The organism is Ralstonia sp. AU12-08 (assembly GCF_000442475.1).
GTDB lineage: Bacteria > Pseudomonadota > Gammaproteobacteria > Burkholderiales > Burkholderiaceae > Ralstonia > Ralstonia insidiosa.
The window spans coordinates 1-115,343 of sequence record NZ_ASZV01000015.1 but is presented as its reverse complement, the minus strand read 5'-3'; the positions used below and the strand labels follow the sequence as shown (position 1 = coordinate 115,343).

106 protein-coding genes, 1 tRNA gene and 1 pseudogene (1 of these 108 running past the window's edge) are annotated in these 115,343 nt (G+C 63.4%); 31 read left to right on the top strand and 77 right to left on the bottom strand.

Translation table 11 applies throughout. The features are described from left to right. From C404_RS39735 to C404_RS39720, 4 genes are all read right to left on the bottom strand, one after another. A protein-coding gene (locus C404_RS39735; RefSeq protein ID WP_021194338.1) for a DHA2 family efflux MFS transporter permease subunit crosses the window boundary here: on the bottom strand, window positions 1-219 show its 5' end (the start). Its footprint begins 1,239 nt before the window's first position; 219 of the gene's 1,458 nt are visible here — the first part of the coding sequence; its start codon is at window positions 217-219; its stop codon lies off the left edge, out of view. A gap of 84 nt (window positions 220-303) precedes the next feature. Further along, entirely contained in the window at window positions 304-774 is a 471-nt protein-coding gene (locus C404_RS39730; protein WP_021194337.1) for an SRPBCC family protein, read from the bottom strand. Window positions 775-879: 105 nt separating this feature from the next. Next, window positions 880-2,460: a malate synthase A gene (gene aceB, locus C404_RS39725; RefSeq protein ID WP_021194336.1), complete on the bottom strand. Its 1,581-nt coding sequence runs from the start codon at window positions 2,458-2,460 to the stop codon at window positions 880-882. Window positions 2,461-2,529: 69 nt separating this feature from the next. Then, entirely contained in the window at window positions 2,530-3,228 is a 699-nt protein-coding gene (locus tag C404_RS39720) for a haloacid dehalogenase type II (RefSeq protein ID WP_021194335.1), read from the bottom strand. A gap of 234 nt (window positions 3,229-3,462) precedes the next feature. Between C404_RS39720 and C404_RS39715 the strand changes: the two genes are divergently transcribed. The 6 genes from C404_RS39715 to C404_RS39690 all read left to right on the top strand — a co-directional run bounded on the left by C404_RS39715 (window position 3,463) and on the right by C404_RS39690 (window position 8,909). Continuing rightward, window positions 3,463-4,239, top strand: coding sequence for a hypothetical protein (locus tag C404_RS39715; protein ID WP_021194334.1), 777 nt, complete (start codon window positions 3,463-3,465; stop codon window positions 4,237-4,239). A 16-nt stretch (window positions 4,240-4,255) separates the two neighbouring features. Further along, on the top strand, window positions 4,256-5,185 hold the full coding sequence (locus C404_RS39710; protein ID WP_021194333.1) for a LysR family transcriptional regulator: 930 nt from the start codon (window positions 4,256-4,258) through the stop codon (window positions 5,183-5,185). 78 nt (window positions 5,186-5,263) lie between these two features. Further along, the gene (locus tag C404_RS39705; protein ID WP_021194332.1) at window positions 5,264-5,698 is read left to right on the top strand and encodes a universal stress protein; all 435 of its coding nucleotides are present in this window, start codon (window positions 5,264-5,266) and stop codon (window positions 5,696-5,698) included. 197 nt (window positions 5,699-5,895) lie between these two features. Continuing rightward, window positions 5,896-7,386, top strand: a complete 1,491-nt coding sequence (locus tag C404_RS39700) for an NCS1 family nucleobase:cation symporter-1 (RefSeq protein ID WP_021194331.1) — start codon at window positions 5,896-5,898, stop codon at window positions 7,384-7,386. 18 nt (window positions 7,387-7,404) lie between these two features. After that, window positions 7,405-8,139 carry an aspartate/glutamate racemase family protein gene (locus C404_RS39695; protein ID WP_021194330.1) on the top strand — a complete coding sequence of 245 codons (735 nt, stop codon included), beginning with the start codon at window positions 7,405-7,407 and terminating at the stop codon, window positions 8,137-8,139. A 68-nt stretch (window positions 8,140-8,207) separates the two neighbouring features. After that, window positions 8,208-8,909, top strand: a complete 702-nt coding sequence (locus tag C404_RS39690) for a GntR family transcriptional regulator (RefSeq protein WP_021194329.1) — start codon at window positions 8,208-8,210, stop codon at window positions 8,907-8,909. Between the two features lie 96 nt (window positions 8,910-9,005). On the opposite strand, the gene aceA is transcribed toward C404_RS39690, so the two are convergent. Beyond that, entirely contained in the window at window positions 9,006-10,313 is a 1,308-nt protein-coding gene (gene aceA / locus C404_RS39685) for an isocitrate lyase (RefSeq protein WP_021194328.1), read from the bottom strand. Between the two features lie 488 nt (window positions 10,314-10,801). Continuing rightward, a complete protein-coding gene (locus tag C404_RS60860; protein ID WP_268744657.1) occupies window positions 10,802-10,936 on the bottom strand; it encodes a hypothetical protein in 135 nt (44 codons plus the stop codon). A 262-nt stretch (window positions 10,937-11,198) separates the two neighbouring features. On the opposite strand from C404_RS60860, the gene C404_RS39680 reads away from it, so the two are divergent. Next, window positions 11,199-13,172 (top strand): APC family permease, encoded by a 1,974-nt coding sequence (locus C404_RS39680; protein ID WP_021194326.1) that lies wholly within the window; start codon window positions 11,199-11,201, stop codon window positions 13,170-13,172. A 26-nt stretch (window positions 13,173-13,198) separates the two neighbouring features. Here the strand turns inward: C404_RS39680 and C404_RS39675 are convergent, their stop codons facing one another. The 23 genes and pseudogenes from C404_RS39675 to C404_RS39565 all read right to left on the bottom strand — a co-directional run bounded on the left by C404_RS39675 (window position 13,199) and on the right by C404_RS39565 (window position 37,243). Further along, window positions 13,199-13,618: a gamma-glutamylcyclotransferase family protein gene (locus C404_RS39675; RefSeq protein WP_021194325.1), complete on the bottom strand. Its 420-nt coding sequence runs from the start codon at window positions 13,616-13,618 to the stop codon at window positions 13,199-13,201. Then, window positions 13,615-14,112, bottom strand: coding sequence for a ribonuclease E activity regulator RraA (gene rraA, locus C404_RS39670; protein WP_021194324.1), 498 nt, complete (start codon window positions 14,110-14,112; stop codon window positions 13,615-13,617). The genes C404_RS39675 and rraA overlap by 4 nt, the downstream gene beginning before the upstream one ends. A gap of 36 nt (window positions 14,113-14,148) precedes the next feature. Beyond that, the gene (locus tag C404_RS39665) at window positions 14,149-15,858 is read right to left on the bottom strand and encodes a thiamine pyrophosphate-binding protein (RefSeq protein WP_021194323.1); all 1,710 of its coding nucleotides are present in this window, start codon (window positions 15,856-15,858) and stop codon (window positions 14,149-14,151) included. 93 nt (window positions 15,859-15,951) lie between these two features. Then, window positions 15,952-16,776, bottom strand: a complete 825-nt coding sequence (locus C404_RS39660) for a LytR/AlgR family response regulator transcription factor (RefSeq protein ID WP_021194322.1) — start codon at window positions 16,774-16,776, stop codon at window positions 15,952-15,954. Between the two features lie 3 nt (window positions 16,777-16,779). Then, window positions 16,780-18,045: a sensor histidine kinase gene (locus tag C404_RS39655; protein WP_031329214.1), complete on the bottom strand. Its 1,266-nt coding sequence runs from the start codon at window positions 18,043-18,045 to the stop codon at window positions 16,780-16,782. Continuing rightward, entirely contained in the window at window positions 18,045-18,344 is a 300-nt protein-coding gene (locus C404_RS39650) for a 2TM domain-containing protein (RefSeq protein WP_021194320.1), read from the bottom strand. Before C404_RS39650 ends, C404_RS39655 begins: the two co-directional genes overlap by 1 nt. Before the next feature lie 128 nt (window positions 18,345-18,472). Continuing rightward, window positions 18,473-19,432 (bottom strand): CysB family HTH-type transcriptional regulator, encoded by a 960-nt coding sequence (locus tag C404_RS39645; RefSeq protein WP_021194319.1) that lies wholly within the window; start codon window positions 19,430-19,432, stop codon window positions 18,473-18,475. A gap of 50 nt (window positions 19,433-19,482) precedes the next feature. Further along, window positions 19,483-20,592 (bottom strand): sulfate/molybdate ABC transporter ATP-binding protein, encoded by a 1,110-nt coding sequence (locus tag C404_RS39640; RefSeq protein WP_021194318.1) that lies wholly within the window; start codon window positions 20,590-20,592, stop codon window positions 19,483-19,485. Then, a complete protein-coding gene (cysW, locus tag C404_RS39635) occupies window positions 20,589-21,572 on the bottom strand; it encodes a sulfate ABC transporter permease subunit CysW (protein WP_021194317.1) in 984 nt (327 codons plus the stop codon). Before cysW ends, C404_RS39640 begins: the two co-directional genes overlap by 4 nt. Window position 21,573: 1 nt before the next feature. Continuing rightward, the gene (gene cysT / locus C404_RS39630; protein WP_021194316.1) at window positions 21,574-22,485 is read right to left on the bottom strand and encodes a sulfate ABC transporter permease subunit CysT; all 912 of its coding nucleotides are present in this window, start codon (window positions 22,483-22,485) and stop codon (window positions 21,574-21,576) included. 120 nt (window positions 22,486-22,605) lie between these two features. Further along, the gene (locus C404_RS39625; protein WP_021194315.1) at window positions 22,606-23,319 is read right to left on the bottom strand and encodes an RBBP9/YdeN family alpha/beta hydrolase; all 714 of its coding nucleotides are present in this window, start codon (window positions 23,317-23,319) and stop codon (window positions 22,606-22,608) included. A gap of 43 nt (window positions 23,320-23,362) precedes the next feature. Continuing rightward, window positions 23,363-24,265 (bottom strand): EAL domain-containing protein, encoded by a 903-nt coding sequence (locus tag C404_RS39620; RefSeq protein ID WP_021194314.1) that lies wholly within the window; start codon window positions 24,263-24,265, stop codon window positions 23,363-23,365. 50 nt (window positions 24,266-24,315) lie between these two features. Beyond that, on the bottom strand, window positions 24,316-24,531 hold the full coding sequence (locus tag C404_RS39615; RefSeq protein WP_004626558.1) for a TOBE domain-containing protein: 216 nt from the start codon (window positions 24,529-24,531) through the stop codon (window positions 24,316-24,318). A gap of 70 nt (window positions 24,532-24,601) precedes the next feature. Beyond that, complete coding sequence (locus C404_RS39610) at window positions 24,602-25,456, bottom strand: ATP-binding cassette domain-containing protein (protein ID WP_021194313.1); 855 nt, start codon at window positions 25,454-25,456, stop codon at window positions 24,602-24,604. Between the two features lie 18 nt (window positions 25,457-25,474). After that, the gene (ssuC, locus tag C404_RS39605; protein ID WP_021194312.1) at window positions 25,475-26,269 is read right to left on the bottom strand and encodes an aliphatic sulfonate ABC transporter permease SsuC; all 795 of its coding nucleotides are present in this window, start codon (window positions 26,267-26,269) and stop codon (window positions 25,475-25,477) included. A 12-nt stretch (window positions 26,270-26,281) separates the two neighbouring features. Continuing rightward, entirely contained in the window at window positions 26,282-27,445 is a 1,164-nt protein-coding gene (gene ssuD / locus C404_RS39600; protein ID WP_021194311.1) for an FMNH2-dependent alkanesulfonate monooxygenase, read from the bottom strand. Window positions 27,446-27,481: 36 nt separating this feature from the next. Further along, window positions 27,482-28,504, bottom strand: coding sequence for a sulfonate ABC transporter substrate-binding protein (locus tag C404_RS39595; RefSeq protein WP_021194310.1), 1,023 nt, complete (start codon window positions 28,502-28,504; stop codon window positions 27,482-27,484). A gap of 5 nt (window positions 28,505-28,509) precedes the next feature. Then, window positions 28,510-29,514 carry a sulfonate ABC transporter substrate-binding protein gene (locus C404_RS39590; RefSeq protein WP_021194309.1) on the bottom strand — a complete coding sequence of 335 codons (1,005 nt, stop codon included), beginning with the start codon at window positions 29,512-29,514 and terminating at the stop codon, window positions 28,510-28,512. 129 nt (window positions 29,515-29,643) lie between these two features. After that, window positions 29,644-30,267 (bottom strand): NADPH-dependent FMN reductase, encoded by a 624-nt coding sequence (gene ssuE, locus C404_RS39585; RefSeq protein ID WP_021194308.1) that lies wholly within the window; start codon window positions 30,265-30,267, stop codon window positions 29,644-29,646. 30 nt (window positions 30,268-30,297) lie between these two features. Continuing rightward, window positions 30,298-31,305, bottom strand: a complete 1,008-nt coding sequence (locus tag C404_RS39580) for a sulfate ABC transporter substrate-binding protein (RefSeq protein ID WP_021194307.1) — start codon at window positions 31,303-31,305, stop codon at window positions 30,298-30,300. 207 nt (window positions 31,306-31,512) lie between these two features. Further along, window positions 31,513-32,988: an efflux transporter outer membrane subunit gene (locus C404_RS39575; RefSeq protein WP_021194306.1), complete on the bottom strand. Its 1,476-nt coding sequence runs from the start codon at window positions 32,986-32,988 to the stop codon at window positions 31,513-31,515. Continuing rightward, window positions 32,988-36,105 (bottom strand): annotated as a pseudogene (locus tag C404_RS39570) (efflux RND transporter permease subunit). Before C404_RS39570 ends, C404_RS39575 begins: the two are co-directional and overlap by 1 nt. Next, window positions 36,098-37,243 (bottom strand): efflux RND transporter periplasmic adaptor subunit, encoded by a 1,146-nt coding sequence (locus C404_RS39565; RefSeq protein ID WP_021194305.1) that lies wholly within the window; start codon window positions 37,241-37,243, stop codon window positions 36,098-36,100. Before C404_RS39565 ends, C404_RS39570 begins: the two are co-directional and overlap by 8 nt. A gap of 168 nt (window positions 37,244-37,411) precedes the next feature. Here C404_RS39565 and C404_RS39560 point away from each other — a divergent pair, with 168 nt between their 5' ends. Together C404_RS39560 and C404_RS39555 are read left to right on the top strand one after the other, a co-directional pair. Beyond that, on the top strand, window positions 37,412-38,095 hold the full coding sequence (locus C404_RS39560) for a response regulator (protein WP_021194304.1): 684 nt from the start codon (window positions 37,412-37,414) through the stop codon (window positions 38,093-38,095). Further along, window positions 38,088-39,491, top strand: coding sequence for a sensor histidine kinase (locus C404_RS39555; RefSeq protein ID WP_021194303.1), 1,404 nt, complete (start codon window positions 38,088-38,090; stop codon window positions 39,489-39,491). The genes C404_RS39560 and C404_RS39555 overlap by 8 nt, the downstream gene beginning before the upstream one ends. Before the next feature lie 70 nt (window positions 39,492-39,561). Here the strand turns inward: C404_RS39555 and clpB are convergent, their stop codons facing one another. The 10 genes from clpB to C404_RS39505 all read right to left on the bottom strand — a co-directional run bounded on the left by clpB (window position 39,562) and on the right by C404_RS39505 (window position 52,112). Continuing rightward, window positions 39,562-42,150 (bottom strand): ATP-dependent chaperone ClpB, encoded by a 2,589-nt coding sequence (gene clpB, locus C404_RS39550; RefSeq protein ID WP_021194302.1) that lies wholly within the window; start codon window positions 42,148-42,150, stop codon window positions 39,562-39,564. Window positions 42,151-42,308: 158 nt separating this feature from the next. Continuing rightward, window positions 42,309-44,486: a 3-hydroxybutyrate oligomer hydrolase family protein gene (locus tag C404_RS39545; protein WP_031329211.1), complete on the bottom strand. Its 2,178-nt coding sequence runs from the start codon at window positions 44,484-44,486 to the stop codon at window positions 42,309-42,311. Window positions 44,487-44,631: 145 nt separating this feature from the next. Next, complete coding sequence (crcB, locus tag C404_RS39540; RefSeq protein ID WP_031329210.1) at window positions 44,632-45,012, bottom strand: fluoride efflux transporter CrcB; 381 nt, start codon at window positions 45,010-45,012, stop codon at window positions 44,632-44,634. Between the two features lie 15 nt (window positions 45,013-45,027). Continuing rightward, window positions 45,028-45,546, bottom strand: coding sequence for a molybdenum cofactor biosynthesis protein MoaE (locus C404_RS39535; RefSeq protein ID WP_021194299.1), 519 nt, complete (start codon window positions 45,544-45,546; stop codon window positions 45,028-45,030). Window positions 45,547-45,562: 16 nt separating this feature from the next. Further along, window positions 45,563-45,820, bottom strand: a complete 258-nt coding sequence (gene moaD / locus C404_RS39530) for a molybdopterin converting factor subunit 1 (RefSeq protein WP_031329209.1) — start codon at window positions 45,818-45,820, stop codon at window positions 45,563-45,565. Between the two features lie 12 nt (window positions 45,821-45,832). Beyond that, on the bottom strand, window positions 45,833-47,092 hold the full coding sequence (locus C404_RS39525) for a molybdopterin molybdotransferase MoeA (protein WP_021194297.1): 1,260 nt from the start codon (window positions 47,090-47,092) through the stop codon (window positions 45,833-45,835). 81 nt (window positions 47,093-47,173) lie between these two features. Further along, on the bottom strand, window positions 47,174-47,791 hold the full coding sequence (locus C404_RS39520; protein ID WP_021194296.1) for a uracil-DNA glycosylase family protein: 618 nt from the start codon (window positions 47,789-47,791) through the stop codon (window positions 47,174-47,176). A 4-nt stretch (window positions 47,792-47,795) separates the two neighbouring features. Next, window positions 47,796-49,241 carry a threonine synthase gene (gene thrC, locus C404_RS39515; protein WP_031329208.1) on the bottom strand — a complete coding sequence of 482 codons (1,446 nt, stop codon included), beginning with the start codon at window positions 49,239-49,241 and terminating at the stop codon, window positions 47,796-47,798. Window positions 49,242-49,251: 10 nt separating this feature from the next. Next, window positions 49,252-50,577, bottom strand: a complete 1,326-nt coding sequence (locus C404_RS39510; RefSeq protein WP_021194294.1) for a homoserine dehydrogenase — start codon at window positions 50,575-50,577, stop codon at window positions 49,252-49,254. 101 nt (window positions 50,578-50,678) lie between these two features. After that, window positions 50,679-52,112 (bottom strand): pyridoxal phosphate-dependent aminotransferase, encoded by a 1,434-nt coding sequence (locus C404_RS39505; RefSeq protein WP_212635648.1) that lies wholly within the window; start codon window positions 52,110-52,112, stop codon window positions 50,679-50,681. A gap of 92 nt (window positions 52,113-52,204) precedes the next feature. Between C404_RS39505 and C404_RS39500 the strand changes: the two genes are divergently transcribed. The 12 genes from C404_RS39500 (at window position 52,205) to C404_RS39445 (ending at window position 64,070) form a co-directional block, all read left to right on the top strand. After that, entirely contained in the window at window positions 52,205-52,585 is a 381-nt protein-coding gene (locus tag C404_RS39500) for an Mth938-like domain-containing protein (RefSeq protein WP_021194291.1), read from the top strand. A 4-nt stretch (window positions 52,586-52,589) separates the two neighbouring features. Then, window positions 52,590-54,260 carry a glycosyltransferase family 39 protein gene (locus C404_RS39495; RefSeq protein WP_021194290.1) on the top strand — a complete coding sequence of 557 codons (1,671 nt, stop codon included), beginning with the start codon at window positions 52,590-52,592 and terminating at the stop codon, window positions 54,258-54,260. A 125-nt stretch (window positions 54,261-54,385) separates the two neighbouring features. Further along, window positions 54,386-54,757: an EamA family transporter gene (locus tag C404_RS39490; protein WP_021194289.1), complete on the top strand. Its 372-nt coding sequence runs from the start codon at window positions 54,386-54,388 to the stop codon at window positions 54,755-54,757. Between the two features lie 43 nt (window positions 54,758-54,800). Then, a complete protein-coding gene (locus C404_RS39485) occupies window positions 54,801-55,961 on the top strand; it encodes a DegT/DnrJ/EryC1/StrS family aminotransferase (protein ID WP_021194288.1) in 1,161 nt (386 codons plus the stop codon). Window positions 55,962-55,968: 7 nt separating this feature from the next. Next, a complete protein-coding gene (locus tag C404_RS39480; protein ID WP_021194287.1) occupies window positions 55,969-56,964 on the top strand; it encodes a glycosyltransferase in 996 nt (331 codons plus the stop codon). Further along, on the top strand, window positions 56,961-57,890 hold the full coding sequence (locus C404_RS39475) for a formyltransferase (RefSeq protein ID WP_021194286.1): 930 nt from the start codon (window positions 56,961-56,963) through the stop codon (window positions 57,888-57,890). The genes C404_RS39480 and C404_RS39475 overlap by 4 nt, the downstream gene beginning before the upstream one ends. 16 nt (window positions 57,891-57,906) lie before the next feature. Beyond that, complete coding sequence (locus tag C404_RS39470) at window positions 57,907-58,965, top strand: bifunctional UDP-4-keto-pentose/UDP-xylose synthase (protein WP_021194285.1); 1,059 nt, start codon at window positions 57,907-57,909, stop codon at window positions 58,963-58,965. Between the two features lie 30 nt (window positions 58,966-58,995). Next, window positions 58,996-59,889 carry a 4-deoxy-4-formamido-L-arabinose-phosphoundecaprenol deformylase gene (locus tag C404_RS39465; RefSeq protein WP_021194284.1) on the top strand — a complete coding sequence of 298 codons (894 nt, stop codon included), beginning with the start codon at window positions 58,996-58,998 and terminating at the stop codon, window positions 59,887-59,889. Window positions 59,890-59,984: 95 nt separating this feature from the next. Next, entirely contained in the window at window positions 59,985-60,449 is a 465-nt protein-coding gene (locus tag C404_RS39460) for a peroxiredoxin (protein ID WP_021194283.1), read from the top strand. A 464-nt stretch (window positions 60,450-60,913) separates the two neighbouring features. Continuing rightward, a complete protein-coding gene (locus C404_RS39455) occupies window positions 60,914-62,641 on the top strand; it encodes a PhoH family protein (protein WP_031329203.1) in 1,728 nt (575 codons plus the stop codon). A 119-nt stretch (window positions 62,642-62,760) separates the two neighbouring features. Then, entirely contained in the window at window positions 62,761-63,186 is a 426-nt protein-coding gene (locus C404_RS39450; protein WP_021194281.1) for a hypothetical protein, read from the top strand. A 164-nt stretch (window positions 63,187-63,350) separates the two neighbouring features. Further along, a complete protein-coding gene (locus C404_RS39445; RefSeq protein WP_021194280.1) occupies window positions 63,351-64,070 on the top strand; it encodes a C40 family peptidase in 720 nt (239 codons plus the stop codon). A gap of 71 nt (window positions 64,071-64,141) precedes the next feature. On the opposite strand, the gene C404_RS39440 is transcribed toward C404_RS39445, so the two are convergent. The 9 genes from C404_RS39440 to C404_RS39400 form a co-directional block, all read right to left on the bottom strand. After that, a complete protein-coding gene (locus tag C404_RS39440) occupies window positions 64,142-65,152 on the bottom strand; it encodes an inorganic phosphate transporter (RefSeq protein WP_021194279.1) in 1,011 nt (336 codons plus the stop codon). 14 nt (window positions 65,153-65,166) lie between these two features. After that, a complete protein-coding gene (locus C404_RS39435) occupies window positions 65,167-65,793 on the bottom strand; it encodes a DUF47 domain-containing protein (protein WP_021194278.1) in 627 nt (208 codons plus the stop codon). A gap of 149 nt (window positions 65,794-65,942) precedes the next feature. Beyond that, on the bottom strand, window positions 65,943-67,331 hold the full coding sequence (locus C404_RS39430; protein WP_021194277.1) for a replicative DNA helicase: 1,389 nt from the start codon (window positions 67,329-67,331) through the stop codon (window positions 65,943-65,945). A 142-nt stretch (window positions 67,332-67,473) separates the two neighbouring features. After that, window positions 67,474-67,926, bottom strand: a complete 453-nt coding sequence (gene rplI, locus C404_RS39425) for a 50S ribosomal protein L9 (protein WP_021194276.1) — start codon at window positions 67,924-67,926, stop codon at window positions 67,474-67,476. Between the two features lie 25 nt (window positions 67,927-67,951). Next, window positions 67,952-68,239 carry a 30S ribosomal protein S18 gene (gene rpsR, locus C404_RS39420; protein WP_021194275.1) on the bottom strand — a complete coding sequence of 96 codons (288 nt, stop codon included), beginning with the start codon at window positions 68,237-68,239 and terminating at the stop codon, window positions 67,952-67,954. Window positions 68,240-68,242: 3 nt separating this feature from the next. After that, window positions 68,243-68,569, bottom strand: a complete 327-nt coding sequence (priB, locus tag C404_RS39415; protein WP_021194274.1) for a primosomal replication protein N — start codon at window positions 68,567-68,569, stop codon at window positions 68,243-68,245. A 41-nt stretch (window positions 68,570-68,610) separates the two neighbouring features. After that, complete coding sequence (gene rpsF, locus C404_RS39410) at window positions 68,611-68,979, bottom strand: 30S ribosomal protein S6 (RefSeq protein WP_021194273.1); 369 nt, start codon at window positions 68,977-68,979, stop codon at window positions 68,611-68,613. A gap of 93 nt (window positions 68,980-69,072) precedes the next feature. After that, a complete protein-coding gene (locus C404_RS39405; RefSeq protein WP_031329201.1) occupies window positions 69,073-70,065 on the bottom strand; it encodes an asparaginase in 993 nt (330 codons plus the stop codon). Window positions 70,066-70,203: 138 nt separating this feature from the next. Then, window positions 70,204-70,980 carry a ferredoxin--NADP reductase gene (locus C404_RS39400; protein ID WP_021194271.1) on the bottom strand — a complete coding sequence of 259 codons (777 nt, stop codon included), beginning with the start codon at window positions 70,978-70,980 and terminating at the stop codon, window positions 70,204-70,206. Between the two features lie 253 nt (window positions 70,981-71,233). Between C404_RS39400 and lexA the strand changes: the two genes are divergently transcribed. Further along, a complete protein-coding gene (gene lexA / locus C404_RS0129835) occupies window positions 71,234-71,887 on the top strand; it encodes a transcriptional repressor LexA (protein WP_031329200.1) in 654 nt (217 codons plus the stop codon). Between the two features lie 118 nt (window positions 71,888-72,005). Then, a complete protein-coding gene (locus C404_RS39395) occupies window positions 72,006-72,188 on the top strand; it encodes a hypothetical protein (protein ID WP_031329199.1) in 183 nt (60 codons plus the stop codon). 325 nt (window positions 72,189-72,513) lie between these two features. Here C404_RS39395 and C404_RS39390 read toward each other — a convergent pair whose 3' ends face one another. Both C404_RS39390 and C404_RS39385 read right to left on the bottom strand, forming a co-directional pair. Further along, entirely contained in the window at window positions 72,514-72,825 is a 312-nt protein-coding gene (locus C404_RS39390) for a cupin domain-containing protein (RefSeq protein ID WP_021194268.1), read from the bottom strand. Window positions 72,826-72,841: 16 nt separating this feature from the next. Continuing rightward, complete coding sequence (locus tag C404_RS39385; RefSeq protein WP_031329198.1) at window positions 72,842-74,578, bottom strand: dipeptidase; 1,737 nt, start codon at window positions 74,576-74,578, stop codon at window positions 72,842-72,844. 138 nt (window positions 74,579-74,716) lie between these two features. On the opposite strand from C404_RS39385, the gene C404_RS39380 reads away from it, so the two are divergent. Continuing rightward, entirely contained in the window at window positions 74,717-75,109 is a 393-nt protein-coding gene (locus tag C404_RS39380) for a nuclear transport factor 2 family protein (protein WP_031329197.1), read from the top strand. A gap of 43 nt (window positions 75,110-75,152) precedes the next feature. Here the strand turns inward: C404_RS39380 and C404_RS39375 are convergent. The 3 genes from C404_RS39375 to C404_RS39365 form a co-directional block, all read right to left on the bottom strand. Beyond that, window positions 75,153-75,228, bottom strand: a tRNA-His gene (locus tag C404_RS39375). Between the two features lie 89 nt (window positions 75,229-75,317). Next, on the bottom strand, window positions 75,318-76,352 hold the full coding sequence (dusA, locus tag C404_RS39370) for a tRNA dihydrouridine(20/20a) synthase DusA (RefSeq protein ID WP_080981277.1): 1,035 nt from the start codon (window positions 76,350-76,352) through the stop codon (window positions 75,318-75,320). Between the two features lie 42 nt (window positions 76,353-76,394). Then, window positions 76,395-77,507: an enoyl-CoA hydratase/isomerase family protein gene (locus tag C404_RS39365; protein WP_021194264.1), complete on the bottom strand. Its 1,113-nt coding sequence runs from the start codon at window positions 77,505-77,507 to the stop codon at window positions 76,395-76,397. Window positions 77,508-77,655: 148 nt separating this feature from the next. Here C404_RS39365 and C404_RS39360 point away from each other — a divergent pair, with 148 nt between their 5' ends. Next, entirely contained in the window at window positions 77,656-78,570 is a 915-nt protein-coding gene (locus C404_RS39360) for a sterol desaturase family protein (protein WP_021194263.1), read from the top strand. Between the two features lie 66 nt (window positions 78,571-78,636). On the opposite strand, the gene typA is transcribed toward C404_RS39360, so the two are convergent. Then, a complete protein-coding gene (gene typA / locus C404_RS39355; RefSeq protein WP_021194262.1) occupies window positions 78,637-80,457 on the bottom strand; it encodes a translational GTPase TypA in 1,821 nt (606 codons plus the stop codon). A 238-nt stretch (window positions 80,458-80,695) separates the two neighbouring features. Here typA and C404_RS39350 point away from each other — a divergent pair, with 238 nt between their 5' ends. The 4 genes from C404_RS39350 to C404_RS39335 all read left to right on the top strand — a co-directional run bounded on the left by C404_RS39350 (window position 80,696) and on the right by C404_RS39335 (window position 85,770). Beyond that, window positions 80,696-81,217: a MarR family winged helix-turn-helix transcriptional regulator gene (locus tag C404_RS39350; RefSeq protein WP_192840349.1), complete on the top strand. Its 522-nt coding sequence runs from the start codon at window positions 80,696-80,698 to the stop codon at window positions 81,215-81,217. Window positions 81,218-81,282: 65 nt separating this feature from the next. Then, window positions 81,283-82,851: an AdeC/AdeK/OprM family multidrug efflux complex outer membrane factor gene (locus C404_RS39345; protein ID WP_021194260.1), complete on the top strand. Its 1,569-nt coding sequence runs from the start codon at window positions 81,283-81,285 to the stop codon at window positions 82,849-82,851. Between the two features lie 46 nt (window positions 82,852-82,897). Next, window positions 82,898-84,199 carry an HlyD family secretion protein gene (locus C404_RS39340; RefSeq protein WP_031329196.1) on the top strand — a complete coding sequence of 434 codons (1,302 nt, stop codon included), beginning with the start codon at window positions 82,898-82,900 and terminating at the stop codon, window positions 84,197-84,199. A gap of 14 nt (window positions 84,200-84,213) precedes the next feature. After that, complete coding sequence (locus tag C404_RS39335; RefSeq protein WP_021194258.1) at window positions 84,214-85,770, top strand: DHA2 family efflux MFS transporter permease subunit; 1,557 nt, start codon at window positions 84,214-84,216, stop codon at window positions 85,768-85,770. A 70-nt stretch (window positions 85,771-85,840) separates the two neighbouring features. Here the strand turns inward: C404_RS39335 and truB are convergent, their stop codons facing one another. The 8 genes from truB to C404_RS39295 all read right to left on the bottom strand — a co-directional run bounded on the left by truB (window position 85,841) and on the right by C404_RS39295 (window position 96,404). After that, the gene (truB, locus tag C404_RS39330) at window positions 85,841-86,785 is read right to left on the bottom strand and encodes a tRNA pseudouridine(55) synthase TruB (protein ID WP_021194257.1); all 945 of its coding nucleotides are present in this window, start codon (window positions 86,783-86,785) and stop codon (window positions 85,841-85,843) included. Window positions 86,786-86,787: 2 nt separating this feature from the next. Continuing rightward, complete coding sequence (gene rbfA / locus C404_RS39325; protein WP_031329194.1) at window positions 86,788-87,159, bottom strand: 30S ribosome-binding factor RbfA; 372 nt, start codon at window positions 87,157-87,159, stop codon at window positions 86,788-86,790. Window positions 87,160-87,285: 126 nt separating this feature from the next. Then, window positions 87,286-90,180 carry a translation initiation factor IF-2 gene (gene infB / locus C404_RS39320; protein ID WP_031329192.1) on the bottom strand — a complete coding sequence of 965 codons (2,895 nt, stop codon included), beginning with the start codon at window positions 90,178-90,180 and terminating at the stop codon, window positions 87,286-87,288. A 65-nt stretch (window positions 90,181-90,245) separates the two neighbouring features. After that, complete coding sequence (gene nusA / locus C404_RS39315; RefSeq protein ID WP_021194254.1) at window positions 90,246-91,721, bottom strand: transcription termination factor NusA; 1,476 nt, start codon at window positions 91,719-91,721, stop codon at window positions 90,246-90,248. Continuing rightward, entirely contained in the window at window positions 91,718-92,206 is a 489-nt protein-coding gene (gene rimP / locus C404_RS39310; RefSeq protein ID WP_021194253.1) for a ribosome maturation factor RimP, read from the bottom strand. The genes nusA and rimP overlap by 4 nt, the downstream gene beginning before the upstream one ends. 206 nt (window positions 92,207-92,412) lie before the next feature. Further along, a complete protein-coding gene (locus C404_RS39305; RefSeq protein ID WP_021194252.1) occupies window positions 92,413-94,218 on the bottom strand; it encodes a pseudouridine synthase in 1,806 nt (601 codons plus the stop codon). 102 nt (window positions 94,219-94,320) lie between these two features. After that, on the bottom strand, window positions 94,321-95,163 hold the full coding sequence (gene scpB / locus C404_RS39300; protein WP_049286223.1) for an SMC-Scp complex subunit ScpB: 843 nt from the start codon (window positions 95,161-95,163) through the stop codon (window positions 94,321-94,323). 497 nt (window positions 95,164-95,660) lie between these two features. Then, on the bottom strand, window positions 95,661-96,404 hold the full coding sequence (locus C404_RS39295; protein ID WP_021194250.1) for a sulfite exporter TauE/SafE family protein: 744 nt from the start codon (window positions 96,402-96,404) through the stop codon (window positions 95,661-95,663). Window positions 96,405-96,582: 178 nt separating this feature from the next. Between C404_RS39295 and fnr the strand changes: the two genes are divergently transcribed. Beyond that, window positions 96,583-97,311: a fumarate/nitrate reduction transcriptional regulator Fnr gene (gene fnr, locus C404_RS39290; RefSeq protein ID WP_080981278.1), complete on the top strand. Its 729-nt coding sequence runs from the start codon at window positions 96,583-96,585 to the stop codon at window positions 97,309-97,311. Window positions 97,312-97,336: 25 nt separating this feature from the next. On the opposite strand, the gene C404_RS39285 is transcribed toward fnr, so the two are convergent. The 9 genes from C404_RS39285 to C404_RS39245 form a co-directional block, all read right to left on the bottom strand. Continuing rightward, window positions 97,337-97,591 (bottom strand): hypothetical protein, encoded by a 255-nt coding sequence (locus tag C404_RS39285; protein ID WP_021194248.1) that lies wholly within the window; start codon window positions 97,589-97,591, stop codon window positions 97,337-97,339. After that, complete coding sequence (locus tag C404_RS39280; protein WP_021194247.1) at window positions 97,588-97,815, bottom strand: FixH family protein; 228 nt, start codon at window positions 97,813-97,815, stop codon at window positions 97,588-97,590. The genes C404_RS39285 and C404_RS39280 overlap by 4 nt, the downstream gene beginning before the upstream one ends. Window positions 97,816-97,841: 26 nt before the next feature. Continuing rightward, window positions 97,842-99,305, bottom strand: coding sequence for a cytochrome c oxidase accessory protein CcoG (gene ccoG, locus C404_RS39275; protein ID WP_021194246.1), 1,464 nt, complete (start codon window positions 99,303-99,305; stop codon window positions 97,842-97,844). Beyond that, window positions 99,302-100,225 (bottom strand): cytochrome-c oxidase, cbb3-type subunit III, encoded by a 924-nt coding sequence (gene ccoP, locus C404_RS39270; RefSeq protein WP_021194245.1) that lies wholly within the window; start codon window positions 100,223-100,225, stop codon window positions 99,302-99,304. The genes ccoG and ccoP overlap by 4 nt, the downstream gene beginning before the upstream one ends. Window positions 100,226-100,237: 12 nt before the next feature. Beyond that, the gene (locus C404_RS39265; RefSeq protein ID WP_021194244.1) at window positions 100,238-100,429 is read right to left on the bottom strand and encodes a cbb3-type cytochrome oxidase subunit 3; all 192 of its coding nucleotides are present in this window, start codon (window positions 100,427-100,429) and stop codon (window positions 100,238-100,240) included. A gap of 3 nt (window positions 100,430-100,432) precedes the next feature. Then, window positions 100,433-101,113, bottom strand: a complete 681-nt coding sequence (gene ccoO, locus C404_RS39260; RefSeq protein WP_021194243.1) for a cytochrome-c oxidase, cbb3-type subunit II — start codon at window positions 101,111-101,113, stop codon at window positions 100,433-100,435. A 10-nt stretch (window positions 101,114-101,123) separates the two neighbouring features. Next, window positions 101,124-102,581, bottom strand: coding sequence for a cytochrome-c oxidase, cbb3-type subunit I (ccoN, locus tag C404_RS39255; RefSeq protein WP_021194242.1), 1,458 nt, complete (start codon window positions 102,579-102,581; stop codon window positions 101,124-101,126). Window positions 102,582-102,697: 116 nt separating this feature from the next. Then, entirely contained in the window at window positions 102,698-102,868 is a 171-nt protein-coding gene (gene ccoS / locus C404_RS39250; RefSeq protein WP_021194241.1) for a cbb3-type cytochrome oxidase assembly protein CcoS, read from the bottom strand. An 8-nt stretch (window positions 102,869-102,876) separates the two neighbouring features. Beyond that, window positions 102,877-105,429 (bottom strand): heavy metal translocating P-type ATPase, encoded by a 2,553-nt coding sequence (locus C404_RS39245; RefSeq protein ID WP_021194240.1) that lies wholly within the window; start codon window positions 105,427-105,429, stop codon window positions 102,877-102,879. A gap of 176 nt (window positions 105,430-105,605) precedes the next feature. Between C404_RS39245 and C404_RS39240 the strand changes: the two genes are divergently transcribed. Then, window positions 105,606-106,448, top strand: coding sequence for a 2-phosphosulfolactate phosphatase (locus C404_RS39240; protein WP_021194239.1), 843 nt, complete (start codon window positions 105,606-105,608; stop codon window positions 106,446-106,448). A 34-nt stretch (window positions 106,449-106,482) separates the two neighbouring features. On the opposite strand, the gene zapE is transcribed toward C404_RS39240, so the two are convergent. The 6 genes from zapE to C404_RS39210 form a co-directional block, all read right to left on the bottom strand. Beyond that, window positions 106,483-107,580, bottom strand: coding sequence for a cell division protein ZapE (gene zapE, locus C404_RS39235; RefSeq protein ID WP_021194238.1), 1,098 nt, complete (start codon window positions 107,578-107,580; stop codon window positions 106,483-106,485). An 89-nt stretch (window positions 107,581-107,669) separates the two neighbouring features. After that, window positions 107,670-109,106, bottom strand: coding sequence for a dihydrolipoyl dehydrogenase (gene lpdA / locus C404_RS39230; protein WP_021194237.1), 1,437 nt, complete (start codon window positions 109,104-109,106; stop codon window positions 107,670-107,672). A 67-nt stretch (window positions 109,107-109,173) separates the two neighbouring features. Further along, the gene (odhB, locus tag C404_RS39225) at window positions 109,174-110,433 is read right to left on the bottom strand and encodes a 2-oxoglutarate dehydrogenase complex dihydrolipoyllysine-residue succinyltransferase (protein WP_021194236.1); all 1,260 of its coding nucleotides are present in this window, start codon (window positions 110,431-110,433) and stop codon (window positions 109,174-109,176) included. A gap of 143 nt (window positions 110,434-110,576) precedes the next feature. Beyond that, complete coding sequence (locus C404_RS39220) at window positions 110,577-113,441, bottom strand: 2-oxoglutarate dehydrogenase E1 component (RefSeq protein ID WP_021194235.1); 2,865 nt, start codon at window positions 113,439-113,441, stop codon at window positions 110,577-110,579. A 291-nt stretch (window positions 113,442-113,732) separates the two neighbouring features. Then, window positions 113,733-114,485, bottom strand: a complete 753-nt coding sequence (gene ugpQ / locus C404_RS39215; RefSeq protein ID WP_021194234.1) for a glycerophosphodiester phosphodiesterase — start codon at window positions 114,483-114,485, stop codon at window positions 113,733-113,735. Beyond that, the coding region (locus tag C404_RS39210) for an ATP-binding cassette domain-containing protein (RefSeq protein ID WP_021194233.1) at window positions 114,482-115,343 on the bottom strand (862 nt) is incomplete at its 5' end. The genes ugpQ and C404_RS39210, both read right to left, overlap by 4 nt.

Here is a 115,343-nt window from a genome sequence, read left to right as displayed (position 1 = left end):
CGCTAGCGTCATCGCCACCATGAAGCTGGCGGACACCCACTGCGCGCGCTCCTGTCCGAGCACGAAATGCCGGCTCAGATCAGGAATCGCCACATTGACGATGGTGGCCGAAATGACGGACGACACCGCGCCCACCATCAGCGTGAACAACACCAGCCACTTGAAGCGCTCGCCGTAGCGGGCACGCAGGGCTTCCAGGGTGGGTGTGAATGTCGTCATGGTCTCGTTCTAGTGATGTGAGACGACTTGGGGGACAAGCCCTGCCCGGTGCGTCCTCCACGCATCGGGCGGGCGGTGTCGCAATCAGCCGAGGCGGCCGGTGGCAGCAATCTCGCGGATGCGGCGCACGGTGTCGATATCGCTCTCGCGATAGGCCGATTTGACGATCTCCGAGTAACGCGTGTCGCCGGTTTCATCCGCGCTGGGCAGCGTGGTGTCGTAGACGAATCGGATGAACGCCGCGTTGGTGTCGTTCGTCTCGATCGTCATGGTGAGCGAGCCGCCGGCGTGTTCGCCCGTGGCAGCGGTCGTGTAGGTCACGCGCTTGTGCGGTTCGAGGGTCACGCGATCCTGGATGCGTGCCTTGCCGAAGCGCAGTTCACGCTCGACCCAGCCATCGCCTTCCGCGGTGATGATGCATTCGTCCAGGCTTTCGACAAATTCGGTTTGCTCCCGCACGCGCAGCACCAGGCCTTGCCAGATCTGGTTGAGGGTGAGCGTGTCGATCAGGGGGTTCAGTGGATCGTTGACTTCCACCAAGTGTTCAAAGCGCAAAGCGGCCTCCGCAAGATTTCCCGACATTATCGCGCGGCAACGGAAAAATGAAAAAACGCCGGTGGGTTGCCCCAACCGGCGTTTTCCCTGCAACCCAAGCGTCGCTTAGATTTCTTCGTACAGCGGCAGCGTCAGGAATTCCGCAAAGTCTTCCGACGTCGACATCTGTTCGAAGATCACTGCAGCGCGGTCAAAGTGGCCCACCGCTCCCGTCTCCTTCACCTTGGCCAGTTCTTCCGGGATCAGCTTGCGCACGAGCTCGGCCGTGACCTTCGTGCCGTCTTCCAGCTTGCCCTTGGGCGAGCGGATCCACTGCCACACTTGCGAGCGCGAGATCTCGGCCGTGGCGGCATCTTCCATCAGGTTGTGGATCGGCACGCAACCGTTACCGGCCAACCAAGCACCCAGGTAGTGGATGCCGACGTTGATGTTCATGCGCAGGCCGTGTTCCGTGATCGGCGTTTCCGGCTGGAAGTCCAGCAGCTGGGCGGCCGTCACTTCCACGTCCGGGCGTTGCTTCTCGAACTGGTTCAGCTTGTCGCCCAGCACGGCCACGAATTCCTTCATGGCTGGCTCGACCAGACCCGGGTGCGCCACCCAGCCACCGTCGTAGCCGTCGGTCGCGTCGCGCTTCTTGTCACCGATGATGCCGGCCATGGCGATGGCGTTCTTCTCCGGATCGTTCTTGATCGGGATCAGTGCGCTCATGCCGCCGATGGCGGGCGCGCCACGCTTGTGGCAGGTCTTGAGCAGCAGCAACGCGTAGGCGCGCATGAACGGCGAGGTCATCGTCACCTTGGCGCGGTCGGCCAGGCAGAAGTTCTTGTCGACCTTGAACTTCTTGATGCACGAGAAGATGTAGTCCCAGCGGCCGGCGTTCAGGCCAGCGCTGTGCTCACGCAATTCGTACAGAATTTCTTCCATCTCGAACGCAGCGAGGATGGTTTCGATCAGCACGGTGGCCTTGATCGTGCCTTGCGGCAGACCGATCTCGTTCTGCGCCATCACGAAGATGTCGTTCCACAGACGCGCTTCCAGATGGCTTTCCATCTTCGGCAGGTAGAAGAACGGGCCAGCGCCGCGGGCGATCTGTTCCTTCGCGTTGTGGAACAGGAACAGCGCGAAGTCAAAGATACCGCCGGAAACACGTTCGCCGTCGATCAGCACGTGCTTCTCGTCCAGATGCCAGCCGCGCGGACGCACTTGCAGCGTGGCGATCTTGTCGTTCAGCTTGTACGTCTTGCCGTTCTGCTCCAGCGTGAGCGTGCGGCGGATGGCGGCCTTCAGGTTGACCTGACCCTGGATCTGGTTGTGCCAGCTGGGCGAATTCGAATCTTCGAAGTCGGTCATGTAGCTGTCCGCGCCCGAGTTGAACGCGTTGATGACCATCTTGGCATCGACCGGGCCGGTGATTTCCACACGGCGGCAATGCAGTGCCTGCGGGATCGGGGCAACCTTCCAGTCGCCTTCACGGATGGCCTTCGTCTCGGCCAGGAAGTCCGGGCGCTCGCCGGCGTCCAGGCGCTTGGCACGCTCGACACGGGCAGCCAGCAGCTCTTTGCGGCGCGGCTGGAAGGCACGGTGCAGCTTGGCAACCAGCGCCAGTGCTTCGGGGGTCAGAATGTCTTCGTAGGCCGGGAGGATCTCGGCCTTGATCTCCATGCCTTGGGGCAGCGTGAGCGCCATGGTTGTTCTCCAGAGGATGTGTGAGGGTTGAACGGGTTCGGTCCTATGACTGGGCCGATTGGAAAATCCTTACGTCGCTTGTGTTGCCTGCACGAACTGCAGCAGATCGCGCATGTCGTGGCCAGCCGCGGTGGGTGCCACGTTGAGCGCCTCGGGCGGATGCCCCAGGCGGTTGATCCAGAACGTTGTGAAGCCATACCACGTCGCGCCGCAGGCATCCCAGCCGTTGGACGAGACGAACAGAATCTCTTCGGCCGGCACGCCAAAAGCCTGCGGTGCCAATGCGTACGCTTGCGGAGCGGTCTTGTAGAGCTTCACCGCATCGACCGACAGCACGTGGTCGAACAGGCCTGACATACCCGCGCTCTTGACGGCGATGTCCAGCATCTGCGGATTGCCGTTGGAGAGGATGCCCAGCGGCAACCCCATCTCACGCAGGCGGCGCAGCGCAGGCACGTTCTCGGGAAATGCCGACAGGCACGCATATTCGCGCATCAGCGTGGCTTCGTCGTGGGAGGAAAGCTCTACGCCCAGGCGTGCCGCTGCGTAGCGCAGCGCATCAACGGTGATGTCCCAGAACGGCTTGTAGTGCTCGCCCGAGGGGCCGGCCAGCGAGCGGATGCGCGTGTAGTCGATCTGTTTGTCGCGCCAGAGCACCGACAGTGCCTCGCCCTTGCCGGCAAAGAGTTGCTCGGCGCGCGCAGCCACGGAATACACGTCGAACAACGTGCCATAGGCGTCAAAGACCACCGCGCGAATCGAACTCATAGACAAGCCCCACGAAGCTCCACGTAACCGAAGGTCGTGCGCTCCGCCTGTTCTCGCATGTTCCATCTAGCAGAACGCCTCTCCGACCTTCGCAACGAGGGCCATTGTAGAAAAGGTGACGCACCGCACAAAGACGGCAATGGTCACTTGATCTTTAACTTTTACCATCGGAATGACGAGTGATAACCTTTATATTCGTCACAATCCCGTGCTTTCCGATACATTCCAAACCCTATGTCTCTGTGGGCCCAATTCTGGTCGATTGCACAGTTCGTGCCGGTCGCAAAACTGATGCTGTACGCCGCACTGGCGCTGCTGGCCGGTCTGGCGCTGGGCGTCATGGCGGCATGGGGGCTGCATCGTGCCGGGCTGCTGCGCCGGCGCACTCGGATCGGGCGTTGGGTAGCACGCCTGTATTTCCTGTATCTGCCCGTCGTGCTGGCAATCTGCGCGATGCAGGCCGCATTGGCCGTGTGCGTGGAAGGCACATTGGCCGAACACCTGAAGACCGCTCGCCCCGTCATCCGGACATTGACGCAGCAGACGCTCGGCGCGATGCAGGTGCAACTGCAATCGCTGCTTGAACAGCATCCGCAGTTGTCTACGGTTTCCATTGAGCATGTGGTGGACGCCGCCGTTGACCGAGCCGCGCAGGCGCCCGAAGCCATGGGGAATGGCGCGCTGCGGCAACTGGCTGCGGCGGGTGCCGCGCTGCTGGGGGCCCACGCGTTTCGCGAAACGATCAAGGACGTGCTGGTGGAGCGCGTGCACAAACTCGCGCATATCGATGCACAAACCACGCGCATTGCGCTGCGCCAATCCTTGGCATCACTGGCCGACGGCGAATTCGTGGCGAGTATCCTGGCCGAGCGGATAAGTGCATTCTTCATCGCGCTGTATCGCGGCATCGGGTTGCACTGCCTCTTTTGGCTGGCCCTGGCGGCACTAGAAATCGGTCTTGCGCAATGGCGCTTGCGCCGGACATCGACATCGGCGGAACTCCCCGCCTAACAGCGCTCGCATCAGAATGGATCACTTCAAGCAACTCGAAACCTTTGTCGCCGTGGCCACGCGCGGCAGTTTGTCTTCTGCGGCTGCGGCCGAAGGTGTGGCACCAGCCATCATCGGGCGCCGCATCGACGCACTGGAAGAACGCCTGGGCGTGAAGCTGCTGGTGCGCACCACGCGGCGCATCACCCTCACCTTCGAGGGCTCGGCATTCCTGGAGGATTGCCAACGCATCCTCAACGACCTGCACAACGCCGAGGCCAGCGTCTCCGCTGGTGGCGTGAAGGCCAGTGGCCACCTGCGCATCACGGCCCCGGCCGGCTTCGGCCGCCGCCACGTCGCGCCGATGGTGCCGGACTTCATCGAGGCCCACCCAGATGTGTCGATGACGCTGGACCTGGGCGACCGCGTGGTTGACCTCGTCAACGAAGGGTTCGACTGCGCGATCCGCCTGGGTGATCTGCCGGATTCGAGCCTGGTATCGATCCGCCTGTGGGAGAACCGCCGCGTCGTGGTGGCCGCGCCCGCCTATCTGGAGCGCCATGGCGTGCCAACCCAAGTGGAGCAACTCTCGGGCCACAACTGCCTGGCCTTTGGCGCCAGCGCCAACGTGCAGCGCGGCTGGGTCTTCCAACAAGGCGGCAAGACCGTCACCGTGAAGGTATCGGGCACGATGGAATGCACCGACGGCGCCGTGCTGCGCGAGTGGTGCTTGCAGGGCTACGGCCTGGCGTGGCGCTCGTGGTGGGAGGTCGGCCACGACATCGCCACGGGCAAGTTGGTGACAGTGCTGGATGCGTTCGAAGCGCCGCCGATCGGCATCCACGCGGTGTTTCCGCAACGCAAGCATCTGCCCCTGCGCGTACGGCTCTTTATCGATTTCCTCAAGAACACCTACGGCAACCCGGCCTACTGGCGCCGGGCCGATGCCCTCATCGGGATGGACTAGCGATCACTCCGGATGGGTGGAACATTGCACGCGGCCTACAATCAAGACAACGCGTATCCACCCAACCAAGGAGGCCGCATGTTCCAGCACATCCTCATCCCGACCGATGGTTCCGAGCTGTCGCGTAAGGCGGTGGCGGGCGCGCTCGACTTTGCCAAGACACTCGGCGCGCGCCTGACGGCCTACACGTGCCTGGAGGAATACCCTTACACGCCCTTCTCCGAGATCGTCGTGGAGACCCCTCAGGCCTTCAAGGAGCGCGTTGAAGCCCAGGCGCGCGTGGTGCTCAAGAACGTGGAAGACGCCGCCCGCAGCGCCGGCATCACCTGCGATACCGACATGAGCTGCTTTGCGGTGCCCTACATGGGCATCATCGATGCGGCAGAACGTCACGGCTGTGACGTCATCTTCATGGCCTCTCATGGCCGGCGCGGACTGGCCGGGCTGCTGCTCGGCAGCGAGACGCAGAAGGTGCTCACGCACACCGAAATCCCCGTGATTGTCTATCGCTGAGCCGCCTCCAGAAGACCAGACTCCTTCGACACGCAGCCGCCCCTGACCGGGCGGCTTTCTTTTTGCCCTTGACTCTTGGCTTGTTGATGCATACAACTTTGTACACAAAACTAAATAATCTTGTGCACAAGTTTGCGCACAATGACCGCACGGCCTGAACTCGACTTCCTGCCGGCATCAACCAAGGAGAAGACAGAATGACCACCACCACCGCTTCGGCGGCACCGGCGGATGATCCGCCGTACGCGCATTCCAACGTCGTCATCAAACCGCAGTACGACCCACGGCTCACCAACGAAGACCTTGCGCCGCTGCGCAAGCAAACCTGGGGCACCTACAACATCTTCGCGTTCTGGATGTCGGACGTGCACAGCGTGGGCGGCTACCTGACGGCGGCGAGCCTGTTCTCGCTGGGCCTGTCGAGCTTGCAGGTGCTGTTTGCGTTGCTGGTGGGCATTCTGATCGTGCAGGTGTTCTGCAACCTCGTCGCCAAACCCAGCCAAGCGACCGGCACGCCGTATCCGGTGATCTGCCGGGCCTCGTTTGGCGTGCTGGGAGCCAACATTCCGGCCATCATCCGCGGGTTGATCGCGGTGGCGTGGTACGGCATCCAGACCTATCTGGCCTCGCATGCCTTCTTGATCGTGGCGCTGAAATTCATGCCCGAACTCGCGCCGTACGCAGACTTGCAGCAGCATGGCTTTGCCGGCCTGTCCACGCTGGGCTGGGCGGCCTTCATGTTGCTGTGGGTCCTGCAAGCGTTCGTGTTCTGGCACGGCATGGAATCGATCCGCAAGTTCATCGACTGGGCAGGCCCGGCGGTGTACGTGGTGATGATTGCGCTGGCCGTGTGGCTCGTGCACAAGGCCGGTTGGGAGAACATCAACTTCACGCTCTCCTTCCTCAAGTACGAAGGCTGGGATGCCGTGCCCGTCATGCTGGGCGGGATCGCGCTGGTGGTGTCGTACTTCTCGGGGCCGATGCTCAACTTTGGCGACTTCTCGCGCTACGGCAAGGACTTCGGCTCGGTCAAGCGCGGCAACTTCTGGGGCTTGCCGGTCAACTTCCTCGGCTTTGCGCTGCTGGTGGTCGTTACCACCTCCGCCACGCTGCCGGTGTTTGGCCAGTTGATCTCCGACCCGGTGGAAGTCATCTCCCGCATCGACAACACAACAGCAGTGGTGATCGGCGCGCTGACCTTCATGATTGCCACCATCGGCATCAACATCGTCGCCAACTTCGTCTCACCAGCGTTCGATTTCTCCAACGTGGCGCCGCAGCACATCAGTTGGCGCACGGGCGGCATGATCGCGGCGGTGGCATCGATCTTCATCACGCCCTGGAACCTCTACAACAACCCTGAGGTGATCCACTACACCATCGACGTGCTGGGCGCCTTCATCGGCCCGCTGTTCGGCATCCTGATTGCGGACTACTACTTCGTGCGCCGCCAGCAGATCAACGTGGACGATCTCTACTCGATGCGCCCGACGGGCAGCTACTGGTTCCGCAACGGCTACAACCCGGCAGCCGTCTGGACGATGATCCCGTCCGCGCTGATCCCGATGGCCTGCGTGGTATTCGAGCGCCTGCAATGGCTGGCCAACTACAGCTGGTTCATCGGCGTGGGCATCGCGCTGGTGCTCTACACCACGCTGAGCCGCAAGCAACTCGCCGCCGCCCGTTGACCCTTACAACGCATCGACATGGACATCCGCATCATCAATCCCAACACGACCGCCAGCATGACCGCGCTGATCGGCCGCTGCGCACAGGCAGCGGCGGCATCCGGCACACGCATCACGGCGGTCAGCCCGAAGATGGGCCCGGCTTCCATCGAGAGCCACTACGACGAAGCCCTCTCTGTGCCCGGCATCCTGGAAGAAATCCGCCACGGCGAGCGCGATGGCGCCGATGCCTACGTCATCGCCTGCTTTGGCGATCCGGGCCTCTATGCGGCTCGCGAGTTGGCACATGGCCCCGTCATCGGCATTGCCGAAGCGGCCATGCACATGGCGAGCCTGATCGGCAACAGCTTCAGCGTGGTGACGACGCTGGAACGTACCGTCGGCATGGCCTGGCACCTGGCCGAGCACTACGGCATGCGCCATGCCTGCCGCAACGTCCACGCGAGTGACCTGCCGGTGCTGGATCTGGAAAAGCCGGGCTCCAATGCACGCGGCATCATCCTGCAAGCCTGCCGCGACGCACTGGCGCAAGACCGCAGCGACTGCATCGTGCTCGGCTGCGCCGGCATGGCCGACCTGTGCGAAGACCTGAGCGCCGAACTGGGCGTGCCCGTCATCGACGGCGTGGTGGCGGCGGTGAAATTGGTGGAGGCGCTGGTCGGCATGCGGCTATCGACCAGCAAGCGCGGCGATTGGGCACGCCCGCTGCCCAAACCCTACACGGGGATGCTTGCACCGTTTGCATTAGCCTAGTGCGGCACGGGAGGGTGCATTTGCTACCATGCACCCTTCCGCCTTTTTCCTCCGCTCTGTCACCCGCCATGCCCGCATCCGAACGGGAAACCACCGACAGCCAGCCTGCTGCCGAACCGATCTACCAAGGCCTGCTGACGGCCATCATGGAGCACCGCTTGGCCGCCGGCACCAAGCTGGTCGAAGAGCGGTTATGTGAAGCCACCGGTGCAGGCCGGCCGCGCATCCGCCAGGTGCTGGCGCGGCTGGCGCATGAGCAACTCGTGACGCTCGTACCCAACAAGGGTGCCTTCGTCGCGCAGCCTTCCGTGGAGGAGGCGCGCGACGTCTTCCAGACCCGCCGCATCATCGAACCCGAACTGGCCGCCATGCTGGCACGCGCATGCGGGCCGGCTCAGGCCAAACGCCTGCGCGAACACATCGCTGCAGAGCATGCCGCACGCGAGCGTGGCGATCGTGCAGCCACCATCCGCCTCTCCGGCGAGTACCACGTGCTCATCGCCGAAATGGCCGGCAACCACGTCTTGGAGCGGCTGATTCGCGAGACCGTCTCGCGCACCTGCCTGATCATCACGCTGTACGACCGCCCCGGCCTGCCCGCCTGCCCCGAGCACGAGCACGACACCCTCGCCGAGGCCATTACCGCAGGCGATGCGGCACGCGCACACGACCTGATGCGCGAACACCTTGAGCACATCGAGCATTCGCTGGACCTGCATGCCACGCCAACGTCGGCACTGGACCTCGAATCGATTTTCAAGCGCGCATAAAAAAAACCGCGCCACTCACGGGACGCGGTTTCGAGAGGCTGGCGCGTGGTCAGCGCGCTGGCCCAGGTGTCCTGGATGCCGGATGCGTCGGCAAACTCAAGCCACCTTCTTGGCTTGCGCCGTTTCTTCGAAGAATTGTTCGTCTTCCGTCGAGCCCTTCAGCGCCGTGGTGGACGCTTCCCGCTCGATGGTCTGCGTCACGGCATCGAAGTAGCCCGTGCCGACTTCGCGCTGATGCTTCACCGCAGTGAACCCCTTTTCCGCCGCCTTGAACTCGGCCTCTTGCAGCTCGACAAAGGCGCTCATCTGGTTGCGGGCATAGCCGTAAGCCAGGTTGAACATCGAGTAGTTCAGGGCGTGGAAACCGGCCAGCGTAATGAACTGGAACTTGTAGCCCATCGCGCCGAGTTCCTTCTGGAACCGGGCAATCGTGACGTCGTCCAGGTTCTTCTTCCAGTTGAACGACGGCGAGCAGTTGTAGGCCAGCATCTTGCCCGGGAACTTGGCGTGGATGGCCTGGGCGAATTTCTTGGCGTACTCCAGATCCGGCTTGCCGGTTTCGCACCACACGAGATCGGCCACTTCTGCGTAGGCCAGGCCGCGCGAGATGGCTTGCTGCAGGCCCGGCTTCGTGCGGTAGAAGCCCTCCACGGTGCGCTCGCCAGTACAGAACGGGCGGTCGTTGTCGTCCACGTCGGTGGTCAGCAGATCAGCGGCTTCGGCATCGGTACGGGCGATCAGCACGGTCGGCACGCCCATCACGTCAGCAGCCAGGCGCGCAGCCACCAGCTTGCTCACGGCTTCACGCGTCGGCACCAGCACCTTGCCGCCCATGTGGCCGCACTTCTTCACGGCGGCCAGTTGGTCTTCAAAGTGCACGCCCGAAGCGCCGGCTTCGATCATGGCCTTCATCAACTCGAACGCATTCAGCACGCCGCCGAAACCAGCTTCCGCATCGGCCACGATCGGGGCAAAGAAATCGATGTCGTCCTTGCCTTCCGACCATTGGATCTGGTCAGCGCGCTGGAAGGTGTTGTTGATCTTCTTGACGACCTTGGGCACCGAGTCCACCGAGTACAGCGACTGGTCCGGATACATCTCCCCGTTGCTGTTGGCATCGCCCGCCACCTGCCAGCCCGACAGGTAGATGGCCTTCAGGCCCGCCTTGACCTGCTGCATGGCCTGGTTGCCCGTCAGTGCGCCCAGCGCGTTGACGAACGGCTCGTTGTTGATCAGGTCCCACAGCTTTTCCGCACCGCGCTTGGCCAGCGTGTGCTCGATCTGCAGCGAGCCACGCAGGCGCACGACGTCTTCGGCGGTATAACCGCGCTTGATGCCTTTCCAGCGCGGGTTGGTGTCCCATTCCTTTTGCAGTTGCTGCACTTGTTGTTCGCGCGTCGTCATCACACTCTCCTGCTTGATCGCATCCATCCAATAAGAACCGGGTAGCTCGCTCACCGCTTAAAGCCACTTGCCTTCCGCTGGCGCCCTTTTTGGGTGTCGTCGGCCGGCCAAAAGTCATGTGTCTTATATAAGAGTGTAGAAAGGCACGATGCAGCGCAACAAGGAGAACCTCAACTCGATCCGAAGTTTTTATTTGTTTATTTTCAAAGACTTAATACCATCGTTTCACGATACGGAAAGATTTTCCCTATCATGAAAGATGGTGATGGTGCCCTGCGGTGCGGAATTTTTGAGGACCAAAAAGACTTTCCGCATTGTGAAAAATAGAAGACCTATCCTTCACATGCGGTAGGTCGACACACATCACACTGGCTTCGTAGCGTTGATGGCACCGCTCCACTGGCCATCTTTGGCACCGTGGCTTCTGCGGGCCAGGAGAAATACGCCCACATGCCCATGCCCGGCATCTACACGCAGGCCATGCGTGTTCAATCCGAATCGTTGGCGTACTTGTGTGCCGCCCCCTCTTTCGCCTTGGCCAGGCGCCGCGCAACCCGTTCGGCACGAATCGCTTCGGCAACAAAAATACCGATGACAGCCAACACGGCCGCCACGCCCAGCAACAGCCGATCCGTTAGCGTCATAACCATACGGGCGCAGCATGCCCAAGTGTTTTTCGAGCCTCCAGCGTAAGACGTCGTTCATCAAGAAGTCATAAAGAACGCTCTCCTCGACGCAAAATTCGTATCAACGTACCGGCCCGCGCGCAAGCCGCTGACCCGGCAGCCATCTGCGCAACCAGGGCGCCGGGTATCTCGGACTGGTATGCCTCACGGAATTGCTCTACACCTACAGATAGCGCCAATAAGAAGGGCGGGAGGCACGATGGCTACATTCGACAAGATGTGGCAGGTGGTTGTTGGTAAGCCGCTTGATCCACTCGACCCACGAACCCGGCATGCCATCGCCGTGACGCCGCTTCTGGCGTGGGTGGGGCTTGGGGCCGATGGTCTGTCCTCATCGTGCTATGGCCCCGAGGAGGCGTTCCTCGCCCTGGGTCAGCACACACCCCTCGCCCTCTTCCTGGCGTTGGCGACTGCCGCAACCGTATTCATCATCGCGCTGGGGTACAACCAGGTCATCGAACTGTTTCCCACCGGGGGCGGTGGCTATCGCGTGGCAACTGCCTTGTTGGGCCAGCGCGCGGGGCTGGTGTCCGGCGCCGCGCTGCTGGTCGACTACGTGCTGACGGTGGCCACGTCACTGGCAAGCGGCGTCGATGCCTTCTTCAGCCTGCTGCCATTGAGCGCGCAAGCGTTCAAGCTGACCACCGAGCTGATCCTGATCGTGCTGATGACGGGCCTCAACTTCCGGGGCATGCGCGAATCGATTCTCGTGTTGCTGCCGATCTTCCTGGGCTTTGTCGTGCTGCACTTCGGGCTGATCGTCTATGGCGTGGCAGTTCATGGCAGCGGGCTCACCGCCGTCGTGCCGGATGCCGTGGGCGAGGCGCACACCATGTCGCAAACGCTCGGGCCGCTGGTGATGCTGGCGCTGTTGATGCGCGCGTTCTCGCTGGGCGGTGGTACCTACACGGGCCTGGAAGCGGTCTCGAACAACGTCAACATGCTGGCCGAGCCGCGCACGCCCCACGGCAAGCGGACGATGCTCTATATGTCGACATCGCTGGCGTTCACGGCGGGCGGCATCATCCTGCTCTACATGCTGTGGCACGCCAAACCGGTGGAGGGCCAGACGCTCAACGCCGTGGTGTTCGGCAGCGTGATCGACCACATGGGGCTCAGCTCGGCATTTGCGCGTGGTGCGCTACTGGCTGCGGTGCTGGCGTTTGAGGCGGGGCTGCTGCTGGTCGGTGCGCAAACCGGCTTTCTCGATGGCCCGGCTGTGCTGGCCAACATGGCGCACGACTCCTGGGTGCCGCGCCACTTTCGCGATCTGTCGGCCCGGCTGGTGCGCCAGAACGGCATCATCGTGATGGGCGTGGCAAGCCTGCTGATCCTGTTCTGGACGCACGGTGACGTGGCGGTGCTGGTGGTGCTGTACAGCATCAACGTGTTCCTGACCTTCAGCCTGTCACTGCTCGGCCTGTGCACCTATTGGTGGCGCCAACGCAAGAATGGCGCGCACTGGTGGAGACACTTTGCGCTGTCAGCATTGGGGCTGTCGGTCACGAGCACAGTGCTGGTCATCACCCTGGTCGAAAAATTCACTGCGGGCGGCTGGCTAACAGTGCTGGTCACGAGCACAGTGATTGCGCTGTGCTTCCTGATCCGGCATCACTACGACGAGACCCGCGCGCAAATCGCCAAGGAAGACGCGCTGTTCTCCGGAGAAACACCCATCGTGCCCGACACCGCGGCGCCCAGCAAACCCGACCCCAGCCTGCCCACTGCCATCCTTCTGGTGGGCAAGCATCGCGGGGCCAGCATGCATGCACTGCTATGGGTCAACCGGCTCTTCCCAGGGCACTTCAAGAACTTCATCTTCCTGGCCGTGGGCGAAGTCGATGCCAAGAGCTACGACGGTGCCGAGCATCTGGAGCGCCTGCGCCAGACCATCACGGCATCACTGGAGTACTACGTGGCGCAATGCCGCCGGCATGGCGATGCGGCCGACTACCGCATCGCTTTCGGCACCAACCCGGTTGCACAGTTCACCAAGCTGGCCGAGACCACGATGGATGAGTTTCCCAACAGCGTGTGCTTTGCCAGCAAACTGATCTTCCGGCAGGTGAACTTCCTCACCGCTTGGTTGCACAACCAGAGCCCGCTGGAAATCCAGACGCGGCTGCACCAGCAAGGCAAGCAGATGGTGCTGCTGCCGATGAATGTCGGCTGAGGCGCTCAGACACTGCGGCGCAGTGCTCAGCCGCGCGCCAGCCGATGCGCGACCCAATCGCCACCCGTAATGACATGTCGCCCGGCAATGTGCGCCGGGCTGACCGGATAGACGATGCACTCGACAGGCTCGCTACCCAGCATCACGGCGTGGTTTTCGCGCAGGAAGAGCGCGTCGCCACCTGGATACACCTCTTCGATCTCGTCGAGCACCGGCACGAGCGCGGCATCGATGCGATAGACATCACCCCGTACGGCAGTGCCGGTCGGGTCCAGCACCAAGCCTGGGTATGCGCCAAAGTCGTACAGGCGACCGTGCAACATGGCGGTGCCCAGCAACTCCGGTTCGGGAATGCCGCGCTTGGCTGCGGCCACGCGCAGGTCATTGGCCTCTCCGGCGCGCAGTGTGCCGTAGACGAACACGTGAATGGCGTTGACCGGGCTCATACGAGTGGGTCCTGCGAAACCAGCACACCGTCTTCATCGGCATAGATCCATTCACCGGACTGGATGTACGCGCCGGGCATCTGCACCCCCACCTCGCGCTGGCCGGCGTTCTTCTTGATGCTCTTGCGTGGGTGCACAGCTAGTGCATGAATGCCGACGTTGCATTCGATCAGCTCGCGCGTGTCGCGCACGCAGCCGTTGAGCAGGATGCCCTCCCAGCCATTCTCCTCGGCCAGCTTGCCGAGGTTGCCGCCCACCAGCGCGCAGCGCAGCGAACCGCCGCCGTCGATGACGAGCGCGCGCCCCGCGCCCTGCTCTTCCAGCGCGGCGCGCACCAGGCCGTTGTCTTCAAACACCTTGAGCGTGGAAGCCGGGCCGGCAAACGCGGCACGCTTGCCAAAGCTGCGGAACACCGGCGTGAGCACACGCAGGCTTCCGTAGATGAGTTTGTCTTCGTGCAGATCGCACAGGTCAGTGACTGGGGTCATCGTCATGGCAGTGTCGAAGGATTGGGCGTTGGTAGAAAGGGATTAGCTGCGCGACTGTGCTCGCAACGAATCGATGGTCGCACGCGGGCTGATGATGTTCGGATCCGTCTGCACCTCGATGATCGTGGCAACGGGGGCAACCAATGCAGCCTCAACGGCCGACTGGAAGCCTTCGAGCGAGCGTACCGTATGCCCCTGGGCGCCGTAAGCGCGGGCCAGTGCCGCAAAGTCGGGATTGCGCAGTTCGGTGCCGCTCACGTGTTCAGGGTACTCACGCTCCTGATGCATGCGAATGGTGCCGTACATGTTGTTGTTGACCACAATGAAGATGACCGGCGCGTTGTATTGCATGGCGGTCGCCAGCTCCTGGCCGTTCATCAGGAAACAGCCATCACCCGCCATGCAGATGACGGGCGTGTCGGGGCACACGATCTTGGCAGCCACGGCAGCCGGTGCGCCGTAGCCCATCGCCCCGCTGGTCGGCGCCAGTTGCGTGCGCGAGCCGGATGCCAGCGCGCCGTATTGATAGAAGCGATGCAGCCACGTGGCGTAGTTGCCTGCGCCGTTGGTCAGGATGCTGTTGTGCGGCAGGCGCTCGCGCAGCCATTGCATCGCGCGGGCCATGTCGATGCCTTGCCCGGTGAACGGCGGCGGCACGATGTTGGCAAGGTAATCGGCATGGGCGGCTTCGGTCCACGTCGACCAGCGCGGAGGTGCGTCCGGTACAACGCCCTCCAGCGCTTCAGCAATCGCAGGCATCGACGCATGGATCATCAGGTGTGCCTGGTAGACACGCCCCAGCTCTTCCGCGCCGGCATGCACGTGGATGATCGTCTGCCTTGGGCGCGGCACGTCGAACAGCGTGTAGCCGGAGGTCGTCATCTCGCCCAGGCGCGGGCCGATGGCGAGCACCACGTCCGCCTCTTTCACGCGTGCAGCAAGCTTCGGGTTGATGGCGATACCGACATCGCCCGCGTAATTCGGGTGACGGTTGTCGAACAGGTCTTGCCGGCGGAACACGCAGCCGGCCGGCAGGTTCCAGCGCTCGGCAAACACCTGCATGCGAGCGGCGGCCTGCGGTGTCCAGCCAGAGCCGCCCAGCAGCAACAACGGGCGCGCTGCGTTCTGCAGCAGCCCCTTCAGTTGCGCGAGATCGTGCGGACCGGGCCACGCCATGGCGCGCGCTTTCGTTGCCACATCGGGCGGCACGTCTGCAACCGTGGCAACCTCGGTGAGCATATCTTCCGGCAACGCCAGCACGACCGGACCGGGCCGGCCAGCAGTGGCCGTCTGGAATGCGCGCGCGATGTATTCGGGGATACGCTCCACGCTGTCGATCTGCGCCACCCACTTGGCCATCTGGCCGAACATGCGGCGGTAGTCGATTTCCTGAAACGCTTCGCGGTCGACAAAATCGCGGCCGACCTGGCCGATGAACAGGATCATCGGCGTGGAATCCTGGAACGCGGTGTGCACGCCGATGCTGGCGTTGGTGGCGCCGGGGCCCCGTGTGCAGAAAACGATGCCGGGGCGGCCGGTCAATTTGCCGTAGGCGTCGGCCATGTTGGTGGCGCCGCCCTCTTGCCGGCAGATGATGAAGCGCGCGCGGTCGCGGCGCTGATAGAAGCCCTCGAGCACCGACAGGTAGCTCTCACCGGGCACGCCAAAGGCAATGTCGACACCATGGCCGACCAACGCATCGACCAGGATCTGCCCGCCGTGGCGGGGTTGGCCTACAACTGCAGTCTCCATGGCGAGTAGTCTCACGCTTGATTCGTTGACGACACAACGGATCATAGCGGAAGGCCCGCCTGTGTAAACAGCGGGCGCACACGCCAGAACGGGCTACATCTGCCGAAACAGATGCGCGTACTGCCGTGCCACCGGCAGCGTCTCCGCCCGTCCGCGTATCTTCAGGCCCAATCGGCCCAGCGACAGATGCACGGCGCTCGACACATGCGCCACGTTGACCACCGTGCCGCGGTGCACCTGCCAGAAGTGCTCCGGATCAAGCTGGGCCAGCAACTCGCGCAAGCTCATGCGGATGAGCGATTCACCGCTGCTGGCGACCACGTTGACGTACTTGTCGGTCGCTTCCAGATACAGCACGTCATCCACGGGGATGAAGCGCACCTCTTGCCCGACCAGCGCCTTGATAAAGCGTAGATAGCCGCCCTGCGGCGTCACGCGCGTCTGCGCGGCGCCCTGCAGACCGGCGAGGCGTTCGACGAGTTCTGCCAGCGTCTGTGCCGGATCTGCGGCACCGTTGCTGCTGGGGCGCACGGTCAGTCGGTCCTTCAGGCGCTTGACGGTCTCGGCCAGGCGCTCGGTCTGCACGGGCTTGAGCACGTAGTCGACCGCGGCCTGCTCGAAGGCATCCAACGCAAACTGATCGTAGGCCGTGACGAACACCACCAGCGGGCGATCCTCTCGGTCCGACAGCTCACGCGCCACGTCGATGCCTGAGAGCCCCGGCATACGGATGTCGAGAAACACAACGTCCGGCCCCTGCCCGGCCTGCGTATCGTCAATCACATCGAGCACGGATTGCCCGTCATGCACGGCAGGCAACAGCGTGGCCTCGGGCCACAGTGCAGCCAGTTCAGCGACCAGGTTGTCAGCCAGCGCCGGTTCGTCGTCGGCAATCAGCAGGCGGGGGGAAGACGGCATCGGTCAGGTTCCGGCGGGCGCGCGCGAATACAGCGCTGGGTTGGCGGCGGGGCGTGCAGACTGGGAAAAGCGGCAACGCCACTCAGGTGCATCGGCTTGGGCAGGCGTGTCAGTTGTTTCGCGTGCGAGCGGCAGCTCAACAATGATCGTCACGCCATGCGGCACGGTTTCCGTAATCGTCAGGCGCGCGTCACCATCAAACAAACGCGCCAGCCGTTCACGCACATGCGTGAGGCCCAGCCCCGAGCCCTTGCCGCCATCGTTGCCGAAGCCGACGCCGGTATCGCGCACTTCCAGCACGAGGCGCTCGCCGTCATTGTGGGCAACCAAGCGGGCCGAAAGCGCAATCTCACCGCCTTCGCGTGCCGGCTCGATGCCGTGCACGACAGCGTTCTCCACCAGCGGCTGGATCAACATGGGCGGGATGACGATGTTGGCGATGGCATCATCCAGCGTCAGTGAAAACCGCAGCCGGTTGCCGAAGCGCAGCGCCTGAATATCGAGATACGCACGCAGCAGCGCGAATTCCTGCGCCAGCGTGCATTGTTCGGCGCGGGCATGCGAGAGCGACGTACGCAGAAAGCCGATCAGGTGCTGCAGCAAGCGCCGTGCGCCAACCGGGTCCCGGGCGATCAGCACATCCACATGGGCGAGCACGTTAAACAGGAAGTGCGGCTCGATCTGCGCTTGCAACGCCATGAGTTGCGCACGCACGACCTGCTTCTCGGCTTCTTCACGATCCAACGCATCGAGCGCGGCCTGACGCTCCAGCGCAACCAGCTTGCCGCGCGACCAGTAATAGTAGGTTGCCCCCAGCGCAGCCAGCATCGTGATGATGAAGCTCATGCGCAGGCTATCGGCCCGCCAGGGCATGGGGAACGGCGCGTTCATGCAGAGAATCATGCGGGCCACCCATTGCCCGAACGGCACGCCAATCACCACCGCACCAACCACAACCCACGGAAAGAACTTCTTACTGGGCGGCCCATCGCCCCAGAACACGTGACGCGGAATGCCAATCAACGAGAACACCGCCAGACCGATTGACTGGCTGAAAACAAAGTCCTGCCAGAACGTCTCTTCCGGGCGGATGCCGAACGCCAGCACCGTCGCAATCAACGTATTGATGACGATGATGACGGCATAGCGGACCAGCCAGCGCCGCACGAAGCGCAGGCAGTCGGCAAGCGAAGGAAACGACACATTGGCGAGCATGCGGGCGATCTTACCGGAGGGTTCTCCGGCGTTGAAGCTTGGGGTTTCCCGCATCAGCGGCCAGCCTGTTCGCGCAGACGGGCGAGTTCCTGATCGACCATGCGCTGGTAGCCGTTGCCCATGCTCCAGGCCAGGCTCAGACCGTGCGCGGCCAGCCCCATCCCCCAGCCCAGCAGCGGCCAGACGAACCAGAACTGCCCGCGTGACAGCGCAATCGCCGCCAGCACGGCGTTCACGGCCAGGAACGACAGCAGGTGGATACGGAACCCCATGCGTGCGCCGGCGCGGTGGCGGGCGCGGCGCAGCAAGGCATCGTCAGATTCAGGAGAGGTGTCGTAGGGGATGGCGGACATGGCGGTCTCAGGTGGAACCGAGGATGTCCGCAGTATAGGAATGGCGCCTCGAGAGGCGCCATTGGCGTGTGACGAATGGCGGAATTGGAGGGGTGAACGGCTGCCACCCCGCGCCGCTGGCGTGGTGCCTACGCCGCCAGCGCCTCCCGCACCCCTTGCGTAACCACCGTAGAAGCCACCGCCTCCGCCACCGTCTCGCGCGACAGATGCGGCGCGAACATCCCGATGAAGTCGTGCGCATAGCCGCGCAGGTACGCACCACGCCGCACCGCCACACGTGTGGTGTTCGGCTCGAACAGATGATCCGCGCCAATGCACACGAGGTTGTCATCCTTGCGCCCGTCATACGCCATCGAAGCGATGATGCCCACGCCCACATCCAGCGCGACGTAGGTCTTGATCACGTCGGCGTCCATGGCGGTCAGCACGATCTCAGGATGCAGCCCCGAGGCAGCAAATGCCGCGTCGATGTTGCGGCGGCCCGTAAAGCCGGCGTCGTAGGTAATCAACGGATACTGCGCCACGTCTTCCAGCGTGGGCAGCGGGTTCTTGGTCAGCGGATGGTCCGGGCTGACCACTAGCACGTGGCGCCAGCGGTAGGCCTCAAACGAGGTCAGGCCCGGTTCGTTGGCCACGGCCTCAGTGGCGATGCCGATGTCGGCCTGCCCCGTCAGCAGCAGTTCGACGATGTGCGAAGGCGATGCCTCCTGCAGCGCCAGCGTGACGTGCGGATACTCCTTACGGAACGACTGCACGACCTTCGGCAACGCATAGCGCGCCTGCGTGTGCGTGGTCGCCACGGTCAGGCGGCCGGACTGGCGGCCGGAGAATTCCTCACCGGCCTGGCGCAGGTTTTCGGCTTCGAGCAGCAGGCGCTCGACAATGCGAACGATCTCGCGGCCCGGCTCGGTCAGGCCGGTCAGACGCTTGCCGTAGCGCTCGAAAATCTCCACGCCAAGCTCATCCTCCAGCTCGCGGATCTGCCGCGACACACCCGGCTGCGACGTATAGAGCGCGTTGGCGACTTCGGTCAGGTTGAACTGGCGGCGCACCGCCTCGCGGATGGAACGCAGTTGCTGAAAGTTCATGCTCGTGTCCTCTCGAATGGTTGTCGTCGGAGCGGCGAATTGGGTGGGGGTTAAGCGGTGGCTTGCACGGTGGGCTGTGCGCTGCCCTGGGCGAACACGCGAATGGCGCGCGGGCGCACCACCAGCGTTTCGCCTTCACGGAAACCCTCGGCGCGGAAGCGCTCGATGGGCAGGGAGACTTCGATGACGTCGTCGGTATCCGAACGCTCCAGCTCCAGCTGGGCAACGGCACCCAGCGTGAGCGCGCGGCGCAACGTCACGGGGATGCCTTCGGCGCCGGGCGCATAGCGTTCCAGGTCGATCTCGTGCGGGCGCACAAACGCCACCGCTTGATCGGCACGCGACGAATCCACACCGCCCGACGGCACGGTGATGGACGCATCGCCCACATGCAGCACGCTGCCGCCCTCGCCCTCTTCCAAGCGGCCGTGGAACAGGTTCACGTTGCCGAGGAAGCCATAGACGAACGGCGTGGCTGGCGTGTTGTAGACCGTAGCCGGGCTGCCGACCTGCTCCACCTGCCCACGGTTCATCAGCACCACGTTGTCAGCCACTTCCAGCGCCTCTTCCTGATCGTGCGTGACGAACAGGCTGGTGACATGCAGATCGTCGTGCAGGCGGCGCAGCCAGCGGCGCAGTTCCTTGCGCACCTTGGCATCGAGCGCGCCAAACGGCTCATCAAGCAGCAACACACGCGGCTCCACCGCCAGCGCACGCGCCAACGCAATACGCTGACGCTGCCCACCCGACAGTTGCGGCGGATAGCGATCAGCCAGCCAATCAAGCTGCACCAGTTCCAGCAGCTCCTTTACCTTGGCGCGGATCTGCGCTTCGCTGGGCCGCTGCGCACGCGGTTTCACGCGCAGGCCAAAGGCCACGTTCTCGAACACCGTCATATGCTTGAACAGCGCGTAGTGCTGGAACACGAAGCCGACCTGGCGCTCGCGCACGTGCTGTTCCGAGGCGTCTTCACCGTTCAGATGGATGCTTCCCGAATCCGCATGCTCCAGCCCCGCGATGATGCGCAGCAGCGTGGTCTTGCCGCAGCCCGACGGGCCCAGCAGCGCGGTCAGTTCGCCTTTCTTGAAATCGAGCGAGACATCGTTGAGGGCGACGAAATTGCCGAAGCGCTTGGTGATGTGTTGAACCTGGATGCTCATGCTGCGCTCCCTTCGAGCGGAGATTGCACGGAGACGTGCGAATTCGGATTGGATGTCTGTTGTTGTGCAGCGCGCTGACCGGGGCCCTCGCCCACGCCGGCATCGGCGTCAGCCAGTTCACGGCGGCTGCGCCATTCGACCAGCGTCTTGAGGCCAAGCGTCACCAGCGCCAGCAGGGTCAGCAGCGAAGCCACGGCAAATGCGGCCGCGAAGTTGTATTCGTTATAGAGGATCTCGACGTGCAGCGGCATGGTGTTGGTCAGCCCGCGGATGTGGCCCGACACCACCGACACCGCACCAAACTCACCCATCGCCCGCGCATTGCACAGGATCACGCCGTACAGCAGGCCCCACTTGATGTTCGGCAGCGTCACACGGAAGAACGTCTGCCAGCCCGATGCGCCCAGCACGATGGCTGCCTCTTCCTCTTCGCTGCCCTGCGCTTGCATCAATGGAATCAACTCGCGTGCCACGAACGGGAATGTGACGAAGATGGTCGCCAGCACAATGCCTGGCACGGCAAAAATGACCTTGAAATCGTGGTCTGACAGATAGGGGCCGAACCAGCCTTGCGCGCCGAACAGCAACACGTAGATCAGGCCCGCAATGACAGGCGACACCGAGAACGGCAAGTCGATCAGCGTGAGCAGCAGGTTCTTGCCGCGAAACTCGAACTTGGCGATGGCCCATGCGGCCGCCACGCCAAACACCACGTTCAGCGGCACGGCAATCAGCGCGACCGTCAGCGTCAGGTAAATCGCGGACAGTGCATCGGGCTCGATCAGCGCTTCGAGATAAACATCCACGCCCTTCTTGAAGGCCTCGTAGAACACGCTCGCCAGCGGCACGAACAGGAACAGCGCGAGGAAGACAAACGACACGAGGATCAGCGTCGCGCGCACCCAGGCGGATTCTGCTGTAGCGCCCTTTCGTGCAGCAGCCGGCGCATGGCCAAGTTGACGGGAAACAGTACCGGCCATGTCAGGCTCCTGCCGCGTTGGCGGTCAAGGTTTCGGGGGCACGCTCGATGGTGTCATTGCGATTGCCGCGGCGGCGCGTCCAGGCCTGCAGCAGGTTGATCACCAGCAGCAGCGTGAACGAGATACCGAGCATAACGACGGCGATGGCCGTAGCGCCTGCGTAGTCGAACTGTTCGAGCTTGGAATAGATCATCAGCGGCGTGATCTCGGAGATCATCGGCATGTTGCCGGCGATGAAGATGACCGAGCCGTATTCCCCTGTGGCGCGGGCAAAGGCCAGCGCAAAACCGGTCAACAGTGCGGGCAGCAAAGTCGGCAGGATCACCCGCGTAAAGGTCTGCCAGCGCGTGGCACCCAGGCTGGCGGCAGCTTCTTCCAGCTCGGTTTCCAAGTCTTCCAGCACCGGCTGCACCGTGCGCACGACAAACGGCAGGCCGATAAAGGTGAGTGCAACCACAATGCCCAGCGGCGTGAACGCGACCTTCAGCCCGAGCGGCTCCAGGCGAGAGCCAATCCAACCATTCGGCGCATACAGCGCAGTGAGCGCAATGCCCGCCACCGCGGTCGGCAGCGCAAACGGCAGGTCGACCAGGGCATCAATCACGCGCTTGCCCGGAAAGCGGTAGCGCACGAGCACCCACGCCAGGATCAACCCGAACACCAGGTTGACCACCGCCGCAATCAACGACGCGCCGAAGGTCAGCTTGTACGACGCCACCACACGCGGCGCGGTGACCGTGGTCCAGAACGCATCCCACGTCATCGTGAACGTCTTGAGGACAGTCGCCGACAGCGGGATCAGAACGATCAGCGCGAGATACAGCAGCGAAAAGCCCAGCGCCAACCCAAAACCCGGGAGCACGTTGGCAGGCTTACGCCGCTTGGAAGGGGACAACGCAGAGGACAGGCTCATCAGCGCAACCGATAAAAATGGCCGCAGAGCAAAAAGTACTGCGACCGATTTGCAGATGAACCAATTGTGGCGAACAGTTCTTATGACGAAAACGAATATTTGCGCATGTGCATCATCGTTTTAGATATAAGGGGTGCTTGGTAAGACATCCCATTGGGCTTGCCAGTCTGCGCCGTCGCGGGTGGTGTCTTGTGCACTTGCCCGGCCGATCAGGCGATCGAGCAGCGCAAGGCCGGCGTCCCATTCGCCCAGGTTGGAATCCGCGTTGATGTGACCGGCCTCCCCGGCATCGACCAACTCGACACCCCAGCGGGAGCCCCAGTCGACCGCGTAGCAGTGCGGCATCCACGGGTCGTTGCGGCTGGCGACGAGCACGGCGGGAAACGGCAAGGTGCGCTGCGGCAGCAGATCGCGCACACCAAATTTGTCCGGATCAGCCGGTGCGACGAGCAGGATGCCCGCGACCGAATCGCGCGCCTCTCGTGCCTCGTGCGCCTGGGTGGCCCAATGAATCGACGCCAGGCAGCCGAAGCTGTGCGCAACAAGAATCACCCGGCGCTTCTGGCGAGACGCAGCACGCTCGGCCAACGCAGCGCGCACCGTTTCACCCACGCGCGCCGACCAGCGCGGCAGCTCGGGCGTCGACCAATCCGTCTGTTCGACCCGGCGCCATTCTGGAAATCGCGCCTCCCAGCGCGTCTGCCAGTGTCCGGGGCCGCTGCCATGCAGACCGGGCACCGTGACGATTGCCACATCGGCCGGCCAGTGCCAAGCGCGTGTCGCGCGTTTGTCCGGTGAAGGTTCGGGCGAAGTTGCCAATGCACTGCGTGCCATGAATGCATCCTCGGGGCCGCTTGCCGGGTGACCGGCGAGGCGGCTATTCAATCAGAGAAATACCGGCGCATTGCTGCGGCAGTAACGGCGCCTGCGCCATCGGGGCACGCGTCGGTGACACCACCACCAAGGGTTCGGCTGCCGCCACAGGTTCCGGCTCGGGCTCCGCGCCGGGCAATATGCTGCCCTGCACGTGGGTGATACCGGCCGCACGCGCCAGCTCCAGATCACTGAGGCGCTCGCAACGGCGCAGGGTCAGCGTGACACCCAGCTCACGTGCCGAATCCGCCAGCGACACCACGTGCCGCGTCACCCAATCGCGGCGCGCATCGAGCTTCAGATACGCGGGCTTGGCGTGCACCAGCAATGCCCCTGCTTCGGCCGGGTCCGATGCCTGCACCGCCACGGCAAAGCCGTTGCGCCGGTAGTTGTCCACCACGAACAGCAGCAGACCCAGATCGTCATTGGCCGTGGACGGCACCTGGATGACGAACTGCTCCGGCGACAGCCCCAGCGCCACCACCGCGCGGTGGAACGCCTTGCCGTGGTCGGCCGCCACCGCCGCCAGCAAGCGGCCGTGCACGTTGACGACCAGCCGCCGAGCATCGGTACGGGCAAAGTAGTTGAGCGTATGCACCAGCCGGCACAGGCGATCGAGTTCCACCAGCGTGCTGTCGTCCGACGCCAGCGAGAACAGCTTCCACGGGTTCAGGCCCAGATCGCCGTCGCGCGTCCACGTGCGCATGAGCGCTTCGTGGCCGGCGAGCGCCAGCGTGCCGTCAGCGGCAAGCTGCCAGACCGGTTCAAACAGGCTGGTGAGCGAGCTGTGGAAGAACTGGCCCTGCACGCGGCCGCTGGCGTCGCGCCACAGTTGGCGGTCCGGCGTCGGGGCATTCGGCAGGGTGCCGAGAAATTGTGCGAGTGCAGTGGTGTGCATGAGACTCATGGGATGGGGCTCCTGGATGTTCCTACTAGGTCGCCGTCTCCTCCCCGTCCTTACAGCTTGGCGATCGAGACTTCCGTCGCCTTCACCAGCGCAACCACTTCACTGCCGATCTTGAGGCCAAGGCTGTCGACCGAGCGGGTGGTGATGACCGAAGTGACGATGCCGGCGGGGGTCTCCACGTCGATCTCCGAGAGCACATCGCCTCGGATGATCTCTTTGATCTGCCCGCGAAACTGGTTGCGTACGTTAATCGCTTGGATGCTCATGATGTTCCTTCTTAGATGACAACGACACTACGTGCCAATGAATGTTTTCAGGAGAAAGGTTTGCGGCGTCTTACACCGCCCAGCGCACGGCCGTGGCCGGCACGTCCAGGGGTGATGTCCACGCCGTGTGCGAGCGCACATCGGTTACTGCATTCGGATCGATCTTGCGCTGCATCACGCGGTTGAGGATGGCCTCCTCCAGCCGTGCAAACGCGGGCGAACCCCGGTGGCGCGGGCGCGGCAGATCGATGCGCTCATCCAGTGTGATGCGGCCGTCTTCGATCAGCACAACGCGGTCTGCCAGCGCCACGGCTTCGGCCACGTCGTGCGTGACCAGCACGGCGGTAAAACCAAGGCGCTGCCACAGCCCCTCGATCAGGTTCTGCATGTCGATGCGGGTGAGCGCATCGAGCGCACCCAGCGGCTCGTCCAGCAGCAGCAGGCGTGGGCGGTGTACCAGTGCCCGCGCCAGTGCCACACGCTGGCGTTGCCCGCCCGACAGACGCGCCGGCCACTCACCCGCACGCTCGGCCAGGCCCACTTGTGCGAGCACTTCAGCGGCCTGCGCGCGCTGTACTTTCGGCAGGCCGAGCGCGACGTTATCGAGCACCTTCTTCCACGGCAGCAGGCGCGCATCCTGGAACATCACGCGGGCATCGTCGAGCAGGCCGTCTTCGGTGTCGCCGTCGCGGCGCAGGTGACCATCGTCAATGCTTTCCAGCCCGGCAATCAGCCGCAGCAGCGTGCTCTTGCCGCAGCCGCTGCGTCCAACGATGACGACAAACTCGCCCGGCGTGATTTCCAGATCGATGCCGTGCAGCACTTCGCGGTCGCCATAGCGTTTGACGACCTGTTCGATGTGCAGCGCTGTGCCGCGATGTTCCACACGCTCCAGTTCAGCCTGTTCGGTCGCGTTGCTTTGCATGGGTTTCTCCAATTCAGCTCAGGCTGCCGCTTGATAGCCGGGGTGCCAGCGCAGCCAGAAGCGCTCCAGCGCACGCGACAGCAGATCAGCCAGCTTGCCCAGCAACGCGTACAGCAGGATGCCCAGCAGCACCACGTCGGTCTGCAGGAACTCGCGCGCATTCATCGTCATGTAGCCGATGCCGGCCTGGGCGGACACCGTCTCCGCCACGATCAACGTCACCCACATCAGCCCCAGCGAGAACCGCACGCCCACCAGGATCTGCGGCAACGCACCGGGCAGGATCACCTCGCGATACAACTGCGCACGCGACAGACCATAGCTGCGCGCCATCTCCACCAGCGCCGGATCGACCGAGCGGATGCCGTGATACGTGTTCAAGTAGATCGGGAAGAACACGCCCAGCGACACCAGAAACAACTTCGCCGATTCATCAATACCGAACCACAGAATCACCAGCGGAATCAGCGCCAGCACCGGGATGTTGCGGATCATCTGCAGCGTGGTGTCGAGCAGTGTCTCCGCGGTGCGGAAGGTACCGGTCAGCAGCCCCAGCGCCAACCCGAGCGAGCCGCCAATCGCAAAGCCCAGCAGCGCGCGCCACGTGCTCACCGCCACGTGCGTCCACAGCTCACCCGAGCGCGCCAGGGCGATGGCGGATTTCGCCACATCCAGCGGGGCCGGCAAGATGCGGTTCGACAGCCAGCCCCATTGCGCCGACGCCTGCCACAGCACCAGCAGCACCAGCGGCACGATCCACGGCGTCAGACGCTGGCGCGCCGCACGCAGGAAGGTGTTCTGTTTTGATGCCATGCGCCTGCCCCTTCAGCTTGCCGCCACGCGCGGCACGATGCCGGTGGCAATCACCTCGCCAAACGGCCCGTTGAGCACGTTGCCCGGCAACTTTTCACGCACCGAGCGCGGCAGCAGCGGGAACACCAGCTCAGCAAAGCGGTACGCCTCTTCCAGGTGCGGATAGCCCGAGAAGATGAACGTATCGATGCCCAGATCGGCGTATTCCTTGATGCGTGCGGCCACCGTTTGCGGATCGCCCACCAGTGCCGTGCCTGCACCACCACGTACCAGGCCCACGCCGGCCCACAGGTTCGGGCTGATTTCCAGATCTGCACGGCTGCGCTTGGCACCGCCTGCGTGCAGGGCCGCCATGCGCTGCTGGCCGGCGGAATCCATCTTGCGGAACGCCTCTTGCGCGCGGGCAACGGTGTCGTCATCCAGCTTGCTGATGAGCTTGTCGGCGGCGGCCCACGCTTCCTCGTCCGTCTCACGCACGATCACGTGCAGGCGGATGCCGAAGCGCACCTTGCGGCCATGTTTGGCGGCACGCTTGCGCACGTCGGCCAGCTTCTCGGCCACGGCGGCAGGCGGCTCGCCCCAGGTGAGATAGGTGTCGACCTGCTCGGCCGCCAGCTCATGCGCGGCTTCCGACGAGCCGCCAAAGTACACCGGCGGATGCGGCTTCTGCACGGGCGGGTACAGCACCTTCGCGCCCTTCACGCTCAGGTGCTTGCCGGTGTAGTCGAGTGCCGCGCCTTCGTGGCTGGCCGCCAGCGTCTCGCGCCAGATGCGGATGAATTCTTCCGAGGCTTCGTAACGCTCCGCATGATTGAGGAACAGACCATCGCCCTCCAGCTCAGCCGGGTCACCACCCGTCACAAGATTCACCAGCAGGCGACCTTGCGAGAGGCGGTCGTACGTAGCGGCCATGCGAGCAGCCAGCGTCGGTGCCATCAGCCCGGGGCGCACGGCCACCAGAAAGCGCAGGCGCTTCGTCACCGGAATCAGGCTGGCGGCGACGATCCACGGGTCTTCGCACGAGCGGCCGGTGGGGATCAGCACGCCCTCGTAGCCGAGCGTGTCGGCCGCCACGGCCACCTGCTGCAGATAGGTGTGATCGACCTGGCGCGCACCTTCGGCAGTACCGAGGTAGCGGCTGTCGCCGTGGGTGGGGATGAACCAGAAGACTTGCATGATGGTTTCCTTGGATTGTGTTGTTCTCAGATCAACTCAAGCCCGAGCGATGGCCAATTGCGCCAGCGTCGGATGCCACACGATGTCCACCGGCTTGACCGCGCGCGGAATCAGCCCGAGCCCGTGGAAGGCATCGGCCACGCGCTGCTGCTCGGCAATCGCCTCGGGCGTGACCGGGCGCACCGGTGATGGCGGCCGGCGCGACAGGAACAGATGCACCGTCGCCAGCGACAGGCCGGAGAAATCCGCAATGCGCTGCGCCGCTTCCTTGCGGTTTTCCTGCACCAGCCGGTCTGCACGCGAGAGCTCGGCGAAGATCGCGGCGATGGTGTCGCCATGCTTCTCGGTGAACGCGGTCGGTGCGAAGTAGAACGAGTTGTTGGACGACAGCGTGCGGCCAGTCGCCAGCACGCGCGGCTTGATCGCCAACTCGGTGGCGGCGTAGTACGGATCCCAGATGCCCCAGGCGTCTACGGCGCCACGCTCGAAGGCGGCTCGCGCATCGGCGGGCGTCAGGTACACGGGCTGGATGTCGGCAAAGGTCAGGCCGCCCTTCTGCAGGCCGCGCACGATCAGGAAATGCGCGCTCGAACCTTTTTGCAGCGCCACGCGCTTGCCCTTCAAGTCGGCCAGCGTCTTGAGCGACGAGTCCTGCTGCACGAGGATGGCCGAGCTGTCCGGCTTGGGCGGCTCCACGCCCACGTAGCGCAAGTCCTTGCCAGCCGCCTGCGCAAACACGGGCGGCGTATCGCCGGTAATCGCCAGATCCAGGCTGCCTGCGGACAACGCCTCCAGTTGCTGCGGCCCGGCCGGAAACTCCAGCCAACTCACCTTCGTGCCCGGAAAGCGCTGCTCCAGCGCGCGGTTCTCCTTGACGATGACGAGGTTGACCGCGCTCTTCTGAAAGCCAATGCGCAGTTGCGCGGGCGGTGTGATCTTCGGCAGGTTGGCAGGGGCGCCGGCAGCGTTCGCGGCATGCGCGACGGAGCCCAGCGCCGCCAGCGATGCCCCGGCGGCCGAGGCCGTCAGCAAACGGCGGCGTTGAATATCAATGGTCATGGCGATCAGCGAGCCGCTTGTTGCGTGGTCGGTTGCGCGTTCGGATTCCAGGCGGAATCCGCTACCTTCACCGGGCGCGGGATCAGCTTGAGCGCGTGGAACGTGTCGGCAATGCGTTGCTGATCAGCCAGGGCTTCCGCACTGACCGGCTGGATGCCGTAAACAATGCGCGAGACCGAACGGGTCACCACTGCTGGCTCCAGACCCAGTTGCGGACCGAGAATGATCGTCACGTCCTTCGGATTGGCAGCCGCCCACGTGTCGGCCTTCTTCAGCTCATCGAGCACGATGTTCAGCACATCGGGCCGCGCAGCCGCATAGCCCTTCGACGCCAGGAAGTACTGCGAGTTGTTGACGACGCCCGTACCGTCGGCCAGCACACGTGCGCCGAGTTGCTGTTCGGCAGCCGCAAAGAACGGGTCCCAGATCACCCAGGCATCAATGGCGCCGCGCTCGAAGGCGGCACGTGCATCGGCGGGGGTCAGGTAGACGGGCTGGATGTCGCTGTAAGGCACATTGGCCTTCTCCAGCAGCTTGACCAGCAGGTAGTGCACGTTCGAGCCCTTGTTGAAGGCAACGCGCTTGCCTTTCAGGTCGGCCACGGTCTTCAGCGGCGAATTCTTCGGCACGATGATCGCCTCGCCAGCCGGTGCGGGCGGCTGGTTGCCCACGTAGACGAGGTGCGCGCCAGCAGCCAGCGCGAAGATCGGCGGCGCTTCGCCCGTGGTGCCGAAGTCGATAGCCCCCACGTTCAGGCCTTCAAGCAACTGCGGGCCAGCCGGAAACTCCGTCCACTTCACTTCAATGCCTTGCGAAGCGAGGCGCTTTTCCAGCGTGCCGCGTGCCTTGAGCACGGTCAGCGTGCCGTATTTCTGATAGCCGATGCGGAGCTGCTTTGCAGCGGTTGGGGGCGGCGTATCGCTATTGGCAAACGCGGCCGGTGCACCCAACGTGGCGAGCAGCGTGGCGGCGATGGTCAGGGTCCTGCGCAGGGGCGAGTGGGCTTTCATGATTCAGTCGATCCGGGATGTAAGGGCGGCACGATCCGCGCGCAGGCGCTGCGCGGCATGACAACAACGAGAAAGCGTCGGGGACGCGTCGGCGATGCAAGCGGTGCGCTTAGCGCACCCGCTGTGGCATCAAGCCAGACATCGCATTCGTTCTGCGCCAGCAGTCTGGAACGTGGCACGTACCGCACTGCGGCTGGAGACGATCATCTGCGCGACGGCGGGGTGCCGGGCCAGCGCAAGCGCCTGGTGCACGCGCTCCACACCGTCATCGAGACGCTGTTGCAGCGATGGCTCCACCGTGAGGCCATCGTCTCCCACCACGATCTGCGAATCGACCGCAAAGATGCCGGGCAGGATCGAGCGTGCCGCCAGTGCCGTCAGCACCGGGCGCAGCGCATAGTCGATCGCCAGCGTGTGGGCGAGGCTGCCGCCGGTGGCAATCGGCAGCACGACCTTGTCGCGCAGCCCGCTCTGCGGCAGCAGATCGAGAAACGTTTTGAGCAGGCCGCTGTAAGCCGCCTTGTAGACCGGCGTGGCGAGAATCACCACCCCAGCCGCTTCCACCCGCGCCACCGCATTGGCGATGGCGGGGTCGGACACCTGCGCGCCCAGCAGCGCATCGGCTGGCAGGCTGCGCAGGTCCAGGTGGTCCGCTGTCTCACCGGCGCGTTCGAGCTGCGCACGTACATGGCCCAGCAGGCGCGCGGACTTCGATTGCGCCGAAGGGCTGCCGGAGATGGTCAGGATGCTCATGATGCGGACACACCTGTTGGTTGCTTGGGCTTACTTGCCCGGTTGATAGAGCTGATCAAACTGACCGCCATCGGCAAAGTGCGTTTTCTGCGCCTTCTGCCAGCCGCCGAACGTGTCGTCGATGGTCACCAGCTTCACCTTCGGGAATTCGCTCTCATGCTTCTTGGCCACGGCCGGGTCGGTCGGGCGATAGAAATTCTTCGCGCCAATCTCCTGCCCTTGCGGCGTGTACAGGAACTTGAGGTACGCCTCCGCAGCCTTGCGCGTGCCCTTCTTGTCGGCCACCTTGTCCACCACCGCCACCGGCGGCTCGGCCAGGATGGAAATCGACGGCACCACCACGTCAAACTTGTCCTTGCCTTCCACGCGCGCAGCCAGCAGCGCCTCGTCTTCCCATGCGATCAGCACATCGCCAATCCCGCGTTCCGTGAACGTGGTGGTCGCACCGCGCGCGCCCGAATCCAGCACCGGCACGTTCTTGTAGAGCTTCTGCACAAAGTCCTTGGCCGTTGCGTCCGAGCCGCCCGGCTGCTTGAGCGCATAGGCCCAGGCGGCCAGATAGTTCCAGCGTGCACCGCCCGAGGTCTTCGGGTTGGGCGTGATGACGGCAATGCCCGGCTTGACCAGGTCGTTCCAGTCCTTGATGCCCTTCGGGTTGCCCTTGCGCACCAGGAACACGATGGTGGACGTGTACGGCGAGGCGTTGTTCGGCAGGCGCTTCTGCCAATCCTTGGCCGTCAGGCCCTTCTCCGCAATGGCGTCGATGTCGTAGCCGAGGGCCAGCGTCACCACGTCGGCTTCCAGCCCGTCGATGACCGAGCGGGCCTGCTTGCCCGAACCGCCGTGCGAGGCACGCAGGGTGATGTCCTCACCCGTTTCGGCCTTCCACTTCTTGGCGAATTCGGTGTTGATCTCTTTGTACAGTTCGCGCGTTGGGTCATACGACACGTTCAGCAGCGTCGTTGCCGCGTGCGCACCGACGGATCCCCCCGCCACAATGGCAGCCGCGATGGCGTTGAAGACAAACTTGCGAATCATCTTGCTGGCTCCGTTTCTTACGTCTTATGGATTTGGATAGAAGCAAGACTACCGAGCGGGCCTTGTACGGGGAACGAATGGTTTCAGGGATTGTTCATCGTTTTTTGCATAAGAGAGACCGGCACGATGCCTCTCCAGAAAAAACACCCTGCGAGGGTCGCCCGCTCGCAGGGTGAGGATCGCTCGCTTCTCTCTTGATAGCGTGGCTTAGCTGCTGCCTGCGGCTTGCTCGTCACGCGCCCACCAGCCACCGCCCAGCGCCTGCAACAGTGCTACCGAGTCGGCAAACCGGTCCGCGCGGGCTTGCGCCACGCTCACCAGGGCCTGCTGATACGCCTGCTCCGCCTGCAATACGGCCGGCGAGCCGACCATGCCGGCGGCCAGCTGGCGCTGCGCCATGTTCAGGCTTTTGCGGGCGGCCAACTCGGCCTTATGTGCACTTTGCAGGGAGCGCGCATCAGCCTGGATGGCATGCAGCGTATCCGCCACGTTCTGGAACGCCGTCAGTACGGTGCTGCGGTATTGCGCGGCTGCCTGGTCATACCGGGCCTCTGCCGCACGTTGTTGGTGCATCAGGCTGCCGCCATGGAAAATCGGCACCGCCAAGCCAGCCGAGAGGTTCCACAGGCCCGTACCGCTGGTGAACAGCATGCGCAGCAACTCCTCCGAGCTGCCGACGTTACCGGTCAAGGTCACGCTGGGCAGGCGTGCGGCAATCGCCACGCCAATGTCCGCGCTGGCCGCGTGCAGTTGCGCCTGTGCCGCCCGAATGTCTGGCCGCTGCTCAACCAGTTGCGACGGCAGACTCAGCGGCAGTTCAGCCGGCAGATGCAATGCATCCAACTCGAACCGCTGCGTGATCTCGTCGCTGGGGTAACGGCCGGCCAACACGGTGATGAGGTTGCGCTGCTGGGCCAGTTGCTTCTCAAGTGGGGGCAAGCTGGCCTCCATCTGCGCAAGCGCGGCTTCCTGCGCGGCCACATCGGCGCCGCCCAGCAGCCCTGCGCGCTGTTGCTTGCGGGTGGCTTCCAGCAACTGGTTGGCGACCTTCACGGCCTCCTGTGTCGCCTTGACCTGCGCGCGCAGCGCTGCCTCCTGGATGGCTGCGTTGACCACGCTGGAAGTCAGCGTCAGATAAGCGGCCTCATACTCGAAGCGCACCGCCTCCGTCTGGGCTGCGGTCGACTCCACCTGCCGCCGGACCCCGCCGAACACGTCGGGCATGTAGGACACCACCAGCTGCGACGTATGCAGCGAATAGAGATCCGCGTTGGACTTGAGCGGGCTGGCGATCGCCTTGGCATTCCGTGTGCGTGACGAGTTGTGCGAACCATCCAGCGTCGGGAAGAAGTCGGCCCGCTGTGCTGCCAGGTTTTCCTGAGCAGCGCGCAGGGCCGCCTTGGCCGATTGCAGGTCGGGATTCGCCTTGAGCGCCTCCTCCACCAGCGTGTTCAACGCGTCGGAGCCAAACAGCGTCCACCACTTTGCCGAAACGGCCTGCCCTTGGTTTAAGCGTTGGGACTGTCCGTCTTGCGTCGGCGTTGCTACGGTGGTCGTCAGCTGATTGGCCGTGTATCCGGACACATCCGGAGCCGCCGGGCGCTTGAAGTCCGGCCCCACGGCACAACCCGCGGCAGTCACCAACAGCACGACGCTGGCGGCAATACGTGTCATGCGGTTCATCACGACTCCCCTTCCGTTGCAACATAGGCGACCGGGCCTTCCGGACGCTTGCGTCGGGCCGCTCGTTCTTCAATCAGGTAATACAGCGCGGGCAGCAGCACCAGCGTGAGTACAGTTGCGCTCGTCAGACCACCCACCACCCACAGTGGCCAGCGGCCGCTGCACATCGCTGCCAAGACCATGTGCCAGCGCTGCAGGAATCAAACCCAGCGCAGCCACGGTGGCCGTCATCAGCACCGGGCGCATGCGCTCGCGCGCCCCGCCCACCACGGCTTCCTTCAAGCTCAGGCCGGGCTGTTTGCGCCAGCGGTTCAGGTTCGAGACCATGATGATGGCGTTCAACACAGCCACCCCAAACAGCGCGATAAAGCCGACTGCAGACGACACATTCAACGTCATGCCGCGCAGGTGCAGCGCCACCAGCCCACCCAGCGTGGCCAACGGTACCGCGCAGAGAATCAACGCCGGCTGGCGTAGGTTCTTGAACTCGGCAAACAGCAGCACGAACATCAGCGCCAGCACCATCGGCAGAATCAGCGCCAGGCGGGCTTGCGCACGCTGCTGGTTCTCAAACTGGCCGCCCCACGCGATCTGGTTACGCGTGTGGTCGTACTGGATCTCCTGATCGATGCGCTGTTTGGCTTCGTCCAGGAACGAGGCGAGATCGCGCCCGCGCAAGTTCAGCCGTACGGTCAGGTGGCGCTTGTTCATCTCGCGCGTGATGGTGGTTTCGCCCTCGGCAAAGCCCACCTTGGCGATCTGCGCCAGGGCAATATGCGCACCGTTGGCAGTGGTCAGCGTCAGGTTGCCGATGGCCTCGGGGTTGTTGCGCGAGGTACCGACAAAGCGCGCGGCTACGTCGTAGCTGCGGTCTTCCACGAACACCTTCGTGACCGGGCTGCCGCCGATGCCGGTCTGGATGAGGTCCATCACATCGGCAATGTTGATGCCCAGGCGGGCCGCTGCTGCGCGGTCCACGTCGATGCGCACCTGCGGCAACGGCGGCTCCTGGTCGATGATCACGTCCTGCGCGCCGGGCACGGTCTTGAGCAGTTGCTCGATCGACGTGGTCAGCTGCCGGGTCTGCGCAAAGTCATTGCCGTACACCTTGACCACCAGATCGCTGTGCGCACCGGCCAGCTTGTCGAGCACGCCATCGATCATCGGCTGCGAAAAGCCCACCTGAATGCCGGGCAGTTGCTGGAAGCGCTCGGCCATCTTGGCGATCAACTGCTGCTTGTCGCGGCCGGTCTTCCATTCGCTGTAGGGGTGCAGCGTTACCGCGCTTTCAATGTGAGACGGCGAGAACGGGTCCGTCCCCTCATCATTGCGGCCGACCTGCGTGACGATGTGCTCGACCTCCGGAAACTCCCGTGCGGCCTCGCGCAGCTTGCCGGCCATCTCCGATGCCTTGTCAAGCGAAATGCCGGGCGGCAGCGTCACCTGCAGCCAGATCGAGCCCTCATCCAGATAGGGCAGGAAATCCCGCCCGATGGACGCGCCCAGGATCACCACCCCCGCCAGCGTGGCCACCGCCAGGCCGATCATGGCGCGCGACTTGCCGACCACCCGGTTGAGCAAACCCTCATAACGCGGCGTCAGCCACTGCAGCACCGGGTTGTGGAACACTTTGGCCGGTTTGCGGTAAGCCCAGTACGCCAGACCGGGCACCAGCAACAGCGCCACCAGCAACGCGCCAAGCAACGCAAACCCCACTGCAAACGCCATCGGCGAGAACAGCTTGTACTCAATGCGCTGGAAGGCAAACAGCGGCAGGTAGGCCACGATGATGACCACCATGCCGAAGAAGATCGGTCGCGTGACCTGACGCGCCGCGGCCATGATGTCGGCGCCATCCAGTTCGCGCCCTTCCTCTTCTTCTCGCTTGCGCAGGATGTTTTCCATCATCACGATCGCACCGTCGACGATGATGCCGAAATCGATTGCGCCCAGCGACAGCAGGTTGGCCGGAATCTTGAAGTGGTGCATCAGGATGAACGCCGCCAGCAGCGAGAACGGAATCGTCACCGCCACGATCAGCGCCGCGCGCGGGCTGCCCAGGAACAGCAGCAACACCAGCGACACCAGCACCATGCCCTCGATCAGGGTCTTGCCGACGGTGTGGACGGTGGCCTCCACCAGCTTGCTGCGGTCGATATACGCCACCACCTTCACATCCTTCGGCAGGATGTGCTCATTGAGGTCGCGCACGGCCTCATGCACCCCTTTCATGACGACCGACGGGTTCTGGCCACGCAGCAGCAGCGTGATGCCCTGGATGGTGTCGGGATTGCCGTCTCGCCCCAGAATGCCGTTGCGCTCGTGGTTGCCCAGCACCACCTGGCCGATGTCCTTGATCAGCACCGGCACGCCGCCCTTCTGGCTCACGACAACGTTGCCGAGGTCTTCCAGGTTGCGGATCAAGCCGACGCCGCGCACCACTAGGCCCTGCTCCCCGCGTTGCATGATGCTGCCGCCCGCGTTGGCGTTGTTGGCCTGGATGGCCTGCGAAATCTGGCTCAGAGACACGCTGTACTTGGTCATCTTGGCCGGATCGAATTCGAGCATGAACTGTGTGGTCAGGCCGCCAAAGTTGGCGACATCCACCACGCCTGCCACCTGCTTCAGGCGCGGGATGACTTTCCAGAACTGCAGCTCCGACAACTCACGCAAGTCACGCGTCTTGGATTCGAGCGTGTAGCGGTAGATCTCGCCAATGGGCGAAGTCAGCGGGTCCATGCCCGGCTTGGCGCCATAGGGCAAGTCGACACCGTTGATGCTCTCCTGCAGACGCTGGCGCGACCAGTAGTCTTCGGCGCCGTCCTGAAACACCACGGTGATCAGCGACAGCCCGAAGGTGCTCTTGGAGCGCATCACGTGCATGCCGGGCGTGCCCATGATGGCGCGCTCCAGCGGAATGGTGATCTGCTGCTCGACCTCTTCCGCCGCCAGGCCATTGACCTGCGTTACGACCTGCGAGCTGGTGTCGGCAATATCAGGATAGGCTTCAAGCGGCAGCTGCTTCCATGAATACCAGCCGTACAGCGCGGCCATCAGGAAGACCAGCACGACAATGCCGCGCCGGTTAAAGCATAGGGTGACCAGACGTTCAATCATTGAGCAGTACCCCGTCCTTGGTCACCACGCGCTCACCGGCCTTCAGGCCCGAGAGGATCTCGATCTTGTCGCCAACCTGCGCACCCGTCTTGACCACGCGCGCCTGGAACTGCCACGGCGCCACCTCGACAAAGGTGCGCGTGTTGAAGCCCGACTGCACCAGCGCCGACATCGGCACGATCACGCCCGTGTGCGGTTGGCCCTGCAGCGTGGCCTGCGCGAACATGCCGGGCTTCAGGCGACCGTCCTTGTTGTCGAACACCATGCGCACCTTGACCGTGCGCGTGTCCGCGTCGAGCATTTCGCCCACGTAGCGCACCTTGGCGGCCAGCGGTTCGGCATAGGCATCGAGCTTCACGGCAGCCGCTTGGCCAACGTAGACCTTGGACAGATCCTTCTCCTGCACGTTGGCCGTGATGAACACGCGGGACAGATCCGCCACCGTCATCACCGACGCATTGCTGTCGTTCCAGTACCCGCCGGTGGCGCCATTGAGGTCGACAACGCGGCCCGAGATGGGCGAGCGCACCGACAGGATGTGCCCGCCGGACACCTTGGCCCCACCCTTGGCACCGAGCTGTGCCAGCTTGTTGTTGGCGCGCTCGGCCTCGCTCACGGCCTGTGCGTAGTCGTTTTGGGCCTGCTCAAGATCGCGCCGGGGCGTGATCTCGGATTTGTCCAGCTCGTGCAGGCGGTCCAGGTTCTTCTTGGCCAGCACCAGCGCCGCTTGCGCCTTGGCCGCGGTGCTGGTCGCCTCGGCCAGATCTGCTGAGTCGAGCGTGAACAGCACGTCGCCAGCCTTGACCTCATCGCCCAATTGCTTGTTCAGGCTCACGATGCGGCCCGACAGCGGCGGCAACACCTTGACGAGCTTGCCCGGGTCGGCCTCCACCGAGGCCGGCAGCACAAACGCCGCAGAAACGGCATCTTCCGACGCGGCCGTCACCACCAGCGATCGGCGCAGCGGCGAGGCGTCCGGAACCACAATGCGGTCATCTTTATGCTGAAGGGCAACCACCGCCTGAGCGCTGGGCTCCTTGGCATGCAGGGACAGCGCGCCCCACAGGCAAACACCCGCCACGGCGAACGTGATAGCGCTATAGAAAAGTCGTTTGGAAGAAGTCGAGGAGGCTTGCATGGCGTGCTCCGATACATGCGTGTTGATGTTCTGCGCATCCGCTCCATGAGGACGCGGTCGCCATGCTACGCAACGATGTTGCAGTGCAACCTGAATTCTTCTTCAGGAATATCAGACGGTCGCATTGCTAGAATCCTGCCGTCCTGCCGCCCTCATGCGCGCTACCCGATGAACATCCTGCTGATCGAAGACGACCGCAAAGCCGCCCGCCTGCTGGCACGAGGCCTGGAAGAAGAAGGCTTTACGGTGGCGCTTGCGCACGCGGCGGAAGAAGCCCACGAACCGATGATCCGCGCGGCCGATCTGGTCATCCTCGACTGGATGCTTCCCGGCAAAGAAGGCGTGACGTTTTGTGCCGAGTTGCGCCAGCGTGACATCCAGACCCCGATCCTGATGCTGACCGCGCGGGATGCCCACACCGACCGCATCACCGGACTCAACACCGGCGCTGACGACTACCTGACCAAGCCGTTCGTGTTTGACGAGCTGCTGGCCCGCGTCCGCGCACTGCTGCGGCGGGCCAGGCTGGCACCGGCGCCGGTGCTCGCCATTGGTGATCTGCGGCTCGAACCAGCCACGCGCCTGGTCACGCGGGCAGGCAACGCCATCGATCTCACGCCCAAGGAATACGCCTTGCTGGAGTTCCTGATGCGCCATGCCGGCAAGGTGGTCAGCCGCGTGCAGCTCGCTGAAAACATCTGGCACGCAGACCTCATCGCCATCGACAACCTGATCGACGTGCACATGAAGAACCTGCGCCGCAAGATCGATCCGCCCGACCTGCCAGCGCTCGTTCAAACCGTACGCGGACAAGGCTTTCGCCTGAGCGCACCAACCGATCACCATGTTTAGTTTTCAGCGCCGCCTGATCCTCGCGCACTGGGCCGTGATCGTGATCGTTGTGACGGGCGTGGCCTTCGCCGCGTGGTGGGAGCTGTCGCGCATCGCCCATCGGCAACTGGATGCCGCGCTGCTGGCACTGGCCGAAACCGAGGCCGGCATGCTGTTAGGTAGCAAAAGCCAACCCATCCGCGTGCATGAAAAACCCACAGGTACGGCCCCTCCTTCACTGGTGCGCCTGGACCGTCTGGTGCAGATTGTCGATGCACAGGGGGACGTCCTTGCGCGCAGTGCCAACCTTGGCACGACGCGTCTGCCGACGTCTCCGGTATTGCTCGGCCGTCTCGCGCAAGGCGAAACGGTCTTCGAGACCCTGCAGGATTTCAGCGAAGAGCCACTGCGCATGGTGTCGCTGCCGATACACAGCACCCCCGGTGCGCCGCCCTTGGTCATCCAGGTTGCGGGGTCGCTCGATGACGTCAACCGGATCCTGGACTCGGCGGTGGTGCTGTTCGTCGGGCTGGCGGTTGCGTTGCTGCTCGCTGTCGGCACCGCGGGCGCCATGCTCACGCAGCGCGTCTTTCGTGCCATCGACAACGTCGTCAAGCAGGCCCGCCGGATCGGCGACAACAACCTCGACGAGCGCCTGCCGCACCCCGGCACATCCGATGACATCGGCAAGCTCGTCGATACGCTCAACGACATGCTCGATCGCCTCGAACACGGCTTCGACATGCAGCGCCGCTTCACGGCCGACGCCTCGCACGAGCTGCGCTCACCACTGTCGCGGCTACGTACCGAGCTTGAGGTCACGCTGCGGCGCGAGCGCAGCCGCGAAGAATACGTCGAGACCCTGCACTCGTGCGTGGAAGAAGTCGGACGGCTCACGCAGATGGTGGAAGAACTGCTGATGCTTGCGCGCCTGGATGCTGGCCAGGACCAGGACATGCTGGAAGCGGTGCCGGTCATTGAGCTTGTGCAGACGTGCGTCAAGCGTGTCACCCCGGCGGCCCAGGATCGCGGCATCACCCTGGCCACACAAGCGGGCACGAATCTGCCCATCCGGATCGCCCGTGCCCCGGCAACCTTGGCCCTGACCAATCTGCTGGACAACGCCGTCAAGTTTTCGCCAGCGGGCACCACGGTTGAAATTGCCTGGTCGGCCGAGCACGGCGACGCCGTCCTACAAGTCAGCGACCATGGCCCCGGGATTCCCCCTGCCGAACTGCCGCACATCTTCGAGCGCTTCTACCGTGGCGCGCGTGCCCGGGCGAGCGAGACGCCGGGTACGGGTCTTGGGTTGGCGCTTTCGCAAGCCATCGTGCAGGCACACGGCGGGCGGATCGACGCGGCAAATGCCCTGGAAGGCGGCGTGATTTTCCGCATCAGCCTGCCACTCGTCGCCTGACGGCACGTTGCAGGCATAAAAAAAGCCCGTCTTCGCAAGACGGGCTTTCTCAAACACAACACTGCGCGGCTTAGTGCACCACGCGCTCGAACGTGAAGTGGTCGTCGCGATAGTCCACTGGCACCACATCCTTGGGCGAGTACTTGCCCTCCAGAATCATCCGCGCGACCGGGTTCTCGATCTGCTGCTGGATGGCACGCTTCAGCGGCCGCGCCCCAAACACCGGGTCGTAGCCCGCGGAGGCCAGCTTGGCCACGGCAGGATCGGTAATCTCCAGCGTCAGGTCCATATGCGCCAGACGTGCCGCCAGACGCTTGAGCTGGATGCGCGCGATCGACTCGATGTTGCGCTGGTCGAGCGAGTGGAACACCACCACCTCGTCGATCCGGTTTAGGAACTCGGGGCGGAAATGCGCTTTCACTTCCTGCCACACCGCGCCCTTCACCACATCGAACGGCTCACCCGTCATCGACTGAATCAACTGCGAGCCGAGGTTGGACGTCATCACGATCACCGTGTTCTTGAAGTCCACCGTGCGGCCTTGGCCATCGGTCAGGCGGCCATCGTCCAACACCTGCAGCAGCACGTTGAAGACGTCCGGGTGGGCCTTCTCGACTTCATCGAGCAACACCACGCTGTACGGCTTACGACGCACAGCCTCGGTCAGGTAACCGCCTTCCTCATAGCCGACATAGCCCGGCGGCGCGCCGATCAGGCGGCTCACGGAATGCTTCTCCATGAACTCGCTCATGTCGATGCGGATCAGGTGCTCTTCCGAATCGAACAGGAAGCCTGCCAGCGCCTTGCACAGCTCGGTCTTGCCAACACCCGTCGGGCCCAGGAACAGGAACGAGCCATAGGGCTTGTTCTCGTCCGAGATACCGGCGCGCGAGCGGCGGATGGCGTCCGATACCAGGCGCACGGCCTCGTCCTGACCGACCACGCGCTCGTGCAGGCGGTCTTCCATCTTGAGCAGCTTCTCGCGCTCGCCGGTCATCATCTTCGACACGGGGATGCCCGTGGCGCGGCTGACGACTTCGGCAATTTCTTCGGCGCCCACCTGCGTGCGCAGCAGCTTGTTCGGCTGCTTCTGGCCAGCGGTCTCCGCGTCGGTTGCGGCCTTCAGCTTGCCCTCCAATTCGGGCAGCTTGCCGTATTGCAGTTCGGCCACCTTGTCGAACTTGCCTTCGCGTTGCAGCTTGGCAATCTCAAGTTTGATCTTGTCGATCTCTTCCTTGAGCACGGCCGTGCCTTGCGCTGCGCCCTTCTCGGCTTTCCAGATTTCATCCAGATCGGCGTATTCCTTCTGCAGACGCTCGATCTCCTGCTCGATCAGCTCCAGGCGCTTTTGCGAGGCTTCGTCGGTTTCCTTCTTCACCGCTTCGCGCTCGATCTTGAGCTGGATCAGGCGACGATCCAGCTTGTCCATCACCTCGGGCTTCGAGTCGATTTCCATCTTGATGCGCGCGGCCGCTTCGTCAATCAGATCGATGGCCTTATCCGGCAGGAAGCGGTCGGTGATGTAGCGGTGGCTGAGTTCAGCCGCGGCCACGATCGCCGGGTCGGTGATCTCCACGCCGTGGTGCAGCTCGTACTTCTCCTGCAGGCCACGCAGGATGGCGATGGTCGCCTCCACGCTCGGCTCATCGACGAGCACCTTCTGGAAGCGGCGCTCCAGCGCGGCATCCTTCTCGATGTACTTGCGGTACTCATCCAGCGTGGTCGCGCCGATGCAATGCAGCTCGCCGCGTGCCAGCGCCGGCTTGAGCATGTTGCCGGCATCCATTGCACCTTCGGCCTTGCCCGCGCCCACCATGGTATGGATCTCGTCAATGAAGAGGATGGTCTGGCCCTCTTCCTTGGCGATGTCGTTCAGCACGGCCTTCAGGCGTTCCTCGAACTCGCCGCGGTACTTGGCACCGGCCAACAGGCCCGCCATATCCAGCACCAGCACGCGCTTGCCCTTCAGGCTTTCCGGCACTTCTTCATTGACGATGCGCTGTGCAAGCCCCTCAACAATGGCGGTCTTGCCCACACCCGGCTCACCAATCAGCACCGGGTTGTTCTTGGTACGGCGCTGCAGGATCTGGATGGCACGGCGGATTTCGTCGTCACGGCCAATGACGGGGTCGAGCTTGCCGCTGCGGGCACGCTCGGTCAGGTCAATGGTGTACTTCTTAAGCGCCTCGCGCTGGCTTTCGGCCTCGGCGCTGCCGACGGTCTGACCGCCGCGTACGGCGTCGATAGCGGATTCCAGTGCCTTGCGCGCCAGGCCATGTTCGCGTGCGATGCGGCCGGCCTCGCCCTTGTCGTCAGCGGCGGCCAGCAGGAACAGCTCGCTGGCGATGAATTGGTCACCACGCTTGATGCCTTCCTTCTCGGTTTGCTGCAGCAGGCTGCCCAGGTCACGGCCGACCTGCACCTGTTCGCCACCCTGCACCTGCGGCAGGTGCTTGATGGCACGGTCCAGCGCCGTATCCAGCGCACCCGTGTTGACGCCCGCGCGGGCCAGCAGGTTCTTGGTGGCCCCATCCGGCTGGCGGAGCATCGCCAGCAGCAGGTGGATCGGTTCGATATACGGATTGTCGTTGCCCAGCGCCAGGCTCTGCGCGTCGGCCAGCGCTTCCTGGAAGCGGGTGGTCAATTTGTCCAAACGCATTAAAAACCCCTTGCGGAAAATGTTTCACTGTTCCGAAAGATAGGGAGCATCGGTGGCATTTCAAGCAGGGAAACGCCGGTTTTCATGCAGATTTGTACAAAATCAAGCGGCGACGCGCTTTTCAACGCGTCGCCGCTCAATGTGCTGCTTTCGTTGCTTCAGTTCGGCACGGAGACCGTTGCCACACCGCCCGTCGTCGTCACCGAAATGCGGTCACCCGCCGCCGGCGTGTTGGTGAAGTTCGGTACGTTGGCCGCGCTGATGGCCGGCGCCGAGCCTGCCGTACCACCACGCGGTGTCGTGCGCACCACCTGCGACGGCGGCAGCGGCGTGCCGCTCTTCAGGAAGGCGTACATCGCATCCAGCGCGCGTTGCTCATAGAGCACCAGCGGCACGAACAGCGCGTCGTAGCCCGGCACAAGGTCGATAAAGCCGTCGAAATGCTGCGCGTTCATCACCTCGATGTACGACAGCTTGCTCGACCCGCCCTCCACCAGCGCATTCAGCCCCAGGTACGGCCGCGAGCCGTGGTTGACCGGCAGCAGCGCATCGTTACGCCCTTGCACGATCAGCGTCGGCTTGCCCTGCAGGTTGCCGGTGCGCAGCGTCTGGCTGATGCCGGTCTGCAGCGCCTGCGACGTGGCATCGCCGCCGGTCAGCAGGTTGCGCAAGCAGCGTGCCGCATCCAGGTTGGCCGCTTGCGTGCCGGTGGAATCGACCGACTGGTTGCTGCGCGTTGGCCCGCCCTGCGCGTTGTTGTTGACCAGTTGCACGCCGGAGGTGGGCGGAATGCCGTTGCCCAACGCCGCCATCTGCGCCAGTGCCGTGGCGCTCACCGCCGTCGGGTGGAACGACGCATCGGTTGCGGAAAAGCTCATGCCGCACAGGTTGTCGGCCACGCTGGAGCGCGAGAGCGCGTTGCCAAAGGTGGTCGCGACCGACGGGTCGATCTCGTAAAACGACATCGACGCGTGCACGAGGTCCGACTCGGGCTCCCAGCCGTAGGCGCGCATCTTCTGCAGCGCTTCATCGGCTTGCGCGGCGGCCGTACTCGAATTGAGCAGACCGGCCGCCTTGAGTGCTGCGCAGCGGTTGGCCTGCACGTTGGCCGGGAACGTCGGCAGACTGGTAAAGAACCCCTGCGCCGGCGCACTCGACACGCTGGCCGACGATGCCGCACACAACCGGTACACGTTGGCGTAGCTCACGTAGTCGAACAGCGGCTTGCCCGACACCTGCAGCGGAACACCGCCGCGCACCACCTGCACGCTCGGGCTGGCAGGCAGGTTCAGGCCGGGCTCGCCAACGGCCACACCGTCGATCCAGCCGCCCGTGTCCTGCTCGGCCGCCGCGATGGCTGCACCGCCGCCGTTGGAAATGCTCGATGCGATCACGATGGTGTTGTTGGGTCGCACCGGCAGCGTGCTACCCACAAGATTGCCGCTGGCGGGCGCCACCTTGTCGTTGATCGCCCAGAACGCAAACTGCACGGCCTGCAGCGTAAAGCGGCCCCAATCCTTCTCTGGGTTGCGTTGCGAGTGCGCGTGCTTGAACGCCAGCCGGTTCGGCGTGGCCGCATTGAAGGCGGCGAGCTGGCTGCTGGTGAGCGGCGCAGCAAACTGCGCATTGGCACCCGCCGCCGCGCGCGTGGTGCGCGTGCCGTCCTGCAGGGCGACGGTGTCGGTCGCCAGATCATGCGGGCCAGCGCCGGTACCCTTGTCGGTGTAGGCGACGGCACACTTGCGCTTGAGGCCCCATTCCCCGGTGGAGATCGCACCGTAGATGCCACGCGAGCCAGATGAGGTGGCGGTGATGATGCAGGGGTTGTTGACGTCGAAGCTGTCGGGAATCTGCACGAGCAGCACCACGTTCTGCTGCCCAGTGCCATCGTCGGAATAGGCGACGTACTCGCTGCCGGCGACCATGCCCGAGCCTGACGTGACGTTGCCGCTGGCGTCGACATTCGGCCCGTACAGCGTGCCATAGCCACCCTTGGCAGCCGTATCGACCAGTGCGCGATAGTTGGCGTAGATGGCCAGGCGGCGCAGCTCGGCCGCCGTGGGCGCCGTCGGGTTGGCGATGGTGGGTGCGGTGGCGGATGCCAGGCCGCTGGCACCCAGGCCGGCGGTCAGCAGATCGTCGGTGGAGCCATCGTAGTGGGTGGTGGTGACCTTGCCGACAAAGGCCGGCTTGACGTTGCCCGGCACATTGTTGCCGTCGTTGCCGCCACCACAGGCGCTCAGCACGCTGCAACCGGCCAGAAGCATCGCTCCGGCTGCCGCAAGGTGGGTGACCGAGACGTGCCGTCGCAGGCGCGTGATTCGGGTTGATTTCATTGCGTCTCCTTCTTGTTATGGATGGAACAACACAAGACAACCCGCGGCAGCCTCCGATACTGCCTGTCCCTACGCCACCGCAGGCACCACCAGTATGTGAATCAAACTTCTCATTCGCAAGCTGATCGTCAAACGAGCCTTGTAATCAACTGAACGTGCGCACTGTCCAGAGACCCAGCATCGTGAGGAAGAGCGAGCCGCCCAGATGCGCCACGATGTGCAGCGTGCCCACCGTGTAGTCGCCAGCCAGGATGTTGGCGACGACCTCGCTGGAAAACGTTGAGAACGTCGTCAGGCCGCCCAGGAACCCGGTAATGACCAGCAAGCGCCACTCCGGCGGCAGCCCCGCATGCGTATCGAAAAAACCGACCGCCACGCCAATCAGGTAGCCCCCCACCAGATTGGCCGCCAGCGTACCGTACGGCAAGGCCGGATTGATCGCATTCCACAACACGGCGAACCCCCAGCGCAACCAGGCCCCCAGTGCAGCCCCCGCACCCACTGCCAGAAAGCCCATTCCGCTCATGCGGCCGCGTCCTTGTTATTCGTAGTCGTTGGGTTGCGCCGGTATGCCGGCTGCAGTGGAAGCACCAGCCGCGTTGCTGGTGGTGACGCCCCAGCGGGCGAGCGCCTTGTCGTCCGTCACACGGGCATCGACCCAGCGCGCGCCCTCGGGCGTCTGTTCCTTCTTCCAGAACGGCGCTTCGCTCTTGAGGTAATCCATGATGAATTCGCACGCGGCAAAGGACTCACCGCGATGCTTGGAGGCCACCGCCACCAGCACGATCTGGTCTTCCGGCCTGAGTTTGCCAACGCGGTGGATGACCAGTGCGTCGATCAGCTGCCAGCGCTGCATGGCTGCGCTCACGATGTTGGCGAGCGCCTTCTCGGTCATGCCGGGATAGTGCTCCAGCTCCATCTCCGACACACCGGTGCCGTCGTTGATGTCGCGCACGGTACCGATAAAGCTGGCCACCGCGCCGATGTTCGGGCGGCCGGCGCGGAGTGCGGCAATTTCGGCGCCGAGGTCGAAGTCGGCTTCCTGCACGCGGACGGTCATGGTGGTTCTCCTCCGCTCAGCCGCCGGTGACGGGCGGGAAGAATGCGACTTCGCAGCCTTCGTGAATCGCGGTGTCGGCAGGCACGATCTGGTGGTCCACCGCCATGCGCAGGGCACGGCCTTCAGCCAAGACCTCGGCCCATACCGGGCCACGCGCCATCAGCCAATGACGCACGTCACCCGCTGTGCGCAAGGTGTCTGGCACGGTCGCCGCCTCATGCGAGGTCCCCAGTTGCTCACGCACGCTGGCAAAGAAACGAAGCTCGATCTGCATGGCCATCGCTCCTTACACCAGACCTGCGAACGGCAGGAAACTCACAACGTCGCCCTGCGCGATCGGCTGGTTGGGCGGGTTGTCGATCAGACCATCGCCCCACACGGTGGAGGTCAGCACGCCGGAGCTCTGGTTCGGGAACAGATCCAACCCGCCGTTGGCGTTGATGCGCGCGCGCAGAAACTCGTTGCGGCGATCGCCCTTGGGTAGCGCAAAGTCGGCGCGCATCGGGAGGCGTTTGGGCGCCACGTCGGCCACACCCTGCAGGCGCAGGATGAACGGCCGCACGAACAGCAGGAAGGTCACGAAGCTCGATACCGGATTGCCCGGCAAACCAATGAAGAACGCGGTTGGCCCACCCACCATGCCTTCAGGCCGGCGCACCTCGCCAAAGGCCAGCGGCTTGCCCGGCTTGATGGCGATCTGCCACATGTTCAGGCGCCCTTCAGCTTCCACGGCGGGCTTGATGTGGTCTTCCTCGCCCACCGAGACGCCGCCCGACGTGATGATCAGGTCGTGCGCTTCAGCGGCTTCGCGCAGCGTCTCGCGCGTGGCCTGCAGCGTATCGGGCACGATGCCGAAATCGGTGATGTCGCAACCGAGGTTTTCGAGCAGCGCGCGCAGCGTGAAGCGGTTGGAGTTGTAGATGGCGCCGGGCTTGAGCGGCTCGCCGGGCATGGCCAGCTCATCGCCGGTAAAGAACACGGCCACACGCGGGCGGCGCACGACCTGCAGGTTAGCGCAGCCGACCGAAGCGGCCAGGCCCAGTTGCTGCGCACCGAGACGCGTGCCGCGCGACAGGATTTCAGCGCCATCGGCGATGTCCTCGCCCGCTCGGCGGATCCATTCGCCCGATTCGGGCGCGTGGTCGATGGTGACGGTGCCCGTGTCCGGATCGGCCTTGCATTGCTCCTGCATGACGACCGCATCAGCGCCCGGCGGAATCATCGCGCCAGTGAAAATGCGCGCCGCTTCGCCCGCATTCAACGGCTGGCCGACGTGACCCGCAGGAATGCGCTGCGCCACCTTCAGGCGCGTGCCCGGTGCAGTGATATCGGCTGCGCGCACGGCGTAGCCGTCCATCGACGTATTGTCTGCCGGCGGTACGTTCAGGCTGCTGTGCACGGCTTGCGCGAGGATACGGCCGTTGGCGTGCAGCGTCGGCACGGTTTCGGTGTCATGCAGAACGCGTGCAGCGGCGAGCAATTGCGACAGCGCCGCTTCGAGCGTCAGCAGGGACGGTTTGACGGCGGGAGCATCGTTGGCAGACATGCGGGAATGGGAAAACGAAATCGGAAAGGAGATTTCGATTGTATCGGTTCCAGATCGATGCCATGCATCAGCCCAGGCGTATCACGCGAATGCGTCCGCCAACGCGGCCCGCAGCGCCGGCACGATGTGCGCGTCAAACCACGGGTTGTGCTTGAACCAGGCGAGATTGCGCGGGCTCGGGTGTGGCAGCGGGAACAACACGCGGCCTTCCCCGTCCATCACGGGCCCGTTGCGGACCACGTCGGTGAGCGACCAGTCGCGCGGCACGTCGAGGTAGTAACGCTGCGCGTAGGTCCCGACCAGTAGCGCGAGCTTTACCTCGGGCATCGCCGTCAGCAAAGGGCGATGCCACTTGGGGGCACATTCAGGGCGCGGCGGCAGGTCGCCGTTTGCGCCAGTCCCGGGAAAGCAGAACCCCATCGGCACCACGGCGATGCGCTTGTCGGCGTAGAAATCGTCGTACGGGATTTGCAGCCACTGGCGCAGGCGATCGCCCGAGCGGTCGTTCCAAGGGATGCCTGTTTCGTGGACGATGCGCCCGGGTGCCTGCCCGATGATCAGCACGCGGGCGCGGCGATCCGCCACGACGACGGGGCGCGGCTCGTGCGCGACCGCGCCCTTGCACACGCGGCAGGCGCGGATGTCGTGCAGGCAGCTAGCGAACGCTGCCTCGGCTACGTCATCCGGCACTGCTGCCATGGGCTTACAGGCCCGTGTGCTGGGCGATGTAGCCCTTGATGCGGTCGGCATCCGCAGGCATGACTTCGAAACGCTGCGGCAGCGATTCAATGTCAGCGTAGCCGGCCGGGCGCTCCGGCTCACGGTCCAGCGCTTCGCGGATGGTGTCGCCAAACTTGGCCGGTAACGCCGTTTCCAGCACCACCATCGGCACACCCGGCGTCAGGTTTTCGCGCGCCACCTTCACGCCGTCGGCGGTGTGGGTGTCGATCATCGTGCCGTAAGTGGCAAATACGTCGCGGATCGTGTTGACGCGGTCCTCATGCGAGCTGCGGCCCGAGAGAAAACCGAACTCGGCGATGCGATCGAATTCCGGCTTGCCGGTCATCGAGAAACCGCCCTTCTCGTCCACGTCGCGGAACAGCTGCGCGAGGCGCGCCGGGTCACGGCCCAGCAGGTCGAACACGAAGCGCTCGAAGTTCGATGCCTTGCTGATGTCCATGCTCGGGCTGGACGTGTGGTACGTCTGCGCGGCCGAACGCACGCGGTACGTGCCGGTGCGGAAGAACTCGTCGAGCACGTCGTTCTCGTTGGTCGCAACGACCAGCTTGTCGATCGGCAAACCCATCATGCGCGCGATGTGACCCGCGCAGACGTTGCCGAAGTTGCCCGACGGCACGCAGAACGAGACCTTGTCGCCAATCTTCGGGGCGGCCAGCAGGTAGCCCTTGAAGTAGTAGACAACCTGCGCCACAACGCGCGCCCAGTTGATCGAGTTGACCGTGCCGATCTTCTGGCGGGCCTTGTACTCGTGGTCGTTCGACACGGCCTTGACGATGTCCTGCGCATCATCGAACACGCCTTCGATGGCGATGTTGAAGATGTTCTTGTCTTGCAGGCTGAACATCTGCGCGGTCTGGAACGCGCTCATCTTGCGGTGCGGGCTCAGCATAAACACGCGCACGCCGCGCTTGCCGCGCATGGCGTATTCGGCGGCGCTGCCGGTGTCGCCGGAGGTGGCGCCCAGGATGTTCAACTCGGCGTGCTCGCGGTCGAGTGCGTATTCGAACAGGTTGCCCAGCAGCTGCATCGCCATGTCCTTGAACGCCAGCGTCGGGCCGTTGGACAGGCACAGCAGCGACAGCGACGTGCCACCTTCATCGCCCAGCTTGTGCAGTGGCGTGATGTCGGCGGTGTTGTCTCCGGCGCGCGCGTTGCTGTAGACCTCGGCCGTGTACGTGCGGCGGGTCAGCGCGCGCAGGTCGTCTTCCGGAATGTCGGTGGCGAACTTGCGCAGGATCTCGAACGCGAGGTCGGCATATGGCAGATCGCGCCAGCGGGTCAGTTCTTCAACGCTGACTTGCGGGTACTGCTCGGGCAGGTACAGGCCGCCGTCCGGCGCCAAGCCGCCCAGCAGGATGCGGGAAAAACTCTGCGGCTCTGCGTGGCCGCGGGTCGATCGGTATTGCATGCTCATGACCTCAGTTCAACTCTTCCATGCGGATGCGCTTGACCTTCGACAGCACGGTCGGCAGCGCTTCGATGGCGGCAATGGCACCGTTCACGTGTTTCTCAACGGCCGTGTGCGTCAGCATGATGATGTCGGTCTGCGGCTGCGGCTCGCCCTCGCGCGATTCCTTCTGCAGCATCGCGTCGATCGAGATACCGGTTTTGGCCAGGATCTGCGTGATGTCGGCTAGCACGCCCGTCTGATCGGCCACGCGGATGCGCAGGTAGTAGCTCGAACGCACTTCGTCGATCGGCAGCACCGGCGTGTCGGACAGCGCGTCGGGCTGAAACGCCAGATGCGGCACGCGGTGTTCCGGGTCAGCCGTGTGCAGGCGGGTCACGTCCACCAGATCGGCGACGACGGCCGAGGCGGTCGGCTCGGCACCGGCGCCCTTGCCGTAGTACAGCGTCGGGCCCACGGCGTCGCCGTTGACGACCACGGCGTTCATCGCACCTTCCACGTTGGCGATCAGGCGTTTGGTCGGCACCAGCGTCGGGTGCACGCGCAGCTCGATCCCGGCTTCAGCACGGCGCGTGATGCCCAGCAGCTTGATGCGGTAGCCGAGCTCTTCTGCGTAGCGGATGTCGACGGCTTCCAGCTTGGTGATGCCCTCGACATACGCACGCTCGAACTGCACTGGCACACCAAAAGCGATCGCGCTCATGAGCGTGAGCTTGTGGGCGGCGTCAAAGCCCTCGATGTCGAACGTCGGATCGGCTTCGGCATAGCCCAGGCGCTGGGCTTCCTTCAACACGGTGTCGAAGTCCAGCCCCTTGTCGCGCATCTCGGACAGGATGAAGTTCGTGGTGCCGTTGATGATGCCGGCGATCCACTCGATGCGGTTGGCCGTCAGGCCCTCGCGCAGCGCCTTGATGATGGGGATGCCACCGGCCACCGCGGCCTCGAACGCCACCATCACGCCCTTGTCCTGGGCAGCCTTGAAGATCTCGTTGCCGTGCACCGCCAGCAGCGCCTTGTTAGCGGTGACGACGTGCTTGCCGTTGGCGATGGCGCGCAGCACCAGTTCGCGCGTCAGGTCATAGCCGCCGATCAGCTCCACGACGATATCGATCTCGGGCGAATCCACGATCGCAAACGGATCGTTCACCACGGGCACGGTCGCCCCGGCTTCCTGCACGATGGCGCGTGCCTTGTCGAGATTGCGTACGGCAATCATGGCGACTTCAATACCGCGCCCGGCGCGACGACGGATTTCTTCCTGGTTCCGTTGCAGAACCTTGAGGGTACCGCCACCGACGGTACCGAGCCCGAGCAGGCCGATCTTGATGGGATTCATGGGACGTATCGTAAAAACGGAAAGCAAAAAACGGACAGGGCAGACACTTCAGTCTGCCCCGCGAACAACATGTCTGACGGATGACCGAGCGAATTGCCGACTCAGGCGGCCCGGATGCCAGTACCGTGACGCTGACGGTACCGCTCCAGGAAGCGCGAAATTCGGCCAATCGCTTCACGAAGATCGTCTTCATGCGGCAGGAAGACGATGCGGAAGTGGTCCGGCGAGTGCCAGTTGAAGCCCGTGCCCTGCACCAGCAGCACACGCTCTTCTTCCAGCAGCTGGCGGATGAATTGCTGATCGTCTTCGATCGGGTACACGGCCGGATCGAGGCGCGGGAACATGTACAGCGCAGCCTTCGGCTTCACGCAGGTCACACCCGGGATCGCAGTGATCAGCTCGTGCGCCAGATCACGCTGACGACGCATGCGGCCGCCCGGCGCCACCAGGTCCTTGATGCTCTGATAGCCGCCCAGCGCAGTCTGGATCGCCCATTGCCCCGGCACGTTGGCGCACAGGCGCATCGACGACAGCATGTTCAGGCCTTCGATGTAGTCCTTGGCCGGGCGCTTGTCGCCCGACACGACCATCCAGCCGGCGCGGTAACCGCACGAGCGATAGCTCTTCGACAGGCTGTTGAACGTGATGGTCAGCACATCCTCCGACAGCGAGCCGAGAGCCGTGTGCTTGTTGTCGTCGAACAGGACCTTGTCGTACACCTCGTCGGCGAAGATCACCAGGCCGTGCTCGCGCGCAATCGCAATGATGCCGCGCAGCAGATCATCGGAATACAACGCGCCCGTCGGGTTGTTCGGATTGATGACGACGATGCCCTTGGTGTTCGGCGTGATCTTGGCGCGAATGTCGTCCAGGTCCGGCATCCAGCCGTTGGACTCATCGCAGTAGTAATGCACCGGCGTGCCGCCCGAAAGGCTGGTCACCGCGGTCCACAGCGGGTAGTCGGGCGCCGGCAGGAGCAGCTCGTCGCCCTGATCGAGCAGCGCGTTGGTCGCCAGCGAAATCAGCTCCGATGCGCCATTGCCCAGGTAGATGTCATCCAGCGTGACGTTCTTGATGCCCTGCTCTTGCGTGTAGTGCATCACCGCCTTGCGCGCCGCGAAGATGCCCTTGGAATCCGAATAACCGGCCGAGTTCGGCAGGTTGCGGATCATATCCAGCTGAATCTCTTCCGGGGCATCGAAGCCGAACGGGGCCAGGTTGCCGATGTTCAGCTTGATGATCTTGTGGCCGTCCTCTTCCATCTGCTTGGCCTTCTCGAGCACGGGGCCGCGAATGTCGTAGCAGACGTTATTAAGCTTGGCGGATTTCTGGATCGTTTTCACGGGCGATGTCGAGCGGGCTTGGATTGCGGATGATTTTGTAATGCAGCAAGGCGGCGAGGATGGCGCCACTTGCGCGGCAAGCGCTGCGCTCTTCCTTGCCGGGCGTCGCCGGTCGTTCGTGGCGTCGGGCGCGGCGGGCAAAGGAGAGAAAAAGATATAATTTAGCCCATTATGACAGACTTCGGCGGGCATTTTTGCAACGCAGCGAGATCGCCCCGGCAGTCTGAAACCTAGCGCTCTGCTGCTGTGTGCGCCGCAGCCAATGCGCCTGATGGGATTCCGCCTTGAAGCTCCATTCCTCCGATCCGACCGCCGTTCTCAATACCGTCACCGCCTATGGCGACGGCTATATCGAAATCAACAAGGTGCGCTACGAGCATTCGGTGCTCGTCATGCCCGAAGGTGCGGTCATACCGTGGGATGTCGCGCGCTTTGAAGACCTCACGCCCGAGCACTTCGCCCGCCTGCTGGAACTGGGTGCGGAGGTGGTCGTATTCGGCACCGGTAACAAACTGCGCTTTCCGCACCCGCGCCTGACCGCGCCGCTCACCGAGAAGCGTATCGGCGTGGAAGCAATGGACCTGCAGGCCGCCGGCCGCACCTACAACATCCTGATGCTGGAAGGCCGCAAAGCGGCGGCCGCATTGCTGATCGAACGCGCCTGACTGCATGCCGATCGACCGCTCTGCCAACGCGCCCGCCCTGCCCTGGCGCAATGCCTCCCTGTGGCTGCTGGCCGCCGCCTTTCTGGCTGTCTGGCTGGGCACACTGGGCTACCGCCACCTGATCCCCACCGACGAAGGCCGCTACGCCGAGATCGCCCGCGAGATGTTCACCACGGGCGACTGGGTGACCATCCGCTACAACGCCCTGAAGTATTTCGAGAAGCCACCGCTGCAGATGTGGGGCACGGCGCTCGCCTACACGCTGTTTGGCGTTGGCGACTGGCAGGCACGGCTGTTCACGGCGTTGTCGGGCATCGCCGGCCTCGTTTTCACGATGCTGGCAGCAGCGCGCTGGTGGGGCAAACGAATCGCCGTCATTACCGGGCTGGTCCTGGTGAGTGCACCAATGTGGAATGTGGGCGCACATTTCAATTCGCTCGATATGGGCGTGGCCGGCTGCATGACGATGGCGCTGGCAGCGCTGCTGCTGGCACAGCACCCGGATGCCACGCGCAGCCAGCGGCGCAACTGGATGTGGGCCTGTTGGGCATCGATGGCCCTGGCCGTGCTGAGCAAGGGCCTGATCGGCGTGGTGCTGCCGGGCTTCGTGCTGGTGGTCTACACACTCGTCGCGCGTGACTGGGCATTGTGGAAACGACTGCACCTGGTGACGGGGCTGATCGTCTTCTTTGCGGTGGGTGCGCCGTGGTTCGTGCTGATTTCTGCGCGCAACCCGGAGTTTGCGTGGTTCTTCTTCGTGCACGAGCACTTCCAGCGCTTCACCTCGACCGTGCACAACCGCAACGCGCCGCTCTGGTATTTCGTGCCGCTGCTGCTGGCGGGCTTCCTGCCGTGGCTGGCGCAACTGCCGGGCGCGGCACTCCTCTCCTTCGCTCGCAGTGAAACGGCCGCCAATGGCTTCCGGCCAACGCTCATGCTGGGCTTGTGGGCCACCCTGATCTTCGCGTTTTTCAGCATTTCCGACTCGAAGCTGCCGGGCTATATCTTCCCGATCATCCCGGCGCTGGCGGTTCTGGCTGCGCTGGTGCTGGATAAGACTAGCGAGCGCGCTTGGCGCTGGCAGCTCAAGGCCTTCCTGGCGTTGGCTGTGGTCGGTCTGGCGGCGAGCGGCTATGTCGCGACGATGTCGTCGGACATGTACCCGAATGCCGTGTTTTCGCGTTTTGGGATGTTCCTGGCGGTGGCCTTCGCTGCAGGCGCCGTTTTTACGTGGCTGGCACTGCGCTTTGCAGACAGGCGCTTTGAAAGTCTCACCGCGTTCGCCTGTGCGTGGTTCCTGACGTTTACGGTCGCCCTGCTCGGCCACGAGGCATTCGGGCGTTCGATGTCGGGTATCGATCTCGTACCTGCCGTCAAACCGTGGCTGAAGCCCGGCGTACCGTTCTATGCGGTGGAGCGACTGGACCATACAATGCCGTTTTACCTCGGCACGCCAACCACGATGGTGCAGCAGCCCGATGAACTGGCCTTCGGCATCGAGCAAGAGCCCACCAAGTGGATTCCGACCACCGAGGCCTTCGTGACCCACTGGAAGGAAGGCGGCCAGGCCGTCGCCATGATGGGGCCGGGTACGTATGACCGGCTGGCAGCCCAGGGCGTACCGATGATTGTGATCGCCCGAGATGCCCGCCGCGTGATCGTGCGGCGCAACTAGGTGCCACCCGCTTGTCATCATTCGGCCCCGCCGAAAGGGGCGTGCAAGCGGAATTGTCGTAACATGCGCCCCGGCGGTAGAGTCGCGGGGAAGCCGCCGCAGTTGGTAAAACATCAAAACAACACATGAATCTGGTCACTTTCGGGCTGATCCTGACAGGCGTCATGCTCAATGCCTGCGCCCAGCTACTGCTCAAGGCAGGCGTCAACAACATTGGCCGCTTTGCGTTCTCGGCCGAAAACATCGTGCCGATCGGCATCAAGCTTGCAACGCAGTTGCCCATCATCGGCGGCCTGTCGTGCTACGTGATTTCCGTGGTGGTGTGGATCCTCGGCCTGTCGCGCGTGGATGTGACCATTGCGTATCCAATGCTCTCGCTGGGCTACGTGGTCAATGCCTTCCTGGCGTGGTATCTGTTTGGCGAAGTGTTGTCGATCCAGCGACTGGTCGGCATCGCCATCATCCTCGTCGGTGTGCTCGTACTGGCCCGCTCATAAGCGGCTTGGCCTCCTCATCCTATTTACGTCCGCATTTGCCACAATGACGCAAACCAACGCCACTGCTGAACAACCGTTCCTGCCTTTCGTGCGCCCGACCATTGACGAGGCGACCATCGCCGCGGTGGCCGATGTGCTGCGCTCTGGCTGGATCACCTCGGGCCCGAAGGTCGCGGCGTTCGAAGCCGCGCTGTCGGAATACTTCGGCGGGCGCATCGTGCGCACGTTCGCCAACGGTACGGCCACGATGGAAGTCGCGCTGCGCATCGCGGGCATCGGCCCCGGCGATGAGGTCATCACCACGCCGATCTCGTGGGTGGCCACGTCCAACGTGGTGCTGACGGTTGGCGCCAAGCCGGTCTTCGTCGATATTGACCCGGTCACGCGCAACATCGATCTGGACAAGGTCGAGGCCGCCATCACGCCGCGCACGAAAGCGATCATCCCGGTCTACCTGTCCGGCCTGCCCGTCGACATGGACCGCCTGTACGACATCGCCCGCCGCCACAAGCTGCGCCTGGTGGAAGACGCCGCGCAGGCCATCGGCTCGCGCTGGGGCGACAAGCGCATCGGTGAGATTGGCGACCTGGTCAGCTTCAGCTTCCAGGCCAACAAGAACATCACCACCATCGAAGGCGGCGCGCTCGTGCTGAACACGCCCGAAGAAGCCGTGCTGGCAGAGAAGTACCGCCTGCAAGGCGTCGTGCGCACCGGCTTCGACGGCATGGAAGTCGACCTGGTCGGCGGCAAGTTCAACCTGACGGACGTGAACGCGGCCATCGGCCTGGGCCAGTTCGCGCAGCTTGAAGCCGTGACCGCACGCCGCGCCGCACTCGCGCGCCGCTACTTTGCCGCCATGCGCGCGGCCGACGTCGAGTCGTTCGGCGTCGAGCTGCCGGTGGAAGATTTCACGACCACCAACTGGCACATGTTCCAGATCGTGCTGCCACTGGATCGCCTGAAGGTGGACCGCGCCGAGTTCATGGCCGGCCTGAAGGCGCTGGGCATCGGCGCGGGCGTGCACTATCCGCCCATCCATCTGTTCAAGCTCTATCGCGAACTTGGCTGGAAGCCGGGTATGTTCCCAGTGGCAGAACGCATCGGCCGCGCTATCGTCACGCTGCCGATGTTCGCCGGCATGGAAGATTCTGACGTGGATCGCGTGGTCAGCGCGGTCCGCCAACTTTGCGCCCAGTACCAATAAGCCAATAATGAAGACACCCGCTCTCTCGGTCGTCATTCCTGTCTACAACGAAGAAGACGGGCTCGCCGCGCTGTTTGCGCGCCTGTATCCCGCACTCGATGCGCTCGGCATTTCGTACGAGGTCGTGTTCGTCAACGACGGCAGCCGCGACCGCTCCGCCGCCATGCTGGCCGAGCAGTTCCGCGCACGCCCGGACAGCACGCGCGTCGTGCTGTTCAACGGCAACTACGGCCAGCACATGGCCATCCTCGCTGGCTTCGAGCACGCACGCGGTGAGCGCGTGGTTACGCTCGACGCCGACCTGCAGAACCCGCCCGAAGAAATCGGCCGCTTGGTCGCCAAGCTCGATGAAGGCTACGACTACGTCGGCACCATCCGCCGTGTCCGCCAGGACAGCTGGTTCCGCCGGACCGCGTCTCGCGCCATGAACTCGCTGCGCGAGCGCATCACGCACATCAAGATGACCGACCAGGGCTGCATGCTGCGCGCCTACAACCGGACCATCGTCGACACCATCAACCGCTGCCGCGAAGTCAACACCTTCATCCCGGCACTGGCGTACACGTTCAGCAAGAACCCGACCGAAATCGAAGTCGATCACGAAGAGCGCTTTGCAGGCGAGTCGAAGTACTCGCTGTACAAGCTGGTGCGCCTGAATTTCGACTTGGTGACCGGCTTCTCGGTGGTGCCGCTGCAATGGTTCTCGGCGATCGGCATGCTGCTGTCGCTGGCCTCGGCCATCCTGTTCATCCTGCTGGTGGTGCGCCGCTTCGTGCTGGGCGCGGAAGTCCAGGGCGTATTCACGCTGTTCGCCATCACGTTCTTCCTGATGGGTGTGCTGCTGTTCGGCATCGGCCTGTTGGGCGAGTACATCGGCCGCATCTATCAGCAGGTGCGTGAGCGCCCGCGCTATCTGGTGCAGGGCGTGCTGGAAGACACGCCCCACCTGCACGAAGCCGGCCCGGCTGACCTGAAGAACAATTCGCAGCGGGGTGTTGCATGACGCGCCGTGCGGTTGTCTTCGCGTATCACAACGTCGGCGTACGCTGCCTGCGCGTGCTGGCGGCGCGCGGCATCCAGGTCGAGCTCGTCGTCACGCATGAGGACAACGCCGCCGAGAACATCTGGTTTGGCAGCGTGCGCGCCACAGCACAGGAACTGGGACTCCCCTTCATCACGCCAGAAAACGCGAACGGTGAAGACCTGCGCGCCCGCATCGCCGCCATCGCGCCGGACTTCATCTTTTCGTTCTACTACCGGCACATGATCCCGATGTCGCTGTTGAACCTCGCCAAGTTTGGCGCGTTCAACATGCATGGGTCGCTCCTGCCGAAGTACCGTGGCCGCGTGCCCATCAACTGGGCCGTCCTGCACGGCGAGACCGAAACCGGCGCCACCCTGCACGAGATGGTCGAGAAGCCGGATGCCGGCTACATCGTCGACCAGACCATCGTGCCGATCCTGCCGGACGATACGTCACACGAAGTGTTCGAGAAGGCCACCGTGGCCGCTGAACAAACCTTGTGGCGTGCACTGCCCGCGATGATTGCCGGACAGATTCCGCAGCACCCGAACGTGCTCGCCAACGGCAGCTATTTCGGCGGCCGCAAGCCCGAAGACGGCCGTATCGACTGGTCAAAACCTGCCCAGCAGGTCTACAACCTGATCCGTGCCGTCGCACCGCCCTACCCTGGTGCATTTACCGATGCCGGCAGCGAGCGCTATATCGTCGCGCGCGCCCGTCTGGCGCACCAAACCTTCACGAATTTGCCCCCGGGCTTGCACGTCGTGGATAATGCGACGTTCGGCGTGTGCGGCGATGGGGGAGCCATCGCCATCCACGAGCTCTGGCGCGTCGATCCCAATGCTGCCGGCGGCACGTCCGTCGTGACCGTGCAGCAGCTCGCCAGCCAGCTTGCCATCTCCTGATCTTGAGTTTGCCTTCATGAAAAAAGTACTGATCCTCGGCGTCAACGGCTTCATCGGCCACCACCTGTCCAAGCGCATCCTGGAGACCACCGACTGGGAGGTCTATGGCATGGACATGCAGACCGAGCGTCTGGGCGACCTGGTCAACCACCCGCGCATGCACTTCTTCGAGGGCGACATCACCATCAACAAGGAGTGGGTCGAGTATCACGTGAAGAAATGCGACGTGATCCTGCCGCTGGTGGCCATCGCCACGCCGTCGACGTACGTCAAAGACCCGCTGCGCGTGTTCGAGCTGGACTTTGAAGCCAACCTGCCGATCGTGCGTTCGGCCGCCAAGTACAAGAAGCACCTGGTCTTCCCGTCGACCTCCGAGGTCTACGGCATGTGCACCGATTCGGAATTCGATCCGGAAGCCTCGTCGCTCGTCTACGGCCCGATCAACAAGCCGCGCTGGATTTACGCGTGCTCCAAGCAGCTGATGGACCGCGTAATCTGGGGTTACGGCATGGAAGGTCTGAACTTCACGCTGTTCCGCCCGTTCAACTGGATCGGTCCGGGCCTGGACTCGATCTACACCCCGAAGGAAGGTTCGTCGCGCGTTGTGACGCAGTTCCTCGGCCACATCGTGCGCGGCGAGAACATCAAGCTCGTCGACGGCGGCAGCCAAAAGCGCGCCTTCACGTATATCGATGACGGCATTGACGCGCTGGTGCGCATCATCGCCAACAAGGATGGCGTGGCCTCGGGCAAGATCTACAACATCGGCAACCCGTCGAACAACTACTCGGTACGCGAGCTGGCCAACATGATGTTGGAGCAAGCCGCCAAGATCGACGAGTACAAGGACACCGCCAAGCAAGTCCAACTGGTGGAAACGACCTCCGGCGCCTACTACGGCAACGGCTACCAGGACGTGCAGAACCGCGTGCCAAAGATCGCCAACACCATGGACGAACTCGGCTGGAAGCCGACCACCACGATGCAGGACGCGCTGGCGAACATCTTCGAAGCGTATCGCATGCACGTGGCCGACGCCCGCAGCCTGGTCGAAGAAGGCAACGGCAACAAGTAAGCAACAGCAAAGCACCACCCGCGCAGGTTCATGGCCCTCATCGTCCTCAAGATCGACGTCGACACCCTGCGCGGCACCCGCGAAGGCGTGCCCAATCTCTCGCGCATGTTGCGTGAGCACGAGGCAGGCGCGACCTTCCTCTTCAGCCTCGGCCCGGATCACACCGGCTGGGCGCTGCGCCGGGCATTCCGCCCCGGCTTCCTGAAAAAGGTTTCCCGCACGTCCGTGGTCGAGCACTACGGCTTGCGCACGCTGATGTACGGCGTGCTGCTGCCCGGCCCCGACATCGGCCGCAAGGCCACCGCAGAAATGCGCGCGATTGCCGAGGCAGGTTTCGAGACCGGCATCCACACGTGGGACCACGTGCTCTGGCAAGACAACGTCCGCGAGCGCGATGCCGCCTGGACGGCCCGCCAGATGGGCGCCTCACACAAGCGCTTTGCCGAGATCTTCGGTCATGCACCGGTCACACACGGCGCCGCGGGTTGGCAGATGAACGACCACGCCTTCCGCCAGATCGACGCCTGGAGCATGGCCTACGCTTCAGACGGCCGCGGCACGCATCCGTACATCCCAAGCGTTGACGGTCAGGCACTGAACCACGTCCAATTGCCGACCACGCTGCCGACGCTGGATGAACTCATCGGTGTGGATGACCTGACGACGGAAACCGTCGCCCGGCACATCCTGAAGATGACCGAATCCGATCGCGACCAAGTGTTTACCTTGCATGCGGAGCTTGAAGGGCAGAAACTCGCCCCGATCTTCCGCGAGTTGCTGCAAGGCTGGCGTGCGCAAGGCCATCGACTGGCATCGATGGGCGACTACTACGCGACGCTCGATCGCAGCACCCTGCCCGTGCAGCCCGTCACGTGGGGCGAAGTTGCCGGCCGCAGCGGCAGCCTGATCGTTCAGCCGGCCTGATTCCTCTGGGCTCTGGTTCAGCGGCGGGCGCCGTGTTTCAGCGTTGCCCGTCCACGAGTTTCCCGTCTCTCCCCCGTGGTTTTCCGGAACACACCATGCCCGTCTCTCTCGACAAGCCTCTTCCCGATTTCTCCGCGCCGGCCACCAGCGGCGTCACGTTCTCGCCGGCATCGCAGCATGGCAAGATCGTCGTGCTGTATTTCTATCCGAAGGACAACACGCCCGGCTGCACCACCGAGGCAATGAATTTCCGTGACCAGTACGACGCCTTTGAAGCGGCCGGCGCCGTCGTGTTCGGCATCTCGCGTGACAGCCTGAAGTCGCACGAGAACTTCAAGGCCAAGCTGGAGATGCCGTTCGAGCTGATCTCCGACACCGACGAAGCCGTCTGCAATCTCTTCGACACCATCAAGATGAAGAAGATGTACGGCAAGGATGTGCGCGGCATCGAGCGCAGCACCTTCCTGATCGATGCCAAAGGCGTGTTGCGCAAAGAATGGCGTGGCGTGAAGGTGCCCAACCATGTGGATGATGTTCTAGCGGCAGTGCGCGCGCTGTAATCGCGCTTGTCACCCATGAGTCACCAAAGCGCCGCGCGGGGCACAACGGCGCTTGCTTTTGTGCCAGTTTCGCGTGGCCGCAACGCGACACCACACGTCACATGTGACAGATTGCAAATCACAAACGCTTCCGATACAGTCGGAACCGATGAGTACGAAATCCGGATGCCATTCCGATTGCCCACGACGGTACCGGCGGCCAAGTTGGCCTGATACCGCATCGGCGTTTTCCCCAGCAGCAAGGCTGGGCAGAACGTCCGAATCGTGCAACTTGCTGTGGCGCTCGTGGTACCCACCTAGGCCGCCCCACCTCTCGCAGGTCATGGCGGCTTTTTTGTGGCTGTCGTTCATGCGCACCGATGAGCGCCGCGGCGGCCCGTTCCCACATGTTTTCCACCAGCATCGCCCCGCCATGAGCGGGCGCGGTGTTTCGTCGTTGTTCCCTCCAGAGAGGTAATCTAAGCATGCCGCTGCCGACCATGCCCACCCAGCCAGCCCAATTGCTAGACCCGGCTGAATTCAAGCCTTTCGGCAAAGCCGGAAAGCCCAAGGCGGGTCAGGAACCTCGAAAACCGGTGCCCGCGCTCGAGCGCGAGGCGCTGTCCGAAACCGGCCGTGCACAACCGAAACGTGCGACCGGCAGCACGGCCCGTGCCCGTTCAGGCGAAGCTTCGCCGATGGCCAAGGAAGACGCCCGCCAGCGCCCGACCGTCGCCACCAAGACCGTCGACAAAGTGCCCGCCACCGACAGGTCAACCGAAACCGCTGCCCGCCGCCGAACCCGTCGCGATGAAGGTCCGACCAAACTGTTTGTGCTCGATACCAACGTGCTGATGCACGATCCGTCGTCGCTCTTCCGCTTTGAGGAACACGACGTCTATCTGCCGATGATGACGTTGGAGGAATTGGACAACCACAAGAAGGGCATGAGCGAAGTCGCGCGCAATGCCCGCACGGTCAGCCGCACGCTTGACCAGCTGGTTGCCGGCACCGACGGCGTGATGGACGAAGGGCTGCCGCTCGAAAAACTGGGGAACCGCGATGCGCAAGGCCGTCTGTTCTTCCAGACGCGCCTGAATGACATCAAGCTGCCCGACGGCCTGCCGCAGGGCAAAGCCGACAATCAGATCCTGGGCGTGGTGGCCGCGCTGCAGCAGCAGCGCCCGGATCGCAACGTCGTGCTGGTGTCCAAAGACATCAACATGCGGATCAAGGCGCGCGCACTCGGCCTGCCGGCCGAGGATTACTTCAACGACCGCGTGCTGGAAGACACCGACCTGCTCTACAGCGGTGTGATGGCCCTGCCCGCCGATTTCTGGCAGAAGCACGGCAAGAACATCGAGAGCTGGCAGGACCCGAAGACGGGTACGACGTTCTATCGCCTATCAGGCCCGCTGGTGCCGTCGTTCCTGGTCAACCAGTTCGTCTTCTTGGAGCCGAATGACGGCAGCCTGCCGCTGTACGCGCAGGTCAAGGAGCTGAACGGCAAGACCGCCGTGCTGCAAACGCTCAAGGACTACACGCATCAGAAGAACAACGTCTGGGGCGTGACCGCGCGCAACCGCGAGCAGAACTTCGCGCTGAACCTGTTGATGCACCCTGAGGTGGATTTCGTCACGCTGCTGGGCTCGGCCGGCACGGGCAAGACGCTGCTGGCGCTGGCGGCGGGCCTTGAGCAGGTGCTGGACCAGAAGCTCTACAACGAGATCATCATCACGCGCGCCACGGTGCCTGTGGGTGAAGACATCGGCTTCCTGCCTGGCACGGAAGAAGAGAAGATGCAGCCGTGGATGGGCGCCTTCGATGACAACCTCGAAGTCCTGCAGAAGTCCGACGACAACGCTGGTGAATGGGGCCGCGCTGCCACGCAAGAGCTGATCCGCTCGCGCATCAAGGTCAAGAGCATGAACTTCATGCGTGGCCGCACCTTCGTCAACAAGTTCCTCATCATCGACGAGGCACAGAACCTGACGCCCAAGCAGATGAAGACGTTGGTTACGCGCGCGGGTCCGGGCACCAAGATCATCTGCCTGGGGAACATCGCGCAGATCGACACGCCGTACCTGACGGAAGGTTCGTCCGGTCTGACCTACGTGGTGGATCGCTTCAAGGGCTGGAGCCACAGCGGTCACATTACGCTGGCGCGCGGTGAGCGTTCGCGACTCGCAGATCACGCGTCGGACGTGCTGTAACCGCCATACAGCGACGGGTTCGCCCGTCGCCAACTGTTGTGCCACAAGGCCGTGCAATTGCGCGGCCTTTTTCTTGCTGCATAGTCCTTGCCGTTCATTCACCTACAGGAGGCTCAACGATGTTCATGCAGCGAAATCCGCAGTTCCGCACGCGCTCGGCACTACCCTGGGTCGCGCTGGCAATGCTGTTGTCTGCCAGCGCGTCCACCGCGCAGGGCAAGAACCTCACGCCGCAGACCGCCGGTCAGATCAGCTACGTCTGTGGTGGCGTTGCCCAGGATGAACAACAGGCCTTGAACGCCGAAGCGAGCAACTACAACTTGTCTCTGTTGTTTACGCAGGGGCCGAGCGGCGAATACCTCGCCGACGTTCACGTTCAAATCACCCGACACGGGAAGGAAGTCGCAAGCTTCCGCGCCGATGGCCCGCGCTGCCTGATCAAGGCACCGCCCGCCAGCTATAACGTCATCGCCAGCTACCAGGGCACCACCAAGCGCGTCACGGTGCAGACCGGCAGTACGCGTAACGTGCAGTTGCGCTGGTAACACCTGCCCGCAAACCGCGACGCCATGGGAGGAAATTCCGCAGATCCGCACCCCGCTTGGCGTTGCGCCCCACCAACACGCCGCTTGGCCTGTGTCGGCCCGAATTTGGCATTTCGGGTGCCTAGCGCATAGCATGCGAGCTATCCGGACTTTCATGATGGCGCATGCTGACGCGGCACAGTTCTCCTCATGGCAACACCCGACTGGCAGGCGCTGCCCTGCTGGCGCTGGCATGCCTGCTGTCCGCCTGTTCATCGACGCCTACCCGCTCCACCGCCTCGCGCGATACCACCGGACTGCGCACACGCGGCGCCACGGTCAACGATCCGAGCGCGGGGCTGGAGGAGATCTCCATTGAAGCGATGGCGCTGGTCGGTACGCCTTACCGCTACGGCGGCAATACGCCTGACACCGGCTTTGATTGCAGCGGACTCGTCCGCTACGTCGTGCAGCGCGCCGCCTCGGTCAATCTGCCCCGTACCGCTGCTGAGATGGGCCGTCGCGGTACCTCGCTGGAACGCCGCGACGTGGCGTCGGGCGACCTCGTTTTCTTCAACACCACGGGCCAGCCGAACTCGCACGTCGGCATCTACGTTGGCCAGAATCGGTTTGTGCATGCACCGGCTACCGGCGGCACGGTGCGTCTGGAGGACATGACCAAGTCCTACTGGGCGAGCCGCTACATGGGTGCACGCCGTGTGGTGGCGGTCGGCAATCTGCCGGATGCCCCTGCGCCTGCAGTCACGCCGATCCCGGCAGCGCCTGCGACACCAGCACGGATGATCGACGACGACCCGCTGGGCGCCCTCGCCCGCGCACGCAGCACACCGTCCAACACCGTACCTGTGGACGACGATCCCATCGCCCGCTTCGCCACGCAATAGCGCGCCGGCACGTCCAAAACAAAACGCCCACCAATTTGGTGGGCGTTTCGCTTTACGCGTTGGCAATCGATTTACAGCACGTGCCGGCCGATCCACCAAGCAATCGCCGCCATGAACGCGGAAGCGGGAATCGTCAAAACCCACGCCCAGACGATATTGCCGGCGACACCCCAGCGTACGGCCGATGCCTTCTGCGCCGAGCCTACACCGACGATGGCGCCGGTGATCGTGTGCGTGGTCGACACAGGCACCCCCAGGGCCGACGCGAGGAACAGCGTCAGCGCACCACCAGTTTCTGCGCAGAAACCGCCCACCGGCTTGAGCTTGGTGATCTTCTGCCCCATGGTGCGTACGATGCGCCAGCCGCCCATCAGCGTGCCCATGCCGATCGCCACATAGCAGCAGACGATGACCCACACCGGCGGCTCTGCAGCCGTGGCCGACGCATAACCACCCGCGATCAGCAGCATCCAGATGATGCCGATGGTCTTCTGCGCGTCGTTGCCGCCATGGCCCAGGCTATAGAGCGACGCCGACAGCAGTTGCAGCCGCCGGAACCACCGGTCCACCTTGGATGGCGGCGTTCGGAAGAACAACCACGACACCGCCACCATCAGGATCGACCCGAGAATAAAGCCCAGCAGCGGCGAAATCAGGATGAAGGCAACAGTCTTGAGCAGACCGCTCGCCACCAGCGAGCCTGTGCCGGACTTGGCCACCGCCGCGCCGATCAAACCGCCGATCAACGCGTGCGATGAGCTAGACGGAATGCCGTAGTACCACGTGATGATGTTCCACGCGATGGCGCCCACCAGCGCCCCGAAGATGACGTAGTGGTCGACAATCGACGGATCGATCGTGTCCCGACCCACCGTGGTTGCCACCTTGAGATGGAAGATGAAAATGGCGATCACGTTGCAGGCGGCGGCCATCGCCACTGCCTGCTGCGGTTTGAGCACGCCAGTCGACACCACCGTAGCGATGGAGTTGGCCGCATCGTGAAAGCCGTTCATGAAGTCGAACACGATGGCCAATCCCACCAGCAGGACGACCACCCAAAGACTGATCTGAAGCGTATGCATGAGGCGTCGTCTCGTCAGGCGTTTTCGAGCACGATGCCTTCGATGATGTTGGCGACATCCTCGCAACGGTCCGTAACGCTCTCCAGTTGCTCGTAGATGGCCTTGAGCTTGATCAACAGCTTGATGTCGTTCTCAGTGCGGAACAGTTTGGCCATGGCGGCACGCATCACGCGGTCGGCTTCCGATTCGAGGCGGTCGATTTCCTGCGCGATGGTCAGGATCTGGCGGCCATTGTTCATGTCGCTGAGCAGCGCCACAGCCTTGCGGACTTCCTCGCAGCAGGCCACGCAAATGTTAGCGAGCTGGCGCGATTCATCGGTGACGTTGGTCACGTCATACAGCGAGATCGTGAGCGACACATCCTCCATCAGGTCGAGGATGTCGTCCATCGTCGTGATCAGCTTGTGGATCTCGTCGCGATCCAGCGGCGTGATGAAGGTCTTGTGCAGCAGCTCGATCGTGTCATGCGTGATGCGGTCCGCCTTCTTCTCGAAGTTCTGCACGTTGCGCGCATGCATTTCGGCATTGGGCAAGTCATTGACCAGCTCCTTGAGCGCATGGGCCGCCTTGACGGCGCACTCGGCGTGCTGGTTGAAGTATTCGAAAAACTTGCCTTCGGTGGGCATGAAGCGACCGAACATGATGATCCTTGAAAACGGAGGATTGCAGACGTCGTAAAAACAGCGCCGGACGGGATCACCGCGGGCGCTGTCATCAAAACGCAATATTTTACCGGAACCGAGCGCCCATCATGCGTGGCACGTTGTGGCAGACCGACAAGAAAAACAGATTACGTATCGTTGTCGAAGAAAGCATTGCCACCGGTGAAGTTATCGAACTTCGTGTATTCACCCAGGAACGTGAGTCGAACCGTACCAATCGGCCCGTTACGCTGCTTACCGATGATGATTTCGGCCGTACCCTTGTCTGGTGAATCCGGGTTATAGACTTGATCGCGATAGATGAACAGGATCACGTCGGCATCCTGTTCGATAGCGCCGGACTCGCGCAAGTCCGACATCACGGGGCGCTTGTTCGGGCGCTGTTCCAGGCTTCGGTTCAACTGCGACAGTGCGATCACCGGGCAGTTGAGTTCCTTCGCCAGCCCTTTGAGCGAACGAGAGATTTCCGAGATTTCGGTCGCACGGTTCTCCCCGTTGCCTGAGCCTGACATCAGTTGCAAGTAATCGATGACGATCAGGCCGAGCTGCCCGCACTGCCGCGCCAGACGGCGCGAGCGTGCACGCAATTCCATGGGGTTCAGCGCGGGTGTTTCGTCGATGAAGAGCTGTGCATCATTCATCTTCTGGATGGCGTGCGTCAGGCGCGGCCAATCCTCATCGAGCAGACGCCCCGTACGCAGTCGGTGCTGATCCAGCCGACCGACCGAACCCAGCATACGCATGGCGAGCTGCGTGCCCGCCATTTCCATCGAGAACACTGCTACTGGCAGCCCCTGCTCCACGGCCACGTGTTCACCGATGTTGAGCGAGAACGCCGTCTTACCCATCGACGGACGGCCGGCCACGATGATCAGATCCCCGCCCTGCATACCGCTGGTCATGCGGTCAAGGTCGACGAAACCCGTCGGCACGCCCGTGATGTCGCTCTGGTTGTCGCGGTGATACAGCTCGTCGATCCGCTCGACCACCTGCGTCAGCAGCGGTTGGATTTCAAGGAAGCCCTTCTGCCCGCGCGCGCCCTCTTCGGCGATCGCGAACACCTTGGATTCGGCTTCATCCAACAGTTGGCGCACATCGCGGCCCTGCGGGTTGAAGGCGCCGGCAGAGATTTCGTCGGCAATCGTCACCAGTTGGCGCAGCACACCACGGTCACGAACGATCTCGGCATAGCGTCGGATGTTGGCCGCGCTCGGCGTGTTCTGCGCCAGCGCGTTCAGGTAGGCCAGGCCACCCACCTCTTCCGCCTTGCCGACGACCTGCAATTGCTCATACACGGTGATCACGTCAGCCGGCTTGGCCTGTGAGATCAACTTGCCGATGTGATGGAAAATCAGCCGGTGGTCGTAGCGATAAAAATCGCCTTCGTTGATGAAGTCGGCAATACGATCCCAGGCAGCGTTGTCCAGCAGCAGCCCGCCGAGCACCGATTGTTCGGCCTCGATGGAATGTGGGGGCACCTTGAGGGAATCGAGCTGGGGATCGGAGGGCGCGTTCATGGCGGGATTATAGCGGCGCTGCTCGGTCTTCAATCTGAACCCCTGACACAAAAGACAACAAAAAAAGGCAGAGACTTTCGTCCCTGCCTTCTTGACTCGCGCCAGCCGGTCACCCGGGCGCCGCGAGGTGTAGCGTACGTGCTTAGACGGTCTCGCCTTGCACCGACACGTTCACGTCGACTGCCACATCGGTGTGCAGCGACACGACGACCGGGTGATCGCCCGTGGTCTTCAGCGGGCCGTTCGGCAGACGCACTTGCGCCTTCTCGACCTTGAAGCCTTGTGCAACCAGTGCGTCAGCGATGTCGTGGTTGGTAACGGAGCCGAACAGGCGACCGTCCACACCCGCCTTTTGCGACAGTTGCAGCGTCAGGCCGTTCAGCTTCTCGCCTTCGGCTTGTGCAGCAGCCAGCTTCTCAGCGGCCAGCTTTTCCAGCTCAGCGCGGCGTGCTTCGAATTCTTTGATTGCCGAAGCCGTAGCACGGCGTGCTTGCTTTTGCGGGATCAGGAAGTTACGGGCGTAACCGTCCTTCACACGCACCACGTCGCCCAGGTTACCCAGATTGATGACTTTTTCCAGCAGAATGACTTGCATCGTTTGTTCTCCTTATCCGCGCCGATTACTTCTTGTGCTGATCGGTGTACGGCATCAGCGCGAGGAAACGCGCACGCTTGATGGCCGTATCGAGCTGGCGCTGATAGATCGCGCGCGTACCGGTCAGGCGGGCCGGAGTGATCTTGCCGTTTTCGCCGATGAAGTCCTTGAGCAGATCGACATCCTTGTAGTCGATTTGCTCAACGCCTGCCACGGTGAAGCGGCAGAACTTCTTGCGCTTGAACAGCGGGTTTTGCTGCGTGAAGCGCTTCTTGTTCTTCGCGTCGCGCTGCTTCTTGTTCATGAATGCCATGATTCAATCCTTTACGAATACGTTACATCCGGAGATGTGAAAGACCAATGTCTTGCTGCTGCGGTGCTTGCGAGCCAGGAATCCGACGCAATCCAGGACGGTGCCCGGTGCGATGCGGTCCAGAACGGAGGCCATCTTGCCGGCGCCCAGCGCTTCGATCGAAAACTCGACCTGTCGCGCCGTCTGCGCTTCCATCGCCTGCCCACTGTAGGTCAGCAGACAATTGACGATGGGCACGCCGGCTGGGGTGTATCGCATCACCTCGCGCTCGACCAGTGTGGCGACGAGCTGCAGGCGGTTGATGGCGCTTTCCCCAGGGTTTCCGTTCATGCTCGCGGTGCGTAGTTAAACTTGCGCCGCACCGCGCGGCATTAGGCGGCCTGTTCGGTTTGAGCGGCGGCCTTCTTGGCCTCTTCGCGTGCAACTTCCTTCATCATCGGCGACGGAGCCGTTTCAGCCTTCTTGGTCTGAACGATGAGGTGACGCAGCACAGCGTCGTTGAACTTGAACGCGTGCTCGAGCTCGGCCAGGGTTTCCTTGCCACATTCGATGTTCATGCACACGTAGTGAGCCTTGGCCAGCTTCTGGATCATGTAGGCCAGTTGACGACGGCCCCAGTCCTCGACGCGATGCACTTGACCGCCTTGGCTTGTGACCGTGCTCTTATAGCGCTCGATCATTGCAGGCACTTGCTCGCTCTGGTCCGGATGGACGATGAATACGATTTCGTAATGACGCATTGACGCTCCTTGTGGATTAAGCCGCCCGGGCGTCACACTCCGGTGCAGCAAGGTTGGTTAGCCTGCCATTATACTCAGGCTTTGGCGATTTTTTCAATACCGATCAATGACTTGCTGCAGGGAGGCAGTTTCTGCCTGAGCACGCCCGGCCGCGAGGAGGAGCATCAGCAGCACACGCGCCTTATACGGATTGAGCGTGCCCGTCGAGGCCCAGCCCTGCGCGGTGGGTTGCGTCGGCACGACGCCCGCGCCAGTACGTGTCGAACGCAGCACAAACACGCCTTGCTGGCTGGCGCGCTCCAGTGCCGCCTCGAGATTCGTGTGGATGGAGCCCGCGCCGGTGGCCGCAATCACGAGCCCCTTCACACCGGCTGCGACCAGCGTATCGACCAGTCGTGCATCCGGCTGCGCATAGCTCGCCAGCACCTCCACCCACGGCCATTGACCCGCCTGCGGCATCGGCAGCACATCGGTCGAAGCCGGGCGCCGGGTCGCGCGCGAAAACTGCACCTGCGTGTCGAGTACAAAACCCACCGGACCACTGTCCGGCGAAACAAATGCCTCTACCGCGTAGGTGTGCCCCTTCTGGACATCACGTGCCGCATGCACGCGCTGATTGAGCGCCACCAACACACCACGCCCGCGTGAGGCCGGACTGGCCGCCAGCCGCACCGCGTTCAGCAAATTCAGCGGACCATCGGCCGACAACGACGTCGACGGCCGCATCGCCGCCGTCATGACGATGGGCGTATCGGTCTGCTGCGTCAGGTGCAGCAGCATGGCCGTCTCTTCGAGCGTATCCGTACCGTGCGTGATAACCACGCCATCCACGCGCTCAACATCGATCCAGTGATGGACACGCGCAACCAGCTTCTCCCACACATCAAAGGTCAGGTCCTTGCTATCGATCTGCGCGACCTGCTCGGCACGCACATTGGCAATGCGCTCCAACCCAAGCTTGCTGGCGGCAAGCAATTGATCGATGGGCACGGCGCCGGCACGGTAGCGGGCGGCGGAGCCAGCATCATCAGCGGACCCGGCAATCGTGCCGCCGGTGGCGAGGATGGCAATGGTAGGCAAGGACATCGTTGCAGACATGCGTGGTGGGCAAGGCGCGCATTGTATCCGCGCGCTCCGCCTTTGCCGACGCGGGATTGCCCTTGGGCGAGCACCAAAGCAAAACGCCGGCACACAGGCCGGCGTTTGCAGGAAAAGCCGCGTCGCTTATTTCTCGACGAAAGCGCGCTCGATCACATAGTCACCGGCCTCACCCATGCGCGGCGAAATTTTGAAACCACGCGCATCGAGCAGCTTGCAGGTGTCATCCAGCATGGCCGGGCTGCCACAGATCATGGCGCGATCGACCGCCGGGTCCAGCGGCGGCAGCCCGATGTCAGCAGACAGCTTGCCGTTGTCCACGAGATCGGTCAGGCGGCCCATGTTGCGGAACGGCTCGCGCGTGACGGTCGGGTAGTAGATCAGCTTCTCGCGCACCTGGTCGCCAAAGAATTCGTTGTTCGGCAACTCGCTGGTGATGAAGTCGGCATAGGCCAACTCGCTCACCTGGCGCACGCCGTGCAGCAGCACGACCTTTTCGAAGCGCTCGTAGGTATCCGGGTCCTGGATGATGCTCATGAACGGTGCCAAGCCGGTGCCGGTACCGAACAGGTAGAGGTTCTTGCCCGGCAGCAGGTCATCCAGCACGAGCGTGCCGACCGGCTTCTTGCTCACCAGCAGCTTGTCACCCACTTTCAGGTGCTGCAGGCGCGAAGTGAGCGGGCCGTTCTGAACCTTGATGCTGAAGAACTCCAGATGCTCTTCGTAGTTCGGGCTGGCAATGCTGTAGGCACGCATCAGCGGCTTGCCCTCGACTTCCAAGCCAATCATGACGAAGTGGCCGTTATGAAAGCGCAGCGCTTGGTCGCGCGTGGTCTTGAAGCTGAACAGGGAGTCGTTCCAGTGATGGACGCTCAGAACGGTCTCTTGATTGAATGCGGACATGGTGACGTTTGGCCAGCCCAACGAGGCTCAATCGGGCTATGTGGCGGTGCAAAATGCGGTCAAGGCCTTGATTTTATGCGATTCCCCTTAGCCGCGCCTGTATGGATTGCGCATAAGCTTCTAACCAGCCGCACAGGTTTTGACTTGGGTCAGAGGCTGCGGCGCACCCGCGCAACACGCCGCAACGAAATCACTTGCGCTTCCCGCGTCACTGTATAAAATCACAGCACCTGTTCAAATATACAGTACGCCAATGGCCACCCTCACCCCCCGCCAGCAGCAGATCTACGACCTGATCCGCCAGACGATCCAGCGCACCGGCTTTCCGCCCACCCGCGCCGAGATTGCTGCGGAGTTTGGCTTTTCGTCGCCCAATGCTGCCGAAGAACACCTGCGGGCGCTGGCGCGCAAGGGCGTAATCGAGCTGACGCCAGGCGCCTCCCGTGGCATCCGGCTGCGCGCAATGGGCGCTGATGCGAGCCAACACCAGTTTTCGCTGCCATCGATGGGGTTGATGCAATTGACCTTACCGCTGGTGGGCCGTGTGGCTGCCGGCAGCCCGATCCTGGCCGCCGAGCATATTGATCGGCAATACCAAGTCGATCCGTCACTATTCTCAGCCCAACCGGACTTCCTGCTGAAAGTGCGCGGCATGAGCATGCGCGACGCAGGCATTCTGGACGGCGACCTGCTGGCCGTGCAGCGCGCGACTGAAGCCGCCAACGGCAAGATTGTCGTTGCTCGCCTGGGTGACGACGTCACGGTCAAGCGCTTCCAGCGCAAGGGCCGCCATGTTGAGTTGATTGCCGAGAATCCAGACTTTGAACCGATCCACGTCGATCTGGATCGCGACGAGTTTCATCTGGAGGGCTTGGCTGTCGGCCTGATCCGACCAGCCGCCCCGTAAGCCTGAGGCGCACGCGCGCCGCTTTCCCTTGTTGTTTGCCCCACCCGGAGGTGAGCCGTCGGCTCGCCGGGGCGGAGTCTTGCCGCCCGCTTTTTCACCCGAACTCACGAGGTCTGCCATGCGACTCGGATCGATGTCTTCCCGCCGCCCGGTGCATCCGGTGCCCTTCCGCCAAACTCAGGGCGTGCGCATCTATCAGGGGGAACAACGCCGCACGATGGTCGGGAGCATGGCCGCGATCTGCCGCATGCTGGACGCCATTCCGACGGCGGCACGCCCGGCTGGCGCCGAACACTATTGATGTCAGTGCGTCACCTAGTGGTACCGATCAGGGCATTCCCCAATGCTGCCGCCGCAACTGATTTCATACACTGGCCGGGCCCTGAGGACAGGGCTTTCTTCAACTGATTTTCGGCCCGCCATTTGTGCGGGCTGTTTTTTCAGTCCGCATGTTGATGCAGCGCCACATTCGCGAATGTTTCGCTGGCAAAACGGACGTTTACCCGGATATTGTTTGGCGTGCGTGACAGTAGTATTGCTAGTGCCCTCAGGGGCAATTGAGATCGCTGAATTCGAAGCCCGCAGATTGCGGGCTTTTTTTTGCGCCGCAACTCGCCATCCAGCATCTACACGCTGCCAGCTTTCTCCACCACGAGAATCCGCGCCGCACCGCGTGGATGCGCCACGTGCTCGCAGCCAATGTCCGCAAAGAAGATGTCACCCGGCTCGAGCACCGCAACCTTCTCCACGCCAGCCTCTCGATAGTGCATATCGACGGTACCGTCGAGCACCACGAAGACCTCCTCACCATCGTTCACGTGCCAGCGATAAGGCTGGTCAGTCCAATGCAAGCGCGTCGTGATGCCGCTCATATTGGCGATATCGAGCGCACCCCAGGCACGCTCTGCGGTGAACGACTTGGCGCGGATGATCTTCATGGCGATCGTGCGACGTCTATTGCATTGACGGCAGGTTGCCGATGCGCACCAGCATTTCGGTAAACATCTGCATATCCAGGTCGAGATCCGGTACTTCCTTGTACTCGTTGGCGTTGTGCGCGGTGTACTTCTTGCCGGGCATGGCGGGGCCAAAGTTGATCGCGTTCGGCATCAGCTTGGCTGTGGTGCTGCCGGCAGTCGGCACAGGCTTGGCGTCCAGTCCTGTCGTGTCACCGTAGATGTTGAGCAGCGTCGACAGCCAAGCCCCCTTCGGATCGCGCGCCATCCAGTTGCCCTGGTCGTGGTTGATCTCCAGGGCGACATGGTTGGCGTTGGCCCACGCATTGATCTTGCCGGCGATCTCGCCACGCAACGCGTCAGGCGTTTTGCCGCGCGGCATGCGCACGTTGGCGGTCACCTCTACGCGGCCATTCTTGTCACCGATCACGGTCGGCGAGATGGTGAGCGGGCCCATGAAATCGTCCTTGTAGGCGACGCCGATGGTGTTGCCCAGGTAGTCGGTGCCGTAGAGGTCGGTCAGGTAGCGCGCGGCGTGAGCATAGGCGTTGTCGGCCAGGCCCAGATCCGCCGCGCGCAGGAACAGCGCCAGGCGCGGTAGCGGATTCACGCCCTCTTCCGGACGTGAGCCGTGGGCCGACGTGCCGGTGACCTTCACGACGATGCTGTCGGCATTGCGCGTGATGTCGATCGAGAACTTGCCCTGCGCCGCGAGGCTGCTCACGAATGCGTCGCGCTTGGCTTCGAGCGCGGCGGCAGCCACGCCCAAGTCGCCGCCCTTGAGTGTTGCCGTGGCCGTCTGCGGGATGGAGCTGGCCGATGCCGCTCCGGTCATCGAAACGATCGCCGTACGTGCCGAATCGCCCACCCCAGCCTGCGCGGGGAAGAACACCTTCAGTGCGCCCGAGCCCTTCTCGGCCACGACGGCTGGGTACTTGCTGTCGAGCACGATGTTGTACGCGGGCAGCTGCGTGCGCTCGCGGTAGTACTTCATGCCGTCGCCGCCGGTTTCTTCGGTGGTCTCGATCATCAGGCGGATCGTGCGCGCGAGCGGCACGCCGCTGTCTTTGACCGTTTTCATGGCGTACAGCGCGGCGGCAATCGAGCCCTTGTCGTCGATCGTGCCACGGCCGTACAGCAACGTGCCCACGCGCGTGACCTTGAACGGATCGAGTTTGGTGCCATCACCGAGCACCCATTCTTCAGCCTTGGCGGGCACCACGTCAGCGTGCGTCAGGATGCCGAACTCGTCCGAGCCGGTGCCGGGCAGCGTGACTTCGAACACACGGTTGTCGACGTTGCGGAATTTCAGGCCGAAGTCGCGCGCCATGCCCTCGACCAGCTTGCCGAACGCCACGATGGCGGGGTTTTCGTGCTGCGGAATCTTGTCGTCGCGCACCGTGGGCAGCGCGACCATCTTCTCGATCGAGCCGATCACGGCCTGCTGGTTGTGCAGACGGTTGTACACGCCGAGCAGGCGACCGATGTTGATGAGGTCATCACCGGTCAGCGTAGCCTTCTTTTGATACGCAGCAACGCTGCCTGCAACCTGCGGATCCGCCTTGGCAGCGGCAGCAAGGAAACTGTTGAGGTCAGCCGAGGCTTTGGATTGTTCAGCCACAACCAGCGCCTCGAGCTGAGGTTTCTGGAGCGTGGCAGCAAAAGCGCCGGCACCAAACGCGAGCGACAAAGCGACCGTCAGCGAAGACAGGCCCATATGGACAGTGCGTTGCATTGAAACGTTTCCGAAAAAGGCGAAGGCGCCATCATAGGGGCGATGCCTGACGTGCGCATTGTGCAGCGCCGCAACCCTGGCCGCGCGGACCGCGCAGAGATGCGGTTATGCTTGAATTTTTCCCAGGAGGCTCGCCGCATGGAACCGTGTCTGGACACTGCCCCCACCCTGCTCGACGTGCTGGAAGAGTTGCGCAAGCGCGAGCCCATCTTCCACCGCCCGGAGTTCGGCACCCGCCGAGAAGATTTCGAGCGCATGACAACGGAGGATTTCTGGGAAGTCGGTGCTTCGGGCCAACGCTATAGCCGCAGCTATGTGCTCGGCGTGCTGGATGCCCGGCACGGGCACATCGGGGAGGATTTCTGGCAAACGCGCGACTTCCGTTGCCAGGAAATCGCACCGGACAACTATCTGCTGACCTACACGCTGGTGCAATCGAATCGCACGACGCGCCGGTCAACTCTTTGGCGACGCACGGTGGATGGCTGGAAGGTCGTGTACCACCAGGGAACCATCGTGGCAGACGCCTGAACGCAAAAAAGCCCGCAAGAAGCGGGCTTTTTACTGAAACTTTTGGGGTGACCGATGGGATTCGAACCCACGACAACCAGAATCACAATCTGGGACTCTACCAACTGAGCTACGGCCACCGTTGTACGAACAGCTTAAACTGATTGCTGCCCGACGAAAAACGAGATTATACAAACATTCTTCCGGCGTGACTAGGGGGTGGCGCAATTTATGCCGCGACCGCCTCCTCGCCAGATTCTTCGCCACGCCGCAGGTGTGCCCGCGCCTCATCAAACAGCGCATGGGCATCCGCCAACGTCTTAACGCGGGCCAGCGCCTTGGAATCCGACAACACGCGCCGCCAGCCGCGCGCACCCGCCACGCCACGATACAACCCCAGCATGTGCCGCACCGCCGCGCCGGCGTAACCACCACGCTCCACCCAGCGTCCGACGTAAGCAATCATTGCGTCCTCCACATCGGCGCGCGTGAGGGCCGGCGTGCCGGCATCGTAGTAGCGCGCGTCAAACGCGGCCATCAGGTGCGGGTGGTGGTACGCCTCGCGGCCGATCATCACGCCGTCGACGTGTGCCAGGTGCGTGTCGATCTGCTCCAGCGTCTGCACGCCACCATTGAGCAGGATCTCGAGATGCGGGAAATCACGCTTGAGCTGGTAGACCACCTCGTAGCGCAGCGGCGGAATCTCGCGGTTTTCCTTCGGGCTCAAACCCTTCAGGATGGCGTTGCGCGCGTGGACGATGAAGGTCTCGCAACCGGCCGCAGCGATAGTGCCGACGAAATCGCGTACGAAATCGTAGGTTTCGATGGCGTCGATGCCGATGCGGTGCTTGACCGTGACTGGAATCGATACGGCGTCGCGCATCGCCTTGACACCCTCCGCCACCAGCTTCGGTTCAGCCATCAGGCACGCGCCGAACGCGCCACGCTGCACGCGCTCGGAGGGGCAACCGCAGTTGAGGTTGATCTCTTTGTAACCCCACTGCTCGCCGAGGCGCGCGGCCTTGGCTAGATCGTCGGGCTCGCTGCCGCCCAGTTGCAGTGCGACGGGGTGTTCGACTTCATCGAAATCGAGGTGACGCGGCACGTCGCCGTGCAGCAGCGCGCCCGTCGTCACCATTTCCGTGTAGAGCCAGGTATGGCGGCTGATCTGGCGGTGGAAGTAGCGGCAATGCCTATCCGTCCAGTCCATCATGGGGGCAACGGACAGACGGCGCGGGTTCGGCGTAGGGCGTTCAGCAGTCACAGCAAAATCAACGGTTCAATTCAAGCGCGCAGTTTACCGGTTCTAGTCCGACAACCCCAGCAGCGGATGCTGCTCGCGGCGCCACGGCGAGACAAAGAATGCAGCCACCTCATCATCACGTACGGTGTCGATGCTCGCGTGCTTCCACTTGGGTGAGTGATCCTTGTCGACGGCCAGGGCGCGAATGCCTTCGATGCCATCACCCTCAGCAAACACGTGCGTCATCATGTCCAGTTCGCGGCGCAATTCATCGGCCAGCGTGGTGTGACGGCCGCGGCGGATCAGCTCCAGCGTCACGGCCATCATCAGCGGCGAGCGCTTAGCCATGTGGGTGGCGGTCTGCGCGGCCCACTCGGCGTCAGTGCTGCCGGCCAGGTCGGCCAGAATTGCGGGGATGGTGGCTTGGTTGAAACACGCATCGATCGCGGCGCGGTGCGGGATCACGATCGCTTTGGTGGCGTCTGGCGCCGTTGCAGCTTCGGTGAAGCACGCGGCGATCTGCTCGGCGCTCTGCCAGGTACCTTCGCGCAAACGCTGCACAACGGTGGATAGCGCCTCAGTCGTGACATGGCAGTCGGCCAGGCCAACTGACAGCGCATCCGCTGCCTCGATCATCTGCCCGGTCACGCCCAGGTATTCGCCCACATGGCCCGGCACGCGCGCCAGGAACCAGCCGCCGCCCACATCCGGGAACAGGCCGATGTTGGTCTCGGGCATGGCCATTTTCGTGCGCTCGGTCACCACGCGCAGCGACGCACCTTGCGAGATACCCATGCCGCCACCCATCACGACGCCGTCCATCAGGGCGATATAGGGCTTGGCGTATTGGAAGATCAGGTGGTTGAGGCGGTATTCCTCGGTGAAGAAGGTAACGAGCTGCGTGTGCTCACCCGCCGTGGCGGCGCGGTGGAAGAAGCGGATGTCGCCACCCGCGCACAGGGCCTTGCCGCCCTCACCGCGCAGGATGACGGCGTGGACAGCCGGATCGTGCTGCCAGGCCAGCAGCGCATGCGACATCGCGCGGATCATCTCCAGCGACAGCGCGTTGAGCGCCTGCGGCCGGTTCAGCGTCAGCCAGCCGATGCCGCCGCGTACTTCGGCGATCACGTTGGGTTGGACTTCGGCCTGGGGCGCGGTCAATGCAGTGGATTCCATGTCTCTCGAGTGTTGTTGTACGAATAACGGGTCGCACTGTACACGACGCGCTTCTTAAGCGAGGAAGGGCTCTAGCCCGCCCCCTTTCGCGACGCGGGTGTTGGGCGTATATCTGCGAATTGGAGACAACACACATCACAACAATCAGATGAACCCTGCCAATGGCGCCCCCGGCGCGTCCAGTTTCGACCCCGGCCTGATCCTGCTGGCCTTCGCACCGGTCTTCCTGCTGACCATCGGCGCAGAGGCCTGGTATTGGCGCAAACGCGATCCGTCCATCTACAGCCTGAAGGACACCGTTTCAAACGCCTGCCTCGCGCTCATGCACCAGGCATCGGACGCGTTTTTCCTGTGGCTGATGATCAAGACCGTGTATTCGTGGACGTACAGCCACGGCCTGCGTGCAGTGCCTGAGACGTGGTGGTCGTTCGCCCTGCTCTTGCTGTTGCAGGACTTTCTGTACTACTTCTTCCACCGCGCCAGCCACCGCGTGCGCTGGATGTGGGCGTCGCACGTGACGCATCACTCGTCGGAGGGCATGAATTTCTCGACCGCGTTCCGGCAGAGCCTCACCTACCCCATCTCAGGGATGTGGCTGTTCTGGATTCCGCTGGCGTGGATCGGCTTTACGCCGGATTGGGTGATCCTGGCCGTGGGCCTGAACCTGGCGTTCCAGTTCTTTGTACATACGCGGCTGGGCGCGCTGGATTCGCGCTACGCTGGCTTCTGGTGCTGGTTAGGTCAATACGTCAATACGCCTTCCGTGCATCGCGTACACCACGCCAAGAATCCCCAGTACATCGACCGCAACTACGCCGGCGTGCTAACCATCTGGGATCGCATATTCGGCAGTTTCGTGCCCGAGGAAGAAGCGCCCACCTTCGGCATCACGCGGCAAGTCCACACGCACAACCCGATCACCCTCACCTTTCATGAATGGCGCGATATGTGGACCGATGTGTTTCGCGATCGGGACATCCGCTATCTGTGGAAGCCACCCGAGTGGCGCAGCCCGCGTTCGGCGGCAACGGCAGAACCGAGCAGCATTGGCTCACCTTCCTGAGCACAACGCACCAAAACAAAACGCCCCGAAACCTCGGGGCGTTTTTGTTGGCAGATCGACTGACGATCAGACCGCTTCTTCACGCGATGCGCGCTTGCGCTCGTGTTCCTTCAGGTGACGCTTACGCAGGCGAATGCTCTTCGGCGTGACTTCCACCAACTCATCGTCGGCGATGAATTCCACCGCGTATTCCAGCGACATCTGGATCGGCGGCACCAGGCGCACGGCTTCGTCAGTACCCGACGCACGCACGTTGGTCAGCTGCTTGCCCTTGATCGGGTTGACGACCAGATCGTTGTCGCGGCTATGGATACCGATGATCATGCCTTCGTACAGCGCATCGCCCGGCGACACAAACATGCGGCCGCGATCCTGCAGCTTCCACAGTGCGTAGGCCACGGCAGCGCCGTCGTCCTGCGAGATCAGCACGCCGTTGTGGCGCTCGCCCAGGTCGCCTTCCTTGACCGGGGAGTAGTCGTCGAAGATGTGGCTGATCAGGCCGGTGCCGCGCGTCAGCGTCAGGAATTCACCCTGGAAGCCGATCAGGCCACGGGCCGGGATGCGGTATTCCAGGCGCGTACGGCCCTTGCCGTCCGATGCCATGTCGAGCAGTTCGCCCTTGCGGCGGCCCAGTTCTTCCATCACGCCGCCCTGGTGGCCGTCTTCCACGTCCACGGTCAGGCGCTCGAACGGCTCGTGCTTCACGCCGTCGATTTCCTTGAACACCACGCGCGGGCGCGACACGGCCAGCTCGTAGCCTTCGCGGCGCATGTTTTCCACCAGAATCGTCAGGTGCAGTTCGCCACGGCCCGACACTTCGAAGATCGTGTCGTCGCCGGTGTCCTTCACGCGCAGTGCCACGTTGGACTTCAGCTCGCGGTCCAGACGGTCGCGCAGTTGGCGGCTCGTCACGAACTTGCCTTCACGACCAGCCAGCGGCGAGGTGTTGACGCAGAAGTTCATCGTCAGCGTCGGCTCGTCCACCTTCAGCATCGGCAGCGCGTCCTGGGCGTCCGGCGCACACACGGTGCAGCCGATGCCCAGTTCTTCAATACCGTTGATCAGCACGATGTCGCCGGCTTCCGCTTCGGGCACGATCTCGCGCTCCAGACCGCGGAACTTCAGGACCTGGTTGACGCGACCCTTGATCGGCGCGCCTTCCGGACCGAACTTGACCACCACGTCCTGCAGCGGGCGCACACGGCCACGCGTGATACGGCCCACGCCGATCTTGCCGACGTAGCTCGAGTAGTCCAGCGAGATGATCTGCAGCTGAAGCGGGCCGTTCGGGTCATCGTCACGCTGCGGCACCTTCTCGAGAATGGTATCGAACAGCGGCTTCATATCGCCGCTGCGCACATCGTCGGTCAGGCCGGCGTAGCCGTTCAGGCCCGAGGCATACACGATCGGGAAGTCGAGCTGCTCGTCAGTGGCGCCCAGCTTATCGAACAGTTCGAAGGTCTCGTTGATCACCCAGTCCGGACGTGCACCCGGGCGATCCACCTTGTTGACCACGACGATCGGCTTCAGGCCCAGGGCCAACGCCTTGCGTGTCACAAAGCGCGTCTGCGGCATCGGGCCTTCTTGGGCATCCACCAGCAGCAGCACGCCGTCAACCATCGACAGCACACGCTCCACTTCACCGCCGAAGTCGGCGTGCCCCGGCGTATCAACGATGTTGATGTGGGTGCCGTTGTACTCGACCGCGCAGTTCTTGGCCAGGATGGTGATGCCGCGCTCTTTTTCGATGTCATTCGAATCCATCACGCGCTCGGTGAGCTGCTCGTTCTCGCGGAACGTACCGGCTTGGCGGAGGAGCTGGTCAACCAGGGTGGTTTTGCCGTGGTCAACGTGGGCAATGATGGCGATGTTGCGAAGCGCGCGCATGGGATGTGAACTCGAGAAGACGTGACACGAGCTCAAAAACAGCTCGCGGAATAACCTGACATTCTAGCATGCTGCGATGCGCAAGACATGACACGCTCTGACGAATCTATGAAGGGATGTCGCGCAAGCGGCTCATGAGTCACGCATTATTTCCAAAACTGGAATCACACATTCAGCACCTTGCTGTTTGCTGCGCAGATTCGTATATTTGTCCGGACAATGATTGTGCATACATAAGATGTCCGAACAGACAAGACCCACCACCGAAGTTGCAGCCACCGGAGCCCTGTTCCGGGTGGAGGACTACCGCATGTGCGAAAGCGTGGGCTACCTCGTCGGGCGCGCCAAGACGGCGCTGTCCATGGCGATCGAGCAGGAAGTCGCGCAGATGGACGTGACACATTCCCAGGCCAGCTGCCTTGTGCTGCTCGCCAACGGCCGCTGCCAGACGGCAACCGACCTCGGCCGCGAACTGAACACCGACATCGGCTCGCTCACCCGCATGCTGAGCCGCATGGAAAAGCGCGGCCTGATCGAGCGCGTGCGCAGTGAATCCGACCGCCGCGTCGTACACCTGGAATTGACCGTTGCCGGCCGTGAACTGGCCGACCGCATGCCCGCCATCTATACCCATGTGCTGAACCGCTTCTTTGCCGGCTTTTCGCACGCCGACGTCGACACGCTGCGCGGTCTTCTGAAGCGCATTCTCGACAACGGCGCCGCTACCGAAGGCAACCGTCTGCGCCCCGCCGATCACTAACGCCGACCCGCCTGAATTGCAGCAAACGTTTTTCGCTCTCCCGATCGCCTGACACCTCAAACAACATGAACGCCTTGAACTCCGCCTCCCAGGCACTTGGCCCCAGCCGCCGCACGGGCTACACCCGGGCGCAATGGCCGGCACGCCTGGGTGTGGCGCTTTCCGCCATTGCGCTGGCCGCACTGGCAGGCTGCGCCAACCTCGGCAACTCGCACAGCACGCAGACGCTGACCCAACCGGGGCAGTTGGCCAGCGCGCAAACGCTGCCCTCGCAGGGTGGCCAGTGGCCGACGATGAACTGGGTCGACCAGTTCAACGATCCGCAACTGCATGCGCTGGTCGACGAGGCGATCAAGGACAACCCCAACCTGCAGGTCGCCTTTGCCCGCGTGCGTGCATCACGCGCCATGGCTGATGTGGTGCGCGGCAACCTGTACCCGAGCGTAGGCCTGGATGCGGAGATGACGCGCCAGCGCCTTTCCTCGTATGACCTGTTTGAAGGCACGCCGCTGGGCGGCAACTGGTTCACTGAATCGAAGATCCAGTTGGGCGTGAGCTACGACCTGGACTTCTGGGGCAAAAACCGCTCCGCACTGGAAGCCGCGCTGTCTGACGACAAGGCAATCGAGGCCGAAAGCCAGGCCGCCCGGCTGATGCTCTCCACTACCGTGGCCCGCACCTACGCTAAGCTCGCCGCGCTGTATGCGCAGCGCGACGTAGCCCAGCGTGCCATCGACCAACGCAAGGACTTGACCAACCTCGCAAGCCAGCGCGTGCGTGCTGGTCTGGATACGCAGGTCGAGACCACGCAGGCGCGCGCCAATGTGGCCGCAGCGCAAACCGAGCTGGAGCAAGTCGACGAGCAGATTGCCCTGGCGCGCAACCAGTTGGCCGCGCTGCTCGGCAAGGGCCCGGACCGCGGCCTGTCGATCACCCGCCCGACGCTGCTGGCACAAAGCACGCCCAAGCTGCCGAACAATCTGACGATCGACCTGATCGGCCGCCGCCCGGACCTCGTGGCCGCGCGCTGGCGTGTCGAGGCCGCATCGAAGGATATCGACGTGGCCAAGGCAGAGTTCCTGCCGGATATCAGCCTGACCGCCTTCCTGGGTGTGGCGTCGATCCTTCCGGAGAACCTGCTGCTGGGCAATTCACGCCAGCTTGGCATCGGCCCGGCGCTCAAGCTGCCGATCTTCCAGGGCGGCAAGCTGCGCGCCAACCTGCGCGGCAAATACGCCAACTATGACGCAGCCGTTGCCAGCTACAACCAGACGCTGACCGAAGCCCTGCACGATACGGCTGACCAGATCACCGCGCTGCACAGCATCGATACGCAGATCGCCATCCAGCGCACTGCCCTGACAGAAGCCGAGCGCTCGTACAGCCTGGCCCGCACGCGTTATGGCGCGGGCCTCGGTACGCAGCTCACCGTGCTGAATGCCGAGACGACGGTGCTGCAGCAACGCAAGCTCGCGACCGACCTGCAGGCACGTCGCCTGGATGTGCAGATGGCGCTGATCAAGGCGCTCGGCGGCGGCTACACGGCAGAAGAACGGCCCGGCGCCAAGCCAACACACTCGGCACCCGACACAACGACCGGCGAGGCTGCCCAACAAGCCCCGGCGCATAGCTGATTTGAATTGAACCGACCGTTCCAACGCATTCTTTCGAGCCAACATCATGAGTGACAACAAGCCCCAAGCCGCCGCCCCGTCCGCAGCCCAAGGTTCCGGAAACCCAGCTGCAGCTCCTGCGGCGGCGCCCAACGGCAATGGCAACGGAAAACGCAAGCGCATGCTGACCACACTGGCCGCCGCACTGGTGGTCGCCGGCGTCGGTTATGGCCTCTACTGGGGCCTGTATGGCCGCTGGTTCGAATCCACCGACGATGCGTACGTGCAAGGCAACGTGGTTCAGGTGACACCGCAGGTGGCGGGCACCGTGGTGGCCATCCGCGCTGACGACACGCAGCTCGTGACCTCGGGCCAACCGCTGATCGAACTGGATCGTGCCGACGCACGCGTCGCGCTGGAACAGTCCGAGGCCGCGCTCGCGCAGACCGTGCGTCAAGTGCGCACGTTGTACTCGAATACCAGCGCGTATTCGTCCGCACTGGCACAGCGCCAGTCGGATCTCGCCAAGGCGAAGGACGACCTCGCACGCCGCAAGCAGATCGCTGGCACGGGTGCCGTGTCGCAGGAAGAAATTTCGCACGCGCAAACCGCTCTGCAAGCCGCCGAGGCTGCCGTTGAAACCGCCAAGGAACAACTGCAAGGCAACCGCGTGCTAACCGAGCAGACCACGCTGGAGCGTCACCCGAACGTGCTACAGGCCGCCGCCAAGGTGCGGGAAGCCTATCTGGCCTACGCACGTACGAGCCTGCCGGCAACGGTAACGGGCTATGTGGCCAAGCGCTCGGTGCAGGTTGGCCAGCGCGTTGCCCCGGGCACGCCGCTGATGGCCATCGTGCCGCTGGACCAGCTCTGGGTTGACGCCAACTTCAAGGAGGTGCAGGTGCGCCACATGCGCGTGGGCCAGCCGGTTGAGCTGGAAGCCGACGTGTATGGCAGCAGCGTGACCTACCACGGCAAGGTGGTTGGCTTCTCGGCGGGTACGGGCTCGGCGTTCTCGCTGCTGCCGGCACAGAACGCCACGGGCAACTGGATCAAGGTGGTGCAACGCCTGCCGGTGCGCGTGTCGCTCGACCCGAAGGAGCTGAAGGACCACCCGCTGCGCGTGGGCCTGTCGATGATCGCCAAGGTCGATATTCATAACGAAGGCGGTCAGAGCCTGGCCTCCACGCCGGCAGCGTCGCCGCTGGAAACCAGTGTGTACGACCAAGCCGGCAAGGATGCTGACCAGGTCATCGCCAGCATCATCGCCACCAATAGCGGCCGTGGCGCGCCCAATGCGCCTGCCCCTGTCACCGCACCGGCAGCTGCCTCCGCACCGGGCACATCGCAACCCGCACCCAAGGTCTAAAGAGGGCATCAAGCATGGCAACTGCCGCGCCCAAGCCGCCACAACCACTGACCGGCGCCAAACTGGCGATCGGTACAGTGGCGCTGTCGCTGGCTACCTTTATGAACGTGCTGGATTCGTCCATTGCCAACGTGTCGATCCCGGCCATTTCGGGCGACCTGGGCGTGGCGCCGAACCAGGGCACGTGGGTCATTACCTCGTTTGCGGTGGCCAACGCCATCTCGGTGCCGCTCACGGGTTGGCTGACGCAACGTTTCGGGCAGGTGCGCCTGTTCATCACGTCGATCATCCTGTTCGTGCTGTCGTCCTGGGCGTGCGGGCTGGCGCCCAACATGGGCATGCTGATTACCGCGCGGATCATCCAGGGCGCAGTAGCCGGCCCGATGATTCCGCTGTCGCAGGCGCTGCTGCTGTCGACGTATCCACCCGCCAAGAGCTCCATGGCGCTGGCGTTATGGGGCATGACCACGCTCGTCGCGCCAGTGATGGGGCCCATCCTCGGCGGCTGGATCTCCGACAACATGAGCTGGCCGTGGATCTTCTACATCAACATCCCGGTGGGCATCGGGGCTGCGTATGCAACCTGGGCCATCTACAAGGATCGTGAATCGCCCACACGTGCGCTGCCCATCGACAAGATCGGTCTGGCATTACTCGTGCTCTGGGTCGGCTCGCTGCAGTTGATGCTGGACCGCGGCAAGGAACTCGATTGGTTCAACTCGACTGAGATCGTTGTGCTGACCGTCGTCGCCATCGTGGGCTTCGCCTTCTTCCTGATCTGGGAGCTGACCGAAGACCACCCAGTGGTGGATCTGACGCTGTTCAAGGGGCGCAACTTCAGTGCGGGCGTCGTTGCGATTTCGGTGGCGTACGGGCTGTTCTTCGGCAACCTGGTGATCCTGCCGCTGTGGCTGCAAACCATCGTGGGCTACACCGCCACCGACGCGGGCCTGATCATGGCGCCAGTGGGCATCTTTGCCATCATCCTCTCGCCTGTCATCGGCAAGAACCTGCCGAAGATGGATGCGCGCTGGGTAGCGACAACGGCGTTCCTGACGTTCGCGCTGGTGTTCTGGATGCGCTCGCACTTCACCACACAGATCGACACGAGGACACTGCTGATCCCGACGCTGATCCAGGGCGCAGCCATGGCGATGTTCTTCATTCCGCTCACGTCGATCATCTTGTCGGGCCTGTCGCCCGAGCGGATTCCGGCGGCATCGGGCCTGTCGAACTTCGTGCGGATCATGTTCGGTGGTATCGGTGCGTCGATCTCGACCACAATCTGGGACAACCGCTCTGCCCTGCACCACGCACAACTGGTCGAGCATGCGAATGCGTACAACCCGGCCTACACGTCGTCGATCAACCAGTACACGCAGCTGGGCATGCCCAACCTGCAAGCCAACGGCGTGATCGAGCGTACGATCACGCAGCAGGCTGCAATGCTTGGCGCCAACGATATCTTCTGGATTTCGGCGGTACTGTTCATCGGGCTGATCGGCTTTATCTGGCTGACCAAGCCGGCAAAGTCGGCCGGTGGCGCGGAGGCAGCGGCTGGCGCGCACTGACGGAAACGTCGCTCAAACAAAAAGCCACGCAGCAACGCGTGGCTTTTTGTTGTCCGTCGAACAGGACAGCTCAGAGGTGAACGAGGCGCTCGGGCCTCAGGGCCCCTTCGCGCCAAACTGCCACGCCGAGCAACGAGGTGACGACATCACCGCGTACACCGTAGACACGAACCTGCTCAGCGTTCGGCAACGCCAATCGGAGCGCCAGGCGCTGTCCATGCAGGAAACGGCGGCTGTCTTCGGCATTCAGTTCCACGCGCGGCAGCGTTTGCAGCAGCGCATCAACCGGTGCGAGCAGCGCTGCACGCTGCTCCTCTGGCGCGGCTTCCACTGCCTCGAGCGTGACCGCTGCCTCCAACTTCAAGTTGCCGACTTGCGTACGACGCAGCGCGATCAGGTGTGCGCCGCAGCCCAACACTTCACCAATATCCTCGCCCAGCGTGCGGATGTACGTGCCCTTGCTGCATGCCACACGCAGCGTGACAGTTGGTGCCGCAGATTCCAGATCCGTCGCCAGCACATCGATGGAACGAATCGTCACGCGTCGTGCAGCGCGCTCCACGGTTTGCCCAGCACGCGCGTACTCATACAGCGGCTTGCCGTCTTTCTTCAGGGCGGAATGCATTGGCGGCACCTGGTCGATCTCGCCGACAAAGCGCGCAACGGCTGCCTGCAGTTGCTCGGGCGTGACCGATACCGGCCGCTCGCTCAGCACCTCGCCTTCAGCGTCTGCGGTACTCGTCTTGATGCCCAAACGCACAACCGTCTCGTACGTCTTGTCCGCGTCGAGCAAGTCCTGTGAGAATTTGGTCGCCTCGCCGAAGCACAGCGGCAGCAGACCAGTGGCCAGTGGATCCAGCGTGCCGGTGTGGCCGGCCTTCTTTGCCCACAGCAGACGCTTGGTGCGCATCAGCGCATCGTTGCTCGACCAGCCGATCGGCTTATCCAGCAGCAGCACGCCGTGCACATCGCGGCGCGGCGGCTTCTGAGGCTTGGGCGCGTGTTGCTCGGCCATCGTTAGTCGTCTTTGGCGCGCGTGGCGTTGGCTTCGTCGATCAGGCGAGACATCTCAATCCCGCGCTCGAGCGAGCCGTCAAAGTGGAAATGCAGTGTCGGCACGGTGTGGATATGCAAGCGCTTGAACAGCAACGAGTGCAGGTAGCCGGCCTTCTCGTTCAGGATGGCAGCGGCAACTTCCGCCTCGGCACCCAGCACCGTGAAGTAGATCTTGGCGTGTGCGTAGTCCGGCGTGAGCGTCACGGATTGCAGCGTCACCAACCCCATCGCCGGGTTCTTGATCTCGCGCTGGATCAGTTCGGCCAGATCGCGCTGGATCTGGTCAGCAATGCGCAGGTTACGGCCGGCGGCCGATCCCGATTTCTTCGGCATAGCGTGTTCCCCATACAACGCCGCCAGCATGCGCTGGCAGCGCCAAAAAGACAAAACGGTGGCGCGGGACGCGCCCGGGCCACCGTCGCAAAGTCGAGCCGGACACCGCAGCGTCCGGCCCACGCATTACAGCGTACGTGCCACCTCGGTGATCTCGTAGATCTCGAGGTGATCGCCTTCCTTGACGTCGTTGAAGTTCTTGATCGACAGGCCGCATTCGAAGCCTTGCTTCACTTCCTTCACATCGTCCTTGAAGCGCTTGAGCGAATCCAGCTCGCCCGAGAAGATGACCACGTTGTCGCGCAGCACACGCACCAGCGAGTTCCGCTTGACGAAGCCATCCAGCACCATACAACCAGCCACTGCACCAACCTTCGGCACGTGGAAGACCTGGCGCACCTCGACGGTACCCGTGGTCTCTTCGCGCTTTTCCGGCGACAGCATGCCCGACATCGCCGCCTTCACCTCATCCACTGCGTCATAGATGATGTTGTAGTAGCGGATGTCGATACCGTGATGCTCGGCCAGCTTGCGCGCGCCCGCATCAGCCCGCGTGTTGAAGCCAATGATGACGGCCTTCGACGCGGTTGCCAGGTTGACGTCCGACTCGGTGATACCACCCACGGCGGCGTGCACAACCTGCACACGCACTTCGTCGGTCGACAGTTTCTTCAGCGACTGCACCAGTGCTTCCTGCGAGCCCTGCACGTCGGCCTTGATGATCAGCGGCAACGACTTCACGTCGCCTTCGCTCATCTGCTCCAGCATGTTTTCCAGCTTGGCCGCTTGCTGACGTGCCAGCTTCACATCGCGGAACTTGCCCTGGCGGAACAGTGCGATTTCGCGCGCCTTGCGCTCGTCCGGCAGTACCAGCACTTCTTCGCCCGCACCCGGCACTTCCGAAAGACCCTGGATTTCCACCGGGATCGACGGGCCGGCTTCCTTGGCCAACTTGCCATTTTCGTCCAGCATGGCGCGCACACGACCGTAGGCCGTGCCCGCAAGCACCACGTCGCCGCGCTTGAGCGTGCCGCTCTGCACCAGCACCGTCGCGATCGGGCCCTTGCCCTTGTCGAGCTGAGCTTCCACCACCAGACCCTTGGCCGGCGCGTTGATCGGCGCCTTCAGTTCCAGCACTTCAGCCTGCAGCAGCACGTTTTCCAGCAGGCTGTCGATGCCTGCGCCCGTCTTGGCGGACACTGGCACGAACGGCACATCACCGCCGTACTCTTCCGGGATCACGCTCTCAGCCACCAGCTCCTGCTTGACGCGGTCCGGATTGGCTTCAGGCTTGTCGACCTTGGTGATCGCCACCACGATGGGCACGCCTGCCGCCTTCGCATGGGCGATGGCTTCCTTCGTCTGCGGCATGACACCATCGTCGGCAGCCACCACCAGAATCACGATGTCGGTCGCCTTGGCACCGCGTGCACGCATGGCCGTAAAGGCCTCGTGACCCGGGGTGTCCAGGAAGGTGATGACGCCGCGATCGGTTTCGACGTGGTAAGCACCGATGTGCTGCGTAATACCGCCGGCTTCGCCCGCCGCAACCTTGGCGCGACGGATGTAGTCCAGCAGCGAAGTCTTGCCGTGGTCAACGTGACCCATAACGGTCACAACCGGCGGACGGGTTTCGGCTTCGGCGTTGGTTTGCTCCTGCACGTCCCCAACCAGCAGCGCTTCCGGATCGTCCAGCTTGGCCGCGACCGCCTGGTGGCCCATTTCTTCGACCACGATCATCGCGGTCTCTTGGTCCAGCACCTGGTTGATCGTGACCATCTGGCCAAGCTTCATCATCTGCTTGATGACTTCAGCAGCCTTGACCGACATCTTGTGCGCCAGATCGGCCACAGAGATGGTTTCCGGGATGTGCACTTCACGCACGACCGGCTCAGTCGGTGCCTGGAATGCATTGCGGTTGTCGTCGCCATGACGGTTGCGGCCGCCCTTGGAGCCGGAGCGCCAGCCGTCTGCACCACCGCCAGTGTCGCCGCGGGTCTTCAGCCCACCACGCTTGCCACCGCGGTTGTCGTCTTGCCAGCCCGACTTGCCACGGCCGCCCTTCTTATCACCAGCCGGCGAACCCGGTGCCGGTGCAGCCGCAGGTGCCGGAGCTGCCGGCTTCTTGGCTGCTGCCGGACGCGCTTCGCCAGCCGGCTTGACCGGCTTGTGCAGCGTGCCCGATTGCTCGGCCTTCTTGACCTCTTCGGCCTTGCGCTCGGCGGGCGTCTTCAGCACGCGGGCCGGGGCGCTCATCATTTCGCGGATGGCACGCGCTTCGGCTTCAGCGGCTTCGCGGCGCTTGCGCGCGGCGTCTTCTTCGGCCTTGATCTTGTCAGCAGCCACGCGCGCTTCGTCAGCAGCCTTTTGTGCGGCTTCGCGCTCGGTGGCTAGGCGTGCAGCGTCTTCCTCGGCCTTGCGGCGCGGGACTTCGTCTGCAGCTTCTGCGGCAGCGCGAGCGGCCACAGCTTCCTCTTCCGCCTTCTTGGCGGCGAGCTCTGCCTGGCGTTTTTGCTCAGCCTCAGCGGCTTCCTGGCGGGCGCGGCGCTCGGCTTCCTCGCGCTCCATCGCTTCCTGGCGGGCCTTCAGCTCAGCTTCCTGGCGGGCCAGCAGTTCCGCCTGCTGGCGTTGCTCTTCCTCGCGGCGCGCGACTTCCTCGGCGTCGATCACCTGCGCCGCAGGCGTAGCCTCGCCTTCCGACTTGGCTGCGTGCGCCTCGTCACGCTGGACCAGCACGCGCTTCTTCTTGACTTCCACTTGCACGGTGCGCGTTTTACCGGTGGCATCCGCTTGGCGGATCTCACTGGTTTCACGCTTGGTGATCGTGATCTTCTTGCGCGCGCCATCCTCGGCACTGCCGTGTGCTCGCTTGAGATAGTCGAGCAGACGGGTCTTGTCCGATTCGGTGATGACGTCTTCCGGCGTCGCCTTTTGCACGCCCGCGGCCTGCAACTGTTCCAGCAGCGCCGAAGCGCTACGGTTCAATTCGCCAGCGAGTTGGGCAACTGTTGTGCTTGCCATTCAAACCCTTTCGATGCTTGGTTTTAAGTGAGATTGCGAAAAACGATCAACGCTCGGTCGCAACGTCACGAAAACCAGTGTTCACGCGCCTTCATGATCAGCGCCTTGGCCTGTTCTTCGTCAACGCCGGTCATTTCGACCAATTCGTCCACGGCCAGCTCAGCCAAGTCGTCGCGCGTCTGGATGTTCCCCTCGGCCAGCTTGCCGATCAGCTCCGGGGTCAGCCCCTCGAGGTCGCGCAGGTCTTGCGACACCTTCTCGACCTTTTCTTCCTTTGCCAGCTCCATCGTCAACAGCACGTCACGGGCGCGGTTACGCAGCTCGTTGACGGTGTCTTCGTCGAACGCTTCGATTTCCAGCATTTCCTGCAGCGGCACATAAGCCACTTCCTCGAGCGAGCTGAAGCCCTCTTCGATCAGGATGTCGGCAACCTCTTCGTCCACGTCCAGCTTCGCCATGAACAACTGACGAACAACGGAGCTTTCTTCAGCCTGCTTCTGCGCAGACTCAGCCGGCGTCATGATGTTGATCTGCCAGCCCGTCAGCTCCGATGCCAGACGCACGTTCTGGCCGCTACGGCCGATGGCGACGGCGAGATTCTCATCGTCGACGACCACGTCCATGCTGTGCTTCTCTTCGTCCACGACGATGGACTGCACTTGCGCCGGCGCCAGCGCGCCGATCACGAACTGCGCCGGGTCTTCCGACCACAGCACGATGTCCACGGCCTCGCCGCCGACTTCGTTGCGCACTGCCGTCACACGCGTGCCGCGCACGCCAACGCAGGTACCAATCGGATCGATGCGCTTATCGTGTGCAACGACTGCGATTTTCGCACGCACGCCCGGGTCACGCGCGGCCGCCTTGATCTCCAGCAGGCCCTGTTCCATTTCCGGCACTTCGTTTTCGAAGAGCTTGATCAGGAAATCGGGGCAGGTGCGCGACAGTTCAATCTGCGGGCCGCGTGCGGTACGGTCGACATTCAGGATGTACGCGCGGACACGGTCGCCCGTGCGCAGGTTTTCCTTCGGGATCATCTGGTCGCGTGCCAGCAGTGCCTCGACGCGGCCGGTTTCAACGATCAGGCCTTTCTTGTCGGCACGCTTGATCGTGCCGGTCATGACCTTTTCGCCACGATCCAGGTAGTCGTTCAGGATCTGCTCGCGCTCGGCATCGCGGATGCGCTGCAAGATCACTTGCTTTGCAGCCTGTGCGCCAATGCGGCCGAACTCGACCGACTCGATCTGCTCTTCGATGAATTGATCGACGTCGATGTCGGCGTCCTGCTCTTTGGCCTCGAACAGCAGAATCTGCTTGTCCGGCTCCTGCAGCCCGGCATCATCGGGAACGACCAACCAGCGACGGAAGGTTTCGTGCTCGCCCGACTCACGGTCGATCGCCACGCGCACATCCACGTCTTCTTCAAAGCGCTTCTTGGTCGCCGAAGCCAATGCGGCTTCCAGCGCCCCGAACACCACATCCTTGTCGACGTTCTTTTCGCGCGCAAGCGCATCGACGAGCAACAGAACTTCGCGGCTCATTGCTTGTTCCCTTTGTTTCGATTTCCTTTGAAGTCCAGCACTGGCACCAGCCGGGCGCGGTCGAGTTCCGACAGCGTGAATTCCAGCAGCGCAGGGCCGTCCTTTCCCTCAAACTCGAGGCCGACCCGTTCCTGGCCGAGTTCCCCCGTGGGAGTCTGAATGATCCCCGTGAAATTCTTCTGGCCGCCCACCGGCAGACGCAGCGTCACCTTGGCCTCAAGGCCCGCGAAACGCGTGAAGTCGGACAGCGTGCGCAGCGGGCGATCCAGCCCAGGCGACGACACTTCCAGCCGTTCGTAGTTCACGTTTTCGACTTCGAAGACACGCGTGAGCTGATGGCTCACCTTCTCGCAATCCTCAATGACGATGCCATTCTCCGCCTGATCGATATACACGCGCAGCAATCCAGCCGGCGCGCGTTCCACTTCCACCAGTTCGTAGCCCATGGCGGCGAGGGTTTTCTCAATCAGATCAGTCAGATGCACGTTTTTCCTGAAGAATTTCCCGGTACTGCCAACCTGCTGAAGCAAAAAAAAATGGGCGCAACGCCCATATCATTCGCCCATCTTCTACAGGATGACTTTTGATTAGACTCATATTGTAATCCGTCTCAGCGCAAAACGCAAAAATTGCCCTGAACGCACCACAAAATCGGGCGCTGCGACGGATACCGCACACAGCGCCACCACACTTAACGCTTGCCGCCGCGGTTTCCACCGCCACTGCGCGCCTTGTTGCCCATCTTGTTGCCGTTGGGCGCGCCACCACCCCTGCCAGGACGCTTGTTGCCAGGCGCGCGATTACCGTCACGCATGCCACCACCTGCACCTGCGCCACCACGACCATCCGGACGAGCGCCCGTGCGAGTGCGTGCCGTCAACGTGGTCGGGCCACCCACATTGATGTAGCCCATGGAGGTCTGCATCGGGTCCGGCTGACGAGGATTGGGCTGACGGCGTTGCGCAGGCTGAGCGCGGTTGCCATTCTCAACGCCCATGCCGCGTGATTGGAAGTTCGCTTCGCCGGTAAAGCCCGACGACATCGGCCCCATCAGCACCGGCGCCGGCTGGCGACGGCGATCCCCCTGGCGACTCTTCTCACCCGAGCTGGCCGTCGGGACCTTCATACCCAGCGTGCTCATCAGCGTGCGCACATCCTCGGGCGAGACCTCTTGCCAGCGCCCACGCTTGAGGCCGCGCGGCAGCACAAAACTGCCATAGCGCGTCCGGATCAGGCGCGACACGGTCAGGTTGACCGCTTCGAACATGCGGCGCACTTCGCGGTTGCGGCCTTCGGTCAAGGCGACGTGATACCAGTGATTGACGCCCTCACCACCGCCATCGGCGCAACGCAGGAAGTTGGCTTCGCCATCCTGGAGTTGGATGCCGTGCAGCAGCTTCTGACGGTCAGTTTCAGCCAGTTCGCCCAGCGTACGCACCGCGTATTCACGCTCAACGCCATAGCGCGGGTGCATGAAGCGGTTGGCGATGTCGCCAGACGTCGTGAAGATCAGCAGACCTTCCGTGTTGAAATCCAGGCGGCCAACGGCGACCCACTTGCCGGTCTTCATGCGCGGCAGCGCATCAAACACGGTCGGACGGCCGTCCGGATCGGATTGGCTGACAATTTCGCCGGCCGGCTTGTGGTACAGCAACAGGCGCGGCGGCTTGTTGGGCAGCTTGCGCTGAATCAGCTTGCCGTTCACGCGCACTTGGTCGGTGGCGAGAATGCGCTGACCGATGTGTGCCGGTAGGCCATTCACCGAGACCCGACCTTGCAGGATCAGGTCTTCCATGTCGCGGCGCGAGCCCAGGCCCGCATCGGCCAGGATCTTATGCAGCTTGGGCGCATCGTCCTCGGCGGTCAGTTCACGCGCCTTGCTCGGCTGCGATGCGCCGCCGACGTCGGCTTCCGAGTCGTACGCCCCGGAAATCACGTACTGGAAGACGTCGTCAGCGCCTTTGCCACCCTTGCCGCCTTGATTGCCTCGACCTTGGCCGGCTGCTTTGCCCTGCTGCGGCTTGCCATTGCGGCCCTGGCCCTGGCCCTGCCCCTTGCCGCGACCGGGATTGGCACTCTTGCCACCGACATTTTCGACACGCTCACCTGCCGGCTGGCCCTCACCCTCGCGGCGACGGTTCTTGCCGAAACGGCCACGCGGGCCACGTCGCTCGCCGCGGTCGGCTCGACCTTCTGCGGGCGCACCTTCGACGGGCGCAGCAGCTTCCACTACCACTGCTGCGTCGCCGGCAGGGGCTTCCTTCGGCTTGCGGGCGCGCGGAGCGCGACTCTTGCGCGGTTGGGCAGGTTGGCTGGCATCGGCAGCCACCTCGCCTGCAGGCGCATCGCCCTCTGGGCGGCCGTCCTGCTGCTGGCGGCGCGACGCCACCAGGTTGCGCAAGCCCCTGCGCAGCCCTTTGCGGCGCGGCGCGGACGACTCAGCGCCATCGCCTGCGCCCTCTTGACGGGGTGCCGAAGCGTCGGCATCAGCCGGCATACGTGTATCCATGGAATCTGGCAGGGTGCTCACAACGTCTTTCAATTCAAGTGGTTCAGGCCATGCGCCGCTTGGAATACCGATTCGGCGGTTGGCATGGCATTACGAGTTCTCATTCGTGGAAGCCGCTGACGGCTCAGCCACGGTCTTGTTCGGATCTTCCGATTCCGCCTCAACGGTTTCGGTTTCAGCTTCAGGTGCGCTCGACCCACTCACCTCGACCTCGGCGGCAGACTCGACTTCTGCTTGCACAACAGGCACATCCGCTTTCGCCGCTTCGGCTACCAGCGGTTCGGTTGCGTCGGCAGAAGGCGCCCGAGCGCCCTCGCCCTCCGGCGCATCGTTGACCAACGCAGTCAATTCCTGCACCGCAATCGCCCCGCCCTCGAACTCGATTGCGCCCTGCTCCAGCAGGCTTGCCTGCGCCTGGGCACGGGCATCTTCGAGCGGCGGCAGCTCATCCAACGAGCGCAGCCCGAGGTCGTCGAGAAACTGCTTGGTTGTGGCGTACAGCGCCGGGCGGCCCGGCACATCGCGATGACCAATGACCTCGATCCAGCCGCGATCCTCAATCTGCTTGATGACCTGCGTGTTGACCGTAACGCCACGAATATCTTCAATATCGCCGCGCGTGACCGGCTGGCGATACGAAATGATTGCCAGCGTTTCCATCACCGCACGCGAGTACTTCGGCGGCTTTTCCGGATGCAGGCGATCGAGATACACGCGCATCTCAGGACGGCTCTGCAGACGCCAGCCCGAGGCCAACGCTACCAATTCGACACCTCGATTAAGCCAATCCTGACGCAGCTCTTCAAGCAGTACGCGGATGGTGTCCGCGGAAACATCTTCGTCGAACAGCTTGCGCAAGTCATTGACTCGCAAGGGGTCCTGCGCGCAGATCAGCGCGGTCTCGAGGACGATTTTCGCCTCTTGGGTATTCATTCGGTTGAGCGGCTCGTCATTGCTCGCGTCCGGCAGGTCGCCGTCACGCTTGAGGTTTGTCGTCCCGCCGCGACGCACGCGGCATGTCTGAATGCTGTTGCCCGCCCGGGCCCGGCGCGCGAGAGCCAATTGGACCAATTGGGCCTTGCACCGAAACGCAGTGGCTGTGCCCGCAAAAAGGGCCGGAGGAGCGAGTTGATCCGGTGCCGGTCAGGCACCACAAGGGCAAATTTTTCCGCCGCCATGGGGACGGATACTGCACCGGTCGGCTGCCAACGAATCTGGCATCCCGACCGAATCGACTGTCCAGGGCGGCCTTTTTTGTGGCTTTCGCGCTGGATGGCGTCGCTTGACGCCGCGCTTGGGATTGTTGATTTGCGCGGTGGGCGAATCGAATTGTGGTTGATTGTAGGGCAATTTCCTGCGGTGCCGCAACCGGGAAGATGCCTTAGTGCCCCACCCTTGGCCGGATGCTGGTCCGCAGGCGCTTCAAACGGCTACAGCACCAGGCAGAAGCCATGTGCATTGAGCATCTCCGGCAGCCACGCGGCGCACACCAGCCCCCAAACGCCAAAGCCAGTGATAGCAGCGCCCGCCGCGCCGCGCGCCCATTTCCGGCGAGACAACCCTCGCAACCAGCCGGCCAGACCAGACATCATCAGCAGATTCGGCAGCGTGCCCGCGCCAAACGCCAGCATCACAACCGCCCCCGACGATGCGTTGCCCGCCAACAACGCAACAGCCAATGCCCCATAAACCATTCCGCACGGCACAAGCCCCCATGCCAAGCCCGTGACATAGCGCCGCACCAATGGTGGGCTGCGATGCAGGTTTCCACCCAACCGCGCCCCCATTTTCGACAGGGCGCCGGCAAAATAACCAAGCACGCGTTCCAGCCAAGGACTGCGCCATGTATCGCCCGTAGTTCGCACGATCAGCAACAAACCGTAAGCCAGCAACAACGCACTGGCAAATGCAAACAATCCGCGTTGAATTGGCAGCCACTGCTGGCGCCAAACCGTGGCACCGAGCGCACCCATGATGGCCCCCAACACCGCGTACATGCTGATGCGCCCGGCATGCATGACCGTTTGCTCGAACGCCAGCCTGCGACGCGAAACGATGCGCACCGGCACCTGCCCGCGTTCAGCGGCCAACGCGATGCCGCTGCACATTGCCAGGCAATGGACGCCACCGAGCAATGCGATCAGAAAAACGCTCACGAGCGCAGCAACATTCATCTTTTTAACGCTCTTTTGATATGGGCCAAAGTTAGTGTTTTGCTGACGGGAATTCCGTGCATTTCGCGCAATTCACGTTATCGGAACAATCCGATATCAGCATGGCCGCCGCTATAATAGGCCGCGGTTGCATCACAAGAATTTCTCATTTCACTTACTCGAAATTCACTCGCCCCCTGTGCTCACACGAATCGCACTCACCGACCAAGCCTCCCGTTGCTCCACCTGCGTACTCGGCCAGATCTGCCTGCCGGTGGGCATGAATTCGGAAGACGTGCGCAAGATGGATGAGTTGGTTGCCGAGCGCATCCGCATCAAGAAAGGCCAGACGCTCTACGCCCTCGGTGAACCGCTCGAAGCCGTGTACGGCATCCGCTTCGGCACGCTCAAGACGCACCTGACGCTGGAAGACGGCCGCCACCAGATCACCGGCTTCCATTTGCCCGGCGAGATCGTCGGGCTCGATGGCATTGGCGACATGTGCCACGTGTCGGATGCCACCGCGCTGGAAGATACCGAAGTCTGCGTGGTGCGTTACGACCAACTGCAACAGCTCTCGCGCCGGCTGCCCTCTCTGCAGCACCAGTTCTTGCGCATCATGAGCAAGGAGATCTCGCAGGATCACCAGATGCTGCTGACGCTCGGCTCGATGCGCGCTGAAGAACGCCTTGCTGCTTTCCTGCTCAACCTGTCCAAGCGCTCAGCCCAGCGCGGGTATTCGTCGACCGAGTTCGTGCTGCGCATGAGCCGTGAAGAACTGGGCAGCTATCTGGGCCTGAAGCTCGAAACCGTGAGCCGCCTGTTCTCGCGTTTTGCCGAGGCCGGCCTGATCCAGATCCGCCAGCGCCACGTCAAGCTGATCGACATGGCAGGCCTGCGCCAGGTGATGAGCGGCCAGGCCAACTAAGCCGCCCACCCTCCCAGACATCCGCTCACACGAGCGGATGCTCATGCGCCTCCAGCTTGCCGATGCCCGGCGACACATACAGCGTGAGCGCGCTCGACAATCCGCACAGCAACCAGAACACGAAGAACGACACCGTGTAGACCGCCTCGGCCGACACGGCAATCTGTTCTCCGAAGAAACGCAGATCGGCCGGGTCCACCACCGCAAACACGACCAGCTCGGCCAGCGCCGCGCATAGAAACGCGGGCCAGAGAATCCACATCAGCAGGCGGCGTTTCATTGGACCTCCCCGTGGGCGGCATGGGCCGGCACGGAGACGGGCTTCTCGACGACCAGGCCGCGCCGCACGACGTTGTCATGAATGACGGGATCCGGATGCGACACGGCCAACCAGATGGTGACACCGCACCCGATCATGGCGACGAAGGGGCCGGCCATCAGCAGCCACGGCCAGGGCTCGCGCCACCATGGCCGGGCCGGAGCGGAAGATTGCATTGCCTGCATCTGTGTCTCCTGTTCTAAAAACCGCATCAGCGCGGCACGATGAAACTCGATGGCTCGCGCAGCACAAGGCTGTCGCTACCGCTGTCTGCCTGGATCACGAAGCGGATCTTGTGCGAGCCGGCTCCCACGTCGTCTGCCGGACGGCGCACGCGAATCGGCAGCAGGCGGTTGGCCGCCGGCGCCAGTTCAAGCGTGGTCGATTCGCCACGACCGCCCTGCACTTCCAGCTGCGGCAGTCCTTCCGCCGTGATGGTCACGCGCACGGGTTGCTCGGAGGCATTCATCAACTGCAGGCGATAGACGTTCTCGATCTTGCCACCGTCCACCTCGCGCGCCAGCGCACCACGATCACGAATCACGTCCACCTTGAGCGGCTGGCGCATCGTCAGCGCAACGATGAAACCCGTGATGAGTACCAGCATGATGCTGGCATAGATCAGCACGCGCGGACGCAGCAGATGGCGCCGCGCCTCTTTCGGGGTGAGCCGGTCGTGCATCGCACGCTCGGACGTGTAGCGGATCAGGCCGCGCGAGTAGCGCATCTTGTCCATCACCTGATCGCACGCATCGATGCAGGCTCCACAGCCGATGCACTCGTACTGCAGACCCTGACGGATGTCGATGCCGGTCGGGCACACCTGCACGCAGATGCTGCAGTCCACGCACGACCCGAGCCCCTGCGCCGCGAAGTCTGCACTGCGCGAACGGCTGCCGCGCGGCTCACCGCGTTGCGTGTCGTAGGTGACGACGTAGGTGTCTGGGTCGACCATCACGCTCTGGAAGCGAGCGTACGGGCACATGTAGAGGCACACCTGCTCCCGCAGGAAGCCCGCATTGCCCCAGGTGGCGAATGCGTAGAACAGCATCCAGAAGGTTTGCCACGGGCCGAGCGACAGCGTCCACGTCTCCATGCCGAGCTCACGGATCGGCGTGAAGAAGCCGACGAAGGTGAAGCCCGTCCACAGCGCAATCACCACCCAGGCTGAATGCTTGGCCGCCTTGAGGCGTAGCTTGCGCAGGCTCCAGCGCTCACCGTCGAGGCGGATGCGGGCGAAGCGGTCGCCTTCGATATGCCGCTCGATCCACATGAAGATTTCGGTGTAGACCGTCTGCGGGCAGGCGTAGCCGCAGAAGAGCCGCCCCGCCACTGCCGTGAACAGGAACAGCCCCAGCGCCGACAGCACGAGCAGCACCGTCAGGTAGATCACGTCCTGCGGCCACAACACCAGCCCGAACAGGTAGAACTTGCGCGCGCCCAGATCGAACAACACCGCCTGGCGCCCGTTCCATTCAAACCACGGCAGCCCATAGAAGATGGCTTGCGTGGCCAGCACCATCCACACGCGCCAGCTTGCGAACGCCCCCGTCACGGAGCGCGGATAGATCTTGCGCCGGACCTCGTAGAGCGCCTGTTCGGTGGGCGTGTCGTCCGAGCCTGCCGTTGCAACGGCAGGTGTCATGGGGCGCCAGCCGGGTTCGTGTTCGCTCATTGCTGGGCGCTCGTGTTGTTGTTCGACAGCCCCCACACGTAGGCCGCAAGCATGCGGATCTTCTCCGGCGACAGCAGGTTCTCGTGCGCCGGCATCGTGTTGTCGCGGCCCTTGAGGATAGTCTCGACAATGGTTGCCTCTGAGCTGCCGTACAGCCATACGCGGTCGGTCAGGTTGGGGGCGCCAAGAGCCTGGTTGCCCTTGCCGGTCGCCATATGGCATGCCGCGCAGACCGACTTGAAGGTCGGCTCACCACGTGCAGCCTTGATCGGGTCATAGGCCAGGCCCGACAGCGAGCGCACGTAGTTGGCCACGTTGGCGGCCTGGTTGGCGTCCACCACTGCCGCCAGCGACGGCATGACGCCATGACGGCCCTTGGTGATGGTGGTGAGGATCGTCTCCGGATCACCGCCATACAGCCAGTCGTTGTCGGTCAGGTTCGGGAAGCCCTTGGAGCCGCCCGCATCCGAGCCGTGGCATTGCGCGCAGTTGTTCAGGAACAGGCGCTGGCCGATCTCGTGTGCCTGTGGGTCGGCGGCGATCTGCTTGATGTCCATACCGGCGTAGCGCTCGTAGAGCGGGCGCACCTTGGCATCAGCTGCAGCGCGCTGCGAGGCCAGCTCACCGCGCGTGGAGAAACCCAGCACACCACCGTACGCACCCAGCCCCGGATACAAGACCAGGTACGACAAGGCGAAGATGCACGACAGCAGGAACATCCACATCCACCAGCGCGGCAACGGATTGTTCAGCTCGCGCAGGTCACCATCCCACACGTGGCCGGTGTCGTCGCCGGCTTGCTGTCCGGGCGCGATCGTGATCTTGCGTTGCGAGAACAACAGCCAAATGCACCAGGCGATACCCACCAGGGCAATCGCCGAGATGTAGTACCCCCAGAACTCAGAAATGAAGTCGCTCATGATCTTGTGTCCTTATTGATGTGGGCGCGACGCACGAGTGGACTCTGCGCGTGCACCGGCGACCTCGGCTTCATCGGGCAACAGGAACGGCAGCATGGCCGATTCCGCATTGGCGGCAGCGCGATGCGCCGAGAACGCCCACCAGCTGATCCCCACGAACAGCACCAGGAAGACGGCGGTGGCAATTGCACTCAGCATGGCCATGGCTCACTCCTTGGTAGCGACGGTGGCAGGCGATGCCGGCGTTGCAGCCACATCGCGCACATTGCGCAGCTCTACGCCCAGACCCTGCAGAAAGGCCACCACGGCGTCTTCTTCGGTCTTGCCGGCAAGTTGCTCGCGTGCACCGGCAATCTGTGCGTCCGTATAGGGCACGCCAAGCTGACGCAGCACCTGCATCTTCTTCTCGATGTCACTGTTGTCGAGCGGCGTCTTCGCGAGCCAGGCATAGGCCGGCATGTTCGATTCCGGCACCACCTCGCGCGGATCGCGCAGATGGATGCGGTGCCAGTCGTCCGAATAGCGCTGACCCACGCGCGCCAGGTCCGGCCCCGTACGCTTGGAGCCCCACAGGAACGGATGATCGAACACCGACTCGCCAGCCAGCGAGTAATGTCCATAACGCTCGGTCTCGGCACGCAGCGTACGCACCTGCTGCGAGTGGCAGCCGACGCAGCCTTCGCGGATGTAGATGTCGCGCCCGGCCAGCCGCAGCGGCGAATACGGTGCGATGCCTTTGACCGGCTCAGTCGTGGAGTGCTGGAAGAACAGCGGCAGAATCTGCACCAGCCCGGCGATGCTGACGACGACCAGTGTCATCACGATCAGCAAGCCGATGTTCTTTTCCAGCGTCTCGTGCGAGAAGAAGCTCTTTTGTTGGTTGCTCATGTTCGTCTCCTCACTGTGCCGCGGCCAGCGGGGCCTGTGCCGGTTGAGGGATCGGCGCATCCACCGCCTTGCTGCCCTGGATGGTCTTGAACACGTTGAATGCCATCAGCAGCATCCCGCTCAGGAAGCACAGGCCACCCAGCAGGCGGATGATGTAGAACGGGTACGTCGCCTTCACCGCTTCGACAAAGCTGTAGGTGAGCGTGCCGTCAGCCTCGGTGGCGCGCCACATCAGCCCTTGCATCACGCCGGCGACCCACATGGCGGCGATATAGAGCACCACGCCAATCGTGGCGATCCAGAAGTGCACCTCGATCAGGCGCGTGCTGTACATCTTCTGCTGCCCGAACAGGCGCGGGATCATGTAGTACATCGAGCCGATGGTGATCATGGCCACCCAGCCCAGCGCGCCGGAGTGCACGTGACCGATGGTCCAATCGGTGTAGTGCGACAGCGCGTTGACGGTCTTGATGGACATCATCGAGCCCTCGAAGGTCGCCATGCCGTAGAACGACAGCGCCACCACCAGGAACTTCAGGATCGGATCGGTGCGCAGTTTGTGCCAGGCACCCGAGAGGGTCATGATCCCGTTGATCATGCCGCCCCACGACGGCGCCAGCAGAATCAGCGAGAACACCATGCCCAGCGACTGCGCCCAGTCGGGCAGCGCGGTGTACTGCAGGTGGTGCGGGCCCGCCCACATATAGGTGAAGTTCAGCGCCCAGAAGTGGACGATCGACAGGCGGTACGAATAGATCGGACGCTCGGCTTGCTTGGGCACGAAGTAGTACATCATCCCCAGGAAGCTGGTGGTCAGGAAGAAGCCCACCGCGTTATGGCCGTACCACCATTGCACCATCGCATCCTGCACGCCGGCGTAGGCCGAGTACGACTTCCACATCGTCACCGGCAGCTCTGCGTTGTTGACAATGTGCAGCAGCGCAATGGTGATGATGTACGCGCCAAAGAACCAGTTGGCCACGTAGATGTGCTTGGTCTTGCGCTTGATGATGGTGCCGAAAAACACAACGGCGTAGACCACCCACACCAGCGTGATCAGGATGTCGATCGGCCATTCCAGCTCGGCGTATTCCTTCGAGCTGGTGTAGCCCAGCGGCAGCGTGATGACGGCGGCCAGGATGACCGCCTGCCAGCCCCAGAACGTGAACGCGGCCAGCGTGTCGGAGAACAGGCGCACCTGGCAGGTACGCTGCACGATGTAGTACGACGTGGCAAACAGCGCGCTGCCGCCAAACGCAAAAATGACCGCGTTGGTATGCAACGGACGCAGCCGGCCGTACGTCAGCCAGGGCACCCCAAAATTCAGTTGCGGCCAGATCAACTGGGCCGCGATCAGCGCACCGACCGCCATACCGACGATGCCCCAGACGATCGTCATGATCGAGAACTGGCGGACAACGCGGTAGTTGAAGGTCTGGGTGTGCTGCAACGCGCTGGACGATTCCATGCTTGCTCCCCGAGTGTGTTGGTTTGATGCGGTCATGTTAAGAACCGGGCGGCCTTGGGGTCTTGATGTGCATCAAGGCACCCCGGCCAATATGCGATGTGAAAGTGGTCTGCCGCTCAGTCCTGCAGCCGTGTGTTGCGCGCAGGCGTATCCGGGTCCAGCAGAATCGACTCGGCGGGCGTCTTCAGGTCGTCGTACTGGCCCGAGCCGACGGCCCACCACAGCACGCCGACGATTGCCATCACCAGCATCAGCGACAGCGGAACCAGTAGGAACAGCGTTTCCATGCAGCCTCCTAGACCACGCACCGCGGGGCACGCGATAGGCGCCACGCATTGAGTGCCACCAGCAATGACGACACCGACATGCCGATGCCCGCCGCCAATGGCGACAGCCACCCCAGCGTAGCGAGCGGGATGCTGATCGCGTTGTAAGCAAAGGCCCAACCGAGGTTCTGGCGCACCACACGCAACGTGCGGCGGCCGATCGACACCGCCTCGCTGATGGCGGACAGGCGCGGCTCGGTGAGAACCGCGTCGGCGCCTGCCTGTGCAAGCGGCGCACCGGTACCGATAGCAATGGAGACCTGCGCCTGCGCCAGCAAGGGCGCATCGTTGATGCCGTCGCCGACGGCCAGTACACGGGCCCTGCGCGCCTGCAGCTTCTGCACATAGGCGCGCTTGTCTTCGGGGCTTGCGCCACCGACTGCGTGATCGATCCCCAGCCGGTTGGCCCACCAGCGCACGGTCTCCGGCGCATCACCGGACACCAAGTGCAAACACAAGCCTTGCTCGCGCAATGCCTCCAGGCAGGCAGGTGCATCGGCACGCGGCGTATCGGCCAGAGTGAAGCGCGCGAGGGGTTGTTCGTCGCGACCAAGCCAGACCACGGTGCATGCCGCAGCGGGCGGCACCTCTTCCATCGGCGCTTCGTTGCCGTAGCGGACGGCCTTGACTGGTTGATCCGCGAACTGCGCTGCGGCGAACAACTGCGTGCCCAAGCGCAGCGACTGGCCACCAACCACCGCATGCACCCCCTGCCCCGGCACGTTGGTGGCGTGCTCCACGCTGGGCAACGTCAATGCATCGGGCGTGGCAGCACGCAGCGACTGCGCAATCGGATGGTTCTCCGATTGCTCCATCGCACAGGCCATCGCCAGCCAGGTTTCGGCGTCCGCATCGGCAAAGGTTTCGATGCTCAACAGGCGCAGGCGCCCTTCTGTGAGCGTGCCGGTCTTGTCGAGCAGCACGTCTGTGACAGCGGCCAGGTTTTCGATGGCGTGACCGCGCGTGACCAGCACACCGCGCCTTGCCAAAGCGCCGCTGGCCGCCGCCAGTGCAGACGGCGTGGCGAGTGACAGCGCACACGGGCAGCTCACCACCAGCACCGCAACCGTGACGGCAAACATGCGGCTCGGATCGATCCACCACCACGCAATCGCCGTCAGCACTGCCCAACCAAGCAGCACGGCCACAAAGCGACCGGCAACGTGATCGGCCAACTCCGCCATGCGGGGCTTGTCGGTCAGCGCACGATCCAGCAATTCAACGATGGCCGCCAGACGCGTCTGCGTGCCGACACGGCTCACGCGCACGCGGATCGCGCTGGCCACGTTATAGCTGCCGGCAAGCACGGCCGCACCGACGTCACGCTGGCGCGGCACGCTCTCACCGGAGAGCAGCGATTCATCAATCTCGGTGGTGCCACGCTCGATGATGCCGTCAGCAGGGAGCACTTCGCCCGCGCGCACTTCCACGCAATCACCCACACACAGCGTGGCAACGGGAATGGTCTGCACCGTGCCGGACGCGGCATCAATACGCCGGCAAGTGGCTGGCAACTGGCGCACCAAGGCTTCTGCCCCGGATGCAGCACTCTGCCGTGCACGCAGCTCCAGATACCGCGCTGCCAGCAGGAACGCGACGAACATCGTCACCGAGTCGAAGTACGTCTCGCCGTGTCCTCGCACCGTGGCAAACACGCTGGCGACGAATGCCGCGCCAATGCCAAGCGCCACCGGCACATCCATACCGACGTGGGCGTGCCGCACCTGACGCCACGCGCTGCGGAAGATCGGGGCAGCAGAGATCAGCACCACCGGCACGGTCAGCAACAGGCTCGCCCACTGCATCAGGCGGGTCTGATCGACGGGGATGTCGCTGCCGTGCAAATACACCGGCCACGCGTACATCATCACCTGCATCATCCCGAGCATGGCGATGCCAAGCCGGATCAGCAGGCTGCGGCGCTCGCGCGCCTCGGCTGTGCGGCGTGCCGAAGGTTGGTCGGGCCAGGCCTCGTAGCCCACGTCTGCAATGGCCGCAAACACGGCAGACAGGCGCACGGCACCCGGCTCACAGACAAGGCGAGCGCGCTCGGTGGCGTAGTTGACAGTCGCCTCTCGAATGCCGGCCACGCGCGAGAGTGCGCGCTCGATCAGCCAGACACAGGCGGCACAGCGCATGCCGGTGATCGCCAGCGAGACTTCCTCTGCGCCATCCGCACGGGTGCGCACAAAGCGTTCGCGCATGACGGGCAGATCGTATGTCGCCCACACGGCTTCGGCTTCGGCGCGCTTGTCGCCATCCATGGGCCGGGCGAAGGCGATCGGGCCGTCATAGACGTGGCCCATGCCGGAGGCATGCAGCGTCTGCGCGATTGCCTGGCAACCGGCGCAGCAGAAGGTGTGGGATTGATCGGCGATGTTGCCGTGCAGCGCCGTCGCTGCATCGAGCGCCGAGCCGCAGTGGTAGCAGAGGGCTTGTGACGACGCTACCTCACTCGCCACATGTGGCGGGGCCGCACCGCGGTCTGCGGCGGAAAGCGCGGGGGCGTAGGTCGTCGTCATTATGTGGCCATGCTAGCCACACGCCGCCGATTCCCCCTTGATGTGCGTCAAGAGCCGTCATGGTTGGTGGAGACGCCGTTATGCGCCGTACAAGCCACTCGCTGCCAGGCTGCCCTGTCGCAAAAAATTTCGCGTCCTATAGTGTTAGCTGGACCAGGCAACTAGGAGGGCGTCCTATGGCAACCGAATTCAGCCTGTACAACATTCACTGCGAGTGGGGCGAGCACGGCGCATCCGCGCTGGCACCGCATTGCGACGTGGTCATCGTGGTCGACGTGCTGTCGTTCTGCACCTGCGTGGACATTGCGGTGGGGCGCGGCGCACGCATCTACCCGTACCCGTGGCGCGACAGCAGTGCGGAAGTCTTCGCCCGCCGCGCCGGCGCCATGCTGGCGTGCACCAATCGCAGTCAGCCTGGCTACTCGCTGTCGCCTGCCTCGTTGAAGGAGCTGCCGGTAGGCAGCAGCCTGGTCCTGCCCTCGCCCAACGGCGCAACGCTCGCCCTGGCGACCGGTTCAACGCCGACGTTTGCCGGCTGCCTGCGCAATGCCCGAGCTGTGGCGGAAGCCGCTACGCGACTGGGCCGCCGCGTGGCCGTGGTGGCGTCGGGCGAGCGCTGGGCCGACGGCAGTCTGCGCCCAGCCCTGGAGGATTGGCTGGCCGCCGGCGCCATCGTGCATCACCTGTCGGAGACAGTCGCGGGCTTTCTACCGCAAGCACTATCGCCCGAAGCACTGGCCGCACGGGCGATCTACCGGGAAGCCTCCCAGACCGGGATGATGAAAGCGTGGATGCTGGATTCGGTGTCGGGCCGCGAACTGTGCGAACGCGGTTTTGCCGAAGATGTGGCCATCGCCTCGCAAACGGACGTGAGCAACATCGCCCCGATGCTGGTGGAAGGCGCGTTCCGCAATGTCAACCGCAAGAACGAGAGCCCGGCGCAGGATTTCCTGGGGGCAGCGAACCTGCGCCCATCGCACGCGCCGTCCTCACATCGCAATCCGCCGCTCTCGCATTAGTCAGAACGGCGGGTCGGGACAAACGCGGTAGCGATCAGGTCAACGACGTATCCACCTCGCGGCGAGGCGCCTCGAGGTATTCGCGCGACTGCATCTCGACGATGCGCGACACCGTACGCTGGAACTCGTTGGCCATCTGGCCTTCGGTGTAGAGCTCGTCTGCCGGCACTTCGGCCGACATCAGCAGCTTGACCTTGTGGTCGTAGAACACGTCGATCAGCCACGTGAAGCGACGCGCTTCGGATGCCATGCGCGGCGTCATCTTCGGCACATCGGCCAGGATGACCGTGTGAAAACGCGAGGCGATTTCCAGGTAATCGTTCTGCGAGCGCGGACCGCCGCACAGCGTGGCGAAATCGAACCACACCACGCCGCCGGCCTTGCGCGCGGCGCGAATTTCACGGTGCTCGATGCGCAGCATCGGCGATTCGTCCGGCACTTCCGCCACAGCAGCAAAGGCATCACGCAACGCCGAGTTTGCCTTGGCGCCCAGCGGCGTGTAGTACGCCTGCACCTGCTCCATCGCACGCTTGCGATAGTCGACACCGGCATCCACGTTGAGGATGTCGAGCTTCTCTTGCAGCAGTGCAATGGCGGGCAGCACGCGATCACGGTGCAAGCCATCCGGATACAGCAGGTCCGGCCGATAGTTGGACGTCATCACGAACTGCACGCCATTGGCGAACAGCTGGTCCAGCAGTCGATGCAGGATCATCGCGTCAGCCACATCGCTGACGTGAAATTCGTCAAAGCAAATCAGTCGGTAACGCTTGGCGATGCGGCGTGCCAGTTCGTCCAGCGGATCGGCGCGACCGCGCAGCTCTTCCAACTGGCGATGCACCTCGCGCATGAACTCGTGAAAGTGCAGACGCGTCTTGCGCACCAGCGGCACGCAGCTAAAGAACGCATCCATCAGGAACGACTTGCCGCGCCCCACCCCGCCCCACATGTACACGCCGCGCGGCAGGTCCGGATGCACGAGCATCTTGCGCAAGGCGCTCGAGCGGCGGGCCTTGTAGGCCACCCATTCGTCGTAGCACTGCTGCAGGCGATCGACGGCACGCTGCTGCGCCTCGTCGGGCTGATAGCCGCGCGCCTTCAGTTCCTGTAGGTAGGTTTCCTGGACGTTCATCTGCGTGGGGCGCCATTGACGGGCCCAAATGGACCGATGCCCGGCATCTTGTGGATAGCCGGGCACCGTGCTCGCTTTTCAGCGAGTCATTACATATTGAGCTGACGCTTGTCGACAGCCAGCGCCGCTTCGCGCATCACTTCCGACATCGACGGGTGCGGGTGGCAGATGCGGCCGATGTCTTCAGCCGCAGCCTTGAACTCCATCGCCACCACGGCTTCGGCAACCAGATCGGATGCGTTGGCCGCGACGATGTGCACGCCCAGGATCTCGTCGGTCTTCGCATCGGCGATCACCTTGACGAAGCCTTCCGGCGTGCCCATGCCCAGCGCACGGCCGTTGGCCAAGAACGGGAACTGGCCAGCCTTGATCTCGCGGCCTTCGGCCTTGAGTTGCTGCTCCGTCTTGCCGACCCATGCGATTTCCGGGAAGGTGTAGATCACCCACGGAATGCAGTTGTAGTCGATGTGCGGCTTCTGGCCGACGATGCGCTCGGCCACGGCCACGCCTTCGTCTTCTGCCTTGTGCGCCAGCATCGGGCCACGCACCACGTCGCCGATCGCCCACAGGTTCGGCAGCTTGGTTGCGCAGTGGTCGTCCACCTCGATGAAACCGCGTTGGTCCGTCGCCAGACCGATGGCTTCCAGGCCCAGACCGTCGGTGTTCGGCACGCGGCCGATCGAGACGATCAGCTTGTCGCACTCGAGCACTTGGGCAGCGCCTGCAGCGTCGGTGTAGTTCACCTTCACGCCCTTGGCCGACGATTCGATCTCGCCAACCTTCACGCCGACGTTGATCTTCAGGCCCTGCTTGGTCAGCAGCTTGTTGGCTTCCTTAGCAACAGATTCGTCCGCCGCACCGAGGAAGCTCGGCAGTGCTTCGAGAATCGTCACTTCCGAACCCAGGCGACGCCAGACCGAGCCCAGCTCCAGGCCAATCACGCCGGCGCCAATCACGCCCAGCTTCTTCGGCACTTCGGCAAACTTCAGTGCGCCTTCGTTGTCGGCAACGATCACGTTGTCGACCGGCACATTCGGCAGATGGCGCGCCTTCGAGCCCGTGGCGATGATCACGTGCTTGGCGGTCACGACTTCTGCGCCGGCCTTGCCGTTGATCTCGACTTGATAGCCGGCATCCGTCTTGCCGACAAACTTGCCGCGGCCCTTGAGCAGCGTCACCTTGTTCTTGCGGAACAGGAACTCGATGCCCTTGGTCATCTTGCCGACGATGTCGTCCTTGCGCTTGAGCATCTTGGCAACGTCGACCTTCGCGCCTTCCACCGTGATGCCGTGGTCGGCCAGGTGGTGGTTCACGTTCTCGAACTCTTCCGACGAGGCCAGCAGCGCCTTCGAGGGAATGCAGCCGACGTTCAGGCAGGTGCCGCCCAGGCGCGGTTCACCCTTCGGATCGTCGTAGGCGTTGTCTTCGCAGCAGGCCACGTTCAGGCCCAGCTGGCCGGCGCGGATCGCGGCGATGTAGCCGCCAGGGCCGGCGCCGATCACCAGCACGTCAAATTCTTTGCTCATGGAGAAATCCTCGATTCGGACGCCGCCGCACAGCGGGGGCGGCGTCTCGTGTCATCAACGCGGTCGATTACAGGTCCAGCAGCAGGCGGGCCGGATCTTCCAGCGCTTCCTTCATGGCGACCAGGCCCAGCACGGCTTCGCGGCCGTCGATGATGCGGTGGTCGTAGGACATGGCCAGGTAGTTCATCGGGCGAACCACGACTTGACCGTTTTCCACCACAGCGCGGTCCTTCGTGGCGTGCACGCCCAGGATGGCCGATTGCGGCGGGTTGATGATCGGGGTCGACAGCATCGAGCCGAACGTACCGCCGTTCGAGATCGAGAACGTGCCGCCGGTCAGGTCGTCCAGCGTCAGCTTGCCGTCCTGGGCCTTCTTGCCGAATTCAGCGATCTTCTTCTCGATGTCGGCCAGGCTCATCTGGTCGGCATTGCGCAGGATAGGCACCACCAGACCACGCGGCGAGCCGACAGCGATACCGATGTCGAAGTAGCCGTGGTAGACGATGTCGTTGCCGTCCACCGACGCGTTGATGACCGGGTACTTCTTCAGCGCATGAACAGCCGCCTTCACGAAGAACGACATGAAGCCCAGCTTCACGCCGTGGGTCTTCTCGAACTGGTCCTTGAACTTGGCGCGCAAGTCCATCACCGGCTTCATGTTGACTTCGTTGAAGGTGGTGAGGATGGCGTTGGTCGATTGCGATTGCACCAGGCGCTCGGCGATACGGGCACGCAGGCGGCTCATCGGCACGCGCTCTTCCGGACGGTCGCCCAGGGCGGCGAAGTCCACCGGAGCAGCGACTTGCTGCAGGGCCGGACGTGCGGCTTGCGGAGCAGCAGCCGTAGCCGCTGCCGGCTTGGCGCCACCAGCCACGGCACCCAGCACGTCGCCCTTGGTGATACGGCCATCGCGGCCCGTGCCGGCCACTTGACCAGCCGACAGGTTGTTCTCAGCCATCAGCTTGGCAGCCGACGGCATGGCCACGCCACCCGTGGCAGCAGCAGCCGGAGCGGCGGCAACGGGTGCCGGTGCAGCAGCGGCCGGAGCCGGAGCAGCGGCAGCCGGTGCAGCAGCGCCTGCCTTGCCTTCGGTGTCGATCTTCGCCAGCAGTTGTTCCGACGTAACGGTCGCACCGTCAGCCACCAGCACTTCAGCCAGCACGCCAGCCGACGGCGCCGGCACTTCCAGCACAACCTTGTCGGTCTCGATTTCGACCAGGACTTCGTCCACGGCCACGGCTTCGCCCGGCTTCTTCTTCCAGGAGATCAGCGTGCCCTCTTCGACGGACTCGGAAAACTGCGGGACCTTGACATCAACAATAGCCATTTCGATGGTTCCTTGGATTCTGTGTGCGCTGCCCTGCAACCCTGCATGGCGGGGCGGGCCAGCGCTTCAATTCGTTTGCGTTATTCGGGAGTGAAGATGCGCCAAGGCGGTAGCCATTGCCACCGCCCTGGAGCTGATCTCGCTTACTTGGTCAGCACGAAGCCCTTGAGCTTGGAGAACGCCGCATCGATCAGCGCCTTCTGCTGCTCGTTGTGCTTGGCGTAGTAGCCCACCGCCGGCGATGCCGAGGCCGGACGGCCTGCGTAGCCCAGCTTCTGGCCTTCAGCCATGTTCTCCATGATGTAGTGCTGCACGAAGAACCAGGCGCCCTGGTTCTGCGGCTCGTCCTGGCACCACACCACTTCGGCGAGGTTCGGATACTTCTTCAGCTCGGCCGCGAACGCCTTGTGCGGGAACGGATACAGCTGTTCCACACGGATGATGGCGGTGTCGGTCTGGCCGCGTTCCTTGCGTGCGTTGACCAGGTCGTAGTAGACCTTGCCCGAGCAGGCCACGACGCGCTTCACCTTGGCGGGGTTCAGATCTTCTGCCGTATCGGCGATCACCGTTTCGAAGTGGCCCTTGGCCAGATCGGTCAGCGGCGACACTGCATCCTTGCTGCGCAGCAGCGACTTCGGCGTCAGGATGATCAGCGGCTTGCGGAACATCCGGATCATCTGACGACGCAGCAGGTGGAAGATCTGCGCCGGCGTGGTCGGCTGCACCACTTGCATGTTGTGGTCTGCGCAGAGCTGCAGGTAGCGTTCCAGGCGTGCCGAGCTGTGCTCCGGACCTTGGCCTTCATAGCCGTGCGGCAGCATCAGCGTCAGGCCCGAGGCGCGGCCCCACTTCACTTCACCCGACGAGATGAACTGGTCGATCACGACCTGCGCGCCGTTGGCGAAGTCGCCGAACTGGGCTTCCCAGATCACCAGGGTGTTCGGCTCAGCCGACGAGTAGCCGTATTCGAAGCCCATCACGGCTTCTTCCGACAGCACCGAGTCGATCACGGTAAACGGTGCCTGGCTTTCCGACACGTTCTGCAGCGGGATGTAGCTGCCGGCGTCCCAACGCTCGCGGTTCTGGTCATGCAGCACGGCGTGGCGGTGCGTGAACGTACCGCGGCCAGCATCCTGACCGGTGATACGCACCGGGTAGCCCGACGCCACCAGCGAGGCGAATGCGAGATGCTCGCCCATGCCCCAGTCCAGCGACACCTCGCCCTTGCCCATCTTGGCGCGGTTGTTGACGACGTTCTCAACCAGCGGGTGCAGCTTGAAGTGGTCGGGGATGGCAGTGATGCGCTCAGCCAGACGCTTGAGTTCAGCCATCGGCACAGCGGTGTCCGCCGAATCCGTCCACTTGCGGTTCAGGAACGGCAGCCAGTCCACTGCGAACTTGTTCTTGAAGTTCGACAGCACCGGGTCAACGGTGTGCTTGCCGGCGTCCATGGCGGCGCGGAATTCCTGCACCAGGGCGTCCGGCTCTTCGGCCTTCAACGTGTTTTGCGTGACGAGCCTGTCTGCGTACAGCTTGCGCGTGCCAGGGTGCTGGCCGATCTTCTTGTACATCAGCGGCTGCGTCATCGCCGGCGTGTCTTGCTCGTTGTGGCCGAGCTTGCGGAAGCAGATGATGTCGACCGCGATGTCCTTCTGGAACTCCGTGCGGAAGTCCACGGCCAGTTGCATGGCCAGCACAACGGCTTCCGGATCATCGCCGTTCACGTGCAGGACCGGTGCTTCGATCATCTTGACCACGTCGGTGCAATACAGCGTCGAGCGCGAATCGCGCGGGTCCGACGTCGTGAAGCCGATCTGGTTGTTGATGACGATGTGGATCGTGCCGCCCGTGCCGTAACCACGCGTTTGCGCAAGGTTCAGCGTTTCCATCACGACGCCCTGGCCAGCGAAGGCTGCGTCACCGTGCACTTGCACAGCCAGCACCTGCGCGCCGTGCTTGTCATCGCGACGCTCTTGGCGTGCCTTGACCGAGCCTTCCACGACCGGGTTGACGATTTCCAGGTGCGATGGGTTGAACGCCAGCGACAGGTGAACCGGGCCGCCCGGGGTGGTCACGTCGCTCGAGAAGCCCTTGTGGTACTTCACGTCGCCGGCCGGCAGGTCGTCCACGTGCTTGCCTTCGAATTCGGCAAACAGGTCAGCCGGCATCTTGCCCAGCGTGTTGACCAGCACGTTCAGACGGCCGCGGTGGGCCATACCGATCACGATTTCCTGCACGCCCTTCTCGCCGGCGCGCTGGATCATTTCGTCCATGGCCGCGATGAAGCTCTCGCCGCCTTCCAGCGAGAAGCGCTTCTGACCGACGTACTTGGTATGGAGGAAGCGCTCGAGGCCTTCAGCGGCCGTCAGGCGTTCCAGGATGTGCTTCTTCTTTTCTGCCGAGAAGGTCGGCTTGGAGCGGATGGTCTCCAGACGCTCTTGCCACCAGCGCTTCTGTGCCTGGTCGCTGATGTACATGAACTCGGCACCGATCGAGCCGCAGTACGTTTCGCGCAGGTTGTTGACCAGCTCGCGCAGGCTCATCGACTCCTTGCCGAAATACGTGTTGCTGGCGTTGAAAACGATGTCCTGGTCGGCTTCGGTGAAACCGTAGAAAGCCGGGTCCAGATCCGGCACCGGCGGGCGCTCCTGACGCTTGAGCGGGTCAAGATCGGCCCAACGCAGGCCCACGTTGCGGTATGCCGCAACCAGCTGCGTCGCCGCCACGCGCTTGCGACCCATATCGGAATCGGCAGATGCGACGATCGTCTTGATCGGGCCAGCTTTGGCGCGCTCAGCGAACGAGGTGACGATGGGGGCGTGAGGGATATCCCGGGCGTTGGAACCGTCGACGGCGGGGACGTTCTGCAGCGCATCGAAGTACGCGCGCAGGGCCTCGCTAACGGACGTGGGATCTTGAAGGTACGCTTCGTACTGATCTTCAACGTAGGCGGCGTTACCGCCGGACAGGTACGAAGTGTCCAGGTACTGCTTATACAGCTCTGTCATGGGGCGCTCACTTTTCTCCGGGTCTGCCGGAGTTCAGCGGGTTCATCAACCTTCCGCGACACGGCTTGACCGGTTAGCGGATCGCAAACTAAATCGCCTGAAATCACCTGATCGGACCAGATCGTGCATAGCAGAAAGGAGGCACCGAGACAGCTTTTACAGACAAGTTGTGCGGGAAGGACCTAAGTCTTCACGGGCGGGAAGCATAGCACGTTTATAAGCAACATTCTGATTCTTTGACGTGACAACGGCCCGTTGTTTTGCTACGTCAAAGAACCTTTTCCATCACATTCAAGCGGGCGAAATCCGATCGACCCAATCGGTGATCAAGCCGTCCAGGCCGGCGCCCCACAGCAACTGCGCGCGGTCGACATCGTTAACGGTATAGCAGCAAACGCGGAAGCCGGCAGCGTGTGCCTCGGCAATGATTTCAGGCGTGAGTTCGCGATGGTTGGCGTCGAGTGCCACGCAGTCGAGCGCACGCAGACGGTCGAGCCAATCGCCAGGCAATGTGTCGAACAGCAATGCGCGCGGCAACTCCGGAGCGGCATCGCGCGCGGCGGCCAGCGCCTCTTCCGAGAACGACGACAGCAGTGGCGGCACATCGGCATCGGCCCACAGCGTACGGGCATCAAGTGCAACGGCTGCCCCCGTGCGCCACTCCGCGCCCGGCACCGGCTTGATCTCGATGTTGGCGAGATAGCCATTGGCGCGCAGGTAGCGAGCGATGCCGGCCAGCGTGGGCACAGGCTCGCCAGCGTAGGCCGGGCTGTGCCAGCTGCCGGCATCCAGTTGCGCGATCTGGCTCAGCGTGAGCGCGTCGAGGCGGCCGTGACCGTTCGTGGTGCGATTGAGCGTGGCGTCGTGCAGCAGTACGGCCACACCATCGCCCGAGAGCTTCACGTCGAACTCGAACATGCGATAGCCGAACGACGCGCCGTGGCGGAACGCGACCAGCGTATTCTCCGGCGCCAGCTTGCCCGCGCCCCGGTGTGCGATGGCGCGCGGATACGGCCAGGCAGGCAGCGTGCGTGCGTCGCTCATGCGAGGGCCTCAATGCGGCGGGTGGTTTGCGGATCGAACCAGTGCAGATGCTCGGCCGAGGTGGTGATTGGCAGCTTGTCACCGGCCTTGACACCGGCATGCGGCTCCAGGCGAACCACGATCGGATGACCCGCCAGCGAGCCATACGCAAACGCATCAGCGCCGAGGGCCTCCACCACACGCACATCAACGAAGGCGATGGCCTGGTCAGCGGAACACGGCTCGATGTGTTCGGGGCGCAAACCCATCAAAGCGCGTTCAGGCAGGTGCAAGCCCATCGGCAGGTGGCCGAGCGTGGCGGCAGCGTCGCCCTCCTTCGCGCCATCGACGCGGATCTGCGCGCCCTCGCCCGCCTGACGTGACACGGGCACGAGGTTCATCGGCGGCGAGCCGATGAAGCTGGCCACGAACGTGCTGGCCGGGCGCGAGTACACCTCCAACGGCGTGCCGATCTGCTCGACCCGACCGCCGTTGAGCACCATCATGCGATCGGCCAGCGTCATGGCTTCGACCTGATCGTGCGTCACATACAGGCTGGTGGTGCGCAGGCGCCGATGCAGATCCTTCAGTTCCAGACGCATCTGCACGCGCAGCTTGGCATCGAGGTTGGAGAGCGGCTCGTCGAACAGGAACACAGCCGGCTCGCGCACGATCGCGCGGCCCATGGCCACACGCTGGCGTTGGCCACCCGAAAGCTGGCGCGGCTTGCGATCGAGCAGCTTGCCGAGTTCGAGAATGCCCGCAGCCTGTTGCACGCGCGTCTGGATCTCGGTCTTGGGGAGACCGCGAATCTTCAGGCCGTACGCCATGTTGTCGAACACGCTCATGTGCGGATACAGCGCGTAGTTCTGGAACACC

Bases quoted from the DNA above. Each gene is read 5' to 3' on its own strand.
- C404_RS39615 (WP_004626558.1), bottom strand. From the start codon at position 24,531: ATGAGCATCCAAGCGATTAACGTACGCAACCAGTTTCGCGGGCAGATC.
- C404_RS39710 (WP_021194333.1), top strand. From the start codon at position 4,256: ATGGATCACTTCAAGCAACTCGAAACCTTTGTCGCCGTGGCCACGCGC.
- lexA (WP_031329200.1), top strand. From the start codon at position 71,234: ATGGCCACCCTCACCCCCCGCCAGCAGCAGATCTACGACCTGATCCGC.
- C404_RS39475 (WP_021194286.1), top strand. From the start codon at position 56,961: ATGACGCGCCGTGCGGTTGTCTTCGCGTATCACAACGTCGGCGTACGC.
- C404_RS39400 (WP_021194271.1), bottom strand. From the start codon at position 70,980: ATGTCCGCATTCAATCAAGAGACCGTTCTGAGCGTCCATCACTGGAAC.
- C404_RS39380 (WP_031329197.1), top strand. From the start codon at position 74,717: ATGGAACCGTGTCTGGACACTGCCCCCACCCTGCTCGACGTGCTGGAA.
- odhB (WP_021194236.1), bottom strand. From the start codon at position 110,433: ATGGCTATTGTTGATGTCAAGGTCCCGCAGTTTTCCGAGTCCGTCGAA.
- C404_RS39305 (WP_021194252.1), bottom strand. From the start codon at position 94,218: ATGCCGGCTGATGCCGACGCTTCGGCACCCCGTCAAGAGGGCGCAGGC.
- C404_RS39455 (WP_031329203.1), top strand. From the start codon at position 60,914: ATGCCGCTGCCGACCATGCCCACCCAGCCAGCCCAATTGCTAGACCCG.
- C404_RS39525 (WP_021194297.1), bottom strand. From the start codon at position 47,092: ATGTCTGCCAACGATGCTCCCGCCGTCAAACCGTCCCTGCTGACGCTC.
- C404_RS39495 (WP_021194290.1), top strand. From the start codon at position 52,590: ATGCCGATCGACCGCTCTGCCAACGCGCCCGCCCTGCCCTGGCGCAAT.
- C404_RS39345 (WP_021194260.1), top strand. From the start codon at position 81,283: ATGAACGCCTTGAACTCCGCCTCCCAGGCACTTGGCCCCAGCCGCCGC.
- scpB (WP_049286223.1), bottom strand. From the start codon at position 95,163: ATGAATACCCAAGAGGCGAAAATCGTCCTCGAGACCGCGCTGATCTGC.
- C404_RS39650 (WP_021194320.1), bottom strand. From the start codon at position 18,344: ATGTCCGCCATCCCCTACGACACCTCTCCTGAATCTGACGATGCCTTG.
- rplI (WP_021194276.1), bottom strand. From the start codon at position 67,926: ATGCAAGTCATTCTGCTGGAAAAAGTCATCAATCTGGGTAACCTGGGC.
- C404_RS39350 (WP_192840349.1), top strand. From the start codon at position 80,696: ATGTCCGAACAGACAAGACCCACCACCGAAGTTGCAGCCACCGGAGCC.
- C404_RS39485 (WP_021194288.1), top strand. From the start codon at position 54,801: ATGACGCAAACCAACGCCACTGCTGAACAACCGTTCCTGCCTTTCGTG.
- C404_RS39510 (WP_021194294.1), bottom strand. From the start codon at position 50,577: ATGAATCCCATCAAGATCGGCCTGCTCGGGCTCGGTACCGTCGGTGGC.
- ssuC (WP_021194312.1), bottom strand. From the start codon at position 26,269: ATGGCATCAAAACAGAACACCTTCCTGCGTGCGGCGCGCCAGCGTCTG.
- C404_RS39640 (WP_021194318.1), bottom strand. From the start codon at position 20,592: ATGAGCATCCAGGTTCAACACATCACCAAGCGCTTCGGCAATTTCGTC.
- C404_RS39395 (WP_031329199.1), top strand. From the start codon at position 72,006: ATGCGACTCGGATCGATGTCTTCCCGCCGCCCGGTGCATCCGGTGCCC.
- typA (WP_021194262.1), bottom strand. From the start codon at position 80,457: ATGCGCGCGCTTCGCAACATCGCCATCATTGCCCACGTTGACCACGGC.
- C404_RS39535 (WP_021194299.1), bottom strand. From the start codon at position 45,546: ATGACCGTCCGCGTGCAGGAAGCCGACTTCGACCTCGGCGCCGAAATT.
- C404_RS39245 (WP_021194240.1), bottom strand. From the start codon at position 105,429: ATGACGACGACCTACGCCCCCGCGCTTTCCGCCGCAGACCGCGGTGCG.
- ugpQ (WP_021194234.1), bottom strand. From the start codon at position 114,485: ATGAGCGACGCACGCACGCTGCCTGCCTGGCCGTATCCGCGCGCCATC.
- C404_RS39280 (WP_021194247.1), bottom strand. From the start codon at position 97,815: ATGCAGGCAATGCAATCTTCCGCTCCGGCCCGGCCATGGTGGCGCGAG.
- rpsR (WP_021194275.1), bottom strand. From the start codon at position 68,239: ATGGCATTCATGAACAAGAAGCAGCGCGACGCGAAGAACAAGAAGCGC.
- C404_RS39715 (WP_021194334.1), top strand. From the start codon at position 3,463: ATGTCTCTGTGGGCCCAATTCTGGTCGATTGCACAGTTCGTGCCGGTC.
- C404_RS39220 (WP_021194235.1), bottom strand. From the start codon at position 113,441: ATGACAGAGCTGTATAAGCAGTACCTGGACACTTCGTACCTGTCCGGC.
- C404_RS39665 (WP_021194323.1), bottom strand. From the start codon at position 15,858: ATGGAGACTGCAGTTGTAGGCCAACCCCGCCACGGCGGGCAGATCCTG.
- C404_RS39595 (WP_021194310.1), bottom strand. From the start codon at position 28,504: ATGACCATTGATATTCAACGCCGCCGTTTGCTGACGGCCTCGGCCGCC.
- C404_RS39590 (WP_021194309.1), bottom strand. From the start codon at position 29,514: ATGAAAGCCCACTCGCCCCTGCGCAGGACCCTGACCATCGCCGCCACG.
- ccoS (WP_021194241.1), bottom strand. From the start codon at position 102,868: ATGGAAACGCTGTTCCTACTGGTTCCGCTGTCGCTGATGCTGGTGATG.
- C404_RS39720 (WP_021194335.1), bottom strand. From the start codon at position 3,228: ATGAGTTCGATTCGCGCGGTGGTCTTTGACGCCTATGGCACGTTGTTC.
- truB (WP_021194257.1), bottom strand. From the start codon at position 86,785: ATGGCCGAGCAACACGCGCCCAAGCCTCAGAAGCCGCCGCGCCGCGAT.
- clpB (WP_021194302.1), bottom strand. From the start codon at position 42,150: ATGCGTTTGGACAAATTGACCACCCGCTTCCAGGAAGCGCTGGCCGAC.
- C404_RS39335 (WP_021194258.1), top strand. From the start codon at position 84,214: ATGGCAACTGCCGCGCCCAAGCCGCCACAACCACTGACCGGCGCCAAA.
- C404_RS39435 (WP_021194278.1), bottom strand. From the start codon at position 65,793: ATGTTCGGTCGCTTCATGCCCACCGAAGGCAAGTTTTTCGAATACTTC.
- C404_RS39565 (WP_021194305.1), bottom strand. From the start codon at position 37,243: ATGCAAGCCTCCTCGACTTCTTCCAAACGACTTTTCTATAGCGCTATC.
- C404_RS39430 (WP_021194277.1), bottom strand. From the start codon at position 67,331: ATGAACGCGCCCTCCGATCCCCAGCTCGATTCCCTCAAGGTGCCCCCA.
- C404_RS39265 (WP_021194244.1), bottom strand. From the start codon at position 100,429: ATGGCCATGCTGAGTGCAATTGCCACCGCCGTCTTCCTGGTGCTGTTC.
- C404_RS39480 (WP_021194287.1), top strand. From the start codon at position 55,969: ATGAAGACACCCGCTCTCTCGGTCGTCATTCCTGTCTACAACGAAGAA.
- crcB (WP_031329210.1), bottom strand. From the start codon at position 45,012: ATGAGCGGAATGGGCTTTCTGGCAGTGGGTGCGGGGGCTGCACTGGGG.
- C404_RS39620 (WP_021194314.1), bottom strand. From the start codon at position 24,265: ATGAGTCTCATGCACACCACTGCACTCGCACAATTTCTCGGCACCCTG.
- C404_RS39460 (WP_021194283.1), top strand. From the start codon at position 59,985: ATGCCCGTCTCTCTCGACAAGCCTCTTCCCGATTTCTCCGCGCCGGCC.
- rpsF (WP_021194273.1), bottom strand. From the start codon at position 68,979: ATGCGTCATTACGAAATCGTATTCATCGTCCATCCGGACCAGAGCGAG.
- C404_RS39680 (WP_021194326.1), top strand. From the start codon at position 11,199: ATGGCTACATTCGACAAGATGTGGCAGGTGGTTGTTGGTAAGCCGCTT.
- C404_RS39655 (WP_031329214.1), bottom strand. From the start codon at position 18,045: ATGCGGGAAACCCCAAGCTTCAACGCCGGAGAACCCTCCGGTAAGATC.
- C404_RS39580 (WP_021194307.1), bottom strand. From the start codon at position 31,305: ATGATTCGCAAGTTTGTCTTCAACGCCATCGCGGCTGCCATTGTGGCG.
- nusA (WP_021194254.1), bottom strand. From the start codon at position 91,721: ATGAGCCGCGAAGTTCTGTTGCTCGTCGATGCGCTTGCGCGCGAAAAG.
- ssuE (WP_021194308.1), bottom strand. From the start codon at position 30,267: ATGAGCATCCTGACCATCTCCGGCAGCCCTTCGGCGCAATCGAAGTCC.
- C404_RS39575 (WP_021194306.1), bottom strand. From the start codon at position 32,988: ATGAACCGCATGACACGTATTGCCGCCAGCGTCGTGCTGTTGGTGACT.
- C404_RS39405 (WP_031329201.1), bottom strand. From the start codon at position 70,065: ATGTCCTTGCCTACCATTGCCATCCTCGCCACCGGCGGCACGATTGCC.
- rbfA (WP_031329194.1), bottom strand. From the start codon at position 87,159: ATGCCGAAGAAATCGGGATCGGCCGCCGGCCGTAACCTGCGCATTGCT.
- C404_RS39675 (WP_021194325.1), bottom strand. From the start codon at position 13,618: ATGAGCCCGGTCAACGCCATTCACGTGTTCGTCTACGGCACACTGCGC.
- C404_RS39560 (WP_021194304.1), top strand. From the start codon at position 37,412: ATGAACATCCTGCTGATCGAAGACGACCGCAAAGCCGCCCGCCTGCTG.
- cysT (WP_021194316.1), bottom strand. From the start codon at position 22,485: ATGAGCCTGTCCTCTGCGTTGTCCCCTTCCAAGCGGCGTAAGCCTGCC.
- C404_RS39705 (WP_021194332.1), top strand. From the start codon at position 5,264: ATGTTCCAGCACATCCTCATCCCGACCGATGGTTCCGAGCTGTCGCGT.
- C404_RS39625 (WP_021194315.1), bottom strand. From the start codon at position 23,319: ATGGCACGCAGTGCATTGGCAACTTCGCCCGAACCTTCACCGGACAAA.
- C404_RS39645 (WP_021194319.1), bottom strand. From the start codon at position 19,432: ATGAACTTTCAGCAACTGCGTTCCATCCGCGAGGCGGTGCGCCGCCAG.
- priB (WP_021194274.1), bottom strand. From the start codon at position 68,569: ATGAACGGAAACCCTGGGGAAAGCGCCATCAACCGCCTGCAGCTCGTC.
- C404_RS39240 (WP_021194239.1), top strand. From the start codon at position 105,606: ATGGCAACCGAATTCAGCCTGTACAACATTCACTGCGAGTGGGGCGAG.
- C404_RS39490 (WP_021194289.1), top strand. From the start codon at position 54,386: ATGAATCTGGTCACTTTCGGGCTGATCCTGACAGGCGTCATGCTCAAT.
- aceB (WP_021194336.1), bottom strand. From the start codon at position 2,460: ATGGCGCTCACGCTGCCCCAAGGCATGGAGATCAAGGCCGAGATCCTC.
- C404_RS39690 (WP_021194329.1), top strand. From the start codon at position 8,208: ATGCCCGCATCCGAACGGGAAACCACCGACAGCCAGCCTGCTGCCGAA.
- ccoO (WP_021194243.1), bottom strand. From the start codon at position 101,113: ATGAGCAACCAACAAAAGAGCTTCTTCTCGCACGAGACGCTGGAAAAG.
- C404_RS39465 (WP_021194284.1), top strand. From the start codon at position 58,996: ATGGCCCTCATCGTCCTCAAGATCGACGTCGACACCCTGCGCGGCACC.
- C404_RS39440 (WP_021194279.1), bottom strand. From the start codon at position 65,152: ATGCATACGCTTCAGATCAGTCTTTGGGTGGTCGTCCTGCTGGTGGGA.
- ssuD (WP_021194311.1), bottom strand. From the start codon at position 27,445: ATGCAAGTCTTCTGGTTCATCCCCACCCACGGCGACAGCCGCTACCTC.
- cysW (WP_021194317.1), bottom strand. From the start codon at position 21,572: ATGGCCGGTACTGTTTCCCGTCAACTTGGCCATGCGCCGGCTGCTGCA.
- ccoG (WP_021194246.1), bottom strand. From the start codon at position 99,305: ATGAGCGAACACGAACCCGGCTGGCGCCCCATGACACCTGCCGTTGCA.
- C404_RS39295 (WP_021194250.1), bottom strand. From the start codon at position 96,404: ATGAATGTTGCTGCGCTCGTGAGCGTTTTTCTGATCGCATTGCTCGGT.
- C404_RS39365 (WP_021194264.1), bottom strand. From the start codon at position 77,507: ATGGAATCCACTGCATTGACCGCGCCCCAGGCCGAAGTCCAACCCAAC.
- C404_RS39545 (WP_031329211.1), bottom strand. From the start codon at position 44,486: ATGAAATCAACCCGAATCACGCGCCTGCGACGGCACGTCTCGGTCACC.
- zapE (WP_021194238.1), bottom strand. From the start codon at position 107,580: ATGAACGTCCAGGAAACCTACCTACAGGAACTGAAGGCGCGCGGCTAT.
- C404_RS39390 (WP_021194268.1), bottom strand. From the start codon at position 72,825: ATGAAGATCATCCGCGCCAAGTCGTTCACCGCAGAGCGTGCCTGGGGT.
- C404_RS39445 (WP_021194280.1), top strand. From the start codon at position 63,351: ATGCTGACGCGGCACAGTTCTCCTCATGGCAACACCCGACTGGCAGGC.
- aceA (WP_021194328.1), bottom strand. From the start codon at position 10,313: ATGACGACGCGCGAACAACAAGTGCAGCAACTGCAAAAGGAATGGGAC.
- rraA (WP_021194324.1), bottom strand. From the start codon at position 14,112: ATGACGATGACCCCAGTCACTGACCTGTGCGATCTGCACGAAGACAAA.
- infB (WP_031329192.1), bottom strand. From the start codon at position 90,180: ATGGCAAGCACAACAGTTGCCCAACTCGCTGGCGAATTGAACCGTAGC.
- C404_RS39695 (WP_021194330.1), top strand. From the start codon at position 7,405: ATGGACATCCGCATCATCAATCCCAACACGACCGCCAGCATGACCGCG.
- ccoN (WP_021194242.1), bottom strand. From the start codon at position 102,581: ATGGAATCGTCCAGCGCGTTGCAGCACACCCAGACCTTCAACTACCGC.
- moaD (WP_031329209.1), bottom strand. From the start codon at position 45,820: ATGCAGATCGAGCTTCGTTTCTTTGCCAGCGTGCGTGAGCAACTGGGG.
- C404_RS39360 (WP_021194263.1), top strand. From the start codon at position 77,656: ATGAACCCTGCCAATGGCGCCCCCGGCGCGTCCAGTTTCGACCCCGGC.
- C404_RS39610 (WP_021194313.1), bottom strand. From the start codon at position 25,456: ATGCAAAGCAACGCGACCGAACAGGCTGAACTGGAGCGTGTGGAACAT.
- lpdA (WP_021194237.1), bottom strand. From the start codon at position 109,106: ATGAGCAAAGAATTTGACGTGCTGGTGATCGGCGCCGGCCCTGGCGGC.
- C404_RS39470 (WP_021194285.1), top strand. From the start codon at position 57,907: ATGAAAAAAGTACTGATCCTCGGCGTCAACGGCTTCATCGGCCACCAC.
- C404_RS39450 (WP_021194281.1), top strand. From the start codon at position 62,761: ATGTTCATGCAGCGAAATCCGCAGTTCCGCACGCGCTCGGCACTACCC.
- C404_RS39340 (WP_031329196.1), top strand. From the start codon at position 82,898: ATGAGTGACAACAAGCCCCAAGCCGCCGCCCCGTCCGCAGCCCAAGGT.
- ccoP (WP_021194245.1), bottom strand. From the start codon at position 100,225: ATGAGCGACTTCATTTCTGAGTTCTGGGGGTACTACATCTCGGCGATT.
- C404_RS39660 (WP_021194322.1), bottom strand. From the start codon at position 16,776: ATGCCGTCTTCCCCCCGCCTGCTGATTGCCGACGACGAACCGGCGCTG.
- C404_RS39385 (WP_031329198.1), bottom strand. From the start codon at position 74,578: ATGCAACGCACTGTCCATATGGGCCTGTCTTCGCTGACGGTCGCTTTG.
- C404_RS39555 (WP_021194303.1), top strand. From the start codon at position 38,088: ATGTTTAGTTTTCAGCGCCGCCTGATCCTCGCGCACTGGGCCGTGATC.
- C404_RS39700 (WP_021194331.1), top strand. From the start codon at position 5,896: ATGACCACCACCACCGCTTCGGCGGCACCGGCGGATGATCCGCCGTAC.
- C404_RS39285 (WP_021194248.1), bottom strand. From the start codon at position 97,591: ATGAAACGCCGCCTGCTGATGTGGATTCTCTGGCCCGCGTTTCTATGC.
- thrC (WP_031329208.1), bottom strand. From the start codon at position 49,241: ATGCAATACCGATCGACCCGCGGCCACGCAGAGCCGCAGAGTTTTTCC.
- C404_RS39520 (WP_021194296.1), bottom strand. From the start codon at position 47,791: ATGGCAGCAGTGCCGGATGACGTAGCCGAGGCAGCGTTCGCTAGCTGC.
- C404_RS39505 (WP_212635648.1), bottom strand. From the start codon at position 52,112: ATGCCCGCCGAAGTCTGTCATAATGGGCTAAATTATATCTTTTTCTCT.